The sequence below is a fragment of the Pseudomonas sp. GW821-FHT09D08 genome, assembly GCF_059416305.1.
Genome location: NZ_JBWKOX010000007.1, coordinates 57,672 through 173,014 on the forward strand (window position 1 = coordinate 57,672; position 115,343 = coordinate 173,014).

The following is a 115,343-nucleotide window of genomic DNA, read 5'->3' on the forward strand; positions in this document are numbered from 1 at the left end:
TCGGCCTGGAACAGCACGGTATCCGGCAGGCTGCCGACCACCACCCACTCCCCCAGCGGGATCGGAAAGCTGTCGTCGTAGTTGATATCCGGGTTGGCGGCCAAGAAGGCCGCCGGGTCGGCATAGGCCTGGGCGGCCTCTTCGGCGATACGCGCCACCTCCTCCTCGCCCATGACCCCGGCGCTGATTTTGCTGATAAGTTCGACGAGGGCGGTTTTCATGGGGTGATCCTGTAGCGGGCTGGTTTTTGAGGGCGCACAGCCTACACCAGTTTCTCCAGCTGCGCCGCCGTGTCCTTCGCCCCCATGGTCTGCGCCGCCGCCAGCGCAGTCGCGCCCTGGGCATCGGTGGCCTTGGGGTTGGCGCCTCGGCTGAGCAGGTAGTCGAGCATCTCGACGCGGTTGAACATGGCGGCCATCATCAGCGCGGTACGCCCGTCGGACGAGGCGGCCTCAATTGGCGTCCCCCCTTCAATCAGCGCCTTGACCACCGGCAAGTGACCCTTGAACGCCGCGCCGGCGATGGGCAGCTGGTTCTTGTCATTGGCGATCAGCGGGTCAGCCTTGAACTCCAGCAGCACTTTTACCGCTTCGGCATGGCCGTGGTAGGCAGACAGCATCAGCAAGGTATCGCCGTTGTGGTTGCGAAAGTTGGCCGGCAAGCCTTTGGCCAGGAGCGCGGCGAGCATGGCGGCGTCGCCTTTGCGGGCGACGTCGAAGACCTGCTCGGCAAATTCGGCGGCTTCGTCTTCAGTCATTTGTTTGGCGTGGTCTGACATGTGGGGGCTCCTTGTCTGGTGCTTTATAGGCCGCCAGTGTCGCGAGGGAGTTCCCCACTGTCATGCCCTTTTTAGCAAAAGCGGCCATAGACAGAATCAATAGCGGAACTGGCCGCCCTGAATCTGCGCCAACAGTTGCCCGGTGACCGGCACATAGCAGTCCGACCCCGGCAACCAGGCATACACCGGGTCATTGCCGGCCTTGTCCGGATCAAAGGCTTCTTCCTTGAGCTTGACCTTCTGGTACTTGAAGGTACCGGTGGTTTCCATCTTGACCTTGATCCGCAGGAAGAGCGGCACCGCATAGTGGGGCAACTGGCCGTGGGCGAATTGCAGCAGCTCGCGCATGTCCAGCGAGGCCAGGGATTCACTCGGGGTGATGGCGACCATGCCCGCGCGGCCATTGGTGTTTTCGATCTCGACGCCATAGGCCACTACTTCGGCGATCTGCGGGTGTTGCAGCAGGACGTTCTCGACCTCGGTGGTGGACACGTTTTCACCTTTCCAGCGATAGGTATCCCCCAGGCGATCCACAAATTGCGCATGGCCAAAGCCGATGCTGCGCAACAAATCGCCGGTATTGAAGTAGCGGTCACCTTTTTCAAACACGTCGGTGAGTACCACCCGGCGATTCTTTTCCGGGTCGGTGTAGCCGTCGAAGGGCGATTTTTCATCGATCCTGGCCAGTAACAGGCCCTGACCGCCCGTGGGGACTTTACGCATAAAACCGTCGCTGCCACGCAGCGGCTCGCCGTCGTCATGGGCGTAGTCCACCAGCGCCCAGTGTTGGAGGCAGAAACCGATGGTGTTGTCGAAGTTCAGTACGTTGGTAAAACCGATATTGCCGTCACTGGCCGCGTACAGCTCACAGATATGCTCCACGCCATAGCGTGCCTTGAACTGCGCCCACACGCCGGGGCGCAAGCCATTGCCGACCATCTTGGTCACGCGGTTATCAAGGTCGTGTTCGCCGGGCGGCTGGTCGAGCAGGTAACGACACAATTCACCGACATAGCCGAGGGTGGTCGCCTTGAATCTGCGCGCATCGTCCCAGAACTGGCTGGCGCTGAACTTGCGGCGAATGGCGAAGCCCGACGCCCCGACAATCGCCGAGCCCCAACACACGCAAAGGCCGGTGGCGTGGTACAGCGGCAAAGTGCAATACAGGACGTCGTCAGGGCCCATGTCCAGCGCGATGCTGCCGAAGCTGACGGCAGTTTTGGTCCAGCGGCCGTGTTTCATGATGCCGGCCTTGGGCAGGCCGGTGGTGCCGGAGGTGTAGATATAGAAGCAAGGGTCGTTGAAGAAGATCTGCGCAGTGCTGGCCGGGTTGTCCACCGGGCACTCGGCACTCGCCGCCAACAGGTCGATATACCCCTGCGGCACCAGGCTGGATGGCTGATCGGCGACGAACCAGGTTCGATCAGCCGCGATGGCCACCTGATCGCGCACCGCGTCATAGGGGGCCACCAGTTCCGCGCCGACAATAATGGCCGCCGGGCTCACCAGGGTCAGGCTGTGCACCAGCGTCGCCTGGGTTTGCGCGGTATTGAGCATCGCGCAGATGCCACCCAGCTTGGCCACGGCCAGCACGTTCAAGAGCAATTCGGGGCGGTTTTCGATAAACAGCGCCACCACGTCCCCCTTGCCGATGCCCTCGACTTGCAGGTGGTGGGCAATACGGTTGGCGCGCTGGTTGGCGTCGGTGTAGCTGAGCACACGGTCGCCGTACAGCAATGCGTTGCCGTCGGGGTTGCGCAGGGTGGCTTGCTCAAAGTGCCAGCCCAGCCCGCAAGGCTGCGCGGGGTCGGTGACATTGGCGGCACGCATGCCGCGCACTACGCGCGGCAGGGCGCGAACGATGGCCGGCACCTTACTCAGCAGCTTGCCCCAGGTGATCATGTCGTTGTGCGGGTGGCTCATGGAGAAACGTCCTTTTTCTTATTCTTCGTCTGATCCCGAAGCACCGACACCTCCGTAAGAGGAAGGCCGAATGCATTGCAGGAAAATACGTCAGCGGTTCTTCAGCTGTACACGCAGGATTTGAAAAGTTTTGTATCCCGTCGGGTGAGCGCTCAAAAAAAGGAATTTAGCTGCCCGCAGGTAGTCTTTATCCGTAGAGGGGCGCCAACCCCATGCCATCAAGTAACGCAAAATGCAGGATGCATGATGGCCATTCATGCAAATTGCACGAAAACGAAAATCCAATGAATTTTCAAGCTATTGATTTATAAGGATATTTTTTAAATCATAAGCTGGCACAATCACTGCACCTATCACTCCATGCTTGCCAACTTGAGCCAACGGAGCTGATAGACATGAGCCTGATCCAAGATAAATTCGCTTCAGTATTCTCCAACTACGACGTCACCACCCAGCCTCGTCCCGATGGCGGCATTCTGTTGACCCTGCGCAACAGTGACGGCAAGCAGGTCAAGCGTTCGATCTCTTACCAGCAGTTGCACACCGCCGATCAATTGACCTGGGTGATCAGCGCGATTCGTCGCGACCTGGCCGAACAAGCCAGTGAACTGCCGCAAATTTCGATGTTGCAAAGCCAGAACCGCTTTGCCCTGCCGACCTACCATTCGGCTTAAATACCGCAGACATAACAAGGCCGCGACGCTCTTGAGCGTCGCGGCCTTTTTTGTTTGACGATGATTCCAGCCCGGCACTTCGCTGAACTGCGCCTGGGCCCGATACAGCTGTTTATAGGCGAGTTCAACATCTGCCGATATCGCCTCGTCCTAAAGCGTCGGCACAGGGATACCGCCGTTCAAGGCGGGAATCTTTGAAAACACCTCAGCCATAAAATCCATGAACACGATAGCCCGCGTGGGGAGCAGTCTGTTGGCGACATAAACCATCTGCACGGGGACAGGAGGAGCCCCATGGTTGGTGAGAATGAACTGTAATCTCCCGCTGTTCAGCCCGCCCTCAAACAGCCACGCAGGTCCATGCGCCACACCCAGGCCCGCCACGACCGCCGCACTCACAGCGTCGGGTGAGTTGACCCTGAGCCTGCCGGTAATCGGAATCTCCGCGTCCCGGAATCGCCAGGTCGCCCCGGACGACAGTAAGGTGTAGACGATGCAATCGTGGTCGCGTAGATCCTCCGGGGTCTGCGGAACGCCGCGTTTAGCCAGGTAGTCCTTACTGGCGACGAAGACCCGGTCGTACCATCCAAGAGGCCGCGCGCGCAAGGTGCTGTCCTCCAGCTGTCCTATGCGAATGGCGAGTTCGGTGCCTTCATTGACCAGGTCTACGTATCGATCGTTGAGTTGGAGATCCAAGATCAATTGAGGGTAGCGCTCCAGAAAGGCCGGCACATGCGGCAGCACAAACGCGTGTGCGAGAGCTGTCGGACAGGCTACGCGCAAGAGTCCCGATGGATCGACGTTGTTTCTGAAGGACGATTCGGACTCATCCACCGCATCCAGGATGCGACGGATGTCCGCATAGTAGCGTTCGCCCTCCGGTGTCAACGACAGCTTGCGCGTAGACCGGTGGAGCAAGCGCGTCTGCAAATGATCCTCCAGAGCCGCTACATAGCGGCTTACATTCGGTTGCCCCAGCCCTAGATCACGCCCTGCCGCCGAAAAGCTCCCGGTTTCTACAGCACGCGCGAAGCATGTCATCAACAGAAATCGGTCCACTTCTCCACCTCAATTCATGCTCACTTTGCATGAATTATATGCGAATAAGCAGTCTTATATACCATGGGGCATGAGCGCATATTTCTCCCTGTCGACCGCGGTGGTCGTCATTCACCGGAGAATTCAAATGTCGCGCTTGCAAGGTAAACGTACGCTCATTACTGGCGGCACCAGTGGCATCGGGCTGGAAACGGCAAAGCAGTTCCTGGCCGAGGGTGCTCGCGTGATCGTAACGGGGGTCAACCCCGATTCGATTGCAAAGGCCCAGGCCGAATTGGGCCCGGAAGTGCCGGTGCTGCGCGCCGACTCGGCCAGCGTTGCGGCACAAAAGGAACTGGCACACGTCATCAAGGAACACTACGGCCAACTCGACGTTGCCTTCCTCAATGCCGGCGTATCCGTCTGGCAGCCCATTGAGGAATGGACGGAAGATATGTTCGACCGCTCTTTCGACATCAACGTCAAAGGGCCGTACTTCCTGATGCAGGCGCTGTTGCCGGTCTTCGCCAATCCTGCTTCGGTCGTGTTGACGACTTCCGTAAGCGCCCATGCAGGCGCAGATCGCTCGTCCGTGTATGCCGCAACGAAGGCCGCATTGCTGAACATGTCGAAGACGCTCTCGACCGAATTGCTGGGCCGTGGCATCCGTGTCAACGCAGTGAGCCCTGGCCCCGTCGAGACGCCGCTTTACGACAAGCTGGGTATTCCAGAAGCTTATCGCGCGCAGCTTAACAAAGAGATCGCGGCAACCATTCCGCTTGGGCGCTTCGGCACCTCCGACGAGGTGGCCAAGGCCGTGCTGTATCTGGCATCCGACGAGTCGCGCTGGACGCTCGGCTCCGAAATCGTCCTTGACGGCGGCCGCCTGCTGAATGGCTAAGCGCGCAGCTCAAGAATTGCGCGAATGCCACATCGTCCGGGCTGAGTTAATCAGGCGCTGAACGCCCGCCCCCAGCACTTAGCGACGAACCAGTCCAATCCAGACTGCGCACACAGCGGTACGTAGGCACGGTTTCGTTATGGCTGGACGATGACGCTTCAAACCGATGGCTTCGATGGCCGAAAGCCCCTCACCAAGGCTCGCTGGGGTCAGCATAAACCTTGGCGTGCCGCCTCATTCATCGCCTGCACTCGGTTGGTCACGCCAAATTTGCCGTAGATATTGCGTAGGTGGAATTTCACCGTGGCTTCGGACGTGGCGCGAATCTGGCTGATCTCCCAGACGGTCTTGCCTTCGGAGGCCCAACGCAGGATTTCCAGTTCCGTAGGGGTCAGCGGTTTTCCGGACAAACTCAAACGCCTCCTGGCGGCGTTGGGCACCGAATGTGGCGCTGGAGACAATTCCCTTGGGCCTATCATTGGTTTCACTCCTTTTTGCTGGCTATCGCCCTATCACCTTCGGATTCCTCCTATTGACAGGTGATATAAACGTTGATGCCGCAAAGAGTTACATAACCAATGGCACTAAGGCGCAGGCCCTGCGATAAACAGCCGGGCCTTACAAGAATAAGAGTTTATTCCCACAACAACTTCCAACATGCGGGGGTTGAAGTTTTCGATACGTCGTAATCAGTCATCCAGCCCGGGAAAACGTCGGGCGATATCGTCGCCCGTCAACTCCGGCACCGGGTTTTGCGCCTGATTGAAGAGCCGCAGCGTTATACAGTGGGGGTTCTCCCCCATATCAAACCAATGCGGCATACCGGCGGGCACCACCAGCAGGTCGTTTTTCTCACAACGCACGGCATACACGTAGTCGCCCACATGCAGGTTGAACAAGCCCTGGCCGGCGATGAAAAAACGCACTTCGTCTTCGCTGTAGCGGCGTTCATCCAGGAACCGGGCACGCCATTCGGCTTTCTGTGGGTGGTCGCTGGTGACACTGAGCACCGCCACCGCACCGTAGCCGAGGGCATCGATCTGCGGCTGATAGGCGGCAATCATGTCAGCGTCGCTGGCGCCCCTCTCGATCAGGGCAGGCTGCCAGCGCTCGAACCGCACACCGTGCTCGGCCAGGGTAGCGGCGATGTCGTCGACATGGGTCAGGACCTTGCTCGGGGTATCCGGTGAAGCGACGGGGTAGACGGCGACATAACTCATTGAAGGGTTCCTTGGTTCTGCTCTTGCAATCGAAAACCGATGATAGCGGCGGCGGCCAGGGCGGCGACGCTGGCAATACTAAAGGTGAAGGTCGGCCCCAGCAGGTTCCAGCTGTAGCCGGAATACAGCGCACCCAGCGCACCGCCGGTGCCGGCCAGGGCGGCGTACAGCGCCTGGCCCTGGCCTTGTTGCTTATCGCCAAAACTGCGCTGCACAAAGGCAATCGCCGCCGCGTGAAAACTGCCGAACGTGGCAGCGTGCATGACCTGCGCCAGCAACAGTACCCACAGCAGTTCGGCAAACGAGCCCAGCAGCAGCCAGCGCAGGGCCGCCAGCAGGAAACTGGCCAGCAGCACCCGGCGTACCGAAAAACGCGTGAGGATGCGGCTCATGCCCAGGAACATCAGCACTTCCGCCACCACCCCCAGGGCCCACAGCATGCCGATCATGCCACGGCTGTAGCCGAGGTGTTCCAGGTGCAGGGTCAGGAAGGTGTAATACGGGCCATGGCTCATTTGCATCAGCGCCACGCAGGCGTAAAACGCCAGTACGCCGGGGCTGCGCAGCTGTTTGAGGAAACCATCAGCGGCCAGGCGATTGCCGTGGCTGGCGGGCTGCGCATTCGGTACCCACAGGCTGGCACCGATGATGCCGGCCATGATCACCACGACCACCACCGGGTAGATGTCCAGGCTCAGCCAGTCGAACAGGCGGCCCATGATCACCACGGTGAGGATAAAACCGATGGAGCCCCACAGGCGCACCTGACTATAGCGCGCGGTCTGTTTTTGCAGGTGGGCCAGGGTGATCACTTCAAACTGCGGCAGCACCGCGTGCCAGAAGAACGCATGCAGGGCCATCACCAGGGCCAGCCAGGCGTAGGTGTGGCTGACGAAGATCAGGGAAAAACTCAGCAGGGTGCACACCGCGCCGAAGCGCACGATGGCCAGGCGTCGGCCGCTGTAGTCGCCCAGCCAGCCCCACAGGTTGGGCGCCACGCAGCGCATCAGCATGGGGATGGCCACCAGCTCGCCGATGCGCGCGCTGGAGAACCCCAGATGGTCGAAGTACAGCGCCAGGAACGGCGCCGTCGCCCCGAGCAGGGCGAAGTAGAACAGGTAGAAGCTGGAGAGACGCCAGTATGGAAGGGCTGTCACCGCCGCGCCGTCACAGCTGGCCCAGCACCGGGGTACTCACGCGCACATCGGCGTTTTGCCCGCGATTGCGCAGCAGGTGGTCCATCAACACGATGGCCATCATCGCTTCGGCAATCGGCGTGGCCCGGATGCCCACGCACGGGTCGTGACGGCCCTTGGTGATCACGTCCACCGGGTTGCCGTGCACATCGATCGAACGGCCCGGGGTGGTGATGCTCGAGGTGGCCTTGAGTGCCAGGTGCGCAACAATCGGCTGGCCGGAGGAAATACCGCCGAGGATGCCGCCCGCGTTGTTGCTGAGGAAACCTTCCGGCGTCAGTTCATCGCGGTGCTCGGTGCCACGCTGGGACACGCAGGCGAAACCAGCGCCAATCTCCACGCCTTTCACCGCATTGATGCTCATCAGCGCATGGGCCAGCTCGGCGTCGAGGCGGTCGAAAATCGGCTCGCCCAGGCCCGGCTTGACGCCTTCGGCGACCACGGTGATCTTGGCGCCGACCGAATCCTGGTCGCGGCGCAGCTGGTCCATGTAGGCTTCCAGTTCCGGCACTTTGTCCGGGTCAGGGCAGAAAAAGGCGTTGTCTTCCACGCTGTCCCAGGTCTTGAACGGGATTTCAATCGGGCCCAACTGGCTCATGTAGCCACGGATGACGATGCCCTGGGTCGCCAGGTATTTCTTGGCGATGGCGCCGGCTGCCACCCGCATCGCGGTTTCGCGCGCCGAGCTGCGGCCGCCGCCACGGTAGTCGCGTTCGCCGTATTTATGGTGGTAGGTGTAGTCGGCGTGGGCCGGGCGGAACAGATCCTTGATCGCCGAGTAGTCCTTGGACTTCTGGTCGGTGTTGCGAATCAGCAGGCCGATGGCGCACCCAGTGGTGCGGCCTTCGAACACCCCGGAGAGGATCTCGACTTCGTCGGGTTCCTGGCGCTGGGTGGTGTGGCGGCTGGTGCCGGGCTTGCGACGGTCGAGGTCACGCTGCAGGTCTTCCAGGGACAGCTCGAGGCCGGGCGGGCAGCCGTCGACAATGGCGACCAACGCCGGGCCATGGCTTTCGCCCGCGGTGGTGACAGTGAACAGCTTGCCGAAGGTATTGCCGGACATGCAGGGCGCTCCGTGAAATCAGTTGAATCAAGTCAACCGTAATAACTTAAGGCGGCCAGTATACGCAGGCTAACCGACTAGTTCATCCTCGAAACCTTACCGGTAGACCTTGGTCCAACCGGCACCTTCCTCATGATGGCGCGATGATGCTGCGAGTTCTTCTGTTTACCCTGACCCTGTTTACCGCCGTGGCCCACGCCGCCTCCCCTGTCGTACTGCAACGCCCGATCAGCCTGGACACCGGCAGCGGCGAACTGTTTGGCTCGCTGCTGCTGCCGCAGTCCGACAAACCGGTGCCGGTGGTGTTGATCATCGCCGGCTCCGGCCCCACCGACCGCAACGGCAACAGCGCCGACGGCGCACGCAATGACAGCCTCAAGCGCCTGGCCTGGGTGCTGGCCCGGCATAACATCGCCAGCGTGCGCTACGACAAGCGCGGTGTGGCCGCCAGCCTCGCCGCCACGCCCGACGAACGCAACCTGACCCTCGATGCCTACGTGGCCGACGCGGTGGCCTGGGGTAAATTGCTCAAGGCCGACACACGCATGGGCCCGCTGATTGTGCTGGGCCACAGCGAAGGCGCGCTGGTTGCCGCCCTCGCCGCCCCCCAACTCGACCCGGCTGGAGTCATTTCCCTGTCCGGCAGCGCCCGCCCGGTCGACCAGGTGATCCGCCAGCAACTGGCCGATCACCTGCCCCCTGCCCTGCTGCTGCGCAGCAATGAAATCCTTGATCACCTCAAGGCCGGTCAGGTGGACGCCGATGTGCCTGGCCCGTTGCAGGGCATTTTCCGACCCAGCGTACAGCCATATCTGATCAGCCTGTTTCGCGCCGACCCTTCGGCGGCCTTTGCGAAACTGCGCATGCCGGCGTTGATCATCCAGGGCACCAACGATATTCAGGTCGGTGTCGGCGACGCCCAGCAACTCAAAAGGGCCAAGCCCGATGCCGAACTGACGGTGATCGAAGGCATGAACCACGTGATGCGCATCGTGCCCAACGACGTAAAGCAACAATTGGCCTCCTACAATGACCCGCAATTACCCCTCGCCGCCGAGCTGGGCAACCGTTTGGTGCGCTTTATCGACGGACTTCAACCCCGTTAACCGACAATTTGCCTCCAGTCCTGCAAAAAGCGGCCGATAAGCCCAGAGTCGACAGCAAAAAGACTGTCGACTGGCAGGGCTTGGACAGGATCGCACCGCATGACAACCACTGAAGCAACACCGGAACCGACCGCCGACACCCCGGCTGAAAAAACCGAGGCCATCGACACGGCGGCTCCCCTGCCGTGGGCGGATGTTCAGGCCGAGCATTTCAAGATGCTGCGCCTGGCCCCGCTGGCCACCGACCGCGCCACCGGCCTGCGGCCGCTGCGGTTCGTACAGTTCGGTTATGCCGAGCGCCATGACAAACACCACAGCCTGTTGCGCATGGTGATCCAATTGCCGGGGCAGCGGGTGCGCCGTGAGCAGAACCATCTGGATATCTGGGTGGATCACGATAAACACCGCGTGCACTTCGGCCCGGGCAACAGTCTGGAAATCGAACCGGCCAACCGCGGCATCGGTCGCTTCCTGGTGGCCCAGGGCGCCGCGTGGGCGAAGAAGAAATGGTCGCACTACCGCGTCGACGGCGTGGACTTGGCCAACAAGGACGCACTCAACGAAGCCACACGCCTGCGCCGCGATCACTTCCTGCGCGTCCAGGGTTTCGATGTGGCCTACGCCGATGTGCAGCACCTCAAAGGCAACGTGCAGCCGGGCAAGGTCAGCGACGTACTGGACAGTTGGAACACCGAGAAGGTGCAGTTCGTGGAGATCCTTGAAGCCGCGCAGATGCTGCAACAGGCCGAGCACAACCTGCTGGAGCAGGAAGTGAAGCTGCGCAAGGAAGAAGAAAAGGTCACCAAGTTCAAGCGTGAGGACAGCGGGTTGCGGTTTACCATCACCTGCCTGGTGGCATTCACCGTGTTTCAGGCGGGGCTGTTGATCTGGATTGCCACGCACCGCTAGCCGGCTGGAAAGCCATCGAAAGGTGGGAGGGGGCAAGCCCCTCCCACATCTTCTACTGCAAGGTTGGTTAAACCCGAGCGGCGAAGATTGCCTGGTGTTCCCGGCACTGTTCAGCCGTGAGCATGAAGACCCCATGCCCACCCCGCTGGAAATCCAGCCAGGCGAAGTCCACTTCCGGGTACAGCGCGTCAACATGCACCTGGCTGTTGCCCACCTCGACAATCAGCAAACCCTTCTCGGTCAGGTGGTCCGCCGCCTCGGCCAGCATGCGCCGCACCAGGTTCAAGCCATCGTCGCCGCAGGCCAGGCCCAGCTCCGGCTCGTGCTGGTATTCGTCCGGCATGTCGGCAAAGTCTTCGGCATCCACATACGGCGGGTTCGACACGATCAGGTCAAAGCGCTGGCCAGGCAGGCCGTCGAAACCGTCGCCCTGCACGGTGTACACACGCTCGTCGACACCATGGCGCTCGATATTCTGGTTGGCCACTTCCAGGGCTTCGAAGGACAGGTCGCCGAGTACCACTTCGGCGTCCTGGAACTCGTAGGCGCAGGCAATGCCGATGCAACCGGAGCCGGTGCACAGGTCGAGGATGCGCGCCGGCGGTTGGGCCAGCCAAGGCTCGAAGCGGTTTTCGATCAACTCGCCGATGGGCGAACGCGGGATCAGCACGCGCTCGTCAACGATAAACGACATGCCGCAGAACCACGCCTCTTTCAACAGGTAGGCCGTGGGCACCCGCTCATGGATACGGCGATGCAACAAACGCTGTACGTGAGAGATTTCCTCTTCTTCCAAGTTGCAATCGAGGTAGCTGTCGGCAATTTCCCATGGCAGGTGCAAGGCGCCGAGCACCAACTGCCGGGCTTCGTCCCAGGCATTGTCGGTGCCATGGCCAAAAAACAGGTCTTCCCCATGGAAACGGCTGACGGCCCAACGGATGTGGTCGCGCAAGGTGCGCAGGCGGGATGTGATCACGGGGGGCAGACTCCTGGAAAAAACGACTGGCGATTCTAACAGTCTTCGCCTGTACCGACGATGTACGAAAAGCTGTTGCCGTACGTCGGATTTCATCCAAATCGCCATCATTCGGTTAAACATCGCCGCCACTTGACATGGCTGCACGCCAGCAACGGCGTACCTTACGATAGTAGCGATTCACAGAACCGCTCAGCCAGTGGACAATGACGCAAAAGCCCCCCTCACAGGAGCCCCAGAATGTCCGTTCCAAAGACGATGTTTCAACTCAGCGGTCGTGGTTACGCAGCTGCCAACCTTGCCCATGCGACCCTCGTGATCATCGACGCTCAAAAGGAATACCTCAGTGGCCCGCTCGCCCTCTCCGGTATGGACGCGGCGGTCGGCAATATCAAGCAACTGGTCGCCGCCGCGCGCAACGCCGGGCGCCCGATCGTGCACGTGCGCCACCTGGGTACCGTGGGCGGCCTGTTTGACCCCCAGGGCGAGCGCGGTGAGTTCATCCCCGGCCTCGTACCTGAAGGTGACGAAACCATCATCGGCAAGCTGCTGCCCAGTGCCTTCCACGGCACCGGCCTGGAAAAACACCTGCAGGACCTCGGTTCCCTGGACCTGATCGTCTGCGGCTTCATGAGCCACTCCAGCGTCAGCACCACCGTGCGTGCCGCGAAAAACCTGGGGTTTCGCTGCACCCTGGTGGAAGACGCCTGTGCCACCCGCGACCTGCCTTACAAAGGTGGCATCCTGAGCGCCGAGCATGTGCAGCAGACCGAGATGGCCATCATGGCTGACAACTTTGCCACTCTTGCACTGACTAAAGACCTGATCTGATCGCCCTTCGGGTGAGCGGCGCGGCCTGTTGCAGGTCCCGCTCATCCGCAAAGCCCTCTCATTTGGCGCATTTACCTCGGGTACAGGAACAACCTGTGTATCTTCCGGTCGAAGGGCCGATACCCTGGAGGAAAGGTCGGAATGAAGATATCCGATGGTTTTGACGCTCGTCGCTTGCGCCCCAAGGGCCCGAGCAACTGGCGTCTGCGCCTGGTGGCCGGCATTGCCGCGCTGCTGGCGGTAGTAGGTTTGCTGTTGACCGGCGCTGGTGGCGCCGGTTTGTTTGGCCACTCGCCGGCCCTTGGCGAACTGAATGCCAGCCCTGGCGGCTCGGCGATTCTGTTGGGGATCGGGCTGCTGGTACTGTGGCTGGGCGTGTGGCTGTGGCGCCGCAGCCGTCGGAAGATGCGCCAGCCGTTGTCACTGAACATCGCCTCGCACCTGATGAAAAAGCACGACTGATGGCGCTTGGATAGCGTTTCCTGCGCCCCGGCCGCCGCGATTTAGGTAAACTGCCCGCCCTTCGCGGAGGCTGACATGCAAGACGACGATTTTTCCCTGTTCAAAAACGAGCTGCGCGGCGTCAAGCCGATCAAGCACGACCGCGCCGACACCGGCAAACCCAAGGCCGACCGCGCGCAGATCGCCAAGCTGCGCCAGGCTGCTACCGTGCGCACCGATGCCACCACCGTAGATGGTCTGTCAGACCAGTTCGTGATCGATGTCGGCCCCGAAGACGAGCTGATGTGGGCCCGCGACGGCGTACAGGAAAGCCAGATGCGCAAGCTCAAGGCCGGTCAGATCCCGTTCGAAGGCAGCCTCGACCTGCACGGCATGAACGTGGAAAAAGCCCGGGAAACCCTGTGGGCCTTCCTCGCCGAAGCCACCAAGTTCGAAATCCGCTGCGTGCGCGTCACCCATGGCAAGGCGGTGCGCTTGGACGGCAAACGGCCGATGATCAAGAGCCACGTCAACACCTGGCTGCGCCAGCATGCCCAGGTGCTCGGCTTTACCTCGTGCCAGGCCCGTCATGGGGGCGCGGGTGCGGTGTATGTGATGCTCAAGCGCACGATGATGGAAGGGCGCGACGAATAAGGAATAAAAAGCCCAGCAATTGAGCTGGGCTATTGTGGTATTGCCAGTAACGTCAGTTGTCGAAAAGTTCTTTCGCTTTTTTCTCTTTCGCCAGCGAGATCACTGCCTTTTGCATGGTGATCGCAGTATCGGCTGCGCTTCTGTAAACAGCACGTTTTTCTTCTACCGAACCACTTCGAAAAAAATCTGACATGGTGGTGGATGAATATTTTTCTACGACTTCCGTAATTTCGCCTTTCATAAGGCTACTCCGGTCAAAATTTGCTCAAGTTGATCAGGATGGTAGGGCTGTATAACGAGTTCGTCAATTTCCTCAGCCGATAGGTCGATGCCGATGTACGACGCCCCGCCATCAGTGTCCTTGATGAGAACATCGACTTGAAGACGCCCCAGAAACACACGTTTCAATCCGCACACCGTCGTTTTTGATGCATAAAACTGGCGAATGAACTCTTTGCAAGGAATGTTTCGCCCCTCAACAGTCTCCCGTGCCAACACAAATTCCCACGCCAACTCAGGCTTCTGGTAGACGTAGATAACCTGTGCAGACCGGTTTTCCTTATCAAGGGCGCGCTGGATATTTTTCCGAGCCACGGCAAAGTTGGCCAGCGTTCCGTCCAACAGGAAAGACTGACGCTGCTGATAAACCAGGTCGACGGTCCTCTCCACCATAACAGTTACGCCACGTTGAAAAAGACTGGAGTTTGCGCCTGTGTAGTCAGGAAAGTATTCCCTGAAGTCATCTGGGTCGATTCGCAATGCACTGGATCCCCCCTCCTCCATCAAGCGAATAAATGATTTGGACACTTCTGTCTTGCCGGCACCAGGCGAGCCCGCCATAAACACTGAAACCGGATAATTTTCACCTGGGTACTTAGTCAGGCAGGCAAGTTCACGGGCAATGCGGGTCCGATTTGCTTTGGCAAAGATCAGGGCGCGCTCAGAAATACTTCGCTCCAGCGGGGTCATCACGTCCTCCTCAACGGAGGCCGACTCTAACATCGGTATCGTCCGGGAATACAACTGTCGGCGCACCTACGCTACTATGTGCGCCACATCACCCGCCGCTGTCGCGCGCCGGGCAGCGCTTCACATTGGTACAGGCATACACCGTACCGTTCTGAAACCCATACGGAAACAGTCCTGTGACATTGGAACAAAACTACACCGCGATCCTCGGCCAACTCGGCGAGGACGTCTCCCGCGAGGGCCTGCTCGACACGCCCAAGCGTGCCGCCAAGGCGATGCAGTACCTTTGCCGCGGCTATGAACAGACACTCGAAGAAGTCACCAACGGTGCCTTGTTCAGCTCCGACAACAGCGAAATGGTGCTGGTCAAGGACATCGAGTTGTACTCGCTGTGCGAACACCACCTGCTGCCGTTTATCGGCAAGGCGCATGTGGCGTATATCCCGAGCGGCAAGGTGCTGGGCCTGTCGAAGGTCGCGCGGATTGTCGACATGTATGCGCGCCGCCTGCAGATCCAGGAAAACCTCAGCCGCCAGATCGCCGATGCGGTGATGCAAGTGACCGGTGCCCTGGGCGTGGCCGTGGTGATCGAAGCCAAGCACATGTGCATGATGATGCGCGGTGTGGAGAAACAGAATTCGTCGATGATCACTTCGGTGATGCTGGGTGAGTTCCGCGAAAACGCGGCCACCCGCAGTGAATTCCTCAGCCTGATCAAGTAACAGGCTGGGTAGGGAAAAACCGGCGTTCATCGCCGGTTTTTTTTCGCCTGCAAAATTGAGGTAAGCTGCGGCCCCTTCTTCATGGGCAAGAGGTTTCAGCCATGTTCGTCAAAGCACTTCGAGTGGGCCTCGGCCACGTCATCATCGCCGGCGACTTCCTTACCCGCCCGCGCAAAAAGCAGCGCCCTGCCGAACAACAGGCGCAGGTGAACGCAGCGGCCAAGGACCTGACCCTGTATCAATTCCACGCCTGCCCGTTCTGCGTGAAGACCCGCCGCACCCTGCACCGCCTGAATGTGCCGGTGGCGCTGAAGGATGCGAAGAACAACGAGCAGGACCGCCAGACCCTGCTGGAGCAAGGCGGCAAGATCAAGGTGCCGTGCCTGCGTATCGAAGAGAATGGCCAGACCACCTGGATGTATGACTCCAAGGTGATCATCGATTACCTGGACAAGCGTTTCGCCGCGATCTGACAGACCTGGGCAGATTCACTGTGGGAGGGGCAAGTCCCTCCCAGAGTTAGTCCAGTAGTGCCAAATCGAGATCGAGCAGCGCCGAGCCGAGGCACTTGCCATGGGCATCCAGTGCCAGCGAGCGGGTTACGCCGCCGCGCAATATCCCCGGCAGTACGAAGTTCAGCGCCTGCACATTCGGCAGTTCATAGCGCCGCACCGGGGCCGCGTCCGGCTCCAGCAGGCCGGCAAAAAAGTCGGCCACGCGCTCGGCGGTAAGCTGTTCACACAACAGCAGATAATCCTCGGCTCGGTAAGCAATGATCGAAATGTTCGAGGTGTCGCCCTTGTCGCCGGTACGGGAATGGGCCAGCGTGTGCAGTTTCATGCTTCGATCCTCGGGTTGACCGCGTCACGGAGCAGCAGCAATGACGCCACCGCCACCACCTGCCGTACGCTCTTGCTGGCACCGCCGCCGCCGGACGGGCCGTTGGTGTAGAGGGTTTCCACTTCATTGCCGACTCGCACCGCTTCACTGCGGTCTTCACAGCGGGCCGCCACGCGCAGGCGCACTTCCCAGGGCTCTACGCTGCTGCGCGGACCGTGCAGCGAGTCCATGCCGATCAGTTCGGCGCGTACGTCCTGCATCTTCACACCCATCAGTTGCAAACGCTTGAGTACGACATCCCGCGCCAGCTGCGCCCGTGCGACCGCGCCGGGACCGCCGTAGGACATTTGCCCTTCGCCAATCCAGCCATCCAGGTAACCGACGCTCACCTTCAACTGCTCGGGCCGTGCGCGGCCAGCAGCACCGTGGGCACGTACCCGATCAACGCCCTCCTCATCAAACCCCACCTGGGAAAAATCGGCAGTCACGTCCGGGGTGAGATACGCCGCAGGATCATGCACTTCGTAGATCAACTGCTCGGTGCAGGTGGCACGACTGACCCGCCCACCGGAGCCTGCCACCTTGGTGATCACGGCCTCACCCTCGGCATCGATTTCAGCCAACGGAAAGCCCAGGCGTGCGAGGTCATCCACATCCTTGAAACCGGGATCGGCAAAATAGCCGCCGCTGACCTGCCCGGCACACTCCAGCAGATGCCCGACCAACGTGCCGCGCCCCAGGCGCTGCCAATCATCCGCTGCCCAGCCGAACGCAAACATCTGCGGCGCCAGGAACAGCGACGGGTCGGCCACCCGCCCGGTGATCACCACATCGGCGTCGGCGCGCAAGGCATCAAGAATGCCGTCGACGCCCAGGTAGGCATTCGCGGAAATCAGTCGCTTGCCGAGTGAACCCACGGTCCGGCCGTTATCCAGTACTTGCTCGGGGCGCAAGACGTCCAGCACGTCATCGCCGACCACCGCCACCACCTTGAGGGCCAGGCCCAGCTCATGGGCAATCCGCCGCACTTCAAGCGCCGCCGACACCGGGTTGGCCGCGCCCATATTGGTGATCACCCGCAGGCGGCGGCGCCCTTCATGCTGGCCGACAAAGGGCAACACCCGGCGCATGCGCTCACTGAGCAGCGGGTCATAACCCCCCTGTGGATCGCTGATTCGTGCCTGTTGTGCCAAGGCGATGGTGCGTTCGGCCAGACACTCGAACACCAGGTAATCCAGGTCGCCCAGCTCGGCCAGTTCCACGGCAGGTTCGATACGGTCGCCGGAATAGCCGGCACCGGAACCGATGCGCAAGGTTTTCATCTCAAATCACTCCCAGGAGCAACGCGGTCAGGGTCATCAACACCGACGCGGCAAACAGAAAAGGGATGGTGAAGCGCTGGTGATCGGCCAATTCGATCTTACACAGGCCCACCAACAGGAAGGTCGCCGGGGTCAGCGGGCTGACCGGGAAACCGGTGGTGTGCACACCCAGTAACGACGCCTGGGCCACTTGCAGCGGGTCGACGCCCAGGGCCTTGCCGACTTCGGCGATCACCGGCATCACGCCGAAATAATAGGAATCGGGGTCGAACAGCATGCTCAGCGGCATGGACAAAAAGCCCACCACCGCCGGAATCAACTTGCCGTGGCCCGCCGGAATCTGCGCCACCGCCACTTCAGCGATGGCCTTGAGCATGCCGGTGCCTTGCATGATGCCGGTGAACACCCCGGCGGCGAGCAGGATACTGGCCATGGTCAGGGCGGTTTTCGCATGGGCATCGATGCGGGCGCGTTGGGCGTCCACGTTCGGGTAGTTGATGCACAGCGCTACCACGGTGCCGAGCATGAACATCACCACCGGGTCGACCCAGCCGGCGATCATCACCACCATGACCAGCACGGTCAGGATCAGGTTGACCCAGAACAGGCGGGGGCGGCGCAGCTTGATGTCGTCGTCGCTGAGCACCCGTTGCGGCACGGCGTCCACGCTGGAGCCGGCGCCCAGGCCCAGGCGTCTTTCTTCTCGCCGGCCGAGCCACCAGGCGCAGGCGAAGACGAAGATCAGCCCGACGATCTGCACCGGGATCAGCGGCTGGAACAGGTCCGCCACCGGCACGTGCAAGGCCGCCGAAGAGCGCAGCACCGGGCCGGTCCACGGCAGGAAATTGACCCCGGCGGCCATCGCGCAGACACAGGCGAGGATGCGTTTATCGATGCCCAGCCGCGTATACAACGGCAGCATCGCCGGCACCGTCACCAGAAAGGTCACGGCACCGGAACCGTCCAGGTGCACCAACAGGGCGAGGGTCGCAGTCCCAACGACAATCCGTGTAGGACGTGTCCCTACCGTGCGCAGGATGCGATCAATGATGGGATCGAGCATGCCGGCATCGGTCATGATCCCGAAAAACAGGATCGCGAACACGAACATGCCCACCACGGGGGCGACGTTCTTGATGCCGGTAATGATGAAGGCACTGGTTTGCAGGCCGAACCCACCGAGCAGCGCGGCGATGATCGGCAAGGCGATCAGGGCCACCAGTGGCGAAAGGCGTTTGCTCATGACGGCAGCGAGCAGGCACAGGATGGTAATGACACCCAGGGTTGCGAGCATGGGTTACTCCAGAGCGGCCTTGGTGGCCGGTTATTGTTTTCCCTGGAGTATTGGAAGCGCGTTACTCTTTGTAAATTGGAATGTTCAGCCAGTCATGTTCGTAAAAACAAAACGCTCGAGAACAACAACAATGAAAAATTCGATCCAGCACATTCAGGCGTTCCTTGCGGTGGCCCGCACCGGCAGCTTTATCAAGGCCGCCCATGAGCTGCATCTTTCGCCTTCGGCACTCACCGTGCAGGTGCAACAACTCGAAGACTGGCTCGGCGTCGCCCTGCTCGACCGCAGCCCCCGGCATGTGAGCATCACCGCTGCCGGCCAGGACGCGCGCGGGCCGATGGAAAAACTGCTGCTGGACCTGGACAACATCGTCACCGGCTCCCGCGACCTCGCGGCCTTGCGCCGTGGCGTGGTCACCCTCGCGGCCCTGCCGTCGGTCTGCGCCGGCGCCCTGCCCCCGGCCCTGCGTCTGTTTCGCGAGCGTTTTGCCGGGATCGAAGTACGCCTGCAGGACCTGGTGGCCCATCGCATTCATGCCCAGGTGCGCGCAGGCGAAGTGGATTTCGGTATTGGCGTACGGGCGCGGCTAAGCCATGGCCTGGAGTTCACCCCGGTGCTGAATGATCGATTGTGTGCGTTCGTACCGCTGGATCACCCCCTCGCCCACCATCGCCAATTGACCCTGGAGCAACTGGCGGACCAGCCGATCATCCTTACCGGCCGCGACAGCAGCGTACGCGAGCAAGTGGATGGGCTGTTCGATGAGACGCGGTTGACGATGAACGCCGGGATGGAGGCCAACTACATGTCGACGGTGCTGGCGCTGGTGCGTCAGGGGCTGGGGATCAGCGTACTGCCGGAGTCGGCGGCGGACAGCCTGGAGGGGTTGAAGCGCATCCATATCGATCATCCCGGGGTGAACCGCGAGATCGGCTTGATCAGTCGTAGCGGGATGGGATTGAGCCCGGCGGCGCAGCGCTGTTTCGACCTGCTGAACGATGAATTATCTGGCACGGCATCGAGCTGAATGTGGGAGGGGCAAGTCGAATCGTCGCACCGCCCTCCCACCGTTTTTGACCGTGGTGATCAGTCGAGCATGGCCACATGCCTGGGATGGCTGGCCACGCGCTTCAACCAGGCCTGCACCGCCGGGTAAGGCGTCAGGTCAAACCCACCTTCATGGGCTACATGGGTGTAGGCATACAGCGCAATATCGGCAATCGAATACTGCTCGCCCACCAGGTATGGCGTGGTTTGCAGCTGACGCTCCATGACCTTCAGAGCCTTGTAACCACGCTTGTGGGTGGTCTTGTATTCCTCCAGGCGATCTTCCGGCATGTTCAGGTAGAACTGGATAAACCGCGCCACCGCAATGTAGGGCTCATGGCTGTACTGCTCGAAAAACTGCCACTGCAGCACTTGCGTGCGCAGGCGCGGTTCGGTGGGCAGGAATTCGCTGCCATCGGCAAGGAAGTTGAGGATCGCGTTGGACTCCCACAGGCAGGTGCCATCTTCCAGTTCCAGCACCGGGATCTTGCCGTTGGGGTTCTTGGCCAGGAATTCAGGGGTCTCGGTATCGCCGTTGAGGATGTCGATATCCACCCATTGATACGGGATGCCCAGCAGGTTGAGCATCAATTTGACCTTGTAGCAGTTGCCCGACTTGTAATCGCCATAAACCTTGTACATGGGGCTCCCCTTATGCCGCTTGCGCGTGCTGTGCTTGACGGACCACCGCGGCCAGGCGTTTGAGCCCTTCGTCCAGGCGGGCCGGGTCGATATGGCTGAAATTGAGTCGCAGTGAGCCTAAATGCTGGTCCGGCTCGGAAAAGAACGGTTCACCGGGCATGAACGCGACGTCCTGATCGAGCGCAGGTGCCAACAAAGTGCGGGTATCGAGCGGCTGTTTCAAGGTCAGCCAGAAGAATAATCCGCCCTGGGGCACTTGCCAGTCGGCCAGTTCGCTGAAGTGGCGTTGTAATGCAGCCTGGAATGCGTCGCGGCGCTCGCGGTAGAAACTGCGCAGTTCCACCAGGTGTTGCTGGTATTTCTGCGTGCCGATCCACTGCATGGCCTGCCACTGGCCGACGCGATTGGTGTGCAGGTCCGCCGATTGCTTGAGCTTGAGCAGGTGCGGGAACAGGTCCGGGCTGGCGATCAGGTACCCCACGCGCAGGCCGGGCAGCAAGGTCTTGGAGACCGTGCCGGTGTAGATCCAGCTGGCTTTTTTCAAGCGGCCGACGATGGGCTGCGCACTGCCGCCGTCGAAGGTCAGCTCGCGATAGGGTTCGTCTTCGATCAGGGTCACGCCGAACTCATCGAGCAAAGCGGCGACGGCCTCGCGCTTGGCTTCGCTGTAGCGCACGGCCGAAGGGTTCTGGAACGTCGGGATCAGGTAGATGAACGCCGGGCGATGGCGTTCGAGATTGGCGCGCAGGCTGGCCAGGTCGGGACCATCGGCTTCCAGTTGCACGCTGAGGCAATCGGCGCCGAACAGCTGGAAGATCTGCAGGGCGGCCAGGTAGGTGGGGCCTTCCAGCAGGATCCTGGTGCCTTTGTCGATATACAGCTTGGCCGCCAGGTCCAGGGTTTGCTGGGAACCGCTGACCACCAGCACCTGGCTGGCCTGGCACGGCACACCCAACGCACGCGCTTCGGCGGCCAGCAGTTCACGCAACTGCGGCTCGCCTTCGCTCATGCCGTATTGGCCGATGTTGAGCGGCATGTCATCCCAGTCCAGCGCGGGCAGCATGGCCTCGGCCGGCAGGCCACCGGCGAACGACATCACTTCCGGGCGCTGGGCTGCGGCGAGGATTTCACGGATCAAGGAGCTTTTGAGGCGCGTAACACGTTCAGAGAAGGCCATAAGGTCACCGCTAGCGAAGCCTGTGGGAAATACGTCAAACTGGTTGACCGAAATTACGACAGCTTGAGCGGATACGTCAACATGCTTGACCTTAAAAACCAAAGCAGCCAGCAACAAGCCATGGAAGCGTTCTTCTTTGGTTACCAGGCGTTCACTGCCAAGGCCGATGAAATGCTTGAACGCCGTGGCCTGAGCCGGGTGCACCAGCGCATCGTGTTTTTTATCGCGCGCTACCCGGCGCTGAGCGTCAAGCAACTGCTGGAACTGCTCGGTGTGAGCAAGCAGGCGCTGAACATACCCTTGCGCCAATTGCAGGAAATGCACCTGGTGGACAGCGTCGCGTCGCAGACCGACAAGCGCAAACGCCTGCTGGAGTTGACCGAGGAAGGCCTGCGTTTCGAGCAGTCGCTGCGCCGTGAACAGGTGAAGCTGTTGCAGCGTGCCTTCGCCGAAGCGGGCGAAGAAGCGGTAAACGGTTGGCTCGCAGTCAACCAGGCACTTGCAGGCCAGCCTTGATCCTCGGTGGCGCCCTGGCTTTGCCTTTCATCCTTTTCATGCAGAAAATAGAAAACATTATTTGCTTTATTTGTATACAAAAGCATAATTCGCTTCGTGCGAGTTCCTGACCTATCGGTCAACAAAACCCGCCGGTACCTCACAGCGCCCCGCGCTGGACATAACAATAAAATGCTTGAGGAGTACTCGCTGTGGATAGCCGCAAATCCGAAGCCTCGCCGCTGGACCTTGCCCCCTCACAGAACGGCTGGCTCGAACGCCTGTTCAAACTGCGCCTGCATGGCACCACAGTGAAGACCGAGCTGATCGCCGGGCTCACCACCTTCATCACCATGGCCTACATCATCTTCGTCAACCCCAACATCATGGCCGATGCCGGCATCGATCACGGCGCTGCGTTCGTCGCCACCTGCATCGCCGCCGCGCTGGGTTGCCTGCTGATGGGCCTGTACGCCAACTGGCCGGTGGGCCTGGCGCCGGGCATGGGCCTGAATGCGTTTTTCACCTACACCGTGGTCGGCACCATGGGTTACCACTGGGAAACCGCGCTGGGTGCGGTGTTTATTTCCGGGGTGCTGTTCATGGGCCTGACCCTTTCCCGGGTGCGTGAATGGCTGCTCAACAGCATTCCGGTGAGCCTGCGCCACGCCATGGGTGCTGGTGTCGGGCTGTTCCTCGGGGTGATCGGCCTGAAAACCGCGGGCATCATCGTCGACAGCCCGGCCACCCTGATCAAGCTCGGTTCGCTGCACGAGCCGGCGCCGCTGCTGGCGGCGGTGTGTTTCCTGCTGATCGCGATCCTCAGCTACCACCGGGTGTTCGGCGCGATCCTCATCAGCATCATCGCCGTGACCCTGGCCGGCTGGGGCCTGGACCTGGTGCACTACAACGGCATTCTCTCCACACCTCCGAGCCTGGCGCCGACCTGGATGGCCATGGACATAAAAGGTGTATTCAATATCAGCATGATCAGCGTGGTATTTGCCTTCCTGTTTGTGCACATGTTTGACACTGCGGGTACACTGATGGGCGTTGCGCAACGCGCCGGGCTGGTCAACGCCGACGGCAGGATCGATAACCTGTCCCGCGCCCTCAAGGCTGACAGCGCTTCGAGTGTGTTCGGTGCCATGGTGGGCGTGCCGCCGGTGACCAGCTACGTGGAAAGCGCTGCCGGGGTGGCCGCAGGCGGCCGTACCGGGTTGACGGCGGTCACGGTCGGCGTGTTGTTTGTGGCGGCCATGTTCTTCGCACCGCTGGCGGGCATGATCCCGGCCTATGCCACCGCCGGCGCGCTGATCTATGTGGCGATGCTGATGATGGCAAGCATGGCCCACATCAATTGGGATGAGGCCACCGACAGCATCCCGGCCATCGTGACTGCGATCATGATGCCCCTGACCTTCTCGGTCGCCGACGGTATCGCCCTGGGCTTTATCACCTATGTGGCGCTCAAGGCCGGCACCGGCAAGTACCGCGAGATTTCCGTAAGCCTGTGGGTGTTGTGCGCGATCTTTATCGCCAAGTTCGTCTTTCTATAGAAAAGGAGCACGCAATGAGTCTGGAAACCTGGCTGCTGTTCAGCGGCGCTGCGCTGGTGGTGATCCTGATCCCGGGGCCGCTGTCGTTGCTGATGATCAGCAACAGCCTGAACTACGGCCTGCGCCGCTCGTACCCGGCATTTCTCGGTGGGGTGATTGCCTCGATCTGCCTGTTGAGCGCGTCGGCCCTGGGCCTGGGCGCATTGCTGCTGGCTTCGGAACAACTCTTCAGCGCGTTGAAGATCGTCGGCGCGCTCTATTTGTTCTACCTCGCCTGGCAGAGCTGGCAGCAATCGCGCCAGCCGTCCCACGGCGCGACCGTCCCGGAGGCGGCGCCGGTGCCGCGTTTTCGCGCGTTGTTCGGCCGCGCCTTTGTGCTGGGGGCCAGCAACCCCAAGGACATTCTGTTTTTCGCCGCCTTCCTGCCGCAGTTCCTCAGCAGCCAGCAGCCGTTCCTGCCGCAATTGCTGATCATGATCGCCACCTGGACGCTCCTCGACCTGCTGTGCAAACTCGCCTACGGCCTCGGCGCCCATGGTGCTGCGCGCTACCTGCGCAGCGGCAGCGGCCAACACTGGTTCAACCGCGTCAGCGCCGCGCTGTTCGGCTGCGCCGGCGTCGCCTCGCTGCTCAAGGCACGGGTGGGCTCAGTTTGACGAAGTAAACGCTGGGCGCCAGGTTCCCCAGCACCGGCCACTGGATGCCTGCGACGATCCGAACCAGGCGCTGTTCCTCCATCGCCCCGCTGACCGTGGCGGCGAGGACGGAATCCCGGTGCGAACGGATGGCTGCCTGGAGCCAGCGGTCAGTGAGCCGCTTGTTCAACGCCACCGAACCGCGCTCGAACCACTGATAGGTCACGTAGTACAGGTTGTTCGAATGGGGATGGGTGGCAACCAGTTCAGGCACGAGGATCTTGCCGCGCCGCACACGCCATTCGTGAAGGCGGAAGCCCTGCTGCTCCAGTACAGCCCTGACGGCCTCCCGCTGCAGGGTTTTGCGTGCTTCGGAGACCTGCGCACCACCGGCCTTGAGTCGCGGCGCCACGGCGACCGGCGAACTGAAATCGACACGGGTGAAACCCGGCGCCTTGCCTTCGTAGCCAATGAACAGATTGGCGCCCCGCGTTGGCGTGGGCCGCAGCAGGTTGAGCAAATCATCGGTCTGGCCCAACTTCACAGGGTTGGGGGTCAACCAGTTGTCCAGGGTGGCCCGCAGGTTGAGCAAATGGCTGGCCGTGACCGAGCGCGAGGAATCGGCCAGCTCAATCACCCTGGCAATCGCAGACGCCTGGCTTTGCCGAGTAATCCCCGGAAACGCCCTGCCCACCTGTGGCTCCAGCGGCCCGTCGAACAACGGCGCGTGCAATTGCCACTCCCCCGATGGCAGGCGCGACACCGGAATCGGCTGCTCCTGCAGCGCGCCGCCGGTCCAGCGCTCGATATCCACCTGGGCCTTTGAAACCAGCGGCTCGTTCCTGGCAATAAAGCCGAGCGTGCTTAACGGCGCGTGATCCCCCTGGTGAAGCAACCGGTAATAACCAACGCCCGATTGCGTCGCGGTGTCATACCTGGAGCCGATGTAAATAGCGTCGTAGGGAAAACCGGGCGGTTCCAGATGCACGTGAAACACCCCGGAAGCCGGTGTACTCGTCGCCTGGGCTTCAGGCACCTGGGTACGCCAACTGAACCAGTAGTCCGCCGGCGCGGAGGACTGAAGAATACGGTTGTGGGTGGCCATCGGTGCAGTGGGCGGTCGCCAGCCTGGTGCTCGGGCAGGTGCCGGCCACGGGGTGAGCGTGGCCGAACTCGGCCCGGCCACGGGTGCATCCGCCCCCAGCAGCCACTCCCGGGGCTCATGGACCGTCAGGATCAACTCATCGGTGCCCGGCGCCTGCCGGTTCTTCAGGCGGAAATACGCTTCGTCGCCACGTCGGTAAACCGGGTAGTGGTGCGTGTCGTCCACCATGAAGTACTCGCCGTGTTTGACGTAGATGCCTTTTTCGCCCGGCCCCTTCAACGCCACGGCCTCCTGCGGCGCACCCTGGGTTTTGAAACGCTCCAGGGGATTGAAGCGCGCGCCCCTCGATGGCGACGGCTCCAATGGGGCGACCCGGCCCAACGTCGAGACGCTCGCGCGGTGGATACGATTCAAGCCGGCGCCCATGGAACGGACCGCCGGGTTCGCCACAGTGCCCGGCTTCAGCTTGGGGCCGGGGAAAAACGTCAGTAACAGGTCTATCGTCAAAAACACCGTGCCAAACGCCACATCCACCGCATCGCGCGCATCACCATAGCGGTGATAACGCCGCGAGGTGAGCAGCAACTCGTACAGCTGGTTACCCAAGCTGAAAAACGGCACCACCACCGACAGCAACGCCCGCCGACGCGTGTCACGTTGCGCCTCCAGGCGCTGTTCGCGGTAGCGCTGCAGCGCCTGGCCGGACTGACTGTGCGCCTGGGCCTGGCGGTGCAACTCAAGCACCCGCGCCCGGTACAACAGGGCCTGGGCATCGGCGTGGGACGTCGGGACCCAGGCCAGCCAGTTCAGCGGGTCGCTGGCGATTTGCTCAAGCAGTTGCTGTTCAATCTCCTCGACACGCGCCGCGGGCACCAGGTGCTTGATATTGAATGAGCGAACGAAATCAGCCGCGCGCCAGAGCCCCTGCAGCATGATCGCGCCCGGCAGCAGATTACTCGGCTGAAAAAAGCCGGCTTGCGCGTGCACCGGGCCCGGGTGATGGGCGATGGCTTCAAACGCCCAGCCCGGCGCAACATGCCGGGCCAGGGCGCTGACGTAATCGGGCAACGCCCCGACACGATTGAAGTGCTCATGGGCCTCTTGCAGGCTGGCGTACTCATGAATGTGCCGCGCATCCGGCGCACTGGGCCAATAGACCACGCAGCGTTGCGACAACAGGTCGTGAATCAGCAGGATGCCGGCGATATAGCGATCGTGCTGCAGGGTATGGCCCACCAGATGCGCCACGTGCAGTTGCAACTGATCGCCGTGTGCAAGCAAATCCGCGGGCATACGGGCCGCCATTGCCGTGTTGAAAAAACGTTGTGCACTCGCGGTCAGCCCCTGCTGAATCGCCGAATGGAGATCCGCCTCGATACCCGCCTGCAAGGCCCGCCTGAGCAGCTCCGGGACACGTGCGTCGCTCAGCCGGTGCGCAGCGGCATCGGGGGCATAAAACGCACGATTGATCAAGGCTTCGTAGCGCCCGCCAATATCCAGCGAGGACACCATGCCGATCAGGTAACGCGGGGTCAGTTGCTGCCGCCAGGCCGGTTGCAGGTACTGGGCATAACGGAAGCGCCACCAGGTGGACATCATCTGCGGGTCGAGGTTGTGCAGTGCCAGTTGCAGCAGGCTCAAGCGCGAACGCTCAGTACTGGGCGCGAGGACTTCCTTGCGATCGCCGACCGTACAGCCGCTTTCCCAACCGCAGAAGCGGCCATCGACCCGGTCGGGCATTTCGATAAACGGAGTGTCGATGTCCAGTTGCGGCGGCAGGCCGTCCTCACGCAAGCGCGCAATCAAAAGGCGGCGGGCGAAGCTGTGCAGATCCGGCAAACGCTGCCCGAGGCGCTCTTCATAGGCCAGGACGCTGCCCAGGTAGCGGCTTTGCAGGTACTTGAAACGGTTGCGTTGCGCCACCGTCGCCTCGGCCAGCCAGCTCGGCAATCTGTGTTTGGCTGCCGCCGCCTTGCGCACCAGATCGACCTGGGCCCGTGCTTGAATCAGGGCATCGCTGACCGGCGCGTCGAGGTGCTTCTCCAACTCGACGGCCAACAGCAAGCGAGTCAACTGGACATCCCGGGTTTCACTGAAAATATTCGCGCTGCCCTCAAACCCGCGCTGCAGGCGCAGGTACCCCTTCATCAGCCTTTTGAGCGCAAGCAAGACAGGATTACCCTCGATGACCTCATAGCGCACCGCCAGGGTTTGATTGGCCACCTGTTCACGTATGGCGTTGCGCTGCGGCCGCTCGATGTAGCGCCACAGCACAGACCCATCACGGCTGTCGAGGCTGGCCTCGATGCCCTGGGACAAGGCTTCGAGGCTGGCAAACGTCGCCACGCCACCCTCGCGCCCCAACGCGCACAGCATCACCGGCACCCGTCGTTGCGGATCGTTGAGCGCCGTGGTGCGGGTCACCGCAAATACGCTGTGCAGAGGCTCAAAGGCGTCGGCGCTGCCCACCAGCACGGACAGCACGCGGGTATCGCTGCCGGCGCGCTTGCTGGCCAGCGGCGTATCCAGCACATCCACCAGCAGGTCGCGATGGACTGCGCGGATCAATTGCAGCCGATGCAGCAAGAGGATGTCGGCACGCAGCACAGCAGTCCACCCGTCGATGAGCGCGTTCAGGCGCCTGGCTTGACCGACGGGGCGCGCCTTCCAGAAGGCGGGGTCGAACAGTTGCAATTGCGCGCCGTGCAGCAGCGTGTGCAGGGTGTCCGCGTGCACCTTGCGCCGCTGCGCCAGCACGACGAAATCGTCAAAGGCCTGGGTATCCGCCCCGACGTCCTGGGGATCGAGCAATGCCATCAGGCCTTTTTCATACCGTTTGAGCTGTTGCAGCGCCGTGTTCACGGGCAGGTGCGCGGCGGTGCTGGCGAACAGGATTTCCTTGCGCCGCCGATGCTGATCCCAGCCCTGCAACGTCCGGCGAAGGCTGCCCAGGCGCGCCTTGCCCACCCAGTGTCGGCGCGCGCGTTCGATATAGGCGAGCAGTCGCGCGGCATTCATCTCCAGCGGCTCGCGCCTGGCGGAAAACACCTGCGCAAGGTTGATCGACATCGCACAGGCCAACTCGTTTTCCCATTGCCCCTCCAACACCGCCTGCGCGCTGTATGCCAGCGCATCGCCCCTCAATGCCACACCGCGTCCGGGCGCCGCCGCCGCGTCTTCGGGCCGGCATACCTCATGCCGGCGCCGCAGCGGCAGGCACTGCCAGAGGTCGTCGAACGAGGCGCCATTGATCAATGCCACCAGGCCACACTGCAAGTGGGCGAACGACGGATATTCGTAGTAGTTGCGGCGGGCGCCCGGCAGGTACATCACGTGCGGCCGGCCCGCCGGGTCGCCCTCGCGATAAATATGCAGGGCGCCGGGGATCGGCATCAGCCGCGGCCCCACGCCCGGCCACATCAACTCACTGGCCTGGACGCTGGCCCATGGCTCACCGGCGCGTCGGCGCGCCTCGGCCGTCGGAGCGTCCGCCAGCGCCTGGACCATGCCCATCGCCCCCTCCGACAGCTCGTCCAACTGCCGCGCCACAAAGGCCTGGTCGGCGAACTGCTGCTTGTGCAAAGCCGCCCAGCGCTCCTGGCGCGTCAGCCAGGAACCCGGCACCAGCGCCTGCCAATAGGCGCTGTGCACCTGGGCAAGTCGAGCCGAAAGGTTGAGCGCAATCACCCGGCGCAACGCCTCCAGCGGCGTAAACGGCAGCTGGCGTGCCGGTTCGGTCTTGAGGCTGACAGCCGTGAACTGATTGAGGTTGATCGGCACCGCAGGCAACACCATCAGCCGTAGCGCGCGATCGGTCAGACTGTCGACCTGCTGCGCGGCTGCCGGCGGCTTGGGTTCGGTGAAGAGCAGGCCGTCCGGGTCCAGGCCAAAGGCCTTGCGCAGCTCGGCGCGAATCACCCGCAGCACCTTGGGCGCATGCAGGATCAGGCGGGACTGGTGTTTGGCCGACTGGGCGCAGCGCAGGTCGGCAATGGCCAGCCAATTGATCAACAGGCTGGGATGGGGGCTGCGGTTGATGGACCGCGTCAGTTGGCGACGCATGGCCTGCAACGCATCGTCGTCGGTCATATCGGGATCGGTAGGTGAAGTCACGGCGGTATCTTCGTCTAGGAAAACCCTAGCCTATGCAGCGCAAACGCCCAGGGGGCGCTAGATAATTGACGGGTGCCGCGCACAAAAAAAAGCCCGCAGTGTGGGCGGGCGAAAAACCAACGAAGAGCTTGGGGGTGTAACCAGGTGACGACTCAGCTACCGCGATAGGTGGAGTAGCTGTAGGGCGAAATCAGCAGGGGCACATGGTAGTGATCCTGTTCGGCGCTGATGCCGAAGCGCAATACCACCACATCCAGGAAGGCCGGCTCCGGTAATTGCACACCGCGGGCGCGGTAGTAATCGCCGGCGCTGAATTGCAATTGGTAGACACCGCTGCGGTAGTCATCACCTTGCAGTAACGGCGCGTCGCAGCGGCCATCGCTGTTGGTCAGCGCAGTGGCGACCAGTTCCAGCTGCGTGCCGTCGACGCGGTACAGCTCAACCTGGATGGCGCTGCCGGGGCAGCCGTGGGCTGCGTCGAGTACGTGTGTCGTCAGTCGTCCCATGGGGCGGGCTCCCTTGCATGAAGTGAATAGGCTGCACCTTTACGGGGCATCAAAAAGCCGCTGATGGGCCGATTAAGACACTTTTAATGAAAATTGTACACAATAAAAACCACAAAGTTTCGCACAGGCTGCGACGCCTCGATCCTCAACGGGATTTCCCAGCAAGCCTTGCTTTTAAAAGACCTTTTGTCCGTTTACTGACCAATCGGGCAAGTTTCTTGCAGTGCTGAACGGCGGCAACTCCACGGAAAAAATGCGGAAATACAGGCTTACAAAGTGACCATTAAGTTGTATACAATCAGCCCATCGCTGTGACGCCACCCAGTCTTTCCGCTGGCCGCCACACACTTGCTACCACGAACAAGAAGGAAGACTGCAGTGAGCGCTGACTACCCACGCGACCTGATCGGTTACGGCAGTAACCCTCCTCACCCCCACTGGCCGGGCAAGGCACGCATCGCCTTGTCGTTCGTACTCAACTACGAAGAAGGCGGCGAGCGCAACATTCTGCACGGTGACAAAGAGTCCGAAGCCTTCCTTTCGGAAATGGTCTCGGCCCAGCCGCTGCAGGGCGAGCGCAACATGAGCATGGAGTCGCTGTACGAATACGGCAGCCGGGCCGGCGTGTGGCGCATCCTCAAGTTGTTCAAGGCATTCGACATTCCTTTGACCATCTTCGCCGTGGCCATGGCTGCCCAGCGCCACCCGGATGTGATCCGCGCCATGGTCGACGCCGGCCACGAGATCTGCAGCCACGGCTACCGCTGGATCGACTACCAATACATGGACGAGGCCCAGGAGCGCGAGCATATGCTCGAAGCCATCCGCATCCTCACCGAACTCACCGGCGAACGCCCGTTGGGCTGGTACACCGGGCGCACCGGCCCGAACACGCGGCGGCTGGTGATGGAGGAAGGCGGCTTCCTCTACGACAGCGACACCTACGACGACGACCTGCCCTACTGGGAACCCAACACTCCCAACGGCAAGCCGCACCTGGTGATCCCCTACACCCTGGACACCAACGATATGCGCTTCACCCAGGTGCAGGGTTTCAACAAGGGCGATGACTTTTTCGAGTACCTGAAAGACGCGTTCGACGTGCTGTATGCCGAAGGCGCCGAGGCACCGAAGATGCTGTCCATCGGCCTGCATTGCCGCCTGATCGGCCGCCCGGCGCGCCTGGCCGCCCTCAAGCGCTTTATCGAATACGCCAAGGGCCATGACCAGGTGTGGTTCACCCGCCGCGTCGACATCGCCCGCCACTGGCATGACGTACACCCTTTTCAGGGAGCGGCCAAATGACTGCTTTTCAGACCTTGAAACCCTCGACCTTGAGCCGCGACGCCTTCGTCCACGCCTTCGCCGACATCTACGAACACTCGCCATGGGTGGCCGAAAAGGCCTTCGACCTGGGCCAGGACGCTTCGATCGACCAGATCGAAACCCTGCACCAGCGCATGAGCGACATCCTGTTGAGCGCCGATCACGCCAGTCAGCTGGCGTTGATCAACGCTCACCCGGACCTGGCCGGCAAAGCGGCCGTCCAGGGCCAACTCACCCAAGCCAGCACCGATGAGCAAGCTGGCGCGGGGATTCACCACTGCACGGCCGAAGAGTTCTCACGCTTCACCGAGCTGAACGATGCCTACAAGGCCAAGTTCAAGTTTCCCTTCATCATGGCGGTAAAAGGCAGCAACCGGCATCAGATCCTGGCCGCGTTCGAAACCCGCATTCACAACTCGGTAGACGCTGAGTTCAAATGCGCACTGGCCGAGATCAACAAGATCGCGTTGTTCCGTTTACTGACCCTCTAAACGACCATCCCCAGCCACTCTATTTAAGGCAGACAAGAAGAATGAAAGCTTACGCCGTACCTTTCGAAAAGTTCGTCAACCTGGCCGACGCCCGCCTGGGTACCAAGATCATCTCCGTGACAGATGACTGGTTCGCCGACGCCAACCGCCTGTTCCAGCCGACCCCGGCCGTGTGGAAGGAGGGCGTTTTCGATGACAACGGCAAGTGGATGGACGGCTGGGAGTCACGCCGCAAGCGCTTCGAAGGCTACGACAGCGCAGTGATCCGCCTGGGCGTACCGGGCTCGATCAAGGGCGTGGACATCGACACTTCATTCTTCACCGGCAACTATCCGCCGTCGGCCTCCCTGGAAGCCTGCTTCCTGGCCTCGGGCGAGCCTGACGACAACACCCAGTGGGTAGAAGTCCTGTCGGCCGTCGAGCTGCAAGGCAACAGCCACCACTACCACGAGATCAGCAACGACCAGGCGTTCAGCCACCTGCGTTTCAACATCTACCCGGATGGCGGCGTGGCCCGTCTGCGTGTGTACGGCGTGCCGTTCCGCGACTGGTCGGCAGTGGGCGACAACGAACAGATCGACCTGGCTGCTGCATTAAACGGTGGTCGCGCACTGGCGTGTTCCGACGAGCACTTCGGCCGCATGAGCAACATCCTCAACCCGGGCCGTGGCATCAACATGGGCGATGGCTGGGAAACTGCCCGTCGTCGCACACCCGGCAATGACTGGGTGATCGTAGCCCTGGGGCATCCCGGCGAAATCGAGAAGATCATCGTCGACACCCTGCACTTCAAGGGCAACTACCCGGACACCTGCTCGATCCAGGGCGCCTTCGTGAAGGGCGGCACCGACAGCCAGATCGAAACCCAGTCGCTGTTCTGGCGCGAACTGCTGCCGGCACAGAAACTGGAAATGCACGCCGAACACACCTTCGCCGAGCAGATCAAGGCGCTGGGGCCGATCACCCATATCCGCCTGAACGTGTTCCCGGATGGCGGTGTGAGTCGCCTGCGCGTGCTGGGTAAAGTTTCGAAGTAAGCAGTGACCCCCTGTGGCGAGGGAGCTTGCTCCCGCTGGGTCGCGAAGCGGCCCCAACAGATGGGACTGCTGCGCAGTCCAACGGGAGCAAGCTCCCTCGCCACAAAAGCAGAACAAACAACACAGAATTCGGATAAGAGACAGCCATGCGCACACTGATGATCGAACCCCTGACCAAAGAAGCCTTCGCCCCTTTCGGAGACGTTATCGAAACCGACGGCAGCGATCACTTCATGATCAACAACGGGTCGACCATGCGCTTTCACAAGCTGGCAACGGTAGAAACCGCACAGCCTGAAGACAACGCGATCATCAGCATCTTCCGCGCCGACGCGCTGGATATGCCGCTGACCGTGTGCATGCTGGAGAGACACCCGCTGGGCAGCCAGGCCTTCATTCCGCTGCTCGGCAACCCCTTTCTGATCGTGGTCGCGCCACTTGGCGATGCACCTGTATCAGGCTTGGTCCGCGCCTTCGTCACCAACGGCAGGCAGGGCATCAATTACCATCGCGGCGTCTGGCACCACCCGGTGCTGACGATCGAAAAGCGGGATGACTTCCTGGTGGTTGATCGCAGTGGCACAGGCAATAACTGCGATGAGCATTTTTTCAAAGAGGATGAGCGGTTGATCCTCGCCCCCCACCAATAAGAGAAGGCCGGATCACCCGACAACAAGGGTGACAGGCGAGAGGTAAAGACTGTGGAAGCACATCTGTTGGAATGGCTGAACCTCAGCGTGCGCTGGGTTCACATGATCACTGGCGTCGCCTGGATCGGCGCTTCGTTCTACTTCGTCTGGCTGGAAAACAACCTCAACCGCGTCAACCCCAAGGACGGCCTGTCCGGTGACTTGTGGGCGATCCACGGTGGCGGTATCTACCACCTGGAAAAATACAAACTGGCCCCGCCGACCATGCCGGACAACCTGCACTGGTTCAAATGGGAAGCTTATTTCACCTGGATGTCGGGCGTCGCGCTGCTGTGCGTGGTGTTCTACCTCAACCCGACGCTCTACCTGCTCGCCCCCGGCAGCAGCCTCAGTGGCGGCGAAGGCGTCTTGCTGGGCATCGGCTCACTGTTCGCCGGCTGGTTCATCTACTCCTTCCTCTGCGACTCGGCCCTGGGCAAACGCCCTGCCCTGCTCGGCTTGATCCTGTTCGTGCTGTTGATTGCCGCCGCGTACGGCTTCAGCAAAGTGTTCAGCGGCCGTGGTGCGTACCTGCACGTGGGCGCGGTGATCGGCACCATCATGGTCGGTAACGTGTTCCGCATCATCATGCCGGCGCAGCGCGCGTTGGTGGCGGCGATCGCCGAGCACCGCACGCCCGATCCGGCCCTGCCGGCCAAGGGTCTGCTGCGCTCACGGCACAACAACTACTTCACCCTGCCGGTGCTGTTCATCATGATCAGCAACCACTTCCCGAGCACCTACGGCAGCCAATACAACTGGCTGATCCTGGCCGGGATCGCGGTGGCAGCGGTGCTGGTGCGGCACTACTTCAACACGCGGCATAACAGCCAGAAGTATGCGTGGACCTTGCCGGTGGGTGCGTTGGCAATGATTTGCCTGGCGTATGTGACCGGGCCAAAGCCGGCCGAACCGATTGCCAAGGCACCGGCGGCCATTGAGTACCAACCGTTGCCGGAAACCGCATTGGGCGGTGGCTTGAAACCCGCCGCGCCGGTAGCTCCGGCCGCCGCACCTGCGCCTGCCCAGGCGACGATTGATTTCGACAAGGTCCACGGGGTGATCCAGGAGCGTTGCGCCGTGTGCCATTCGGCCAAGCCCACCAGCCCGCTGTTCAGCACCGCACCGGCCGGGGTGATGTTCGATACCCCGGCGCAGATCCAGCAACAGGCGGCGCGCATCCAGGCGCAGGCCGTGGCGAGCCAGATCATGCCGTTGGGCAACATCACCCAGATGACCCAGCAGGAGCGGGATTTGATTGGCACCTGGATCAATCAGGGGGCGCGTACCAACTGACAGATTCACATAGTTCCAATGTGGGAGGGGGCTTGCCCCCTCCCACATTTGGACCAGCAGTGTTTTGAAGATTGCGTTCCACACAACACAAAAATAAAAAAGATCCGAGGTGTTGCATGACCGAGTTAGTCGAACCGCAGATTCCTGCCGCACCCGCCATGGTGCGGCTGCCCCTCTTGCAACTGATTCTGGTAGGCCTGCAACACGTCTTGCTGATGTACGGCGGCGCCGTCGCCGTCCCCCTGATCATTGGCCAGGCCGCCGGCCTGAGCCGTGAAGAAATCGCCTTTCTGATCAACGCCGACCTGCTGGTAGCCGGCATTGCCACCCTGGTGCAGTCATTCGGCATCGGCCCGGTGGGCATCCGTATGCCGGTGATGATGGGCGCCAGTTTCGCCGCTGTGGGCAGCATGGTCGCCATGGCCGGCATGCCCGGTATCGGCTTGCAGGGCATCTTCGGCGCCACCATCGCCGCCGGGTTCTTCGGCATGCTGATCGCACCGTTCATGTCCAAGGTCGTACGCTTTTTTCCGCCGCTGGTAACCGGCACCGTGATCACGGCCATCGGCCTGTCGCTGTTCCCCGTGGCCGTGAACTGGGCCGGTGGCGGCAGCGCAGCGGCCACCTTCGGCTCACCGATTTACCTGGCGATTGCCGCCCTGGTACTGGCGACCATCCTGCTGATCAACCGCTTCATGCGCGGCTTCTGGGTGAATATCTCGGTGCTGATCGGAATGGGCCTGGGTTACGCCCTGTGCGGGGCCATCGGCATGGTTGACCTCAGCGGCCTGGCCCAGGCGCCGTGGGTGCAAGTGGTGACACCGCTGCACTTCGGCATGCCCAGGTTCGAGCTGGCGCCGATCCTGTCGATGTGCCTGGTGGTGGTGATCATCTTCGTCGAATCCACCGGAATGTTCCTGGCGCTGGGCAAGATCACCGGCCAGGACGTCACGCCGAAAATGCTGCGCCGTGGCTTGCTGTGTGATGCCGGTGCGTCGTTCTTCGCCGGTTTCTTCAACACCTTCACCCATTCCTCCTTCGCGCAGAACATCGGCCTGGTGCAGATGACCGGCGTGCGCTGCCGCTCGGTGACGATGATGGCCGGTGCCTTCCTGATTGTGCTCAGCCTGTTGCCCAAGGCCGCGTACCTGGTGGCGTCGATTCCCCCGGCAGTGCTCGGTGGGGCGGCGATCGCCATGTTCGGCATGGTGGCGGCCACCGGCATCAAGATCCTCCAGGAGGCCGATATCGCCGACCGTCGCAACCAGTTGCTGGTGGCGGTGAGCATCGGTATGGGCCTGATCCCCGTGGTGCGCCCGGAGTTCTTCGCACAGTTGCCCGTGTGGATGAGCCCGATCACCCACAGCGGCATCGCCATGGCGACCCTCAGCGCACTGTCGCTGAATATCCTGTTCAACATTCTCGGCGGGGCCGACCGCCCCGTAGTCGACCCCGCCCACACCTGACACATGCCCCATTGTCGCCCTGTGCGCGCTGTAACGGCGCACTTGAGCCCTGACGTGGGAGCCAGTATTCTCCGCGCCCGCTTGAATCGACGGTTGTTTACCGCCTTGGCGCGGGTCTTGCTGTAGCAATAAAGCTGACCATTCAGACCACTTTTGTAACCACTAAAGGCGCCGCACCAGAGCGCTTGTGTAGAAGAAAAACCATAAAACTTTAACTCGGGAGCAACCGAATGAAACCTATGTTCAAAGGCCTGATGCTGGCGGGATCCCTGCTGGCCGGCGGCCAGGCCGTGGCCGGTGACTTGTTGCAGTGGCAAAACAACAGCCTGACGTATCTGTGGGGCAAGAGCTTCACCGTCAACCCACAGATCCAGCAAACCGTCACGTTCGAACATGCCGACGCCTGGAAGTACGGCGACAACTTCTTCTTCCTCGACCGCATCTTTTACAACGGCAAGGAAGACGGCAATGTCGGCCCGAATACGTATTACGGCGAGTTCAGCCCACGGTTGTCGTTCGGCAAGATTCTCGACCAGGACCTGTCCTTCGGACCGATCAAGGATGTGTTGCTGGCCTTCACGTATGAGTTCGGCGAAGGCGACAACGAGTCGTACCTGCTCGGCCCTGGCTTCGACCTGAACATTCCGGGCTTCGACTACTTCCAGCTGAACTTCTACCAGCGTCAGACCGAAGGCAATCGCCCAGGCGACGGTGTATGGCAGATCACCCCGGTATGGTCGTACACCCTGCCGGTGGGCAACTCGAATATCCTGATCGACGGCTTTATGGATTGGGTGGTGGACAACGACAAGAACGCCCGTGGCACTTACCACGCCAACCTGCACTTCAACCCGCAGGTCAAATACGACTTGGGCAAGGCGCTGCATTGGGGCGACAAGCAGTTGTACGTGGGCTTTGAATACGACTACTGGAAGAACAAGTACGGGATCGAGGATTCCGGCGCGTTCAAGACGACCCAGGACACGGCGAGCTTCCTGGTCAAGTATCACTTCTGACCCCCTGTAGGAGCGAGCTTGCTCGCGAAAAACCAGAGATCACCGCGTTTATTCAGAACAAAAGCGGTGCCTATGGGTTCTTCGCGAGCAAGCTCGCTCCTACAAGGGTTCATGCCAAGCGCAGGAACCGCATGATCTCTTCACGCTTGGCCAGCGCATCCTTCCTGCCCAACTCAATCAACTCGCTGCAATACCCCGCCTCGAACAGCAAGTAACTCAGCACCCCTGCCCCGCTCGTCTTGGTCGCCCCCGGCCCACGCAGGAACAGACGCAATGCCGCCGGCAATTCCTGCCGATGCCTTGCGGCGATTTCGTCGATCGGCTGGCTTGGCGCAATCACCAGCACTTCCACCGGCGCCAGGCCACGGGCCGCGCTGTCGGCTGGCTGGTGATGGCTGAACTGGTTCAGACGCTCCAGCAGTTCGATATCGCTTTCCAGGCTGTCAATGAACGTACTGTTGAGCATATGCCCACCGATCTGCGCCAACGTCGGCTCCTGGCCGGTATAGGTGCGTTGCGCCATCGGTTCATTGCCCCGCGGGTTACCGCTGACACCCACCACCAGCACCCGGGTCGCCCCCAGGTGCAGCGCCGGGCTGATGGGCGCCGACTGGCGCACCGCGCCGTCGCCGAAGTATTCCTGGTCGAGTTTCACCGGGGCAAACAGCAAGGGGATCGCCGAACTGGCCAGCAGGTGTTCAACGGTCAGTTGCGTCGGCACTCCGATACGCCGATGGCGCAACCAGGCGTCGATGGTGCCGCCGCCCTGATAGAAAGTCACCGCCTGCCCGGATTCATAGCCGAAGGCCGTGACGGCGACCGCATGCAGGTGCTGTTGGCGGATGGCCTCGTCGATACCTGCCAAATGCAGTTTGTCCTGCAACAAGTCCCGCAGCGGCGAGCTGTTGAGCAGCGCCACCGGCAACTGCCGGCCCAGCCCCAGCAAGCTGTGGGTAAAGAAGCGACTCGCCTGGCGCACCACCCCCGGCCAATCGCTGCGCAATACCAGGTGGCTGCGAAACCCCTGCCAGAACGCGGTCAGGCGCTGGATGGCCGCAGTGAAATCCATCGCACCGCTGGCCAGGCTCACCGCATTGATCGCACCGGCCGACGTGCCGACGATCACCGGAAACGGATTGGGCGCCCCCGGGGGCAACAGCTCGGCAATCGCCGCCAATACCCCCACCTGATACGCCGCTCGCGCCCCGCCGCCGGAAAGAATCAAGCCTGTAACCGGTTCAGCTGCGCGCATTGCATCACTCCACGTGGGGGGAAAGTCGGTCTTAGCGACGACGTTTTTCGTACAGCTTGGGTTCGCCCGGTGGCCGGCTCTTGAAGCGGCGATGGGTCCACAGGTATTGCTCGGGACATTCACGCACCGAGGCTTCGACCCACTGGTTGATGCGCAGGCAGTCGACTTCATCGCTTTCGCCGGGGAAGTCGGTCAACGGCGGGTGGATCACCAGGCGGTAACCGCTGCCGTCCGCCAGGCGCTGCTGGGTGAACGGCACCACCAGCGCCTTGCCCAGCTTGGCGAACTTGCTGGTGGCAGGCACGGTGGCGGCCTGGATGCCGAACAGCGGCACGAAGATACTTTGCTTGGCGCCGTAGTCCTGGTCCGGTGCATACCAGATGGCGCGGCCGGCACGCAGCAGCTTGAGCATGCCGCGCACGTCTTCGCGCTCGACCGCCAGGGAGTCGAGGTTATGCCGCTCGCGGCCACGGCGCTGGATATAGTCGAACAGCGGGTTGCCGTGCTCGCGGTACATGCCGTCGATGGTGTGCTTCTGCCCCAGCAGGGCCGCGCCGATTTCCAGGGTGGTGAAGTGCAGGGCCATGAGGATCACGCCCTTGCCATCCAGTTGGGCCTGCTTGAGGTGTTCCAGGCCTTCGACATGGGCCAGGCGCGCCAGGCGCTGGCGCGACCACCACCAGCTCATGGCCATTTCGAAGAAGGCGATGCCGGTGGAGGCGAAGTTTTCCTTGAGCAGCTTCTTGCGCTCTGCGGCGGATTTTTCCGGGAAGCACAGTTCCAGGTTGCGGGCGGCGATGCGGCGACGTTCGCCGGCCACACGGTACATGCCTGCACCCAGCAGGCGACCAATGGTCAGCAGCGCACGGTACGGCAGTTGGGTCACCAGCCACAGCAGGCCGAGTCCCAGCCATAACAGCCAAAAGCGCGGGTGAAAAAATACAGCTCGAAAACGCGGGCGATCCATTACAGATTCCGGGAAAGACAGGGCCGCGCATTCTACAACGGTTCGACTCGGCTTGCGGCCAGTGAGTGTTCTCGTTATAAGTCTCGACACTTTTCGTGACAAGCCGCTTTTTGCCGACCATGAGCCAAACCGAACCGCTAGACCAAGATCCCGTGTTCCAGCTGAAAGGCAGCATGCTCGCCATCACCGTGCTGGAACTGGCCCGCAACGACCTCGACGCCCTGGACCGCCAGCTCGCCGCCAAGGTCGCCCTGGCGCCGAACTTCTTCAACAACGCCCCGCTGGTACTGGCCCTGGACAAACTGCCGGCCGGCCAGGGCAGCATCGACCTGCCCGGCCTGATGCGCGTGTGCCGCTCCCACGGCCTGCGAACCCTGGCGATTCGTGCCAGCCGCATCGAAGACATTGCCGCCGCCATCGCCATTGAACTGCCAGTACTGCCACCCTCCGGCGCGCGTGAGCGTCCACTGGAACCTTTGGTCGGCGAAGTGCAGAAAAAACCGGAAAAACCAGCGGAACCGACGATCAAGCCTACAAAGATAATCACCACGCCCGTACGCGGCGGACAGCAGATTTACGCCCAGGGCGGCGACCTGGTGGTGATCTCTTCGGTCAGTCCCGGCGCGGAACTTCTCGCCGATGGCAATATCCATGTATACGGCCCGATGCGCGGACGTGCCCTCGCCGGCATCAAGGGGGATACCAAGGCGCGCATTTTTTGCCAGCAATTGACCGCTGAGCTGGTGTCCATCGCGGGCCAGTACAAGGTTTCGGAAGATTTGCGCCGCGATCCGCTGTGGGGAGCCGCGGTGCAGGTCAGCCTGTCGGGCGATGTGTTGAACATCATCCGTCTTTAACGGATACTGCCGCATTTTCCAAGCATCTCTAGACTCTGATAGCACAGCGAAACTGGCATTACTTGCGTAGGAACATTTGAAGGTTGGCGTTTTTCCTGCGAAAACCCGTCTTTTTTCCTACAAAGGCTGTCCGCCTGCGGCGAGTTCCAAGAGATGTTTTTCAGGGGCTGAAAAGTCCTTTTTCCTTAGGGGTGAAACACCTTGGCCAAGATTCTCGTGGTTACATCCGGCAAGGGTGGTGTGGGTAAGACCACCACCAGCGCCGCTATCGGTACCGGCCTCGCTCTGCGCGGCCACAAGACAGTCATCGTCGACTTCGACGTCGGTTTGCGTAACCTCGACCTGATCATGGGCTGCGAACGCCGCGTGGTGTACGACTTCGTCAACGTGGTGAACGGCGAAGCCAACCTGCAGCAGGCCCTGATCAAGGACAAGCGCCTTGAGAACCTGTACGTGCTGGCCGCCAGCCAGACCCGCGACAAAGATGCGCTGACCAAAGAAGGCGTAGGCAAGGTTCTCGCTGAACTGAAGGAAACCTTCGAGTACGTGGTCTGCGACTCCCCGGCCGGTATCGAAACCGGTGCTCACCTGGCGATGTACTTCGCCGATGAAGCCATCGTGGTGACCAACCCGGAAGTGTCTTCGGTACGTGACTCGGACCGCATGCTCGGCCTGTTGGCCAGCAAGTCCAAGCGCGCCGAGGAAGGCCAGGACCCGATCAAGGAACACCTGCTGCTCACCCGCTACAACCCTGAGCGCGTCAGCAACGGCGAAATGCTCGGTGTTGAAGACGTCAAGGAAATCCTCGCCGTAACCCTGCTGGGTGTGATCCCGGAATCCCAGGCCGTGCTGAAGGCTTCCAACCAGGGCGTCCCGGTGATTCTCGACGACCAGAGCGACGCCGGCCAGGCGTACAGCGATGCGGTTGATCGCTTGCTGGGCAAGACCGTGGAACATCGCTTCCTCGATGTTAAGAAGAAGGGATTCTTCGAGCGTATCTTTGGAGGCAACTAAACAATGAAATTTCTCGACTTCTTTCGCGCCAACAAAAAGCCAAGCACCGCGTCGGTCGCGAAAGAGCGTCTACAGATCATCGTGGCGCACGAACGCGGCCAACGCAGCACCCCGGATTACCTGCCGGCCTTGCAGAAGGAACTGGTGGAGGTGATCCGCAAGTACGTCAATATCGGCAACGATGACGTGCATGTCGCCCTGGAAAATGACGGCAGCTGCTCGATTCTGGAACTCAATATCACCCTGCCTGATCGTTGATCGAACAGGCGGCCGCCACGGCGGCTCGGTCACCTTGATCCCTTTGCGGGAACCGGGTGGTCGAGCCGCCGTTGGCGTTTGTTACGAGGCTGTTTAATGCCGCTGTCCACTATTCATATCCTGCATCAGGACGACGCTGTCCTGGTGGTGAACAAGCCGACCCTGCTGCTCTCGGTGCCTGGCCGCGCCGATGACAACAAGGACTGCCTGATCACCCGCCTGCAGGAAAACGGCTACCCCGAAGCCCGCATCGTCCATCGCCTGGACTGGGAAACCTCGGGGATCATCCTGCTGGCCCGGGATGCCGATACCCATCGCGAACTGTCCCGCCAGTTTCACGACCGCGAAACCGAAAAGGCCTACATCGCGTTGGCCTGGGGCCAGCCGGAACTGGACAGCGGCAGCATCGACCTGCCCTTGCGCTATGACCCGCCGACCAAACCCCGCCATGTGGTGGACCACGAGTTCGGCAAGCACGCGCTGACTTTCTGGAAAGTATTGGAACGCTGTGGCGACTGGTGCCGCGTCGAGCTGACGCCGATTACCGGAAGGTCGCATCAGTTGCGCGTGCATATGCTGTCCATCGGGCATCCGTTGCTCGGTGACGGCCTGTATGCCCATGAACAGGCCCTGGCCGCCTGGCCGCGCCTGTGCCTGCACGCGAGCATGCTGAGCTTCACTCACCCGCAAAGCGGCGAGCGATTGCGCTTTGAGTGCCCGGCGCCCTTCTAAAGCTGTAAATACAGTACATGTGGAAGAGGCGGTGCGACTTGCCCCCTCCCACATTTGTTCTGTGCACTTCTCGCCCTCGAACGGTAAACTCCGCGCATTGCTGTCTGGAGCTATTTATGCGCGAAGCGTTGAATCAAGGCCTGATCGACTTCCTCAAGGCCTCCCCTACTCCTTTTCATGCCACCGCCGCCCTGGCCCAGCGCCTGGAGGCGGCCGGTTTCCAGCGCCTCGACGAGCGCGAAACCTGGACCACCGAAGCCAACGGTCGCTACTACGTGACCCGCAACGATTCCTCGATCATCGCCTTCAAGCTCGGCCGCCATTCGCCGTTGCAAGGCGGGATTCGCCTGGTCGGCGCCCATACCGACAGCCCGTGCCTGCGGGTCAAGCCCCAGCCTGAGCTGCAACGCCAGGGCTTCTGGCAACTCGGCGTGGAAGTCTACGGCGGCGCGCTGCTGGCGCCGTGGTTCGACCGCGACCTGTCCCTGGCCGGCCGCGTCACCTTCCGTCGCGACGGCAAGGTCGAAAGCCAGCTGATCGACTTCAAGCTGCCCATCGCCATCATCCCCAACCTGGCCATTCACCTGAACCGTGAAGCCAACCAGGGCTGGGCGATCAATGCCCAGACCGAATTGCCGCCGATCCTCGCGCAATTTGCCGGTGATGAACGCGTAGACTTCCGTGCCGTGCTCACCGAGCAGTTGGCACGGGAGCACGGGCTGAACGCCGATGTGGTGCTCGACTACGAGTTGAGCTTCTACGACACCCAGAGCGCCGCCGTCATCGGCCTCAACGGCGACTTCATCGCCGGCGCACGCCTCGATAACCTGCTGTCGTGCTACGCCGGCCTGCAAGCCCTGCTCACCAGCGAGAGCGACGAAACCTGCGTGCTGGTGTGTAACGACCACGAGGAAGTCGGTTCCTGCTCGGCCTGCGGTGCCGACGGCCCGATGCTGGAACAGACCCTGCGTCGCCTGTTGCCCGAAGGCGATGAATTCGTACGCACCATTCAGAAATCCCTGCTGGTGTCGGCCGACAATGCCCACGGCGTACACCCGAACTACGCCGACAAGCACGACGCCAACCACGGCCCCAAGCTCAATGCCGGCCCGGTGATCAAGGTCAACAGCAACCAGCGCTACGCCACCAACAGCGAAACCGCCGGGTTCTTCCGTCACCTGTGCATGGCCCAGGAAGTGCCGGTGCAGAGCTTCGTGGTGCGCAGCGACATGGGCTGCGGCTCGACCATCGGCCCGATCACCGCCAGCCACCTGGGTGTGCGTACGGTGGATATCGGTTTGCCGACGTTTGCCATGCACTCCATTCGTGAACTGTGCGGCAGCCATGACTTGGCGCATCTGGTGAAGGTGTTGGGCGCGTTCTACGCCAGCCACGACCTGCCCTAAGACCAGGACTGGATGTCGTCAACATGTGGGAGGGGCGGTGCGACGATTCGCACTTGCCCCCCACATTTGGTTTACGTCCACCTGATCTGCATCACCTGCATTTCCTGCAATCCGACCTAGACTTGTCAGTATTCCCACTCCGACAAGGCCGTCGCCCCATGATCTCCATGTCCTCTTTCCACGCCATGCTTATCCCTATCCTGATCGGCATGATCATGCTCGCCGTCGGCTTCAACTTCCGCGACAAGCCCCTCGGCGTGTTCGGCATGTGGATCGGCATGCTGCTGATCCTGGGCACCGTGGTGTACAAGATCCTCGCCAAACTGGCCGAATGACGCTTGCACTCGTACACTCGCTCAACCCGTCGTTTCCAAGGTTGACCGCCTCGTGCTTTCCCGTCTGTTTGCCCTGCCCTGCTGTTTCCTGATCGCCCTGCTCACGCTGCTGCCGCTCTCGCCTGCCCAAGCGGTGGGCCTGCCCGGGCTGCTCGGCACCACCAAGGCCCAACCCCAGGCCGACGTGCCGTTGGGGCAGTCGCTGGACGAGGTGATCAAGACCCTGGAAAACGACCAGCAACGCACCCAGTTGCTGAGCGACTTGAAGAAGCTGCGCGCCGCTACCCAGAAGGCCCAGCCCGCCGCCGAGCAAGGCGTGCTCGGGCTGATCGGCAGTACGCTGTCGGGCCTGGAGCAGCAGTTCTCCGGCGCCGACAGCCCGCTGGGGCGCTGGTCGAATGAAATCGACCTGGCCAAGGATGAACTCAGTGCCCTGATGCTGCCGGCCAGCGAATGGCTGCCGATCATTTTCGGCTTTGCAGTGATCCTTGCCGTGTGGAGCCTGCTGGCAGCCGCGTTGATCTGGCTCAGCCACCGGGTACGCGAGCGCTTCGGCCTGCCCGAGGAGTTGCCGCAACACCCGCGTACCTGGGACATGCTGCGCTTCGCCCTGCGCAAATTGGGGCCCTGGCTGATCGCACTGGTGATCACGGTTTACCTGAGCTACGCCCTGCCCTCGTCCCTGGGCAAATCCCTGGCAATGGTGCTGGCGTATGCGCTGGTGGTCGGCACCTGTTTCTCGGCGATCTGCGTGATTGCCTTCTCCCTGCTCGACGGCCCGCACCGCCACCGCGCGCTGTATATCCTGCGCCACCAGGCGTTCCGCCCGCTGTGGTGGATCGGCAGCTTTGCCGCCTTCGGTGAAGCCTTGAGCGACCCGCGGCTGGTGGCTGCGCTCGGCCAGCACCTGGCCCACACGGCGGCCACGGTCGCCAATGTGATGGCCGCGCTGTCCACCGGCGTGTTTATCCTGCGTTTCCGGCGGCCGATCGCCCACCTGATCCGCAACCAGCCGCTGTCGCGCCGCCTGACCCGCCGCGCCCTCAGCGACACCATCGAGATCGTCGGCACCTTCTGGTACATCCCCGCCTTGCTGTTGGTGGGCATCTCGCTGTTCGCTACATTCGTCTCCGCCGGCGACACCAGCACCGCCCTGCGCCAGTCGCTGCTGTGCACGGTGTTGCTGGTGTTGTGCATGGTGATCAACGGCCTGGTGCGGCGCCATGCGCTCAAGCCGCAACGGGGGCACAAGCGCCATGCGCTGTACTCCGAACGCCTGAAAAGCTTCGTCTACACCCTCGCCCACCTGGTGGTGTGGCTGGTGTTTATCGAACTGGGGCTGCGGGTGTGGGGCCTGTCGCTGATCCGCTTTACCGAAGGCGACGGCCATGAAATCAGCGTCAAGCTGTTCGGCCTGGGCGGCACGCTGCTATTTGCCTGGTTGATCTGGATCCTCAGCGACACCGCCATCCATCACGCCCTCACCCGCTCGCGCAAAGGCCTGGCCAATGCCCGCGCGCAGACCATGATGCCGCTGATCCGCAACGTGCTGTTCGTGACCATCTTCATCATCGCCGCCATCGTCGCCCTGGCAAACATGGGCATGAACGTCACGCCACTGCTGGCCGGTGCCGGCGTGATCGGCCTGGCCATCGGTTTTGGTGCGCAGTCACTGGTGGCCGACTTGATCACCGGCCTGTTCATCATCATCGAAGACTCCCTGGCCATCGATGACTACGTGGACGTCGGCGGCCACCTCGGCACCGTCGAAGGCCTGACCATCCGTACCGTACGCCTGCGCGACATTGACGGCATCGTGCACACCATCCCGTTCAGCGAGATCAAGAGCATCAAGAACTACTCGCGGGAGTTCGGCTACGCGATCTTCCGGGTGGCGATCCCCTACAACATGGAAATCGACGATGCGATCAAGCTGATGCGCGATGTCGGCCAGAAAATGCGCAACGATCCGCTGCAACGCCGCAATATCTGGTCGCCGCTGGAGATCCAGGGGGTGGAAAGCTTCGAGTCAGGCAGTGCGATCCTGCGCGCGCGCTTCAAGACGGCGCCGATCAAGCAGTGGGAAGTGTCGCGGGCGTTCAACCTGTCGCTGAAGCGGCATCTGGATGAAGCCGGTCTGGACCTGGCCACGCCGCGCTTGAGTGTGCAGGTGGTGACGGGGGCTGCGGGGGGGTTGGAGAAGGACAAGAACGCGTAAGGTCATGGCGAATGTGATGAGCTTGTTGTGGTTTGTGGTGAACTTATTGTGGTGAGCTTTTTGTGGTGAGCGGGCTTGCCCCGCGCTGGGCTGCGAAGCAGCCCCAAAACCAGCCGCTGAGTTATGCCTGATACACCGAGTGCTTCTTGAGTGGGGCTGCTTCGCAGCCCAGCGCGGGGCAAGCCCGCTCACCACAACAAGCCCGCTTGCCACAAAAAGCCTACTTGCCACAACAGGCCCGCCCACCATAACAGGCCGGCCTACTGAAGGTTTTGCGTCAGGCCAGCGTTGCGCCGTCCATCTTCTGGCGCAGGCTCAACGGACGCATATCGGTCCAGGTTTCTTCGATGTAGGCCAGGCACTCTTTCTTCAGGCCGCTCTTGCCCACGGTGCGCCAGCCTTCCGGCACGGCCTTGTAGTCGGGCCAGATGGAATACTGTTCTTCATGGTTGACCACTACCTGAAACAGGATGTCGTCGCGGTCAAATACTGAGGTCATTGCTGTTCTCCATCGCTCAAAGGCTGGCTGCGCACCACGCGCAGCGCTGATATCTGTAGAAACGTACCAACACGCCAAAAAATTAGAGGCTGGCGACGGCTGCCGCCAGGGCGCGCCCGAAGATCTCGGCCACGCGGTCGATCTCGGCGGCGGTTATCACCAGGGGCGGCAGGAAGCGCACTACGCTGCCATGCCGGCCGCCCAGCTCGAGGATCAGGCCGCGCTTGAGGCATTCGCGCTGTACCAGCGGCGCCAGCTGGCGATGCACCGGCGGGTGGCCCTGGATATCCAGGGTGCCGTCCGGGTCCACCAGTTCCACGCCGAGCATCAGCCCGCGCCCGCGAATATCCCCCAGGTGCGGGTAGTCACGCTGCAGGATGCGCAGGTGTTCGCCGAGGCGCTCGCCCATGGCGGTCGCATGGCCGGCCAGGTCGTGCTCCTTGAGGTAGCGCATCACCGCCGAACCGGCCGCCATGGCCATCTGATTGCCACGGAATGTCCCGGCATGGGCTCCCGGCAGCCAGGTGTCTAGCCAGTCGCGATACACCACCACCGCCAACGGCAGGCTGCCGCCGATGGCCTTGGACATCACCACCACATCCGGGATGATGCCGGCGTGTTCGAAGGCAAACATCTTGCCGGTACGGCCGAAACCGCTCTGGATCTCATCGACGATCAACGCCACGCCGGCCTGTTCGGTGATACGCCGCAGGCCACGCAGCCAGTCGAGATCGGCCGGGATCACCCCGCCCTCGCCCTGCACCACTTCGACAATCACCGCCGCCGGCAGCAACACCCCGGCTTCCGGGTCATTGAGCAGGTTTTCCAGGTAATGCAGGTTGACCCGCACGCCTTCTGCGCCGCCGAGACCGAACGGGCAACGGTAGTCGTAAGGGAATGGCAAAAACTGCACGCCATTACCGAGCAAGGCACCCAAGGGTTTTTTCGGCCCCAGGCTGCCCATCAGGCTCAACGCGCCCTGGCTCATGCCGTGATAACCGCCCTGGAACGACAGCACCGTGCTGCGCCCCGTGGCAGTGCGTACCAATTTCAACGCCGCTTCCACGGCATCGGTACCGGTGGGGCCGCAGAACTGGATCTTGGCTTCCCGCGCCAGCTCCGCCGGCAGCAGGCCGAACAGGTCCTGCACGAACTGGTCCTTGACCGGCGTGGTCAGGTCCAGGGTGTGCAAGGGCAGTTCGTCGCTCAGCACTTGCTGGATGGCCTGGATCACCACCGGGTGGTTGTGCCCCAACGCCAGGGTGCCCGCGCCGGCCAGGCAATCGATGAAACTGCGACCCTCCACGTCTTCCACGTAGATCCCCTTGGCGCGCTTGAGCGCCAGGGGGATGCGCCGTGGGTAACTGCGGGCGTTGGATTCCTGCTGGCGCTGGCGGGCCAGCAGCGGGCCTTCGTCGAACTGATAAAGCGTTTCATGCACCTGGGTATCTTCGATACGGCTGGTAGCGACTGACATCTCTCGATCCCTCAATACGCGGATGATGGTGACCAAACTGCCGATCCGTTGGCGTCTGGCCCAAGGGCATGCGCACGGATTTCCTGTTCTGGAGACGCACCAGCGATAAGAGGATTTAGGGGGCAGTGATGGTTGGCTGATGGATGAGATCAAAGTCCGCGGTACTTTTCATTCAGGGCATACAGGATCGCGCAGGTCTCGGCATCCAACACACCACAATAATCCCGCGCCCGAAAGTGCATCTGAAACGCCCGGGTGCGCTGCTCGAACGCCTGGCGATTCTGCGCCGGCTTATAGCCATAGCGCTGAAATGCCCGCTCCACCTCCACTTCAGGCGGCAGCCCGACACAAAACCGGCGCTGGTACATGGCCCGCGTCGACTCGTCGAACCATGCCCCGACTCCCGCCTCGAACAAACCGCGCCACGGCAGGCGCGGCCCCGGATCGCTCTTGCGCCAGTACGCCACGTCCGAATGCCCAAGAATGTCGGCCGGTCCGATCTGCGGGTAACGCCCAAGGATGTCGCGAAGCAATGCAATCAACACCGCCACCTGCTCCTGGCCGTACGCGGGAAAGGTGAAGACGCCACCGTCATCCCGAGCCAGGTTGACGATTTCGATGCCGATCGCCCGACTGTTGAGGTTATCGCGCCCACCCCAGTGGCTCGCCCCGGCATGCCAGGCGCGCTGGTTTTCGTGCACCAGGCGAAACACGCGCAACTCGTCATACCCGGCGGCGCGGTAGCCGGGCTCATGGGGATCAGGCAGCAGGTAATGCGCGCTGACCCCGTTCCGGGTGAGGGTGCGCAAGGAGGAGGCGAAAGGCGCCGCAGTGTAATGCAGGACCACCTGCCGCACGGGTTCGCCGTGACGTTCGTTGAAATCCCTGGCGGGGAAACTGGTATCGATGACCAACATAAGAACCGTCCTTTTCAATACAGGCCGAGTCTTTCGGCCCGTTCAAGCGCAAAAAAATTACCGCCATCCTGAAGGCTTGCGCTTCAAGCGGGCGGTAACTATTTGGCACGTGAAAAAGGCGGTCAGCGCCGCAACGGCATGCCCAGGTCAACGCGCAGGCCATCCGCCTGGCTGTCGAACGTCAATGAGCAGGAACAGCGCTGCACGATCGCCTGCACGATCGCCAGGCCCAGGCCACAGCCCTCGCTGTTGCCGTTGCGCCAAAAGCGTTGGGTGAGGTATTGCAGGTCTTCGGGGGAGATCTGCTTGCCGTGGTCGCGCACGCGGAAGATCACGTGGTCGGCGGCGGTGAACACGCTGAGCTCCACCCGTGTGTCTGCAGGTGTGTGGCGCAGGGCGTTGTCCAGCAGGTTGCGCAGGGCGGCGACCGCCAGGCCCACCGGCATGTCCACCGGGGTTTCGCTGAGGTTATCCGCCAGGTTCAGGTCGATACGCCCATTATCGCCGGCATTCGCATCCTGGATCGCCAGCCGTGCGACTTCCTCGGCGCTGGACTGCACGCCATCGTCGAATGACAGGCTGCCTTCCACCCGCGCCAACAGCAGCAACTGCTCCAGGGTGCGATGCAAGCGGTCGGCGCCCTCCTCGGCATGGGCCAGGGACTGGTCGCGGGCCGCGCCTTCGGTCATGCGCGCCACTTGCAGGTGGGTCTTGATCGCCGTCAGCGGGCTGCGCAGCTCGTGGGCGGCGTCGCCGGTGAGGCGGCGTTCACGTTCGATGGTCTTGGCGATGCGTTGCAGCAGTTGGTTCTGGGTGTCGAGCAGCGGCTTGAGCTCGCTGGGCAGCGGGTGGATCTGCAACGGTTCGAGGGAATCGGCACTGCGGCGCATCAGCGCGTCACGCATGCGGTTGAGCGGCAGCAGGCTCTGACCGATGCCCAGCCACAACAGGCACAGGCAACCGAGCATCGCCACGCCCACCGGCACCGAGGCGGCGAGCAGGATCGACAGGTTCAGCGCCTCGCGCTCTACCTGGCGGTCGGCGGTAGTGATCAACAGGTCGCCACGGGACAGGGTAAAACTGCGCCAGCCCACGCCATCGATGACCTGGTCACGAAAGCCGCTCTTGCGCGACTCCAGGCCCTCATCCGGCGTGGTATGGCTGCGGGCGAGGATTTCCCCGCGCAAGGAGCTGACCTGGCAGGCCATGCCCCCCGGCACATTCAGTTGCTCGGCGCTGAAATGCGCGCCGCCGCTGACACTGGCCAGGCCCGGCATCTGCTCGGTCAGGCCCGCCACCATGCGCGCCGACGCCACCAGACGCTGGTCGAGGGAGAACATCATCTGGTTACGCAGGTCGTTGAGCATCCAGGCCGCCGCCAGGGCCCAGATCAGCACAAACGCGGCGCCGAGCTTGAACGTCAGGCGCAGGCGCAGGCTTTTCACGAAACGTTCTCGCCATCGTCTGCCGGGCCGAGGCGGTAACCCAGGCCGCGCACGGTCTCGACGATGCCATTGCCCAACTTGCGCCGCAGGTGATGGATATGCACGTTGAGGGCGTTGCTTTCCAGTTCATCGTTGAAGCCGTAGACGCTGTCCTTGAGTTGCTCGCTGGACAGCACCCGGCCTTTGTTGTGCAGCAAGGCCTGCAACAGCGCCTGTTCACGTCGGGACAGGTCCACCGGCTGGCCGCCCAGCAGGGTTTCGCGGCTGCTTGGGTCGTAGGTCAGCCGGCCGTGCTCGATCAGGTTGACGCTGCGCCCCGCCATCCGGCGCAGCAGGGTTTGCAGGCGTGCGGCCAATTCGCGCAGGTCGAAGGGTTTGAGCAGGTAGTCATCGGCACCGGCTTGCAGGCCGTCGACGCGGTTGGTCACCGAATCCCGCGCGGTGAGGATCAGCACCGGAATCTCCAGGCCCTGGCTGCGCAGCTGTTGCAGCAGCTTGAGGCCGTCTTCGTCGGGCAGGCCGAGGTCAAGCACCATGATGTCGAAGGTCGCCGCCTTGAGCATCGCGCGCGCAGCGGCGGCCGTGGCCACGCGCTCGACTGTAAAGCCCTGGGCACCGAGGCCGGCCACGATGCCGCTGGCGATCAGTTCGTCGTCTTCACAGACCAGTACGTGCATGCTGAACCCTTCATGAAAGATGGGGGGATTAAAAGTGCAGCGGATTAAGCGCAGATTATGCCGTGAAAAGATGCAAGCTCAGATAATCCCTACACTTTAGAATAGCGCCCGGTTAATCATCGGTTAATCAACGCCACACATTGTGTGCCTCACTTGCATCGAACTAAGGCTTGACCATGCGGCATCTGTTTACCTTTCTGCTGGTGTTATTCGCGGGGCTGGCCCAGGCCGCGCCGGGCAATCCGTTTGAGACCAAAGCCGATTTCCTCCCGGTGGGCAAGGCCTTCACCTTTACCTCCGAACGTCTTGAAAGTGGCGAGACCCAGCTGTATTGGCAGATTGCCGACGGTTATTACCTGTACAAGCAGCGCATGAAGTTCGATGGCCTGGCCGAAAAGCCCGTGCTACCGCAAGGCGAAGCCCATAGCGACGAGTTCTTTGGCGAGCAGGAAGTGTATCGCCAGGGCCTGGAAGTGAAGATTCCCGCCGGTGTCACCGGCCAGGTCAAGCTCGGCTGGCAGGGTTGCGCCGATGCGGGGCTGTGCTATCCGCCGCAGTCGATCAGCGTGGACCTGGGCGGCAACCCCGCCGTTGCGGCCACCGTCGAAGCCCAGGACCAGAGCCTGGCCAGCGGCCTGCAACAACGCAGCCTGGGCTGGAGCCTGCTGGTATTCTTCGGCCTGGGCCTGCTGCTGGCGTTTGCCCCGTGTTCGTTGCCGATGCTGCCGATCCTCGCCGGCCTGGTGGTGGGCAGTGGCGCGAGCCCGCGTCGCGGCTTTGCCCTGGCCGGCAGCTACGTGGTGTGCATGGCGCTGGTGTACGCGGCGCTCGGCGTACTCGCCGCCCTGCTCGGCGCCAACCTCGCGGCGCTGTTGCAAACCCCGTGGATCCTCGGCAGCTTCGCCGCCTTGTTCGTGATCCTCGCCCTGCCGATGTTCGGCTTCTTCGAACTGCAACTGCCCGTGGCCTTGCGCGATCGCCTGGATAACGTCAGCCGCAACCAGAGCGGCGGCAGCCTGATCGGCGCCGGGGTGCTCGGCGCGCTGTCCGGCCTGCTGGTGGGGCCGTGCATGACCGCGCCCCTGGCCGGTGCATTGCTGTATATCGCCCAGAGCGGCAATGCCCTGCACGGCGGCCTGATCCTGTTCGCCATGGGCATCGGCATTGGCGTGCCGCTGCTGCTGCTGGTGACCGTGGGCAACCGTTTCCTGCCCAAGCCGGGCACCTGGATGAATGTGCTCAAGGGCATCTTCGGCTTCCTGTTCCTGGCCACCGCCGTGCTGATGATTCGCCCGGTGATCGACGAAAGCCTGTGGCTCGGCCTGTGGGGCGTGCTGGCCATGTCCATGGCCTATTGCGGCTGGCGCCTGGCCCAGGATTTCGGGCGGGTCGCCATGCTGTTCGGCGCCGGTTCCGTGGTCATGGGGGTGTGGGGCGGCCTGCTGCTGGTGGGTGCCGCGGGTGGCAGCGATGACCTGTGGCAACCGTTGAAGGTCTACAGCGGCTCGCGAAGCACTGCCGCACCCAGCGCCCACGAAGCCTTCATGACCATCAATGACCCCGCCGTGCTGCAAAGCCAGCTCGACAGCGCCAAGGCCCAGGGCCAATGGGTGCTGGTGGACTACTACGCCGACTGGTGCGTGTCGTGCAAGATCATGGAAAAACAGGTGTTCGGCAAACCCGAAGTGCTCGATGCATTGAAGGATGTCCGCCTGCTGCGCCTCGACGTCACCGCCGACACTGCCGCCAGTCGCGCACTGCTGGGCCGCTACCAGGTGCCGGGGCCGCCCAGCTTCGTGTGGATCGGCCCCGACGGTGAGGAACGCCGCGCCCAGCGCATTACCGGCGAAGTGGATGCCGCCGCCTTCCTGCAACGCTGGACTCACGCCCGGGACGCCCTCTGATGCTGACCCTGACCATCGGCACCTTCGCCATCGCCCTGAATCACATCCTGCTGATCAGCGCGTTGATTCTCGCCACCCTGGTGGGTTGGCGCGTGGCCAAGCGTGGCGGTGAAAATCCGGAATCGGTGCTGTTCAGCCTGTTCCTGCTGGGCATGCTGGCGGCCCGCGTCAGCTTCGTGCTGATGTACTGGAGTTATTACAGCAACGACTGGCTGCAGATGGTCGACCTGCGCGACGGCGGTTTTCTCGCCTGGCCCGGTATCGTCGCCCTGATCCTCGGTGCACTGCTCTATGGCTGGCGTCGCGCTGCGCTGCGCAAGCCCCTGAGCGCCGGGGTCATCACCGGGCTGGTGTTCTGGGGCATGACCAGCCTGTCCTTAAGCGTGTATGAAAAAGGCACACGCCTGCCGGACATCACCTTGCGCAACGCCAATGGCGAGGTCGTGCAACTGGCGGATTACCAGGGCGGCCCGCTGGTGATCAACCTGTGGGCCACCTGGTGCCCGCCGTGCCGCCGCGAAATGCCGGTGCTGGAAAACGCCCAGCGCATGCGCCCCGACGTGACCTTCCTGTTCGTCAACCAGGCCGAAAGCATGCAAAGCGTCAGCACTTACCTGGCCACCCAGGGCCTGAACCTGGACAACGTGTTGTTCGATGCCAGCGGCCGCCTCGGCCAGGCCGTGGGCTCCATGGCCCTGCCCACCACGCTGTTCTACCAAGCCGACGGGCGCCTGATCAACAGCCACCTGGGCGAGTTGTCCCAGGCCAGCCTGGCCCGTGCCATGGAACCCTTCGACACCGCCCCTGCCGCCACAAGGAAACCGACATGCCTCGCCTCCGCCACCTGCTGACCCTGCTGCCGCTGACACTGGCGGCCACCCTGGCCCAGGCCGAAGACTGGCCGGCACCGATCAAACAGATCGAAGCCAAGGGCGCCAAAATCCTCGGCAAGTTCGACGCCCCCAGCGGCCTCACCGGCTACGCCGCGCAGTACCAGAACCGCGGCATGGCGCTGTACCTGACCGCCGACGGCAAGAGCGTAATCGCCGGCAACCTGTACGACGCCCAGGGCAATGACCTGAGCAGCGCGCCCCTGGAAAAACTGGTGTACGCGCCGATGGCCAAGGAAGTCTGGGCCAAAATGGAAAAAAGCAGCTGGATCCAGGACGGCGACAAAAACGCCCCGCGCATCGTCTACCTGTTCAGCGACCCCAACTGCCCATACTGCAACATGTTCTGGGAACAGGCGCGGCCATGGGTAAAAGCCGGCAAGGTGCAGTTGCGCCACATCATGGTCGGCATCATCCGCGAAGACAGCGCCGCCAAGTCGGCCGCCCTGTTCGCTGCCAAAGATCCGCAAAAGGCCCTGGAAGAACACGAAGCCGCCGGCAAAGGCAGCAAATTGCAGGCGCTGGCCAAGATCCCTGCGGACATCGAAGCCAAGCTCGATGCCAATATGAAGTTGATGGACGAGCTGGAACTGTCGGCGACGCCGGCGATTTTCTACCTGGATGACAAGGGTGGCTTGCAGCAACAGCAAGGGGCGCCGTCGCCGGAGAAGTTGGCGAAGATTATGGGGCCGAAGTAAGCCAAACGAACCAATCCCAACAACCAGAATGCCCGCATGTAAAGCGGGCACTCTTACTATCTAATACTCAATCGACCTCTAAGACCGATAACTCATCGTAAAGTTATCGATGAACGAATAATCCTCAACCGTAACCTCCATGCTCGAAACTACCTGACCATCGATGGGAGAGTACTCGACCCAGAATCCGCCTCTGTTTTCGTCAGGATAATCATGTACTGCAAGCACGTGATGATTCTCGTCATAAAATGTCACCTGCCCGGGTTCTTGCTTCCATACCCAAGCAAATTTTATGGACTCCAGTTTGTGTTTAAAATCAAAACGATGTTTTTGCGGCGGTATCGAATGGCTGATCCCCTCACACATCACATAGCTCTGCCCAGAGTAATATTGATTATTGCCGTAGGGCACAACTCCCGCCCTATGCGGACCAGCAACGAATGTCACCTTCATAGTAGGAGTGTCGACGACGCCTCCACGCGTATAGGTGCGCGTGGGCTGGCCTTCAAACCTCTCCTCAATAATGACAATGAACGGCCTTACCAGAAGCACGCGCTCTGGGCACACCACGTTTGCCAACAAGCCACCATCCGTCGCAACGCAGAATCTCAGGGTCAGGCTGGTGTTATCCATCAGCTTATTCAATTCAGAACGTAATACGGGGTTCACGACCCCGGCTGTCACTTCTGCCTCGGTAATCGTTTTGGCTGCGTAAACAGTGAAAGAGTAGGGTGTACCGTTCTTCGCCGTCCCCGTTGCCTGCAACCAGCAATTCTGCCCTGCCCGCAAGAACCACATCGTGTCTACGTGAGAAGTGGCGTTGCCAGCAAATGTTCTCAGATCCAGAATGGCGTTCTGAGTCTTCGGAGGCGTCGCTTGCAAAACGTTTGGCGTTTCCAGCCGCGTAGGCAGACTGATCTTCAAATTCAATGGCGGTGACGTCTGCACCTTGCATGCTGTGGTGACGGTGTAAGTGATCGGCACCGTTTTGCCCATGCTTTCGATCACCGCTTCCGCCGGCAAGGCAAAGCTGACTGCGCCACCCGTACTTCCGGGCTTGGAAGCCAGCACCCAGCAAGTGCCATCCGGCTTTTCCCAGCAGACACTGATGCTGTGGTTGGGGCTGATACCGACGTAAGCCACTTCGACATGTACACCGTCACGCCCATTCCAGGCGGTCAGGTTGGAATCTACTGCTTCGGTGACTATGGGGGCAACCAGCTCCTGCGGTTCCTGCTCGATGTTGAAAGTCTGAGTAGGAAACTCATAAGCACGCGCGAAGTTGCTGGCATCGCAAAAACTAACTGCAAAGTGCAGTTCAAAGTCGCTGCAGTCAGCCAAGAGTTGTAGCCCTTGCCTGGAAATAGAGGTACGGACGCCCTGTCTCTTCCACTCATCCGTAACCGGGGCCCCCACCAACATATCGAGCCGGTGATTGCTACCGTCCTCACGCTTGCCAGTGATCCACATCCAACAAGTATTCGAGCACTCGGCATAGGCCCAGACCGACACTGTCGTATTCGCGTTCCCTGGAAAGGTATTGAGGTCCAGTTTTCCGGCAGTAACCTCTTCAATACCCGGGCAAGTGAACTCCGGCACCGAAACGCTGACTACCTGTGCAGGGGATTCCTGTGGTGCATTATTATTGGGAAATTGAACGGTGTAGGTCAGCGTCATCGAATTGTTGAAAAAACACGCAACCACACAAGCTGGCAGTTTGACGGAAGGCCGTTCTCCGTCGCGTCCAATGCTCACACAGCCAAGTGATTTCCTTGCGTAACCGGTTCCGCTGACATAAAAACAAATCTGGTCGCCTGCATAAGTGTCCAAGCCGGGAGCATCTACATCACCTCCCTCCTTGGTGAGTTCAGGATTGAGGCACCACGTATCGTTGTACGACACAGACTGGAGCAGGTGCGGAGGTGACAGGTTTTCCAGGCCTTGATCTCCAATGAAATTAGCAGTGCGACGATATTGGATTTCAAGCGCATTCCTTGGAAGACGAGTCTCTTCATCTGGATTTTCAACTTCAGCCGGCGGTTGGGCCGGCAAGCCACTCGTGATCCAGGCCGCCTGGCAAGTGATCGATTCATAGCGTGGTTTTTGTCGTGCCAGCCAGCCACGGGCAATGGAAAAAGATAGGTTTTCGCCGAAAGTTATGTCATCAGCCGTCAACACGTAGTCGTACGCCACAGTGTAGAACGCTGGCTTCCCACTGAATTGCTCGATCACCACAGTGCAGTAAATCTTATCTCCTTCCTGGGCAAGATCCGGGAGCGGGATCTTAACGAGCTCGTCCCCTTCGTGATCGTGCATGTCGTAGGTTGGCGTGTTCTGGTAGATTTTTTCATGGAGTAATCGAGGTGCAAGCGCTTTACCTTGCTCGTATGAGTAGAAATTTATGCCCACGTCCTTGGGCAGTGAAACAGCGGTCGTTCCGTTTACTGTTCCCTCGTACCATACGACCAGTGTGAACCCCATGGTCTTGGTCAGATACTTCAAAGGAATCGGCGTTTGCCTGGCTCCCGATTCACCGCTTGAATCCACAACATCCTCAAAAACCAGCCCCTCCTCAATTTCCTCGGTAAGCGTATTTTTCGCGCGGAATTTGAAGGTGATAGGTGAGGCATCCATGACTGAATCGACCGTCAGGTATGACCCTCTCATTCGGGGGGGAGAAACCGTACCGTTTTCCTCACTGGAAACCAGCGGCGCGGCGACCTCCACGGCATCGGGTGCAGAGCAAGCTCCAGACGCTGGTGTATATTTTTTCCTCATAAGAACTCCGTATCCAAAGGGGGAAATTTTCAGCAGCCTGATCCAGCTGCGAACGCCCTTCAGTGAGCTCGCTCGTACAATGTTTGCCTACTGTCAGAATCGACAGTATTTTCGCAAAACAAGTGAATTTCCGATCAATGGTTATTCAGCAGGCCTTGTCTTGGAACAATGCCTGCGCTGCATTTTCATCTGAACGAAAGGGCGGCCTGGCGCAATAGCAAGGCGCGCCGTGGCCGGGGAAATGGGTGAAGATACTCGAGCCAAAATAGGCGCCGTCGGGACTTTCCCCGATGAGGCGCCCAAAGACAGCGAAGATCAGAGCCCCTCCAACTCCGCCATCAAATCACTCAACCGATCCACCTTCTCCGCACTGATCTCATTGGCCGCCAGCCCCTCGATGTACTCGGCCAACTCCGCCACCGTGCTGCATTCGAACATCGCCCGCAGCGGCACGTCCCGTTGCAGGGTTTTCTGCACGCGCGAGGCAATCTGCGTGGCCAGCAACGAGTGGCCGCCCAGTTCGAAGAAGTTGTCCTGTACCCCTACCCGTTCGACTTTGAGCACCTCGGCCCAGATCGCGGCCAAGGTGTTTTCCAGTTCGTTGCGTGGCGCCAGGTAGTCCTGGCTGTGCAACTGGCCGATCTCCAGTTCCGGCAGGGCCTTGCGGTCGAGTTTGCCGTTGGCGTTGAGCGGCAGGCGCTCGAGCCATAGCCAGTGCAGCGGCACCATGTACTCCGGCAGTTCAGCGCGCAGGCGTTGCTTGATACGGTCCAGGCGTTCGCCCGGATTCAGCCTCTCATCGGCGGCCACCAGGTAACCCACCAGATGCTTGCCGTTGACGCCTTCCTGCACGCCCACTGCCGCATCGCGCACTAGCGGTTGTTCGTGCAGGCGCGCTTCGATTTCACCCAGCTCGATGCGGTAACCGCGAATCTTCACCTGATGGTCGATACGCCCGACGTACTCCAGCACGCCATCGCTGCGCCGCCGTGCCAGGTCGCCGGTGCGGTACAGGCGCTCGCCCGGTGCGCCGAACGGGTTCGGCACAAACACCTGGGCGGTGCGCAGCGGATCGCTGACATACCCGCGGCCCACCCCGGTGCCGGCCACGCACAGCTCACCGACCGCCCCTTGGGGCACCAATTCCAGCGCACCATCCACCACGTACAAACGGTTATTGTCCGTCGGCGTACCAATCGGCAGGTAAGTGCCACGGGTGGACGCCAGGTCGACGCGGAAGAACGCCACATCGTCCGAACATTCCGCCGGGCCGTAGGCGTTGACCAGGCCGATGTCCGGGTAACGCAACAACCACTGGTGCGCCAGCTCCGGCGGCATCGCTTCACCGGTCGGCAGCATCCAGCGCAAACCGTCCAGGCTGATGCGATCCTGGGCAAGCATGCCCTGGATCAGCGACGGCACGCTTTCCAACACGGTGACGCCGTGTGCCTGCACATGGGCCAGCAAGCCCTGCGGATCGTGGGCGATGCTGTTCGGCACGATATCCACCCGTGCACCGAACAGCGGCGCGGCGAGGAATTGCCATACGGAAATATCGAAGCTTTGCGAGGCGGTCTGGGCGATCACATCCGCTGGCGTCAGGTCCATATACGGCACCTTGCTCAATTGGTTATTGAGCATGCCGCGCTGTTCGACCATCACGCCTTTGGGCAAGCCGGTGGAGCCCGAGGTGTAGATCACGTAGGCAAGGTTATCCGGGCCGCTGTAGATGCCAGGATTTTCCCCACGGGCAGGCACGTCCTCCCACACCAGCAACTGGCAGTCGACGCCGTCCAGCAGCTCGATGGCCTGCTCGCGGCACGCTTCGGTGCAGACCAGCAACGGTGTGCGACTCAGGTCGATGATGCGGCTCAGGCGCTGGCTCGGCAGGCCCGGGTCCAACGGCAGGTAACCGGCACCGGCCTTGAAGCTGCCGATGATCATGCCCAGCAGGTCAAGGCTGCGCTCGGCCAACAACGCCACCGGTTGGTCCAGGCCGACACCCGCCGCAATCAGTGCATGACCCAGGCCGTTACTGCGCCGGTTCAGTTCGTCATAGGTCCATTGCCGGTCCAGGCAACGGGCCGCGATGCGCTGCGGATGCGCGCTCACCTGGGCTTCGAACAGCTCGATATAGCTGCGTTCCAGCGGGTAGGCGTGTTCGCTCTGGTTGCAGCCGTCCAACAGGAACGCGCGTTCCTGTTCGCCCATCAGTGGCAGGTCGGCCATGTCGCCATGGAAGCCCTGCACCAGCGCCAGCAGCAGGCGCTTGAACTCGCCGAGCATGCCTTGCACGGTGGTTTCGTCGAAGTAACGCTGGTCGTAGGACAGGTGCAGGCCGAGGTCATCCCCCGGGTAGCACACGGCGGTCAGCGGGAAATTGGTGTGGGTGCGGCCGGAGTCCGAGGTGGCATTCAGGCTGTCGGCGCGGTCCAGCACCGAGACTTCCACCGGGGCGTTTTCGAACACGAACAGGCTGTCGAACAGCGGCTGGCCCTTGGGCAGTTCGCTGTGTTCCTGGATCGTCACCAGCGGCAGGTATTCGTACTCGCGCAGTTGCATATTGCTGTCGAGCAACGCGTTCAACCACTGGCGTACGCTGCAACGCTGATCGTCCTCGGGCAGCTTCACCCGCAGCGCGATGCTGTTGATAAACAGGCCGACGGTGCGTTGCATCTCGGGCATTTCCACCGGGCGCCCGGCCACGGTGACGCCGAACAGCACGTCACGCTCGCCGCTCAAGCGTCGCAGCACCAAGGCCCAGGCCGCCTGGGCGAAGGTGTTGACGGTGAGTTGATGGGCCTGGGCCAGTTCGCGCAGTTGCGCACCGTCACGGAGGTCGAGGCGGGTGTAGCAGTCACCCACCACCATGCCGCCACTGTGGCCGGCATGTTCGCGCAGGAACGGCCGGTCGCTGGGGATCGGCGTGGTGCGCTCGAAACCTTGCAGGTTCTGCTGCCACCACTGGCGTGCTTCGGCCAGGTTCTGGCGTTGCAGCCAGGCGATGTAGTCGCGGTAGCGCGGCGGCGTGGCCAACTGCGCCTCGCGGCCTTCGCCGAGGGCCATGTAGATATCGAAGAAGTCATTCATCAGCAGCGAACGGCACCAGGCATCGATCAGGATGTGGTGGTTGCTCATCATGAACCAGTAGCGCGCTTCACCGACACGGATCAGGCGCAGGTGGAACGGCGCCTGGTTGAGCAGATCGAAACCGGCTTCGCGCTCGGCCTTGAGCAGCGCTTGCAGGCGCGGTTCCTGTTCACTTTCCTGGTCGGCACTCCAATCCAGGTACTCGATCGGCGTGCTGCCCGGCTTGTGGATCACTTGCAGCATGTCTTCGCCGACATTCCAGCAGAACGAGGCGCGCAAGGCTTCGTGGCGGGCGATCACCGCTTGCCAGGCTTGGGCGAAACGCTCGGGGTCCAGAGCGCTGTTGATGCGGTAGCGGTCCTGCATGTAGTAGAGGCCGGTGCCCGGCTCGAGCAGGGTGTGCAGCAGCAGGCCCTCTTGCATCGGGGTCAGCGGGTACACGTCTTCGATGGCGCTGGCCGGTACCGGCAAGCTGTCGAGTTGCGACTGGCTCAAGTGCGCCAGGGGGAAGTCGGACGGCGTGAGGCCGCCTGCGTTGTCCTCCAGGCAATGGGCGACCAACGCTTGCAGTTCGGCCAGGTAGGCCTGCGCCAGGTCCTGGATGGTCTGTGGGTCGTGGCGTTCGCGGCTGAAGGTCCAGCGCAGCACCAGTTCGCCGCCGTACACCTGGCTGTCCACACTCAGTTCGTTGGGCAGCGGCGCATCCGGGTCATGGGCCAGGCCCGCCGATTCGTCCAGTGGGTGGAACAGTGCATCGGCGCCGAAGCTTTGGTCGAACTGGCCTAGGTAGTTAAAGGTGATCTGCGCGCTCGGCAAGGCGGCCATGCTCTGTTTGCACAGGTCATCGGCGAGGTAACGCAGCACGCCATAGCCCAACCCTTTATGGGGCACCGCACGCAGCTGTTCCTTGATCGCCTTGATCGAGTCGCCCTGCCCGGTTTGCGGGGTCAGGCGCAGCGGGTAAGCGCTGGTGAACCAGCCGACGCTGCGGGTCAGGTCGATGTCGTCGAACAGGTTTTCGCGACCATGGCCTTCGAGTTGGATCAGCGCCGAATCATGCCCGCTCCAGCGGCACAGCACACGGGCCAGGGCGGTCAGCAGCAGGTCGTTGACCTGGGTGCGGTAGGCGCTCGGCGCTTGTTGCAGCAACTGGCGGGTGTGTTCGGCATCCAGGCGCACGCTGACGGTATCGGCATCACGGTTGCGCAGCGAACCGTGCGGACGGGCCACGGGCAATGCCGCGTCAGGGCCGGCCAACCGGTCCTGCCACAGGCTCAGCTCTTCACGCAGGGATTCGCTGCCGGCATACGCCTGCAAGCGCGCGGCCCAATCGCGCAGGGCGCTGGTCTTGGCCGGCAGGCTGACGGACTGGCCATCGCTGAGCTGGCGGTAAACGTTTTGCAGGTCTTCGAGCAGCACGCGCCACGACACACCGTCCACCACCAGGTGATGGATCGCGATCAGCAAGCGTTGCTGGCCTTGGGGGCCATCCACCAGCAAGGCACGCACCAGCGGGCCGTGTTGCAGGTCGAGGCTGCGCTGGGTGTCGGTGAACAGTGCGGTGCACTGTTGCATGTCGCGCACTTGCGCCTGCATCAGCACGCCGCCTTTGGGTACGGCCAAGTGTTCGGCATGCCATTGCGCATCGCGCCGGGTGAAGCTCAGGCGCAGGGCGTCGTGGTGTTCGAGTACCGCCAGCAACGCTTGCTCCAGGCGATGAGGCTCGAGCAGTTGCAGCGGCTTGAGCACCAGCGCCTGGTTCCAGTGCTGGCGCGCGGGAATATCGGTGTCGAAGAACCAGTGCTGGATCGGTGTAAGGCCCGAAGCGCCGGTGAGCACGCCTTGCTCGGCGCTGACCTGCTCGGAGCGCGTGGCCACCCCGGCCAGGGTTTGCACGGTCTGGTGCTGGAACAGGTCACGCGGGCTGAAGTGAATCCCCGCCTGCCGCGCGCGGCTGACCACCTGGATCGACAGGATCGAATCGCCGCCCAGTTCAAAGAAGTTATCGTCGAGGCCGACCTGCTGCACGTTCAACACCGCGCACCAGATCGCCGCCAAGGTGCTTTCCAGTTCATTGCGCGGCGCCACGTAGTGTTGGCGATTGGCCTCGGGATCGGGTTGCGGCAGGGCACGGCGGTCGAGCTTGCCGTTGGCGGTCAGCGGCATGCTGTCGAGTACGATCAGGTGCGCGGGCACCATGTAGTCCGGCAGTTGCGCCTTGAGATGAGCCTTGAGCGCCTCACGCAAAGTGCCGTGGTCGGCGTCGCTGACCAGGTACGCCACCAGTTGCTTGCCACTCGGCGAATCCAGCGCCAGCACCACCGCTTCGCGCACGGCTGCGTGCTCCAGCAGGCGGGTTTCGATCTCGCCCAGTTCGATCCGGAAACCGCGAATCTTCACCTGGTGATCGATACGCCCCAGGTACTCCACCAGGCCATCGGCGCGCTGGCGCACCAGGTCGCCGGTGCGATACAGGCGACCGCCCTGGCGGGCAAACGGGTCGGCGACAAACCGCTCGGCCGTCATCCCCGGACGTTCGTGGTAACCCTGGGCCAGACCGGCGCCGCCCACATACAACTCGCCGGTCGCGCCTTGCGGCACCAAGGCCAGGTCGGCGTCGAGAATATAGGCCACGCGGTCGCCGACGATGCTGCCAATCGCCACGCTGGCGGCGCCCTCTTCCAGTTGCCGGGGCGCCAGGCTGGCCAGGGGCATCACCACGGTTTCGGTGGGCCCATAGGCATTGAAAAACACCTCGGGCTGGAACGCCGCACGGATACGCTGCAGGTGTTCGCCGGTCAGCGCTTCGCCGCCGGTGATGCACATGCGCACCGGCAAGGTCTGGTGCTGGGTCGCCAGCCACTGCGCCAACTGGCTGCCGTAGCTCGGGGTAAAACCGAGGATGTTGATGCGATGGGTACGGATCAGCCCGCAGATTTCTTCGGCATCCCACTGGCCCTGGGCGCGCAGGACCACCTGCGCACCGCTGAGCAGCGGCACCAGCAGACGCTCGGTGGCGGCGTCGAAGTTGATCGAATAGAAATGCAGCTCGCAATCGTCCGGGCGCATGCCGAAGCGCTCGATCACGGCCTGGCAATGCATGGCGATTTCACCATGGGACACCACCACGCCCTTGGGTTTACCGGTGGAGCCGGAGGTGTAGATCAGGTAGGCCTGATGTTGCGGCAAACTGATAAACGGCAGCTCGCCGGCCGGGTAATTGGCCAGCACCGGCAAGTCATCTTCCAGGCACCAGCAGGCCACGCTCGCCGGCAACTCGCCGAGGGCGTCGAACATCGCCGCATCGCTGAGCAACAGGCCGATGCCGCTGTCTTCGATCATGTAGTGCAGGCGGTCCAGCGGGTATTCCGGGTCCAGCGGCACATAGGCGCCACCGGCCTTGAGGATCGCCAGCAGGCCGATGACCATTTCCAGCGAGCGCGGCAGTGCCAGGCCGACCCGCACCTGCGGGCCGACGCCGCGCTCGCGCAGCATCCAGGCCAAGCGGTTGGCGCGGGCGTCGAGTTCGGCGTAGGTGAGGGTCACACCGGCAAAGATCAGCGCCGGAGCATTGCCACGCTTGAGCGCCTGCTGGCTGAACAGTTGCTGGAGACACTGGTCGAGGCGATGCTCGCCCGCCTCCACGCCCAGGCTGTCCTGCAACGCGCGTTGCTCGGTGGCGCTCAGCAACGGCAGTTCGCTGAGGCGTTGTTGCGGGTTGGCGATCAACGCTTCAAGCAGGTTGCGCCAATGCTCGGCCATGCGCGCGATGCGCGGTTCATCGAACAAATCAGTGCTGTAGGTCAGGCAGCAACCCAGGCGGTGGTCGAGGTCGGTGACTTCCAGGTTGAGGTCGAACTTGGTCGCGCGGGCATCGTTGGCCAGGTATTCGACGGTCATGCCGGCCAGTTGGCGGCTCTGCTGGAATTCCCAGCGCTGCACGTTGCACATCACCTGGAACAACGGGTTGTACGCCGCGCTGCGCGGCGGTTGCAGGGCTTCCACCAGGTGGTCGAACGGCAGGTCCTGATGGGATTGGCCTTCGATCACGGTGTGACGGACCTGCTCGAACAGCTCGGCAACACTCATCTGCCCCGTGAGCTGGCAACGCAGCACCTGGGTGTTGAGGAACGCCCCGATCAGCCCTTCGCTTTCCGGGCGAATGCGGTTGGCCACCGGCGCGCCGATACGCAGGTCGGTCTGGCCGCTGTAGCGGTAGAGCAGCACGGCCAGGGTGGCGGTCATGGTCATGAACAGGGTCAAGCCACGTTCGGCGTTGAAGGCACGCACACGGGCGGCGAGATCGTCGCTGAGGTCGAAGCGGTACAACTCGCCCCGGTGACTTTGCACCGGTGGCCGTGGGCGGTCGCCGGGCAATTCGAGCAGTGGGTGTTCATTGCCCAGTTGCGCGGTCCAGTAGTCCAATTGGCGTTGGCGTTCGCCGGACTCCAGCCACTGGCGTTGCCACACGCTGTAGTCCAGGTACTGCACCGGCAACGGCGCCAGCGGTGACAGGCGCTCATCGATAAAGGCTTCGTACAGCGCGCTGAGTTCACGGGCAAAGATGTCCATGGCCCAGCCTTCGGTGACGATATGGTGCAGGGTCAGCACCAGGTAGTGCTCCCGCTCACCGGCCTTGACCAGGCACGCGCGCAGCAGCGGCCCGGTTTCCAGGTTGAACGGAGTGTGGGCCTCGTGGTCGGCCAGTCGCTGCAAACGCTGCTCGCGCTCGCCTTCGTTCAACGCCGACATATCCTGCCAGTCCATGCGCAGGCCGGTCTGCGCCGACACCTTTTGATAGGCCACGCCGTCGACACTCGGGAAGGTGGTGCGCAGGGTTTCGTGGCGCATGACCAAGGCCTGCAACGCCGCCTCGAAACGCCCCACATCCAGCACGCCACGCAGGCGTGCCATGCCGCCGACGTTGTAGGCCGGGCTGTCCGGTTCCATCTGCCAGAGGAACCACATGCGCTGCTGGGAATACGACAACGGCACCGGCAGGCTGCGGTCGACGGTGGCGATTGCGGTTTGCTGGTTGCGTTGGCCGCTGGCCTGGATCAGGCCGACTTGCTCGGCAAAAGCCCCCAGCTCGCTGGCCTCGAACAAGGTGCGCAACGGCAACTCGACGTCGCAGGCCTGGCGGGTGCGGGAGATGATTTGTGTGGCCAGCAGCGAGTGGCCGCCGAGGGCGAAAAAGTCATCGCGCAGGCCGATTGTTGCCAAGCCGAGCACTTCGCGCCAGATCGCTGCAATCTGCTGCTGCAACGGTGTTTCGGGCTCGATGTGTTCGCGGGTTTGCCACACCGGCGCCGGCAATGCGCGACGGTCGAGCTTGCCGCTGGGGCTCAGGGGCATCGCGTCCAGGCGCATCAGTTGCGCGGGCACCATGTACTCCGGCAACTCGGTGGCCAGGGCGGCTTTGACGTCCTGTTCGTCGAGGGCGGCATGGGCGGTGTAGTAACCGATCAACTGTGCATCGCGCACCAGCACCACGGCCTGGGCGACACCGTCCAGGGCCAGCAGGCGCGCTTCGATTTCTTCCGGTTCCACCCGGAAGCCGCGCAGCTTGACCTGCTGATCGAGACGGCCGAGGTATTCGAGCACGCCATCCGCACTCCAGCGTGCACGGTCACCGCTGCGATACAGGCGTGCGCCCGCCTCGCCCAGCGGGTCGGCGACAAAGCGCTCGGCGGTCAAACCGGCACGCCCAAGGTAGCCACGGGCCAGGCCGATGCCACCGATGCACAGTTCACCCGGCACACCGGCCGGCAAGGGGTTGAGCTGCTCGTCCAGCACGCGGCAGATCACATTGCCCAGTGGTCGGCCAATCGGCGAACGCTCGCCATCGTCAGCAGTGCAATGCCAGTGGGTGACGTTGATCGCCGTCTCGGTCGGGCCATAACGGTTGTGCAATTGCACCGCCGGCAACTGCGTCAATACGCGATTGCGCAACTCGGCGGGCAAGGCTTCGCCACCGGAGAACAGGCGACGCAGGCTGGTGCACTCGGGCACCAACGGTTCGTCGATAAACAGCTGCAACAGCGGCGGGACGAAGTGCAGCGTGGTCACGCCGTACGCCTGCACCAACTGCGCGATGCGGTGCGGATCGCGGTGCTCGCCGGGGCCGGCCAGCACCAGGCGGCAGCCGGTGATCAGCGGCCAGAAGCATTCCCACACCGACACGTCGAAACTGATCGGTGCCTTTTGCATCAGCACGTCGCTGTCATTGAGTTGATAGGTGGCCTGCATCCACTGCAAGCGCTCGGCCAGGGCCGCATGGGTATTACCGACGCCCTTGGGCTGGCCGGTGGAGCCGGAGGTGTAGATCACATAGGCGAGGTTGTCGCCATCGAGGTGCAGGCCGGGCGGTTGGGTCGGCCAGCTGTCGAGGTGCAGGCTGTCCATGGCAATCACGCACACGCCTTCGGCACTCGGCACGCGGTCCAGCAATGCGGTCTGGGTCAACAGCAGGTGCACGCCGCTGTCCTTGAGCATGTAGGCCAAGCGCTCGGCGGGGTAATCCGGGTCCAGCGGCACATAGGCACCACCGGCCTTGATGATCGCCAGCAGGCCCACCAGCAGTTGCGGCGAACGTTCGGCGGCGATGGCTACGCACACGTCCGGGCCGACGCCTTTGTCACGCAGGTAATGGGCCAGGCGGTTGGCCTGGGTGTGCAGTTGGGCGAAGGTCAGGCTGCCGTCCTGCCAGACCAGTGCGGTGTTGTCCGAGGTGTGTTGGTTGAGCAGTTCGGGCAACCATTGTTGAGCCGGTGCGCATGGCGCCTGGCTCCACGCTTGCTGTTCGTCCTGCGGCATCAGCTGGAGGTCACCGATGGCCTGTTGCGGTTGTTCGCACACGGCCTGCAGCAGGTGGATGAAGTGCGCGGCCAGGCGCTGGATGGTCGCGCTGTCGAACAGTTCGTCGGCGTAGTCGAAGGACAGGCTCAGGCGCCCGTTGCGGTCTTCTTCGCTGTGCAGTTGCAGGTCGAACTTGGCTTCGCGGCTGTGCCAGGGCAGCTCGTCGGCGAGCATGCCCGGCAGGCGGCGCAAGGCGCTGAGGTCACGTTGCTGGTGGTTGAACATGACCTGGAACAGGCCCTGTTCGCGGGCTTGCGGGAAGGCTTCCAACAGTTGCTCGAACGGCAGGTCCTGATGGGCCTGGGCGCCCAGTGCAGTCTGGCGGGTGGCGGCCAGCAGCTCAGTGAAAGGCAGGCGCCCGTCCAGCTCGGCACGCAGCACCAGGGTGTTGATAAAGAAGCCGATCAGGCCTTGGGTTTCCTGGCGCGGGCGGTTGGCGTTGGGCACGCCGATGCGGATATCGCGCTGGCCGCTGTAGCGGTAGAGCAAGGTCTGGAACGCCGCCAGCAACAGCATGAACGGCGTGGATTCGTGGGCCTGGGCGGTCTGGCGAATCGCTTCGCTGAGGCTGACACTCAGGCGCACACTATGGCGCGACGCACTGTGGCGTTGCTGGGCCGCACGCGGGTGGTCGGTGGCCAGGCTCAGGGTCGGGTGCTCGTCCCCCAGTTGCGCTTTCCAGTACGCCAGTTGGCGCTGGCCTTCACCGTCGGCCAGCCATTGGCGCTGCCAGCTGCCGTAGTCGGCGTACTGCAAGGCCAGTGGCGGCAACGCCAGGGCCTGGCCCTGGCTTGCGGCGGCGTACAGGCGCGAGAACTCGTCGATGAGTATATTCAACGACCAGCCATCGGCGATGATGTGGTGCAGGGTCACCAGCAACTGGTGATCGTCCTCGTCCAGGCGCACCAGGGTCACCCACAGCAGCGGGCCTTGTTCCAGGTCGAACAGGGTGCGGGCTTCGTCCTCACGGATCTGTTGCGCGCGAGCCTCACGCTCGGCGACGGGCAAGTCGCTGAGATCGATAACCTGCAGGTCAAAATCGCTATTGGCGTCCACACGCTGGAAGCCCTGGCCATCGCGCTCATAGAAGCGGGTGCGCAAGGCTTCGTGGCGCCGGATCAGGTGCTGGAAGCTTGAGCGCAGCGCGTCTTCATCCAACTCGCCACGCAGACGCAGGGCGCCGGGGATGGTGTAGGCGCTGCTTTGCGGGTCCAGTTGCCAGGTGATCCACAGGCGGTTCTGGGCCAGGGATTGGGGCAGTTCGTCCTGGCGCGACAACGGGCGGATCGCACCTTGGGCAATGCCACCGTCCTGTTGCAATTGCGCCACGCCGGCGGCGAACCCGGACAGCGTCGGCGCCTCGAACAGCAGGCGCAGGTTCAACTCCAGGCCGAGGGTTTCCCGCAGGCGCGCGACCACTTGGGTGGCGGTAATGGAGTTGCCGCCGAGCAGGAAGAAGTGGTCGTCGGCCGCCACCGTAGCGACCTGCAGCTGCTCGCACCAGATCGCGGCGATCCGGCTTTGCAGTTCGGATTCCAGTGCAACAGCGCTCGCCTGGGCGTGCAGATCGGGGAACTGTGCGTAGCAGTCGAGGCTGCCGTCGGCCTGCCGAAGCGCGCACGCCGCACGCTGCACCTTGCCACTGGAGGTCTTGGGCAAGCCGCCGGGGTTAAGCAACACCACCACGCACGGCGCCTCTTGATAGGCCTCGGCCACGGCTTGGCGGATGGCTTTGATCAGCGCTTCAGGCGGCAGGATCTTCTGCACGCTGCGGCTGATTTCCGCGGCGATGCCGATGCCTTCCAGGCCTTTGTCATTCACCGCAAACGCCGCGACCCGGCCCTTGCGCACCACTTCCACTTCGCGCTCGATGGTCTGTTCGATGTCCTGGGGGTACAGGTTATGGCCGCGCACGATCAGCAGGTCTTTCAGGCGACCGGTGATGTACACCTCGCCCTCGCGGATAAAGCCCAGGTCACCGGTGCGCAGCCAGGTACGGCCGGCATGCTGCACGAAGGTCTTGGCACTGGCCTCCGGGTTGCGCCAGTAGCCGTGGGCGATGCTCGGGCCGCTGGCCCAGAGTTCGCCGACGCAGTTGTCGGCCAGCTCGCTCAGTGTGTGCGGGTCGGCGATCAGCACCGCGTGTTCAGGCTGGCTGGTGCCGCAACTCATGATCGCACTGCCCTGCCCCGGCTCGGCGCGGTTGGCGGCCAGGGCCTGCTCGTCAATGCGCAGCGCCGGGATGCCATGGCCACGCCGGCCGCCGGCGACAAACAGGGTGGCTTCGGCCAGACCGTAGGAGGCGAAGAAACTATCCGAGGTGAACCCGCAGGCGGCGAACTTCTCGGCGAAGCGCTCGAGGGTGTCGAGGCGGATGGGCTCGGAGCCGGAATAGGCCACGCGCCAGTTGCTCAAGTCCAGGCGCTCCAGGGCCGACTCACTGACCCGCTCGCTGCACAGGCGGTAGGCGAAATCCGGCCCGCCGCTGATGGTGCCGCGGTATTCGCTGATCGCTTCAAGCCAGCGCAATGGCCGGCCGAGGAAATAGGCCGGCGACATCAACACGCACGGCACGCCGCTGAAAATCGGTTGCAGCAGGCCGCCGATCAGGCCCATGTCGTGGTACAGCGGCAGCCAGCTGACGATCACGTCGTCAGGGTTCAGGTCGATGCCAAAGCCGCGCCGGATCAGCACTTCGTTGGCTACCAGGTTGCCGTGGCTGACTTGCACGCCCTTGGGCAACGCGGTGGAGCCTGAGGTGTATTGCAGGAAGGCGATGTCGTCGGGTTGCAGGTCGGGGGCGCTCCAGGCGCTGGCGATCTGTGCGTCGAGGGTGTCGACACTCAGCACCGGCGGCGCGTTTTCGATCTGCGCGAGGCCATCGGCCAGGCTGGCGATGGTCAGCAGCAGACGCGGTTCGGCGTCACCGATAATCGACAGCAAACGCTCCTGGTGATGACGGCGGGTGGACTCCGGCGGGTAGGCCGGCACCGCGATCACCCCGGCGTACAGGCAGCCGAAGAACGCCGCGACGTAGTCCGGGCCACTGGGGAACAGCAGCACCGCACGGTCGCCCTGTGCCGCATTGGCCTGGAGGGCGGCGGCGATGGTGCGGGCGCGTTGGTCCAGGTCACGGTAACTGAGTACCACGTTGTGCTCGGCCGACTCGGCGAGGAAGCGCAGGGCGACCTGGTCCGGGGCCTGGGCGGCGCGACGTTGAAGGGACTCGACCAGGGTGCGGGGAAGTTCGAAGGCGTCCATCATGGGGTTCCTGCCTGAAATCGGCTTACGGGAAATTCGGGAATGGGAGAGCGATCAGCCGGCGGCCATTTGCCGCGCCGCGCCATTGCGCCAGCGGGCCAGGTGTTCGTCGGCATAGCGCCGCACGCAGCGCAATACGGCGCTTTCGTGCTGGATAAGGAAAAAGTGGTGGCCGTCGAACATATCCAGGGAAAAACCGCTGGCGGCATCGAGCTGCCAGTCGAGCAACTGGTCGGCGCGCACGCTGTCCTGCTTGCCGCCGAACACATGGATCGGCAGGTCCAGCGGCTTGCGCTCGCCGTAGGTGAAGCTGCCGCACAGCAGGAAATCGGCGCGCAGGATCGGCAGCATCAACTGCATCAACTCGGGATTGGCCAGGGCTTCTTCGGCAGTGCCTTGCAGTTCGCGCAGGCGGGCGATCAGTTGCGCGTCGGTCTTTTCGATGGCGTATTCGCTGACATCGCGGCGGGCCGGGCCGGCCGTGCCGGAGGCGAACAGCGCCAGCGGCGCAGGGACATTCCGTGCGTTTAACGCGTGGGCCAACTCAAAGGCCAGCAGGCCGCCGAGGCTATGCCCGAACAACGCATAAGGGCCGCTCAAGTCGCGACTGATTTCCTCCGCGAGCTGCGCCGCCAAGGCCTTGATATCGCGCTGCAGGGGCTCATCCATGCGCATGCCCCGCCCAGGCAATTCCAGCGGGCACACCTGCAACCACTCCGGCAACGTGCGGCGCCAACGCGCGTAAACCATGGCGCTGGCGCCCGAATAGGGCAGGCAGAACAGGCGCAGTCGAGTCGGCGTAGTCATCCCGCGACGACTCCAAACTGAAACACGCTGTGTGCACGATAAAAACCCATGTCGTCCTCCTGCGGGTGCTGATCCTTGGCCGCTTTACTAACGGCCCTGTCACCCAGAAGAACGGACGGCACCGGCAAATAATTAGTCGCCGGGTACCTGCGAGACGTGGTTCACACCTAACAAGAAAGCATAAGATTAGTTCGCCTTCTCATTTGACAATCATTATCATTCAGCATAATTTGTTGCCCGATGTGTAGGAGGCCTCAGCAAGGACGCCCTCCCCTAACCTCTTTTGCGACAAGGTGATTTCCATGACGGAACAAGTATCCACAGGCAGGTGCGACTCACCGCTTCTCCAGGCATTTGTCGACAATCGACTGATTCTGGTGAAGATTGCGGCACGTATTACCGGGTGCCGCTCCCGTGCCGAAGATGTAGTGCAGGACGCCTACTTCCGCCTGCAATCGGCGCCGACGATCACGTCATCGTTCAAGGCCCAACTGAGTTATCTGTTCCAGATCGTGCGCAACCTGGCGATCGATCACTACCGCAAGCAGGCCCTGGAACTCAAATATTCCGGGACGGAAGAGGAAGGCTTGAATGTGGTCATTCACGGCGCTTCACCGGAAACCTCCCACATCAATTTCAACACCCTGGAAAACATCGCCGACGCCCTGACGGAGTTGCCCCAGCGCACCCGCTATGCGTTCGAGATGTACCGCCTGCACGGTGTGCCGCAAAAGGACATTGCCAAGGAACTCGGGGTTTCACCGACGTTGGTGAACTTCATGATTCGCGATGCGCTGGTGCACTGCCGCAAGGTGTCCGGCAACCATAGCGATACGTTTGCACGGCGGGTGTGACCTCAGGGTACCGCCATCACATCGATGCGGTACGGCTCGAAAATCTTCAGCATCTCGCCGCTGTCGCGCAAGCGCTTGAGCAACGCCGAAAACGCCTCGCCCGTGATCGGTGCCTTGGGCCGCAGCAACGCGTAGTGGTGATAGACCTGGTCGATACGCTCCGAGACCAGGAACTGCCCGGCCATATCCGCATTGCGCACCATGAAGTCACTCAGGTACGAACGGGTTACCAAGGCGATGTCCGCACGCCCGCGCGCAACCATCAGCAGGTTGCTGTCATGGGAATAGGTCAAGGTGGCGTTGAAGTGCTCGGCCAAGTACTTGGGGTCGGGGTTGAAGTTGGCAAAGGCGTAGTGATAGCCGCTGAACACCGCCAGGCGTTTCCCGGCAAGGTCGGCGAAATAGTCCTGGCCTCGACCGGGCTCACGCTGGGCGACGAAGATTTCCGCATCTTCCAGGCCCATGTCGATGCTGGTGTGGGCAACCTTCTGCCAGCCCCAATCGGGATTTTCGAAGATGGCCATGTCGACACGGCCTTGTTCGAAATCACGAAAACGCCGGGGGATGGAGGTCGGTACCAGCACAAACTGGTAGTCGGTTTGCGAGGCGTTCAGGGCCTCCACCAGTTGCGGCAACAGACCGGTGTCGGCGCCTTGCTCCGGGCGCACGGTGTAGGGCGGGAAATGCGCCGCGCCGATGCGCACCAGTTGCGCAGCCGAAGCCGGCAACCACGCTGCGGTGCCGAGTACCCATAAAGTAAGTCCTGCAGCCAACCGCCATGGCGATAACATCAAGGCACACACCGTTCAATACATCGATGTCGATAAGCTAGGCGTTTTTGTCCAGCTAGACAACTTTCCACCGGCAAATTAATAGCTTGCGCCTCAATCGGCCTTCAAAACCATCAACAAGGCTTCTTCGGCCAATTGCTCCAGGGTCAGGTTGCCCTCGGCGCGAAACCAAGTGGTGGTCCAGGACAAGGCTCCGGTAAGGAAGCGTCGTGCAATAAACACATCGCCCTTGATGTAACCCGCCGCCTTGGCCTCGCCCAACACCTGCAGCCAAATGTCTTCGTACACATCGCGCAGCGCCAGCACCTGGGCCTGGGCGTCGGTCGACAGCGAACGCCATTCATACACCAGCACCGCCATGGCCTCGCCGCTGCCACCCATGATCGACTGCAATTCGCAGCGAATCAGCGCCAGCACACGTTCGCGTACGGTGCTCGCCTCCTCGAGCGAGGCACGCATCAAGGCCGTGTTGTAGTGGATGGTTTCCTCCATCACCGCGCGCAGGATCTCGTCCTTGCTCTTGAAGTGATGAAAGATACTGCCGGACTGAATGCCCACGGCACTGGCCAGGTCGCGCACGGTGGTGCGTTCAAAGCCCTTGTTGCGAAACAGGTGCGCCGCGGTTTGCAGCAACTTGCCCCGGGCACTGTCGGGGTCGGTCAATTGGCCGCCGTCGACCATGGTGCGCATCACCCGCAGGGCTTTGTGCTCATCCATGCTGCTCTCCTCTACTTCTACTGACGTCTTGGCCGGCAATTTAGGCCGTGCCAGTCACCCAAGCAAGCGCTTGGGCAAAACTTGTGACCGGAGTTTACAAACCAAGCGCTTGCTTGGTAGTCTCGTTGCCAGCCATTCGAGGAAGGATTTCTCATGAGCAAGACGGTTCGTATCGGCTGCGCCAGCGCCTTCTGGGGTGACACCTGCAGCGCGGCCGCGCAGTTGGTGCACGGCGGCAAGCTGGACTACCTGGTGTTCGACTACCTGGCGGAAGTCACGATGTCGATCCTCGCCGGTGCACGGATGAAAGATCCCCAGGCCGGCTACGCCACGGATTTCGTCGAGGTGCTCACACCGCTGCTGGCCGAGATCCAGCGCCAGGGCATCCGCGTGATCAGCAATGCCGGCGGCATCCACCCCCAAGCCTGCGCCGCCGCCCTGCAAGCTGCCTGCGATAAAGCCCAGGTGCCGTTGAAAATCGCCGTGCTGCTGGGCGATGACCTGCAACCCCGGCTCAAGCACCTGCAAGGCATCACCGACATGTTCAACGGCGCGCCGCTGCCGCCCCTGTGCGTATCGGCCAATGCCTACCTCGGCGCACCGGGCATTGCCCAGGCGCTGCAACTGGGCGCGGACATCGTCATCACCGGCCGGGTGGTCGACAGCGCGGTGGTCAGCGCGGCGCTGGTGCATGAATTCGGTTGGTCATGGCAGGACTACGACCGCCTGGCCCAGGCCGCGTTGGCCGGGCATATCATCGAATGCGGCGCGCAGTGTACCGGTGGCAACTTTACCGACTGGCGCGAGGTGCCCGACTACGAACACATCGGCTTTCCCATCGTCGAGGTCAGCGCTGACGGCCAGTTCAGGGTCAGTAAAGTCGAGGGCAGCGGTGGCCTGATCAGCGAACTGAGCGTGGCCGAACAACTGCTGTATGAAATCGGCGACCCACACGCGTATCTGCTGCCCGATGTGATCTGCGATTTCAGCCAGGTGAAGTTGCAGCAGCAAGGCAAAAACTGCGTACGCCTGCACGGCGCCAAGGGGTTGCCGCCAACGCACCAGTACAAGGTCAGCGCCACGTACCCGGAAGGCTTTCGCTGCACCGCCAGTTGCCTGATCGCCGGGATAGACGCGGTGGCCAAGGCCGAGCGGGTCAGCCAGGCGATCATCAACAAGACCTCGGAACTGTTCAGCCAGCGCGGCTGGGCGCCCTACACCGACGTGAATATCGAACTGCTGGGCAGCGAAGCGACGTATGGCCCCCGCGCCCTGCGCCACGACTGCCGCGAGGTGGTGGTCAAGCTGGCGGTGCGCCACCCGAGCAAGCAAGCGCTGGTGCTGTTCGCCCGCGAGATCGCCCAGGCGGCCACGGGCATGGCGCCGGGGCTGACCGGGATTGTCGGCGGGCGGCCGACGGTGTATCCGCTGATCCGCTTGTTCTCGTTCCTGATCGATAAGGCCGCCTGCGAGGTGGTAGTCGACTTCCAGGGCCAACGCCACGTCTGCACGCTGCCCATCGCCGACGCCCCCCTCATGCCTACCGCCGCGATGGATCCGCCCAAACCCCAGGGCCGCGCCGACGCCAGCGTGGCGCTGGTGAAACTCGCCGTGGCGCGCTCCGGCGACAAGGGCAACCACAGCAATATCGGGGTCATCGCCCGCGCCCCCGAGTACCTGCCGTGGATTGCCGAAGCGCTGACGCCAGAGGTGCTCGTCGACTGGATGGGCCATGTGCTCGACCCCGTGCACGGCCGCGTTGAACGCTGGTATTTGCCCGGCAGCCACAGCCTCAATTTCCTGCTGGAAAACGCCCTGGGCGGCGGCGGCATCGCCAGCCTGCGCATCGACCCCCAGGGCAAGGCCTTCGCCCAGCAGCTGTTGGAAATCCCCATCGCTGTGCCGCAACACATTGCCGATCAACTCACGTAAAGGAGCATTGCCGTGGCCTTCGACTCGATCTTCAAAGCCGGCCTGTTCCAGGGCTACACCGTGATCGTCAGCGGCCGCGACACAAGGCGGAGCAATAAACCATGCCGCTGATTGACAGCCTGATCGATCCCCACAGCCCGCAGTTCGCCCAGAACCGCGCCGCCATGCTGGAAGGCATCCAACACCTGCGCCAGTTGGAACAGACCCTGCTGGGCAAGGCCGAGGAGGCCAGGCCCAAGTTCGAAAAACGCGGCCAACTGCTGCCCCGCGAGCGCCTCAACCTGCTGCTGGACCCGGGCGCGCCGTTCCTGGAACTGGCGAGCCTGGCCGGCTACAAGCTGCATGATGACAAGGACGGCAGCGCCGCCGGCGGGGGGTTGATCGCCGGCATCGGCTACGTCAGCGGCGTGCGCATGCTGGTGGTGGCCAATAACAGCGCGATCAAGGGCGGCACCGTTTCGCCCTCCGGCCTGAAAAAATCCCTGCGCCTGCAACAGATCGCCATGGACAACAAACTGCCGGTGGTGACCCTCGCCGAAAGCGGTGGCGCCAACCTCAACTACGCCGCGGAGATTTTCGTCGAAGGCGCGCGCAGCTTTGCCAACCAGGCGCGCATGTCCGCCATGGGCTTGCCGCAGATCACCGTGGTGCACGGCTCGGCCACGGCGGGGGGCGCGTACCAGCCAGGGCTGTCGGATTACGTGGTGGTGGTGCGCGGCAAGGCCAAGCTGTTCCTTGCCGGCCCGCCGCTGCTCAAGGCGGCGACCGGTGAAGTCGCCACCGATGAAGAATTGGGCGGCGCCGAAATGCATGCACAGATCGCCGGCACCGCCGAATACCTGGCGGAAAACGACGCCGATGGCGTGCGTATCGTGCGTGAAATCGTCAGCCTGTTGCCCTGGGATGAGCGCCTGCCGTTGACGCCCAAACGCACTTACGCCGAGCCGCTGTACCCCATCGACGACCTGCTGGGGCTGATCCCCGCTGACCCGAAAAAGCCCTACGACGTGCGCGAAATCCTCGCGCGCCTGGCCGACGGTTCGCAGTTCCTCGAGTTCAAGGCAGCGTTCGACGCCCATACCGTCTGCGGCCATCTGCACATCCAGGGCCGCGCTGTCGGCGTGATCGGCAACAACGGCCCGATCACGCCCAAGGGCGCGAGCAAGGCGGCGCAGTTTATCCAGCTGTGTGACCAGAGCCGCACACCGCTGCTGTTCCTGCACAACACCACCGGCTTCATGGTGGGTACCGAAGCGGAGCAGCAAGGGGTGATCAAGCATGGCGCGAAGATGATCCAGGCGGTGGCCAACGCACGGGTGCCTAAACTCACGGTGGTGGTCGGTGGCTCCTACGGCGCCGGCAACTATGCAATGTGCGGTCGCGGCCTGGACCCGCGTTTTATCTTCGCCTGGCCCAACAGCCGCACGGCGGTGATGGGCGGTGCCCAGGCGGGCAAGGTGCTGCGGATCGTCACCGAGGCCAAGCAGTTGAAAGACGGCCTGGTGCCGGATCCCAAGGTGCTGGACATGCTCGAACAAGTCACCGCGCAAAAACTCGACAGCCAGTCCACCGCCCTCTATGGCAGCGCGAACCTGTGGGATGACGGGCTGATAGACCCACGGGATACCCGTACCTTACTCGGCTTTCTGCTGGATATCTGTCACGAGGCCGACGTCCGCGAGTTGCAGCCCAACAGCTTCGGCATCGCGCGCTTCTAACCGGAGAACAAGAACAATGATCTTCACCCAGGAACACCAGGAACTGCGCCGCACCGTCCGTGCCTTCGTCGACCGCGAGATCAACCCTCATGTGGACGCATGGGAAAAGGCCGGGCGCTTCCCCATCCACGACATCTTCCGCAAGGCCGGCGACCTCGGCTTGCTGGGGATCTCCAAACCGGAACAATTCGGCGGCATGGGCCTGGACTACAGCTACTCGATCGTCGCCGCCGAAGAGTTCGGCACCATCCGCTGCGGCGGCATCCCCATGTCCATCGGCGTGCAGACCGATATGTGCACCCCTGCCCTCGCCCGCTTCGGTTCCGATGAATTGCGCGACGAATTCCTGCGCCCGGCCATCAGCGGCGAGCAGGTCGGTTGCATCGGCGTGTCGGAAACCGGCGCCGGCTCCGACGTGGCCGGGTTGAAAACCCATGCGCGCAAGGACGGCGACGACTATGTGATCAACGGCAGCAAAATGTGGATCACCAACTCGCCCAGCGCCGACTTTATCTGCCTGTTGGCCAACACCTCCGACGACAAGCCGCATATCAACAAGTCGCTGATCATGGTGCCGATGAACACCCCAGGGATCAGCGTCAGCCCGCCCCTGGAAAAACTCGGCATGCACAGCTCCGAAACCGCCCAGGTGTTCTTCGACGGCGTGCGCGTGCCCCAGCGCAATCGCATCGGCCACGAGGGCGCGGGGTTCATGATGCAGATGCTGCAGTTCCAGGAAGAACGCCTGTTTGGCGCGGCCAATATGATCAAGGGCCTGGAGTACTGCATCGACAGCACCATCGACTACTGCAAGGAGCGCCAGACCTTCGGCAAGGCGCTGATCGACAACCAGGTGATTCACTTTCGCCTGGCCGAACTGGCCACCGAAATCGAATGCCTGCGCGCACTGGTCTACCAGGCCACCGAGCAGTACATCAAGGGCCAGGACGTGACCCGCCTGGCCTCCATGGCCAAGCTCAAGGCCGGGCGCCTTGGCCGCGAAGTCAGCGACAGTTGCCTGCAATACTGGGGCGGCATGGGCTTCATGTGGGACAACCCCGTGGCCCGTGCCTATCGCGATGTGCGCCTGGTGTCGATTGGCGGCGGCGCCGATGAAATCATGCTGGGCATCATCTGCAAGTTGATGGGCACTCTGCCGGGGAAAAAGCCATGAATACCCTGCTGCTCGAACCCCACAACGGCGTGTTGCACATCACCCTCAACCGGCCCGAATGCCGCAATGCCATGAGCCTGGAAATGGTCAACGAACTGCGCGCGGTGCTGGCCGGGTTGGACAGCCAGGTGCGCGCCGTGGTGATCAGCGGCGCAGGCGGGCATTTTTGCGCCGGTGCCGATGTGAAGGACCTGGTCAGCGCCGGCGATCAATTGCAGGCCCTGAACCGGGCGTTCGGCACGTTGCTGCAAGCGGTGGAAGCCGTGTCGCCAGTGGTCATCGTGGTGCTGCAAGGCGCGGTGCTGGGCGGCGGGTTTGGCCTGGCCTGCGTGAGTGACATCGCGATTGCCGATCACCAGGCGCAGTTCGGTTTACCGGAGACCAGCCTGGGGTTGCTGCCGGCACAGATCGCACCGTTTGTGGTCAAGCGTATCGGCCTGACCCAGGCGCGGCGACTGGCGCTGACGGCGGCGCGGTTCGATGGGTTGGAAGCTCAACGGCTGGGGCTGGTGCACTTCACCGAGACCGATCCGCAGGCGTTGGCGGAGCGTCTGGATGAGGTGCTGGGGCAGGTGCTGCGCTGCGCCCCCGGCGCCAATGCGCGTACCAAGGCGCTGTTGCTGGCCAGCGTGGAGCAGCCCGTGGGGCCGCTGCTGGACCAGGCGGCGCAGTGGTTTGCCGAGGCGGTGACCAGCGCGGAAGGGATCGAGGGGACGCAGGCGTTTGTGCAGAAGCGCAAGCCTGGGTGGTGCAAATGACGCCCGCTGAGCATGGGTATCTACACAATTTTCTGTGGTCTGTGGCGAGGGCGCTTGCTGCCGTGGCGGCCTTCGGGCCGACCATGTCGTTGGGTTTGAGCGAGTACATATCCGTTGCTGCGGTAACGGCTGCCTATGGTTCCGCTCTTACAGCGGGTCACTTTGGAAAAGCCCCAAAGTAACCAAAGGGCTCTTGCCCCACCACTCGGTACCTCGCCTAGGCTCGGTATGCCCGAACGCAGGCTTGAATCCGTGGGCCGCCGTCATGGGCCATCCCTGGCCCAGGACGGCTAACCCGGCGTCCTGCCGGGTTACCCACGGATTCAAGCCTGCGTTCGGCCAGCGTGGTTAACGGGGCGCCTAAGATCAAGATCAAAAGCAGATCAAGAGCCAGAGCAGATCAAAAGATTGCTGACTTCGTCAGCGATTAAGGAAGTAGAAGCCACACCGCGTACGCTTCAAAGATCAGGTCGGCTTTAAGGCCGCCTCGCTTTGTTTTTGATGTGGGATCGCCCCGTCAAACACGCTGGCCGAACGCAGGCTTTGGAGCGTGGGTAACCCGGCAGGACGCCGGGTTAGCCGCACTGGGCCAGGGATGGCCCATCGCGGCGGCCCACGCTCCAAAGCCGGAGTGAGGGCACACCGAGCCTAGGCGAGGTGCCGAGTGTTGGGGCGAGGACCTTTTGGTTACTTTTGGGTCCTTCCAAAAGTGACCCGCTGTAAGAGCGGAACCCTAAGTGGCCGTTACCTAAATAACGGATATACACACGGAGCAAAAAATGCCGCAGTTCACAAAAATCCTGATCGCCAACCGCGGCGAAATCGCCTGCCGCATCCAGCGCACGGCCCAGGCATTGGGCTACCGCACCGTCGCCGTCTACAGCGACGCCGACGCCCAAGCCCGGCACATACAAATGGCCGACGAAGCCGTCCACATCGGCCCCGTCCCGGTACAGCAGTCGTACCTGAACATAGAAGCCATCCTCAATGCAGCCAAACTGACCGGTGCCGACGCCATCCACCCCGGCTACGGCTTCCTCTCGGAAAACCCCGGTTTCGCCCGCGCGTGCCAGGACGCCGGCCTGACCTTCATCGGCCCCAGCGCCGAGGCCATCGAATTGATGGGCAGCAAGCGCCGGTCCAAACTCGCCATGCTCGAGGCCGGCGTGCCTTGCATCGCCGGCTACCAGGGCAGCGCCCAGGATGACACCTGCCTGCAACGTGAAGCCGAGCGCATCGGCTACCCGCTGATGATAAAGGCCAGCGCCGGCGGCGGTGGCCGTGGCATGCGTCTGGTCCACCAGCCGGAGGCGCTGCTGGAAAGCCTGCACAGCGCCCGCTCGGAGGCCAGGCATGCGTTCGGCAGTGACGAACTGATCCTCGAACAGGCGCTGATCGAGCCGCGCCACGTCGAGATCCAACTGTTCGGCGACCGCCACGGCAACCTGATTTACCTCGGCGAACGCGACTGCTCGATCCAGCGCCGCCATCAAAAAGTCATCGAGGAAGCGCCCTGCCCGGTGATGACGCCCGAACTGCGCCAGGCCATGGGCGAGGCCGCGCTCAAGGCCGGGCGCGCAGTGAATTACCTCGGCGCCGGTACCGTGGAATTCCTGCTCGACCGCAACGGCCGGTTCTACTTCCTGGAAATGAACACCCGCCTGCAAGTGGAGCACCCGGTCACCGAGCTGATCACCGGCCTCGACCTGGTGGCCTGGCAACTGCAGATCGCCGCCGGCCAGCCGCTGCCGCTCGAGCAGGCGCAGGTGAGCCTGAGCGGCCACGCCATGGAAGTGCGCCTCTATGCTGAGGACCCGGCCCAGGGCTTCCTGCCGCAAACCGGTGAGGTGCTGCGCTGGGAACCGGCCGTGGGCGTACGGGTTGACCATGGGCTGTGCGAAGGCGAAACCATCAGCCCGTTCTATGACCCGATGCTCGGCAAGCTCATCGCCCATGGCGCCACCCGCGAAGAAGCCCGGCGCAAACTGCTGCGGGCGGTGGAAGACACGTTGTTGCTGGGGGTGACGACCAATCAGCGCTTGTTGGCTGAACTGCTCAAGCACCCAGGGTTTATCGAGGGTGATTTCAGCACCGGGTTTATCGCCGAGCACTTCAGCGAAATACCGCGCCCGGCCGCGACAAGTGATCAACTCGCCCTGGCCGCCGCGCTGTTTTACCAACACAGCGCCGACCAGCATCCCCACGGCCTCGCGGGATGGCGCAACAACGCCCGGGTTCCCTGCACCTTTCGCCTGGAGGTCGACGGCGAAACCCACACCGTCACCGCCGCCCCCCTGCCACTCAGCACCGATGGCCGTCACGCCACCGTGGTGCTCAACGGCATTCGCCGGCGTATCGCCTATCACCTGGAGGGCTCTCGGCTGTGGTTGCCAGGCCTTATCGTCACCAACCGCACCCAGCAGGTTGCCGGGCGCCAGGCCGACGCAGGCAGCGGCACGGTCAAGGCACCGATGGACGGTGCCATCGTCGACGTCCGCGTCAGCACCGGTGAACAGGTGACCAAAGGCCAACTGCTGCTGGTGCTCGAAGCCATGAAAATGGAGCATCCACTCAAGGCCGACAGGGACGGCGTGGTCAAGGCCGTACAGGTCACAGCAGGCGATCAGGTACGCAATCGCCAGGTTCTGCTGGAGATCGAATAACCCCCTAGTCGGAACTACAAGGCCGGTCTACGCTCTATCCCCAACAGGAAAGGACGAGTACGGGAACCTGCGCGATGCCTCATTGGCTGATTATTGACCTTGAAGCCACAACGGATGAAGGCGGCTGGCCCGTGACGGAGATGGAAGTCATCGAGATCGGCGCGAGCCTGGTAAACCGCCAGGGCCGCGAGCTGGACCACTTCCAGCGCTTTGTGCGGCCGCTGCGCCGCCCCTTGCTCACGCCCTTTTGTCGCCAGCTGACCCATATCACCCAGGCAAATATCGACGGCGCTGCACCGTTCATCGAGGTGTGGCCGCTGTTCGAGCGCTGGCTGGGCCAGCATCAGGCGCGCCTGGAAGGCTGGGCCAGTTGGGGTGACTACGACCGCGTGCAGCTGGAGCTCGAATGGCAGCGCCATGGCCTGGCCAGCGCCATGGCCCCCACGCCCCATGTCAACCTCAAGCAACGCTTCGCCAAGGCCCGGCGCCTGGACAAGCCCCTGGGGCTCAATGGCGCCCTGCAATTGGCGGGGATGCAGTTCCAGGGCCAGCAACATCGCGCGCTGGAAGATGCACGCAACACCGCGCGCCTGCTGCCGCTGATTTTGCCGGTCTAGGCAGCGCCCGAAGCCTTGGGCATACTGACTCCCCCTTTTCCTTGCTGCTCAACTGTAGGAGCGAGCTTGCTCGCGAAGGTCGTTAACGATAACGCGGTAAACCTGGCACCCAGCGGCGCTCTCAGGTTTTTCGCGAGCAAGCTCGCGCCTACAGGATGAGCGTAAAGCATCAACTTTTTCCGAGGATTCGCCCATGTTCAAAGTCAACGAGTACTTCGACGGCACCGTCAAGTCGATCGCTTTCGGCACCGCAGAAGGTCCGGCGACCATCGGCGTGATGGCCCCGGGTGAATACGAATTCGGCACCGCCCAGCGCGAAATCATGCACGTGGTGTCCGGCGCCCTGAGCGTCAAGCTGCCCGACGCCAACGACTGGGAAACCTTCGCCGCCGGCAGCCAGTTCAACGTACCGGCCAACAGCAAGTTCCAGCTGAAGGTCGCGGTGGACACCGCTTATCTGTGCGAATACCGCGGCTGATCGCTGCGCCGCAAAAAAAATGCCCGTCTCCTGGGAGACGGGCATTTTTTATGGGCCCATGGCTTATTCGAGGATGATCACCGGCATGCCCACTTCCAGGCGGCCCACGCCATCGTTGACCAGGTTCTGGCCAAAAATCGCGCCGTCCTCGGTCTTGCGGTAGGCCTCTAGCGTCACAAAAGGCTCACGGTCGGGGCTGCGCTCGCCAGTGTGCGGATCGATGGTGGTGAGAATGCAGCGTGAGCAGGGCTTGACTGCACGGAACTCCACATCCCCGATGCGCAGGCGCTTCCAGCCGTCTTCGGCGAAGGCGTCGCTGCCTTCGATCACCAGGTTGGGGCGAAAGCGCAGCATGTCCATGGGGCGGCCGACTTTCTGCGAGAGGTCGTCGAGGGATGCTTGTCCGATCACCAGCAACGGATAACCGTCGGCGAACGCGACCTGGTCATCATCGCGGCCGTAACCTGCCTGGGTGGTGCGCGCCCGCTCAAGGGGGATCTGCACCAGCCGCGTGGGCTTGCCGATAAAGGCGCTGACCCAGGCGGCGGCTTCGTCGCCGGCGTCCGGCACACGCAAGGTGTCGCGCCAGATGGTCACGCCACGTAGCTCGGCCGCACTGCCGGGCAGCGCCACGTCCAGCGGCGCGTAGCCAGGCGAACTCAGGGTCAGGCCACCGCTGCTGTTCCACAGCGCCGACAGTTGGCTCATCTTCGCCACGGCGCGCTGGGTGAGGAAACGCCCGCTGGCCTCATCCACCAGCATCCAGCGTCGATCGCCGTCCAACCCCAGTTTATCCAGGCCGACCTGTTGCAAGGTTTCGGCCTTGCCGGACTTCAAGGGGTAACGGTACAACGCGCTGAGACGAAGCATGGGCCAACATTCCTGAGGGGCAAAGCCGTCACCCTAAGGTCAAGCGGACGCTTCGTCCAGCATCAGGCGCTGACGTACCACATCCACCAGCTTGTCCGGCTGGAACTTGGACAGGAAGTTGTCGCAGCCGACCTTCTTCACCATCGAGTCGTTGAAGCTGCCCGACAGCGAGGTGTGCAGTACCACGTAGAGCTTGCGCAGGCGTGGGTCGTTGCGGATTTCGGTGGTGAGGCGGTAGCCGTCCATCTCGGGCATTTCGGCGTCGGTGAAGATCATCAGCAGCTTGTCGGTCATGACATGGCCGGCGTCGGCCCAGGCCTTGAGCATGTTCAGCGCCTTGAGACCGTCGCTGGCGATGTGCATCTTCACGCCCAGTTGGCCGAGGGTGTCGCGCAATTGCGACAGGGCCACGTTGGAATCGTCCACCAGCAGCACTTCGCGGCCACGGGCGCGTTCCAGCACCGGGTCGTCGAGTTTTTCGCGGGAGACCTTGGCGTTGTACGGCACGATCTCGGCGAGGACTTTTTCCACGTCGATGATCTCCACCAACTGGTCGTCGACCTTGCTGATGGCGGTGAGGTAATGCTGGCGCCCGGCGCTGGTCGGCGGCGGCAGGATGGCTTCCCAGTTCATGTTGACGATGCGGTCCACGCCACCTACCAGGAACGCCTGCACCGAGCGGTTGTACTCGGTGACGATAATGGTGCTGTTGGGACCCGGCACCAGCGGACGCATGCCGATGGCCTGGGACAAGTCGATCACCGGCAGGGTCTGGCCCCGCAGGTTGACCACGCCGCACACGAAGGGGTGGCGCTGGGGCATCAGGGTCAGCTTGGGCAGTTGCAGGACTTCCTGCACCTTGAACACGTTGATGGCGAACAGCTGCCGCCCGGCCAGGCGGAACATGAGGATCTCCAGGCGATTCTCACCCACCAGTTGCGTGCGTTGGTCTACCGTGTCGAGAATGCCGGCCATTAAGAGCTCCTGGTGTGCGCTGGAAAGTAATGCGCGAAGTGTTTGTGCAGTTAGCTTGTTATCGGCGGCAAACGCCGGACCTTGACCCCGGTAAAATGCCATGTAAATTCATTGATGTCACACTGACATCATGCTTTACTGCTGAGGCCTGTTCATATGGCGGTGCAGCGACATTGCGCGACACTCAAATCGACGCAAGGTTCCGCCATGTAAGGGATTCCCCTATACACAATCAGGCCCAACCTGATATTCGCAATATCTAATAGCCATTAATGTGACGCCATTCTCATTGCATGAATGGAGTCAGGCTTTTGTTTGCCATCCACAGCCCTCGTCTTATGGGTTTTCCAGACGCTCACGTCGCGGCAACTGAAGGTGTGCAATCGAGCCCACTCACGAGGGCCACGCGCAGCCGTCGCCGTCATTCAAATAAACGTCCTACTGAAAACTCAGAAGCGACCTACAGATTCCCGTTATCTTTCAGCGGTAGTTTTACGCCATTCACCCGGTGCGACCTCTCATCACCCGACCTTATGTTGTGGAGACTTGCATGATGAACGACGGTAACGAGTGGCAACTTGCACTTCCTGAGTTCCTGCGCGAGGCTGAAAAGCTGCTGGCCAAGTCGGAAGAATGCCTGAGCCATCTGCATCTGATTCGCAACGACAGTGACGCCATCGACTGCATGAAAATCAGCCTGATCAAGCTCGCCGAAAAGGCCGATTGCCTGGCCCTGCAAGCGATCAGCGAGTTCTCGCGGCATATCCAGGACGTGATCGCCAACGCCGAAAACCCGTTGCAGTTACATGATCAAGCCCTGGGGGCCCTGCATGACTGCCTGACATTGCTGGCCTGGCAGTTGGAACTGATCGATGCAAAAACAGGCCAACTGACCCTGGATAAAGAAGAACAGACCAAGTTGATTGACACCGTCACCCTGCAAATTCCGCAAAAGGGTTTCAGTTACAATCCGCAACAACGTATGCATCATTTGTCTTGAGGCGCTCTCAGGTCGCATTCAAGCACGGGGTTATCTAAAAACGACAGCGCCAACTAACTCGCTGGAGCAAAATGGCGATTTAACATCAATTAGCTATTAACGATACAAACCCTTTGAAATAATACAACCTCACTTCATTAACGCCGGGATTATCATTCCCCGCGTTCTTGCGCGTTTAAATAGGCCGCCAGGCACGGCACCTGGCGACCAACGGTAAGAGTGGTGGTACTATGCCCCCGCTCGAAGTGACTCAACTTCAGCCTGCTTGAGAACGATTCAAGAACGTATTCCAAACAGAGCCCGGTCAGCCGCGACCGGTCTTCCCGCAGCGAACCTTCATTGGCTCCATCCGCTATGCATGCCAGCCTCAAGACATTCATCGCAAGGTCCGCGTCCCGCAGTAACGCACGCCGTTTGATCCTCGCCCTGTGCTTCGGCTCGCTGCTGCTGAGCCTGTGGGCCTACAGCCGCTCCGCGCCGCTGCCACTGCTGGTGCTGCTGCTCAACCTGGCCATCCTGGTAGTGGTTGGCCTGCAACAGTGGCGCTCGCGTAAATCCATCAAGTTCCAGCCCCAGGAGTTGGCCGATCGCCTGTTGCAAGTGCAGGAAAACGAACGTCATCGCCTCAGCCGTGAACTGCATGACGATATCGGCCAGTTGCTGACCGCCGCCAAGCTGCAAAGCGAATGGCTCAAGCGCCGCCTGCCGGAGGAGCTGCAAAGCCAGTGCACCGTGCTGTGCAACACCTTGAACGAGACCCTGGCCAAGGTGCGCGACGTATCCGCCATCCTCAACCCCCGGCAGCTCGCCAGCCTGGGCCTGGAAGCCAGCCTGCGCGCGCACCTGCTCAAGACCCTGGAAAACACCCCGGTGCACTGGAGCCTCGAATGCCAGCAACGACTGACCGGCATCCCTGAAGAAATGGCCGTGGCGGCCTTTCGCATTACCCAGGAAGCCGTGACCAACATGCTTCGCCACGCCCAGGCGCGCAATCTGCTGGTGCGCCTGCAACGCCTGCCCGAGGGCCTGTCGTTGACCATCTGTGATGACGGCCAGGGCTTTTCGCCCGCCATCAACCCCGGCCTGGAAGGTCAACGGGGCATGGCTGGCATGTCCGAGCGCATTGACCAGCTTGGCGGTTCATTGTCCGTCAGCAGCCAACCAGGCAACGGCACACGGATCGACGCGCTTTTCCCCTGGGCACCCCGCACTCTGGAACGGGCCAGCGCCCCTAAGGTTATCGAGTGACCTGCACATTACTCCTGGTGGATGACCATGCACTGATCAGGGCCGGCGTACGTGCGCTGATCCAGGATATTCCCGGCTACACAGTGACCGGCGAAGCCAGCGATGGCGCGCAGTTGCTGGAGCAGTTCAATACCTTGCTGCCGGATATCGTGCTGTTGGACCTGTCCATGAAGCACACCAGCGGCCTCGACGCGCTACAGCAACTCAAGCGTGCGCACCCCAGGAGCAAGGTGCTGATCCTGTCGATGCACACCGACCCGGAGCTGATCATGTGCGCGCTGGAGGCAGGCGCCCACGGCTACCTGCTCAAGGACACCACTGCCAACGAGCTGGAACACGCGTTGCTGGCCTTGCGCAACAACGAGCGCTACCTGAGCCCGGCGATCGCCCATACCGTGATCAACCAGGCGCTGGTGCGCAGCCAGGAACCCGCCACGCCCGCACGCCACAGCCATAACCTCACGGCCCGCCAACTGGAAATCCTGCGCCTGATCGTGCGCGGCAAATCCACCCGCGAGATCGCCCACGGCCTGGGCCTGAGCATCAAGACCGTGGAAGCCCACCGCTCGCAAATCATGAAGCGCCTGCAGATATTCGATGTGGCGGGCCTGGTGTTATTTGCCGTGCGCGAGCAGATCATCAGCCTGGACGACTAGGGGCGAACCCACCGGCAGATGCACGCGCAGGGCCTTGGGCAAGGCCTCGAAGTGCAGGTCGTCACCTTCCAGCGGCTCGCCATCGAGGTTGATGTACAAGCCCTGCGCGACCTTGATGTTGACCCACGGCAGGCGTGCCCGCACGAACATCGCGTCCAGCTCCCAACCGTTACCCATCAGCTCGCGCAAGGTGCCCACCACTTCCTGGGGCGCCGGCAGGATACTGATGTCGAGCAAGCCATCGTCGGCCAATGCGCCAGGGCACAGCACATGCCCACCGCCCGCCTGGCGACCGTTGCCGATGCCCAGGGCGAGCAGCTCGCCCTTCCAGTGGAAATCCGGCCCGTCCAGCTCGGCATAGGCGGCCTTCAACTCGCTGAAGCGCGTCAGGCCGGTGAACAGGTAGGCGGCGCCACCGAGGACTTTCTTCAGGTCTTCGGAGGTATTGGCGGTGACCTGGCTGCCGAAGCCGCCGGTGGCCATATTCAGGAAGATTTGCCCGCCGACCTGGCCGAGGTCGATCGCACGGGGCGGCACATCCAGCAACGCCAGGGCCTGGGCGGGCTCCAATGGCACGCCGGCAGCCTTGGCGAAATCGTTGGCGGTCCCCAGAGGCATCAGCACCAGGCTGGCCTCACCCTTGGCCTGCGCCATGGCCTCGGCCACATCGCGCAAAGTGCCATCGCCGCCGCCGGCAATGATGTGGGTATAGCCACCCTCCAGGGCCTCCTTGACCAGGCGCTTTGCGTCACCGCCCTCCCAGGTCACCCGTACCGCCAGCTCCCAACCCTGCTCGCGCCGCGCCAGCACGGCGCTGCGCACGTCCTCGTTGAGGGCCTGCTTGCCGTGGAGGATCAACAGTGCCTTGGGGGTGGTCATGGGTGGCTTACTCCTGGATTCAAAGGTGCTTGAAGGATGTGGACCTTGGGCGACTGAAAAAAAGCCATGGGCGTTGAAAATTAATCCCGCGACTCACTAGAAGTTATCCATCGCGTTGCACATCGACAGCTTGCCCTTGGACGCAGGCTCCACAGCGACCCATTGCTTGGCGCCCGCCGGCAGTTCATGCAACTGGATCGAACAATTGGCATACATGGACGCCTGCACCATGTAATCCACCCCAGGTCGAGGCACGAAGGCCATGCTGGCGGAGCATTGCCGGGAATATTGCAATTGCCCCAGGTAATGAAAGGCGATCGGCGTGTTTGCCGGCACCACCAATTCCGACGACACCGCAGCCGCCCACGAATAAATCGGCCCAGGCATGCCCAGGCTTTCACCGTTGTGATCGGGGAAGCCCGCTTTCGTCGACGCCATCACCCCGGCGCCCGGCACGTTCCAGTCCAGGCAATCACGCCCCGGCACCGCGCGCACCAGACCATCGGTGATCAACCGCACGCGGGCGGTCTCGCCGGTCTGCGGTGCAACGTAGCCGGTGGACAGGGAGCGGATATTCGCCACTTGGCCGCAGCCGGTCAGCAGTACCAGCAACGCCACGGGAAACACACGTAAAAGGCTCATCAGCAGTCAACTCGCAGAGGAATAAAGGGCCGCTTACGGCTGACGGCAATTCTGGTTGACCGACAGCTCTGGCGCCGGCTCGTACTTCACCTGCTGCAAGCCATCAGCGCCCTGGAAGATGAAGTACTTGATCCGGCAGTCCTTGAACATCGGCGAGTAACCCTCAGCCCGGAAGCCTTGGCCATCGACCTGCTTGGTCACAGCGTTGTTTCGGCTGACCACCGCGAGCACCTGGGCGTAGCTCTGGCCCATCTTCACCCCCGGCTCGCCGGTGACCGTCATCGACGAGGCGCAACCGCCCAGCCCTGCCACCGCCAATGCCAGCGCGACGCCGTACAGTCCATTGCGTAGATCGTTCATGCCTTGCTTCCTTTTAGTGATGGTTCAGCGACGGCCTTCGCACACTGGAGATTCGCCAATGCGGCCAAGCTTGCACAGATCCAGATTATCCTTGCGGGTAAAGCCAGCGTCCTTCATGCAATAGAAGTGCTTCAGTTTCTCATCGATTGAGCCGCCGCCCGTGCCCGCCACATTGGCGTACCCGCACGCGAGCATGCTGCTCTTGACGCCTTCAACCGACACCCCGCTCTTTTGCCAATAGGTAAAATCAGGCGGCGGAGGTTGAAAGCCCCTGCCCGTGCAGCCGGTCGTTAACACCGCGCAAAAACTTAACAGCAGACACCGACTGAACATGGCGTTCTTCCTCATGGTTTAACTCGAACAAAGTGTGAGACACCGTCGGGTGAATCCCGCCAGAAAGGCTGGCAGGCTGGTCCGCCATCGCCATAGCAGTTGTGCACGGTGTTTTCGCCGCCCAGCACCTTCAGCCACTCCCATACACGAACGCTTCCCTCCGGGATCGTACCGCCTGTGCCAGCGTTAAACCCTACGCCGGGTGTTCGCGCAACGGGGTCGAAATTATGATTCTGGTACTGCAGCGCCATCGCCTCGCGTTGCTCCTCAGAACTGAACGTTGAGCGGTTCTGCAATATCCCCAACAGCGAGTCAGCCTTTTGCACCCCGTAGGCTGCACCAAAGAAGTTCATCGACGTCTGACCCAGAACGCCAGCGTTGGCCGGATCACGGGCCAATGATTCCATCGCACTGCCGGTGGTCAGCGTGCCCCGGCTGTGCCCGTCGATATGCAACCCGCTCTGACCGAACTGGACCATGTAGTCCTTGGTTTGCACGGTGGCATTGGATAAACCCCAGAAGTCATTTTCAAGGTTTTTCTGATACGCCGCGATCATCAGCTCGGACGTGAAATTGTTGGCTTTCTCAAAGTGGATCAAATATTGCGGCCCGGTATCGGCGGTGCTGTGCTGGTTAGCATATTTAGCGGCACCATCGATGTCGTTGAAAATGCCGTTGTTAGCGATATGCACCTTGCCGTCTGGCCCTTTCTTGAGGTGCTGTTTCTCTTCGTCGCTCAACTCGCGACGTTCAACCTTGCCGTCTTTATCAATCAACGCCTTGCCATCCTTGTCCTTCAAGACCTCATACACCCGCGCCTTCTCGATAAAGATCTTGCGATACGCCTCATCCGCCAACAACGAGACCTGATGATAGAACTCACGCTTGATCTCCTGCTCGGCCTCGACCTTGCGCCCCATTTCTGCCACATCCAGGCGCTCCACGGCGGCATGGGCGGCTTCGGTGTTGCGGTTCAGGTTGGCAATTGTCTGGTCGACAGTCATGCCGCCGACCACGCGCTGGCGCTCGGCGTTGGTGATCACCAGGGTACCGGCGCTGATCGCGCTGCGGGTGTCGCTGGATTCGGAGTCGGAATCCGAGCCATTGTTGAGGCTGTTGGCGAGCAGCGCCTTGGCCGTGCCCAGTTTGCCGTCGAGCATGTCCGAACTCAGGTCGACCCCTGACGTCTTGGCGCTGGCTTCGGAAAAGTTGTGGATGTCGGACACGGTCAGCGTACCGGTGGTCAGGCTGTTCTTACCGTCGGCGATGGCCTTGTCGGAACTGGCGATCACACCGCCCTTGAGGTCGGTATTGCCGCGCACGTTGATGTCGAAACCACCGTCGCCGGCGCGGATGCCCGATTGCTCGATCACGCTGGCAAAGTTGGACTTCTGCTTAGTATTAGTCGAGCTGAAGCTCGCCGTAGCGGCGCCGGCGCAGACCGGCGGGATGCAGATACTGATACCGGCGCTCATGCTTTTCTGCTGAGACGCAAAGGTGCTGGTGTCCTGCAGGCTCTCGATATTCAAGTCGCCACCGACGTCAGCCTTGACCTTGTCACCCGACACCACGGCGCCGCGAATCGTGGTGTCCTTGCCGGAAATCAGGCTGACCTGGTTACCCGCCGTCAGGTGGGTGTTGCTCCAGACCAGGTCGTTGCCATCGGCATTGCCACGGCTCTGGGACGCCGAGGCATTGAAGCTCAGGCCATTTTTCTCGCCGCCAAAGGAGATGCCGATGCCAATGCTGCCGCTGATGCTCTTGTTGGTGCTGTGCTGCTCCATGGTGTTCTGGGCGCCCACCAGCAGGATATTGCCGTCGGCTTTCAACAACGCATCGTTGCCCGCCGTGATCTGGCTGCCCTGCACCGTCAGGTCGTTGTTGCGTGTACCACCACTGGACACAATCGACACATCCCCACCCGCCGCAACGGTCGAGCCGGCCGCGGTGCTGCCATTTTGTTCGCTCTTGCTCGAACTCTGGTTGGTGCCCAGGGAAATACTCAGGTTGATCCCGCCCATGGCGGCCGGATCAGCCGCCACCTGGGTATAGGCATCGCTGGCCGCCCAAGCGGTATTCAACGCCGCCAGGGTTTTCATGCGCTTGTCGTCGGTACGTTCGGCGGCCTTGTTCATGCGCTGGCCGGTCTGCACCGCATTCACGATCGGGTTGGTCAGGGTCAGGCTGACGCCCGTCTGCTTGAAGCGCTGCTCTGTCTGCATCGAGCTGAGGTTGCGCGCTTCGAGGATGTTGACCTCGGACGCGTCGATCGACACATCCCCCTTGGGCGCATTGACGTTACTGCCCACCTGGCGGTACTCGCCGCCCGCACTGACCAGCACATTGCCGTCAGTGGCGCCGATATTACTGGCCGCCGCCGTGCTCTGGCGCGAACGCTCCTCATTGGTCTGGCGCTGCGAGCCGATGGTGACGGCAATGGCGCCGCCGCTGAACATGCCGCTGGTTTTCACGTCCTTGGTGTGTTCTTCGCTGAGGTGCTCGGTGGCGGCTTGCACCTTGATGTCATTGCCTGCCGAAAGCAGCGTCCCCGAGGTCGAGACCACATTGCTGCCGGTGATCGCAATGTTGTTGCCGGCTTGCAGCACCGTCTGTTCACCACTGAGTGTCGCCGCCTGTGCGCTGGTCTGGCTCACCGTATCGCGGGTGGTGATGGTCTTTTTAGAGAACATGCCGTTGCTGCCGGTAACCTTGTGCGCTTCATCGGCGCTGTTGAAGCGCTCGCCGGCCTCTACGTTAATGTCCCGCGCGGCGCTGACGACCACGGCGCCGGCATCACTGCCGACTTGCGCGCCGCGTACATTCACGTCACGCCCGGCCCCCAGGCGAATATCGCCGGCGCCTTGCACGGCGCTGCCGACTTCATTACGCCCGGCTTCCTTGCGCCAGTTGTCTCCGTCCCACTGGTTGGCCTGGGTATAGGATTCAGTCACGGTGCTCAGGGTGATGTCGTTACCCGCCACCAACGCGGTCTTACCGCCCACACCGGTGTTTTTGACCTCGGCGCCTTGCAGGTTGATGTTGTTGCCGGCGGTGGCAAGCAGGTTGGCGGCAGGCGCCGAGACATAGAGCCCGGCCACGCGCGACAGGCCGGTGCGGGTGCCCTGCTCGCTCTGGCTGTCGGTGGTGGTGGACCGCACATTCAGGTCATTGCCGGCACTCAGGGAAAGGCGGCTGTTGGCGCTGATCAGGCCACCGATGTTGTTGATGTCCTGGCTGGCACTGAGCGCCACCTCGTTGCCCTGGATCCGGCCACCGAGGTTATTGAGGTTCTGCACGCTGATGTTGACGCCATCGCGCCCGGACAGGCTACCGGCGTTGACCAGGTCACCGCGCACGTCGAGGTTCAACGTGCGTCCGGCCATCAAGGCACCGGAGCCATCCATGTCGCCCTCACGGACCCGCACATACACCTGCGGCACCAGCACCTGGCGGACTTCGCCACTGGCCAGGGTGACGTCCTTGGCCACCAGCCAGACGATGTCGCTGGTCAGCTGCGCCATTTGCTCGGCGGTCAGCGCCACACCCGGAATCAACTTCCACTGATCGGCCAGGGTCACGGCACTGTCGATCATGCCGCGATACTGCTCTTCGTCACTGGCGTAGCCGTCGACAAACCGCCGCCCGGTAAGTTGTGCCACCTGCTCGCGGATCAGCTTCTGCTCGTAGAAGCCATCACCCAGACGTTGCTGGGTCGCCGCCGGGTCAAGGTTCAGGCGTTGCAGCATATAGTCCGACGACAACCACTGACGGTAGTTGGCAAAACGCGGGTCGGTCTCCACCAGGTAGCCGGCGGTGCTGCCGGGGTTGGTGTGGAACAGGCTGCTGTTGGGCAGGTCCGGGTTGAAGCCACCGGTCCGGATCTGCTCCACCGCGCCAGCAGCATTCTGCTTGGTCAGTGCTTCGACCTGGCTGATCGGGCTGACGGCGTAGGTTCTGCCGACACCCGAGAGATCGCCGGTGCCGGCGGTGTTATCCGCGACCTTGGCCAACACCAGCGCGCCGACCTGCGTACCGGTGCCATTGATGGCCGCGTACTCGGTAAACATGGTCGGTGTCAGCTTGATCTGCTGAATCAACGGTGCCGGCGTATAGGTGGTGACGCTGCGGCCCTGACGGTCGCGGCCCTTGCGCTGGATACGATAGAAATTACTCAGCGTGCCTTTATCGGTGGTGATGCGCTGGCCATCCACCTCGGTATTGATCACGCTGCCGACATTGGCGTTGAGGGCCTGACCAGCAATGATCCGGCTCTTGTCGTTGATTACCTGGTCGGCGATCAGGGTGAGGTTGCCGCCCGCCAGTAGTTGTCCGGGGTCGGATTGGGTAATCCGCGTTTCAGTCACCTCACGGGTGTAGTCGTAGCGGTTCCAGCGATCGTCATAGCCCTCCGGGGTGACCAGGTGCAGGACCTCATTGTTGTAGGTCGAGACCTGCTCCGGCGTATAGCGGTTGGTGGAGCCAGACAGCTGGAACTCTTGCAGCACATCACGGGACGCCACCACCTGCTCGGTAGCAAAGTGCTCGTTGGTGTTGCGGATAACCCTGGCATTCACATTCAGGCTGCCCAGCGCCTCGACGGTTGCACTGGCGTTATTCAATTCCTGCGCCTGGCCGCTGGCGTTGCCGTTGGTATCCAGGGTCGCCCCAATCGCTAAATCGCCGGCACTGAAGATCAGACCGTGCTCGCGGTTGTTCACGACCTGGCTGGCAATATCCAGGCGGTTGCGCGCTGCAACCGTCGCGGCAACACCGCCTTCGAGGGTGTTGTTCAGGGTCGCGGCGGCGATGGACAGGTGATCGCCGTAAATACGCCCGGTGCCCAGGTTGTTCAGCGTCGCGGTGTTGATCCGCGTGACCTCAGCGTCGATCAAGCCGCGGTTATCCAGTTGGCTGCCCGCATTGACCTCGACCTGACGCGCGCTGATCAAACCGCTGGCGGCGTTGTCGAGGGCGTTGACGTTCAGGCGCAGCAGGTCACCGGCCTGGAAGCTGCCTTGGTTGGTCAAGCGCCCGCCGGTCTCTACCGTCAGGCCGCCGTTGGCCTGGAACAGGCCGCTGTTGACGAAGTCATTGGTCAGCCGAAACGTCAGGTCGCCCAGGCTCAAGGCCTTGCCGCTGCCGCTGTAACGGGCACTGTCGAGCAGCAGGGATTGCCCGGCAATCAGCGTGCCCGCCACGTTACTCACTGCCTGGCGTTTCTGGGCCAGGTCACGGTCGGCCACGGTCAGCGCACTGCCGGCGGAAACAATGCCTTGCTCGTTATCCAGGGTGCCGCTGCCTGTGATGCTCAGTGCCGCATCGGAGACGATCGAGCCGCCGCGGTTGGTCACGTCATCAGCGTCGATGGCCACCGACTGCCCCTTGACGCCTTGGTTGGCGCCCTGGGTCGAGCTGTTATCGACACGCGCAGCCGTAAGCGCCAGATGGCCGTCGGCACGCAACAGGCCCGCCTGGTTACTCACCTGCAGAGCATTGACTTGCAGGGTCTTGGCACTGCCGATAAAGCCCTGGTCGTTGAGCAATTGCCCGGCGCGCACCGTCACCGCAGCCTGGCCAAGAATGCCGCCGCGGGTGCCGGAATTACGATTGCTCAGCAACTGGCCATGGGTGTCCAGGGTCAGCGCCGACTTCGCCTGCACGGTGCCGCCGTCATTGTTCAACACGCCACTGTCGACCGTCAGCGTATCGCTGGCATTGAGCATGCCCTGGCCGTTATCCAACTGCTGGCCGTGGGTGTCGATCAGCAACTGCGCGCCGGTCACCACGCCGCTCTGGTTGTTCAAACCCTGGGCGTTGACGGTCAAGGCTTTGGCGGCCTCAAGGCGGCCGCCCTGATTGTCGAGCTGTTGCCCGCGACTGTTGAGGATCAGGTCGGCGGCGACCGAACCGAGGGTGCCGCCCTGGTTGAGGATGCTGTCGGCATTGACCGTCAGCGTCTGTGTCGCCGCGACCGTGCCCTGGGCGTTATTCAACTGCCCGGCGTCGACGTCCAGCGCACCGCCGGCGGTGATCTGGCCGTTACGGTTATCGAGGCTGCCGCCGTCGAGGAACAGCTGCGCAGCCGTGACCAGCTTGCCCTGCTGGTTGTCCAGGTGCTCGCGAGCCGTGACGTGCAAGTCGCCGAGCCCGCCGGATTGCACCAGGCCATGCTGGTTGCCCAGGGTGTCGGCACTGACGTCAAGGCGGCCACCACTGGCGAGGGTGCCACGGCTGTTGTCGAGACTGTGCGAGACGGTCATGCGCATGCCCGCACTGCCGGTCTGCACCCACTTGCCGCCGACGTTGGAGAGGTCCAGCGCCGTGGCGGTGATCTGCGCGGCGCCCACCTGCGCGGCATCGCTGAGCAAGGTTTGCTTGGCGTCGGCGGTCAGGCCCTGGCCGGCGGTGACGCGGCTGCGGCGCACATCGAGGTTGCCGGCGGTGCTGGTCAACGCCACGCTCTGGGCCGAGGTCAGGCTGTCACTGAGGTCGACCGTTGCGGCGGTGGCGCTCAAGTGTTGTGCCGCAAGGTTCTGCCCCTTGGCCGTCAAGGTGCCGGCAGACGTCAGGGTCAGCGAGCCGCTGCTGCCCAACTTGCCGCTGCTGTCGACGCCGGCGGCCAGTGCGGAACCGGCCTGGCTGCGAATCGCCGACTGCGCGCCGGTGGTGGTCAGGCGCGTATTCCCTTGGGCGGACACAATACCCTTGTTGTCGATATCCCCGGCAGCACTCAGTGCCAGGTCGCCCTGGGCAAACAGCGTACCGCTGTTGTCGATGCCCTTGTCCGCCTGGGCGGTCAGTTGGGTGGCGCTACTGACCCGGCCGCTGTTCTCGATGCGGCCGTCGCTGCCAATCACCACTTCACCGGCGCTGGCACCGATCTGCCCGGCGTTACGCACACCAACGCCGGCGCCGTTGCCCACCAGGGTGATCTTGCCGGCATACATGCCGCCCAGCTGCGCCACATCGATGGCGACGGCGGGGGCGTCGGCCTGGGTTTTATCCGTGGCCCCCGCCTTGATGCTCAAGTCCTTCGCCCAGATCCCCGCGTTGACTTCAACCGTGCGCGCGATGATCTCGGTGTAGTCGGCCCGAGTACTGTCCATGCCATCGCCGCCGATGCTGACCTTGCCCCCGGAGACTTGATAGCCGCTGATCAGGCCGTTCTCGAACTGCGCGCGGCCCGTGGTCAGTGTCGCCCGGTCGGCGTTGATAAAGCCGCAACCGTCGCAGGCAATCCCGGACGGATTGGCGATGACCACCTGGGCCTTGGAGCCTGCCACTTCGACAAACCCGCGCAATTGGCTGGGGTTGCTGGAGTTGACCTCGTTGAGGATCACCCGTGCACTGCCGTTGGCCAGCGCGCGGTTGCCTTCGATCCAACCGCCCAGTTGGGTCTGGCTGTTGGTCACGCCGTTGTTGAGGATCACGCCGCGCTTGTCCACATCGAACTGCGTATAGGTATTGCGCGACACCCCTGCCCCGCTCGGCGTGGTGATGTCCACCACGGGCGCGCCGTTGCCGGCGGCGCCAATCGTCGGGCGTTGACCGGCCGGCGCAGAACCGTCGACCACCACCTGGGCCTGCGCCGGCATCACCAGCGCGACCCAACCCATCCCCACCATCAGCGCAAACCGCAGCGGTGTGAGGGTCACCACGGCGGTACCGGCCCGGGACACGGCGCTCGTGGTGCCGGGTGCCTTGCACGCACTCTTGACGTTCTCGGCCACCACCATCAGCAGGCCGCGAGCCTTGTTGAATACAATTCGAAATAGATGCTTATTCATGCAAGTCCTTTGCGCGGAGGCTGATCAGAGCGCGTCGCTGGGTAACGGGTGAGTGGCAAACCAGGCTTTCGCCTCCAGATCCAGGACGGCGATCCCCTGGAAATTCATGACGCGTAAACCGCGCTCATCGCCTCGGTGGTACAGCGAACGGCAGATGCGATTGGGCCACAGGCGCCGACGTAACAAGCTCATGACACGCGGGGTGTGACCAAACGGCGCGACCCAGTCGTTGACCCAGGTGCGTTCGCCGCTGTTCCAGTCCTCCGGCGGCAGGCACACCGCCGGCTCGCGCAAGTAACGCGCTTCGGCCTCGGCACTGAGGTTCAACCACGACAGGAAAAACACCGGGCGCCCGTCTTCGCTGATCAAAATGAACTGGCGCTGCTTGATGGCGGGCAGCAACAGGGTCGACAGGCTGTGCAACGGCGCATCCCGGTGTGCAGTGGAGTGCATCCACAACCAGACCGCCGAGCCCAGCACCTGGGCTTCGTCGATGGGGCTGTCGGCCCGTTCGGGGGCCAGCACGTGCAGGGTGTCGTAGCGCATGGTGGTCTCCTTCAAAATGACCAGTTGGCGCTGAAGCCACTGGTCACGTCGGCGGTCTGGAACCCCTTGGGTTTTTCCAGGGGTTTGCCGGTGTAGAGGTCGTAGGAAAACTGCTTATAGCCGCCGCGCAGGCCCACCACCGCACCGGCCAGGCGTCGCCCCGAGAGGTACTGGGTGGAGTGGCCGCCGACTTCGCCGTAGTCCACGCCCAGGTACAGCTCCTGACCGGTATTGGCCAGGCTCAGGCCCAGGTCGTTGCTGAACGTCCAGCCGCGCTCGGCGGACAGGATCTGCTCGCCGTCGAAGCCACGCACGGTGTAGCGCCCGCCAATCGAAAAACGATCCTGCGGGATCAGCGGCGTGCGGTTCCACTGTCCGCGCCAGCCGGCGATGTAGCGCAGCCGCTGCTCGCCCAGGGTGAACGGCAGTTGCAGTTGCGCGTTGGCGGAAATCACCTGCGAGCGCGAGGTGCCTTCGCCGTTCTCTTCCTCGGGCGCGCGCAACGCGTCACGGGCACCGGTGCCCCGGCGATAGCCGACGCCGAGGTCGAGGGTGCTGGCACCGATGAACTCACGGTGGTTGATCCCGGCCATCCAGCCCGCCATGCGCCGGCGCTGCAGTTCAATTTCGGTGTCTTCGATATAGTTGTTGGAGGTGCGGCTCCAGCCGCCGACAGACACGGTGGTCTTGCGCATCGCATCGCGATAGATCACCCGCGACAGCTGGATTTCGTTGGTGCGGCTGCGGCCACTGTAGGAATACGCTTGGTTAACCCCGGCAATCGTCTGGTGGTAGTCGTACTCGCTGGAGGTCAGGCTCAGCTGCCAATAGTCGTAGGGCACCGAGTAATGCACGGTGTGGCCCTTGGAACCGCGGTCGCCACTCTGGCCGCCACCCAAGTCGTGGTTGAAGCTGATGTAGAACAGGTCGTTGAGGGTGGCGAGGTTGTCCAGTGACAAGGCGACGTTACCCTGGTACTTGCCGGTCTGCTTGCTGCCGGAGTCGTCCACCGACAAGCTGACCCGCACCGGTATGGCCTGCTTCCAGGCGATGACCACGTCGCTTTCTCCAGGCTGCGCGTCGTTGCCCTCGGCCGGGGTGATCTGCACATCCGCTTCGGCGGTGGGCACGCGCTTGAAGTTCTCCAGCGCCTGTTCGATATCGCGCAGGTTGAGCACGTCGCCGGCGGACGCAGGCATGGCGTTCCAATAGTGGGCGCGTGCGGAGGTGCCTTCGGCAAAACGGATGTGCTTGATCCGGCCCGGCACCAGCACCAGCGACAGGGTACCTTGGTTCAGGTCCTGGGCTTGGGCGAGTACGCGGGTGGTGATGAAGCCCTTGGCGATAATCGCGTTCTGGATGCGCTTCATCGTCAGGTTGATGCCGCCGGCACCGACGCAACGTCCTTGCACAGGATCATCGGCCGGGTTGGCCGCACGCAGGGCCCACTGGAAATCCTCGGACTGGTCGCCAGTGAGCACCACGCGGTCGATCTTGAAGCAGGGCGTTTCATTACGCGGCAAACGCAGGCCACCGGCGTTGTCTTGTGGCGCTTGCAGGCGTACGTCGGGAGACGGCTCCAACTGCTCGCGCTGGGCGCGCTCACGTTGTTGCTGCAACAGCAATTGTTGCGCAGGCGCCTGGGGCTCAGCCGCCAGCACCGCAACACTGGTAAAGAAACCAACAAAGGAGCAGGCGGCGACGCAAGATTGCAGCAAAACAGAGGGTTTTGTTCGAGAGAGAGCGTCGACAGGCATTTCGCATCCTTGTGAATGAAACTTCCTACATGCGCAGGTTGGTCATCACAAAGACGTAAAAGTGCCATGGAAGAGCATGGCAATGTGACACATTCGACACAATCGGCCACAGCCGACACCCTTGAGCCTCAAGCCTGAAGGCTCTAGCTCAAGGCATACAGAGGTTTTTCAGGGTTTACACAGCGCAATCAGCTTTTGTGTAATTTACTCATCAACTGCGCCTCAGCCTGGGTCAAGCCACACGACTGGGTCAGTTCATCCACGGTAGCGCCCATGCCCACCAGCTTCGCCGCCTGGGCAAATGACAGGCTGGAAGGGTCGCGCTGCTCGATCTGCGCCAGCTTGTCCGGCAACGGCGCGAGAATGGCGCGCAGTTCATGCACCTCGTCCCCGACCCTCACCGCACTCTGCTGGAAGTGATCGACCCGCTTGACCAGCTCCAGCACCCGTCGATCACGCACCGCATCGCGCTCGGCCTGCTGCATCGCCAACTCGCGCTGCTGGCGTATGTAGCGCAGCAGAAAACCCAGGGTCCCGGCCCACAACAGGGCCAGGACAATCACCGCGACCTCAAGGAACAATCAGATGCTCTCCAGTTCCGACCATTCTTCTTCGCTCATCATTTTGTCCAGTTCAACCAGAATCAACAGTTCGTTGTTCTTGTTGCACACGCCCTGGATGAACTTGGCCGACTCCTCGTTGCCCACGTTCGGCGCGGTTTCCACTTCCGATTGGCGCAGATAGACCACTTCCGCGACGCTGTCGACCATGATCCCGACCACTTGCTTGTCGGCCTCGATGATGACGATACGTGTGTTGTCGCTGACTTCGACCGTGTCCAGGCCAAAACGCTGGCGGGTGTCGATCACCGTCACCACGTTGCCGCGCAGGTTGATGATGCCCAGCACATAGCTTGGCGCACCGGGAACCGGAGCGATCTCGGTGTAGCGCAGCACTTCCTGCACGCGCATCACGTTAATACCGTAGGTTTCGTTGTCCAGTTTGAAGGTAACCCATTGCAGGATCGGATCATCCAAACCTTGTGCGGACGCTGACTTGTTCATATCTCTGACCCCTTCAAATGCCGATGTAGGCGGCGTGTGTACTTCTTTTGGTCGCACACTCGTGCGACCCTTGTTGTCCCATCAACTGCGTTTGTTCACCGGCATTGCTTTAACGGCACCGCTGGCGATCAACTCGGCCAGTTCGGCAACGTCCAGCAACGCGCACATGTGTTCGATCACGGTGCCTGCCAGCCAGGGCCGCTGGCCCCGATGGCTGCGCCATTTGATTTCATTCGGGTCCAGGCGCAGCGAGCGGCTGACTTGGTGCACTGCCAGCCCCCATTCGTAGCCCTGCACCGAGATCACGTATTGCAAGCCTTGGCGGAAGTCATCGCGGTAGCGGTCGGGCATCACCCAGCGCGCGGTGTCCAGCACCTTGAGGTTACCGGCCTGGCTCGGCAGGATGCCCAGGAACCATTCCGGCTGCCCGAACAATGGCGTCAATTCCTGGCCTTCCAACGAGTAGATCGAGCCCAGGCACACCAACGGCACCGCCAGGGTCAACCCGGCGACGTCGAACAGCAGACATTCAAATGGCTCGGCCGCCCAGGCCGGCCGATCATCGCCGCTCACCGGCGGTGGCGTGATGCTCGGTGGCAGGTGCACTTCCACGACCGGCTCGACCACCACAGGCACGACGGGCGCGACCACCGGGACGCTGACCGGGACGACGAGTGCATCGCGGGCCTGCTCTTCCAATACAGCCAACTGGAACTCGTCCAGGCTGCTCGAGGACGGCACTTCGACCGCCGGCTCCAGCACCAGGATCGGTTCCGGCAATTCTTCTGCGGTCGCGTCCTGCAGCAAGGCATCCAGGTAGGATTCCAGTGCCAGTTGCGGGCGGGTCTTGACCTTGAGTTCGACGGGACGGTTCATCATCAGGCCACCTGTGCCACAAGCTGCTGGGACAGCAGGTGCTTGAGCAACGCCCGGTAGGCCAGCACACCGCGGCTTTTGCCGTCGAACTGCGACGGTGTGAGCCCGGCACGGCTGGCATCACGCAGGCGAGTGTCCACCGGGATGTAGCCGTTCCAGATAGTCTCCGGGTAGGCATCGCGCAGGACGCGCAAGGTGCCCAGTGACGCCTGGGTGCGGCGGTCGAACAGGGTGGGCACGATGCTGTACGGCAACGCCTGTTTGCGCGAACGGTTGATCATCGCCAGGGTGCTGACCATGCGCTCCAGGCCCTTGACCGCCAGGTGCTCGGTCTGCACCGGGATCACCAGTTGCTGGCTGGCCGCCAAAGCGTTGACCATCAGCACGCCGAGCAACGGCGGGCTGTCGATGATCGCGTAGTCGAAGTCCTGCCACAGTTGCGCCAGGGTCTTGGCGATCACCAGGCCCAGGCCGCTCTGCCCCGGCGACTGGCGCTCCAGGGTCGCCAGCGCGGTACTCGACGGCAGCAGGGAAATGCTTTCGTTACTGGTAGGCAGCAGCAATTGCCCGGGCAGGTCGGCCGGTACGTTGCCTTTGTGCAGGAACAGGTCGTAGTTGCTGTGCTCCAGCGCATCCGGGTCGTAGCCGAAATAGCTGGTCATCGAGCCGTGGGGGTCGAGGTCAACCACGACCACACGCTTGCCCGCCTCGGCCAGCAAGCCGGCTAAAGCGATGGAGGTGGTGGTCTTGCCGACTCCACCTTTTTGATTGGCAACTGCCCAGACTCTCATTCGGATGGTTCCTCCCGGTGGGCACACGCGCGACCGAGACATTGCATAAGGTTATTGAGCCGGCGACGGAGAATTGACGGCACTCTGCTGAACCGGCGGCTTTGCAGGGGCCGGTGCAGTTTGTGTGCCAGCGCGCTTCAAGGCCGCATCCGGTGTTGCATTGGCGGTACCGGTGCCGGTCAGGCTACGGCGCACCTCCAGGTTTCGGGACACCACCAGCACCACCCGACGGTTGCGTGCGCGGCCTTCGAGCGTGGCGTTATTGGCCACCGGCTGGAACTCGCCATACCCCACCGACGCCAGGCGTCCAGGGTTCACGCCCTGCATCGCGAGCATGCGCACGATGCTTGCGGCACGGGCCGATGACAGCTCCCAGTTGGTCGGGTACTGCGCGGTACTGATCGGCACATTGTCGGTAAAGCCTTCAACGTGGATCGGGTTTTCAAACGGTTTGAGGATCGCCGCCACCTTGTCGATGATGGTGAACGCCTGGTCGCTGGGCAATGCATCGGCACTGGCGAACAGCAGGCTGGAATTGAGCTCGATCTCCACCCACAACTCATTGCCGCGCACGGTCATCTGGTTGGAGCTGATCAGGTCGCCAAACGCGGCACTGATGTCGTCGGCGATGCTTTTCAGCGGATCACTGGTGCCGCCCACGCCGGCAGCGGTTTCGTCGCTGTCGTTGACCAGCGGCTTGGCCGGGGTCACGGTCCTGGGCCGCTCTTCGCCAACCGGGATCGGCTTGAGCGAACGGTCGGCGTCGTTGAACACGCCGATCAACGCCTGGGAAATGACTTTGTACTTGCCTTCGTTGATCGACGAGATGGAGTACATCACCACGAAAAAGGCGAACAGCAAGGTGATGAAGTCCGCATAGGACACCAGCCACCGCTCGTGGTTGACGTGTTCTTCAGGCTCGCGACGGCGACGGCTCACAGGCGATTACCTCCGCAAAACAAATCAACTGTAGGAGCGAGCTTGCTCGCGAAAAACCCGAGAGCAACGCGTTCATCCAGGATGCCCGCGTTATCGTTGACGATTTTCGCGAGCAAGCTCGCTCCTACAGGGTGCATGACCATCAATCCATGAAGCCCTGGAGCTTCAATTCGATGGAGCGCGGGTTCTCGCCCTCGGCAATCGACAGGATGCCTTCGAGCAGCATCTCGCGATAGCGCGACTGGCGCATGGCAATCGACTTGAGCTTGCTGGCCACCGGCAACAGCACCAGGTTGGCACTGGCCACCCCGTAGATGGTGGCAACGAACGCCACGGCAATGCCGCTGCCCAGCTGCGACGGATCGGCCAGGTTGCCCATCACGTGGATCAGGCCCATCACCGCGCCGATGATGCCGATGGTCGGCGCGTAGCCGCCCATGCTTTCAAACACTTTGGCGGCGTTGATGTCGCGGCTTTCCTGGGTGTAGAAATCCACCTCGAGGATGCTGCGGATCGCTTCCGGCTCGGCGCCGTCCACCAGCAATTGCAGGCCTTTGCGCGAATAGCTGTCGGGTTCGGCATCGGCCACGCCTTCGAGGCCCAGCAGGCCTTCCTTGCGCGCGGTGAGGCTCCAGTTGACGACGCGATCGATGCCACCGGCCAGGTCGACACGCGGCGGAAAAATGATCCAGATGAGGATTTGCATCGCGCGCTTGAACGAACTCATCGGTGACTGCAGCAACGCGGCGCCCACCGTGCCGCCAATCACGATCAGCGCCGCCGGGCCGTTGGCCAGGGCGCCCAGGTGACCGCCTTCGAGGTAGTTGCCGCCAATAATGGCGACAAACGCCAGGATGATGCCGATCAGGCTCAATACATCCATCAGAGGCAGGCCTCCACCAGATGCCTGCCGATGTCGTCCAGGCTGTAGACGGCGTCGGCCAGGTCAGCCTTGACGATGGCCATGGGCATGCCATAGATCACGCAGCTGGCTTCGTCCTGGGCCCAGATCGCACTGCCGCCCTGCTTGAGCAGGCGCGCGCCTTCACGGCCGTCGGCGCCCATGCCGGTGAGTACCACCGCCAGAACTTTGTCGCCGTAGGACTTGGCCGCCGAACCGAAGGTGATGTCCACGCACGGCTTGTAGTTGAGGCGCTCATCGCCCGGCAGGATTTTGATCGCGCCACGGCCGTCGACCATCATCTGCTTGCCGCCCGGGGCCAGTAACGCCAGGCCAGGACGCAGGATGTCGCCATCCTCGGCTTCCTTGACGCTGATGCGGCACAGCTTGTCCAGGCGCTCGGCGAAGGCCTTGGTGAACGCGGCGGGCATATGCTGGATCAACACGATCGGCGCCGGGAAGTTGGCCGGCAATTGGGTCAACACGCGCTGCAAGGCGACCGGGCCGCCGGTGGAGGTGCCGATGGCGACCAGTTTATAGGCCTTGCGCTTGGGCGCAGGCGAATGGGCAGCCGCCGGTGCCGACGTTCGTACCGGTGGCGTGGCAGGCCGTGCAAGCGGCGCTGGCGCGGGGCGACTGAACGAGGAACTGGTGGGGGCAGCCGGCGCAGCCACCGGTGCCGGCGCAGGGGCTGGCGCGCTGAACAGGCTGCGGCGGTTGCTGCGGGAAATACTGTGGACTTTCTCGCACAGCAGTTGCTTGACCTTCTCGGGGTTGCGCGAGATGTCTTCGAAATTCTTCGGCAGGAAGTCCACCGCACCTGCATCCAGCGCATCGAGGGTCACTCGGGCGCCTTCGTGGGTCAGCGAGGAGAACATCAATACCGGGGTCGGGCAGCGTTGCATGATGTGCCGGACTGCCGTGATGCCATCCATCATCGGCATCTCGTAGTCCATGGTGATCACGTCCGGCTTCAACGCAATGGCTTGATCAATCGCCTCTTTGCCGTTGGTGGCCGTGCCGACCACCTGGATGCTTGGATCGGCGGAAAGAATTTCCGAGACGCGGCGGCGGAAGAAACCCGAATCGTCCACCACCAGGACCTTGACTGCCATAAACACTCCGTTAGGTGGGGCGGGCAATACCGCCTATGCCCCACCAGAATCAAATACGCCGAGCGGCGTAACGCTTGAGCATGCTCGGAACATCGAGAATCAGCGCGATCCGACCGTCACCGGTGATGGTCGCACCCGACATGCCCGGGGTTCCCTGCAGCATTTTGCCCAAAGGCTTGATGACCACTTCTTCCTGGCCAACCAGTTGATCGACGACAAAGCCGATACGCTGGGTGCCCACGGAGAGAATCACCACATGGCCTTCGCGCTGCTCTTCATGGGCGGCCGATGCAACCAGCCAGCGCTTGAGGTAGAACAGGGGCAACGCCTTGTCCCGCACGATCACCACTTCCTGGCCGTCGACCACGTTGGTGCGCGACAGGTCGAGGTGGAAGATCTCGTTGACGTTGACCAGCGGGAAGGCGAACGCCTGGTTGCCCAGCATCACCATCAGGGTCGGCATGATCGCCAGGGTCAACGGCACCTTGATGACGATCTTGGAGCCCTGGCCCTTGGTCGAGTAGATGTTGATCGAGCCGTTGAGCTGGCTGATCTTGGTCTTCACCACGTCCATGCCCACGCCACGGCCCGACACGTCGGAAATCTCGGTCTTGGTCGAGAAGCCGGGGGCGAAGATCAGGTTGTAGCACTCGGTGTCGGTCAGGCGGTCGGCGGCGTCCTTGTCCATCACGCCACGCTTGACCGCGATATTGCGCAAGATGGTCGGGTCCATGCCCTTGCCGTCATCGGTGATCGACAGCAGGATGTGGTCGCCTTCCTGCTCCGCCGCCAGGATCACCTTGCCGCCACGGGACTTGCCCGAGGCTTCGCGTTCTTCCGGGGTTTCGACACCGTGGTCGACAGCGTTGCGCACCAAGTGGACCAGCGGGTCGGCCAGGGCCTCGACAAGGTTCTTGTCGAGGTCGGTTTCTTCACCCACCAGTTCCAGGTTGATCTCTTTCTTCAGCTGGCGCGCGAGGTCGCGAACCAGGCGCGGGAAGCGACCGAAGACTTTCTTGATCGGCTGCATGCGCGTTTTCATCACCGCGGTCTGCAGGTCGGCGGTGACCACGTCGAGGTTCGACACGGCCTTCTGCATGGCTTCATCGCCACTGCTCAAGCCCAGGCGCACCAGACGGTTACGCACCAGTACCAGCTCGCCGACCATGTTCATGATGTCGTCCAGCCGTGCGGTATCGACCCGTACGGTGGTTTCGGCTTCACTGGCCGGTTTTTCCGCGACCGGTGCGGCAGCGGCACGCGCTGGAGCCGGGGCAGCAGCCGGCGCAGGCGCAGGCTTGGCGGCGGGCGCGGCGGCTTTGGCGGCAACCGGTGCCGCCGTGGCTGCAGCGGCGGCCGGGGCGACTTCGGTGAACTTGCCCTTGCCGTGCAGATCGTCCAGCAGTGCTTCGAATTCGTGATCGGAGATCAACCCATCGTCCGCAGGCTTGGCGCCGGCAGCGGGTGCTGCCGGGGCCGCAGCCGTAGCGGCGACGGCCGGCAAGGCATCGGCCGCGAACGTGCCCTTGCCATGCAACTGGTCGAGCAACGCTTCGAATTCATCGTCAGTGATGTCGGTGCTGGCAGAAGCGGCAGGCGCATCCGCAGCACCGGCGGCGGCACTGGCAGGCGCCACGGCGTCGGCGGCGAACTGGCCCTTGCCGTGCAATTGATCGAGCAGGGACTCGAACTCAGCGTCGGTAATGTCCTCGCTGGTCGGCGCGGCAGCCGGGGCAACCGCAGCCGGCGCTTCGGCTTCGGCCTTGACGGCACTGAGGGAACTGAGCAGTTGCTCGAACTCGCTGTCCGTCACATCCGCTTCAGGCTCCGCCACTGGTTCCGGTACGGCTTCGACCACCGGCGCTGCCGAGGTGTCGGCCGGCTCGGCATAGCGCGCCAGGGCGGCCAGCAGTTCCGGAGTGGCTGCGGTGATCGGGGCACGCTCGCGCACTTCGCTGAACATGCCGTTGACCGCATCCAGTGCTTCGAGAATCACGTCCATCAACTCCGAATCAACGTGACGCTCACCCTTGCGCAGGATGTCGAACACGTTCTCGGCGATGTGGCAGCACTCCACCAGCTCATGGAGCTGGAGGAAGCCGGCGCCCCCTTTTACAGTATGAAAACCGCGAAAAATTGCATTGAGCAGGTTCGCATCATCCGGGCGGCTTTCCAGCTCGACCAGTTGTTCGGACAGTTGCTCTAAAATTTCGCCGGCCTCTACAAGGAAATCCTGAAGGATCTCTTCATCGGCGCCGAAGCTCATGTGGGTGCTCCTTAGAAGCCTAAACTGGATAACAGGTCATCTACGTCATCCTGACCTGACACAACGTCTTCACGTTTATCGGCATGAATCTGCGGACCTTCACCCTTGGCGAGATGTTTTTGTGGATCTTTTTCAGAGAGGATCGCTTCGCGGTCATGTTCGATGCCGGCAAAACGGTCGACCTGGCCGGCCATGAGTACCAATTTGAGCAGGTTGCTTTCCACTTCGGTGACCAACTGGGTCACACGCTTGATCACCTGACCGGTCAGGTCCTGGTAATCCTGGGCGAGCAGAATGTCATTGAGGTTGCTGGAAACCATGCGGTTTTCCTGCTCGCTGCGTGACAAGAACCCTTCGACCCGACGGGCCAGCTCACGAAACTCTTCCGCACCGACTTCACGGCGCATGAAGCGGCCCCAGTCAACGCTCAGGGCGTGGGCTTCCGTGGCCATGCCGTTGACCAGGGGCGTGGCGTTTTCCACCAGGTCCATGGTGCGGTTAGCCGCCGCCTCGGTCAGCCTGACCACATAGGACAGGCGTTCGGTGGCGTCGGTGATCTGCGAAATCTCTTCGGCCTGGGGCATGTGCGGGTCAATCTGGAAATTGACGATCGCGCTGTGCAGCTCGCGTGTGAGCTTGCCCACTTCCTGGTACAGGCCTCGGTCACGGGTCTGGTTGAGCTCATGGATCAACTGCACCGCGTCGCCGAACTGGCCTTTTTCAAGGCTGTCAACCAACTGGTGAGCATGCTTTTTCAGGGTCGACTCAAAGTCTCCCTGTGACGTTTCTTTATGCTCCATAGCTCCCCCGCGATGGCATCAGCCGTGGATGCGTTCGAAGATCTTTTCGATCTTCTCTTTCAAGGCCTGTGCAGTGAATGGTTTGACCACGTAACCGTTGACCCCGGCCTGGGCGGCTTCGATGATCTGTTCACGCTTGGCTTCGGCGGTCACCATCAACACGGGAAGGCTGCGCAATTTTTCGTCGGCACGCACGTGGCGCAACAAGTCGATGCCGGTCATGCCCGGCATGTTCCAGTCCGTTACCAGAAAGTCGATGCTCCCGCTGTTGAGGATCGGAATCGCCGTCAGACCGTCATCCGCCTCGACCGTGTTTGTGAACCCAAGGTCACGCAACAGGTTTTTTATGATCCGCCGCATCGTTGAGAAGTCATCAACGATGAGGATTTTCATGTTCTTGTCCAATTCGACCTCCAAGCAGTCTTAAACGCGCCCAGCACCTGGACGCGCCATTTCAATCAACAGGCATTACACAAAAAGGACTGCCAAGGGCACCACGGCCCGAGCCCGCGAAGGCCTATCACCTTCGCGGTATCGCTTTGCAATGCTCCCCACACTGCCTGTCAGCGCGCTCGCCACTCTCCCAGACGCCCCCGCAAGCGGGCCGCGCACTGGCTATGCAACTGGCTGACACGGGATTCGCTGACCCCCAGGACCTCACCGATTTCCTTGAGGTTCAGCTCTTCGTCGTAGTACAGCGCCAACACCAACCGCTCGCGCTCCGGCAAGTTGGCAATGGCGTCCGCCAACGCGCCCTGGAAACGCTCATCTTCCAGGTCACGGGACGGCTCCATATGCGCGCTCGCGCCGTCCTCGTGCAGCCCTTCGTGTTCGCCGTCCTGTAACAGGTCGTCGAAACTGAACAGGCGGCTGCCCAAGGTATCGTTCAAAATCCCGTAATAATCGTCGAGACTCAATTGGAGTTCGGCCGCAACTTCGTGATCTTTAGCGTCGCGACCGGTTTTTGCTTCAATTGCACGAATTGCGTCACTGACCATGCGTGTATTGCGGTGCACCGAACGCGGCGCCCAGTCACCCTTGCGCACTTCGTCGAGCATCGCGCCACGGATGCGGATACCCGCATACGTCTCGAAGCTCGCGCCCTTGCTCGCGTCGTACTTGGTCGACACTTCGAGCAGGCCGATCATGCCCGCCTGGATCAGGTCTTCGACCTGGACGCTGGCGGGCAGGCGTGCCAGCAGGTGATAGGCGATGCGCTTGACCAGTGGCGCATAGCGCTCGATCAACTCGCCCTGGCTGTCACGGGCAGATTTCTTGTAAGCGTTATAGCCGTTCGCTGTCATAGCACCGGTCCTGCACTCGTCTGATGCACCAATCGCTCGACGAAAAACTCCAGATGCCCCCGAGGGTTGGCAGGCAACGGCCAGGTATCGACCTTCTGGGCAATAGCCTTGAACGCCAATGCGCACTTGGAACGAGGGAACGCTTCGTAGACTGCACGCTGCTTTTGCACAGCCTTGCGTACACACTCGTCGTAGGGAACTGCACCGACGTATTGTAAGGCGACATCGAGAAAGCGATCCGTGACCTTGGTCAACTTGGCGAACAGGTTGCGGCCTTCCTGCGGGCTCTGGGCCATGTTGGCCAGGACGCGGAAGCGGTTCATGCCGTAGTCACGGTTAAGCAGTTTGATCAGGGCGTAGGCGTCGGTGATCGAGGTGGGTTCATCGCAGACCACCAGCAAGACTTCCTGCGCCGCGCGCACAAAGCTGACCACGGACTCGCCGATCCCGGCGGCGGTGTCGATCACCAGCACGTCGAGGTTGTCGCCAATGTCACTGAATGCCTGGATCAGGCCGGCATGCTGCGCCGGGCTCAGGTGCACCATGCTCTGGGTACCGGAGGCGGCCGGCACGATGCGGATCCCGCCAGGGCCCTGGAGCAGCACGTCGCGCAGCTCACAGCGCCCCTCGATCACATCGGCCAGGGTATGTTTGGGCGTCAGTCCCAGCAGAACGTCGACGTTCGCCAGCCCCAGGTCAGCATCCAGCAGCATGACGCGACGGCCAAGCTCTGCCAGGGCCAGGGACAAATTCACTGACACGTTAGTTTTCCCGACGCCACCTTTGCCGCCGGTCACCGCGATCACCTGTACGGGATGCATGCTGCCCATTTTATTTCTTTACCTTGTCTTGCTTAGACGCAGGCTACATGGCTTGGCCGCGTGAATCGCTTGCAGACCATCGATGTAGGTACATTTCACGGTGTTCATCGCACCTCAACCCACCCGTTTTGCCGGGTTGTGGTAAAGGTCGGCGAACATATCGGCCATCGCTTCCTCGCTAGGCTCTTCTTGCATTTGCACGCTGACGGCGCGGCTGACCAGCTGATGACGGCGCGGCAGATGCAAATCATCCGGGATCCGCGGCCCGTCGGTCAGGTAGGCAACCGGTAGTTCATGGCTGATAGCCAGGCTCAACACTTCGCCCAGGCTGGCGGTTTCATCCAGTTTAGTCAGGATGCAGCCGGCCAGACCGCAACGCTTGTAGCTATGGTACGCAGCGGTAAGAACCTGTTTCTGGCTGGTGGTTGCAAGCACCAGGTAATTTTTCGACTTGATGCCACGCCCCGCCAGGCTTTCCAGTTGCAGGCGCAACGCCGGATCGCTGGCCTGCAGGCCGGCGGTGTCGATCAGCACCACGCGCTTGCGCAGCAACGGATCGAGCGCGTTGGCCAGGGACTGGCCCGGATCGACATGGGTGACCGGCACATTGAGGATACGGCCCAGGGTCTTGAGCTGTTCCTGGGCGCCGATGCGGTAGCTGTCCATGCTCACCAGCGCGATGTTATTCGCGCCGTACTTGAGCACATAGCGCGCCGCCAGCTTGGCCAGGGTGGTGGTCTTACCCATGCCGGCAGGGCCGACCATGGCGATCACACCGCCCTCTTCCAGGGGTTCGATTTCCGGGGTGGCGATCATCCGCGCCAAGTGGGCCAGCAACATGCGCCAGGCCTGGCGAGGCTCTTCGATTTCGGTGGTCAGGGCCAGCAGGTCGCGGGACAACGGGCCGGACAGGCCGATGCGTTGCAGGCGGCGCCAGAGGTTGGCCTGGTGCGGTTTGCTGCCTTGCAGTTGGGTCCAGGCCAGCGAGCCCAGTTGCACTTCCAGCAGCTCGCGCAGACCGTTGAGTTCAAAACGCATCGAGTCGAAGACGCGCTGGTCGACTGCGGCGGCCGGGGCTGGCGCGGCAGGACGTGGCGGTTCGATGAACGTTGGCTCAACCAGCGGCTCGGCGGCGGTCAGCGGCAGGCCGGCGAACAACTGGCGATTGGTGGTGGCATCGCTGTCGCCACGCATGCTCAGCTCAGCCTGGGCCGAGACGATGCGCGAAGCGGTCTTGCGCAGCTCGTCTTCGAGCTCCATGTTCGGCACACGCGGCGCCAATGCCGAGGGGGTGTAGTCCAGGGCAGCCGTCAGCTCGACACCGCCGGCAATACGACGATTACCGATAATCGCGGCATCGGCGCCCAGCTCATCGCGGACCAGTTTCATGGCCTGACGCATATCGGCGGCGAAAAAACGCTTAACTTGCATAACCCACTACCCTCAGCCGTTGGGCCCTACTGTCGCGACGATAGTCACTTGCTTGTTGTCAGGAATTTCCTGATAAGCCAAAACGTGCAAATTCGGTACTGCCAGACGTCCAAACCGCGACAACATCGCCCGGACCGGACCCGCCACCAGCAGAATCACCGGTTGGCCCTGCATTTCCTGGCGCTGTGCGGCGTCGATCAACGAACGCTGCAGTTTCTCAGCCATGCTTGGCTCCAGCAGAACGCCCTCTTCCTGGCCTTGTCCTGCCTTCTGAATACTATTGAGCAATATTTGTTCCAACCTTGGTTCCAAGGTGATCACAGGCAGCTCGGAGTCAAGCCCTACAATGCTTTGCACGATGGCGCGGGACAATCCGACACGCACCGCCGCCACCAGCGCGGCAGTATCTTGACTCTTGGCGGCATTGTTGGCGATAGCCTCGGCAATGCTGCGAATGTCGCGTACTGGCACCTGTTCGGCCAGCAGCGCCTGCAGCACCTTGAGCAGTTGCGACAACGACAGCACGCCCGGCACCAGCTCTTCTGCCAGTTTTGGCGAGGCCTTGCCCAGCAAACCCATCAATTGCTGGACTTCTTCGTGGCCGATCAGCTCGTGGGAGTGCTTGTACAGGATCTGGTTGAGGTGGGTGGCGACCACGGTACTGGCGTCCACCACGGTGTAGCCTAGGGACTGCGCCTGGCTGCGCTGGCTGATTTCGATCCACACCGCCTCCAGGCCAAAAGCCGGATCTTTGGCGGTAATGCCGTTGAGAGTGCCGAACACCTGGCCGGGGTTGATTGCCAGCTCGCGGTCCGGGTAGATCTCAGCTTCGGCCAGGATCACGCCCATCAGGGTCAGGCGGTAGGCACTCGGGGCCAGGTCGAGGTTGTCGCGGATATGCACGGTAGGCATCAGGAAGCCCAGGTCCTGGGACAGCTTCTTGCGCACGCCCTTGATCCGCGCGAGCAACTGGCCGCCCTGGTTGCGGTCCACCAGCGGAATCAAGCGGTAGCCGACTTCCAGGCCGATCATGTCGATCGGGGTCACGTCGTCCCAGCCCAACTCCTTGGTTTCCTGGGCGCGGGCCGGGGATGGCAGCAGTTCCTGCTGGCGGGCGATCTCTTGCTGGGCCTGGACCTTGACCGCATTCTGCTTTTTCCAGAACAGGTAGGCACCACCGCCCGCCATGGCCGCCATGCTCAGGAACGACACATGGGGCATGCCCGGCACGATGCCCATGATCGCCATGATGCCGGCTGCCACGGCCAGGGCCTTGGGCGAGGCAAACATCTGCCGGCTGATCTGCTTGCCCATGTCTTCGGAGCCCGAAGCACGGGTCACCATGATGGCGGCAGCTGTAGATAACAACAGTGATGGCAATTGCGCCACTAAACCGTCACCGATGGTCAGCAGGGCGTACACCTTGCCCGCATCGCCGAAGGTCATGCCGTGCTGGAAGATCCCGACCGCCATGCCGCCGATCAGGTTGATGAACAGGATCAGCAGGCCGGCGATGGCGTCACCGCGCACGAATTTACTGGCACCGTCCATGGAACCGTAGAACTCGGCTTCCTGGGCGACTTCCAAGCGGCGGGTCTTGGCCTGGTTCTGGTCGATCAGGCCGGCGTTGAGGTCGGCGTCGATAGCCATCTGCTTGCCGGGCATGGCGTCGAGGGTAAAGCGTGCGCTCACCTCGGAGATCCGCCCGGCGCCCTTGGTCACCACCACGAAGTTGATGATCATGAGGATCGCGAACACCACGATACCGACCACGTAGTTACCGCCGATCACCACCTCACCGAAGGCCTGGATCACCTTACCGGCAGCGGCGTGACCGTCCTGGCCGTGGAGCATGACCACACGGGTGGACGCCACGTTCAGCGCCAGGCGCAACAGGGTTGCCACCAGCAGGATCGTCGGGAACACCGCGAAATCCAGCGGCCGCAAGGCGTAGACGCACACCAGCAGCACGACGACGGACAGGGCGATGTTGAAGGTGAAGAACACGTCCAGCAGGAACGGCGGCATCGGCAACATCATCATTGCCAGCATGACCAGCAGCAACAACGGCACACCCAGATTGCCCCGCGAGAGGTCAGTCAGGGTGCCACGGGCCGTGCTGAACATTTGAGAGCGATCCACCACCGGTATTCCTCGTTTCCTTGAAGCAAACTTTTGACGCCGGGAGGCGTCCTGAAGGCGGTATTGCAAGAAGCCTTCCAACTTTGCTTTTGAGGAGGTGGATCGCTACAGGCGCCCGAGTTCTATCGGATGTAAACACTCCAACGGTGAGAGAAAGGCTGCTCCCGTCCCACCGTTGGATCCGTTTGCATTTACTGCACGAGACCTTTCTATAACGGCCTCACATTGGCCGCCTGCGGCCCTTTTTGACCTGAAGTCACGTCGTATTCGACCTTTTGCTTTTCATCCAGGCTTTTGAAGCCCGCGCTGTCTATAGCGGAGTAATGGACGAATACATCCGC

At 62.3% G+C, this 115,343-nt stretch carries 96 protein-coding genes (2 of these 96 cut by a window edge); 42 read left to right on the forward strand and 54 right to left on the reverse strand.

Translation table 11 applies throughout. The features are described from left to right. The 3 genes from AC07OP_RS14595 to AC07OP_RS14605 all read right to left on the reverse strand — a co-directional run. Positions 1-221, reverse strand: the start of a protein-coding gene (locus AC07OP_RS14595; protein ID WP_495102797.1) for a hypothetical protein. The gene continues 310 nt to the left of window position 1, outside the view; the window shows 221 of its 531 coding nt (coding positions 1-221); its start codon is at positions 219-221; its stop codon lies beyond the left edge, outside the window. Between the two features lie 41 nt (positions 222-262). Next, entirely contained in the window at positions 263-778 is a 516-nt protein-coding gene (locus AC07OP_RS14600) for an ankyrin repeat domain-containing protein (RefSeq protein WP_495102798.1), read from the reverse strand. A gap of 96 nt (positions 779-874) precedes the next feature. After that, complete coding sequence (locus AC07OP_RS14605) at positions 875-2,701, reverse strand: long-chain-acyl-CoA synthetase (protein ID WP_495102799.1); 1,827 nt, start codon at positions 2,699-2,701, stop codon at positions 875-877. 395 nt (positions 2,702-3,096) lie between these two features. Between AC07OP_RS14605 and AC07OP_RS14610 the strand changes: the two genes are divergently transcribed. Next, positions 3,097-3,375: a DUF3509 domain-containing protein gene (locus AC07OP_RS14610; RefSeq protein ID WP_027603943.1), complete on the forward strand. Its 279-nt coding sequence runs from the start codon at positions 3,097-3,099 to the stop codon at positions 3,373-3,375. Positions 3,376-3,525: 150 nt separating this feature from the next. Here the strand turns inward: AC07OP_RS14610 and AC07OP_RS14615 are convergent, their stop codons facing one another. After that, the gene (locus AC07OP_RS14615; protein WP_495102800.1) at positions 3,526-4,434 is read right to left on the reverse strand and encodes a LysR family transcriptional regulator; all 909 of its coding nucleotides are present in this window, start codon (positions 4,432-4,434) and stop codon (positions 3,526-3,528) included. Positions 4,435-4,561: 127 nt separating this feature from the next. Between AC07OP_RS14615 and AC07OP_RS14620 the strand changes: the two genes are divergently transcribed. Next, on the forward strand, positions 4,562-5,314 hold the full coding sequence (locus AC07OP_RS14620; RefSeq protein WP_115486807.1) for an SDR family oxidoreductase: 753 nt from the start codon (positions 4,562-4,564) through the stop codon (positions 5,312-5,314). 209 nt (positions 5,315-5,523) lie between these two features. On the opposite strand, the gene AC07OP_RS14625 is transcribed toward AC07OP_RS14620, so the two are convergent. From AC07OP_RS14625 to aroC, 4 genes are all read right to left on the reverse strand, one after another. Next, positions 5,524-5,793 carry a response regulator transcription factor gene (locus AC07OP_RS14625; protein WP_092486366.1) on the reverse strand — a complete coding sequence of 90 codons (270 nt, stop codon included), beginning with the start codon at positions 5,791-5,793 and terminating at the stop codon, positions 5,524-5,526. A gap of 210 nt (positions 5,794-6,003) precedes the next feature. Next, on the reverse strand, positions 6,004-6,534 hold the full coding sequence (locus tag AC07OP_RS14630) for a 1,2-dihydroxy-3-keto-5-methylthiopentene dioxygenase (RefSeq protein WP_495102801.1): 531 nt from the start codon (positions 6,532-6,534) through the stop codon (positions 6,004-6,006). Next, complete coding sequence (locus AC07OP_RS14635) at positions 6,531-7,691, reverse strand: MFS transporter (protein ID WP_074847386.1); 1,161 nt, start codon at positions 7,689-7,691, stop codon at positions 6,531-6,533. The genes AC07OP_RS14630 and AC07OP_RS14635 overlap by 4 nt, the downstream gene beginning before the upstream one ends. 10 nt (positions 7,692-7,701) lie before the next feature. Beyond that, positions 7,702-8,793, reverse strand: coding sequence for a chorismate synthase (gene aroC / locus AC07OP_RS14640; protein WP_027603936.1), 1,092 nt, complete (start codon positions 8,791-8,793; stop codon positions 7,702-7,704). Positions 8,794-8,936: 143 nt separating this feature from the next. Between aroC and AC07OP_RS14645 the strand changes: the two genes are divergently transcribed. Both AC07OP_RS14645 and AC07OP_RS14650 read left to right on the forward strand, forming a co-directional pair. After that, positions 8,937-9,899, forward strand: coding sequence for an alpha/beta hydrolase (locus AC07OP_RS14645; RefSeq protein WP_115486803.1), 963 nt, complete (start codon positions 8,937-8,939; stop codon positions 9,897-9,899). A gap of 99 nt (positions 9,900-9,998) precedes the next feature. Continuing rightward, the gene (locus AC07OP_RS14650) at positions 9,999-10,808 is read left to right on the forward strand and encodes a hypothetical protein (protein WP_065940505.1); all 810 of its coding nucleotides are present in this window, start codon (positions 9,999-10,001) and stop codon (positions 10,806-10,808) included. A 67-nt stretch (positions 10,809-10,875) separates the two neighbouring features. Here AC07OP_RS14650 and prmB read toward each other — a convergent pair whose 3' ends face one another. Continuing rightward, complete coding sequence (gene prmB, locus AC07OP_RS14655; RefSeq protein WP_065926617.1) at positions 10,876-11,784, reverse strand: 50S ribosomal protein L3 N(5)-glutamine methyltransferase; 909 nt, start codon at positions 11,782-11,784, stop codon at positions 10,876-10,878. A gap of 240 nt (positions 11,785-12,024) precedes the next feature. Here prmB and AC07OP_RS14660 point away from each other — a divergent pair, with 240 nt between their 5' ends. The 3 genes from AC07OP_RS14660 to AC07OP_RS14670 all read left to right on the forward strand — a co-directional run bounded on the left by AC07OP_RS14660 (position 12,025) and on the right by AC07OP_RS14670 (position 13,710). Next, positions 12,025-12,615, forward strand: coding sequence for a cysteine hydrolase family protein (locus tag AC07OP_RS14660; protein WP_495102802.1), 591 nt, complete (start codon positions 12,025-12,027; stop codon positions 12,613-12,615). 141 nt (positions 12,616-12,756) lie between these two features. Beyond that, positions 12,757-13,077, forward strand: coding sequence for a hypothetical protein (locus AC07OP_RS14665; RefSeq protein ID WP_027603931.1), 321 nt, complete (start codon positions 12,757-12,759; stop codon positions 13,075-13,077). Between the two features lie 75 nt (positions 13,078-13,152). After that, positions 13,153-13,710 (forward strand): Smr/MutS family protein, encoded by a 558-nt coding sequence (locus AC07OP_RS14670; RefSeq protein WP_016976371.1) that lies wholly within the window; start codon positions 13,153-13,155, stop codon positions 13,708-13,710. Positions 13,711-13,762: 52 nt separating this feature from the next. Here AC07OP_RS14670 and AC07OP_RS14675 read toward each other — a convergent pair whose 3' ends face one another. Both AC07OP_RS14675 and AC07OP_RS14680 read right to left on the reverse strand, forming a co-directional pair. Continuing rightward, a complete protein-coding gene (locus AC07OP_RS14675) occupies positions 13,763-13,951 on the reverse strand; it encodes a hypothetical protein (RefSeq protein ID WP_065926615.1) in 189 nt (62 codons plus the stop codon). Beyond that, positions 13,948-14,679 carry a zeta toxin family protein gene (locus AC07OP_RS14680; protein ID WP_495102803.1) on the reverse strand — a complete coding sequence of 244 codons (732 nt, stop codon included), beginning with the start codon at positions 14,677-14,679 and terminating at the stop codon, positions 13,948-13,950. Before AC07OP_RS14680 ends, AC07OP_RS14675 begins: the two co-directional genes overlap by 4 nt. Positions 14,680-14,855: 176 nt before the next feature. Between AC07OP_RS14680 and folE the strand changes: the two genes are divergently transcribed. Further along, the gene (gene folE / locus AC07OP_RS14685; RefSeq protein WP_019826593.1) at positions 14,856-15,401 is read left to right on the forward strand and encodes a GTP cyclohydrolase I FolE; all 546 of its coding nucleotides are present in this window, start codon (positions 14,856-14,858) and stop codon (positions 15,399-15,401) included. A 101-nt stretch (positions 15,402-15,502) separates the two neighbouring features. Beyond that, positions 15,503-15,874 (forward strand): glutathione S-transferase N-terminal domain-containing protein, encoded by a 372-nt coding sequence (locus tag AC07OP_RS14690; protein ID WP_027603930.1) that lies wholly within the window; start codon positions 15,503-15,505, stop codon positions 15,872-15,874. Between the two features lie 46 nt (positions 15,875-15,920). Here AC07OP_RS14690 and AC07OP_RS14695 read toward each other — a convergent pair whose 3' ends face one another. The 3 genes from AC07OP_RS14695 to AC07OP_RS14705 are packed head-to-tail and all read right to left on the reverse strand — an operon-like array spanning position 15,921 to position 18,857. Beyond that, positions 15,921-16,241, reverse strand: a complete 321-nt coding sequence (locus AC07OP_RS14695; RefSeq protein WP_027603929.1) for an AtuA-related protein — start codon at positions 16,239-16,241, stop codon at positions 15,921-15,923. Then, complete coding sequence (locus AC07OP_RS14700) at positions 16,238-17,563, reverse strand: acyclic terpene utilization AtuA family protein (protein ID WP_495102804.1); 1,326 nt, start codon at positions 17,561-17,563, stop codon at positions 16,238-16,240. The genes AC07OP_RS14695 and AC07OP_RS14700 overlap by 4 nt, the downstream gene beginning before the upstream one ends. A 1-nt stretch (position 17,564) precedes the next feature. Next, positions 17,565-18,857, reverse strand: a complete 1,293-nt coding sequence (locus AC07OP_RS14705; protein WP_495102805.1) for a CitMHS family transporter — start codon at positions 18,855-18,857, stop codon at positions 17,565-17,567. 130 nt (positions 18,858-18,987) lie between these two features. Here AC07OP_RS14705 and AC07OP_RS14710 point away from each other — a divergent pair, with 130 nt between their 5' ends. Continuing rightward, the gene (locus AC07OP_RS14710) at positions 18,988-19,884 is read left to right on the forward strand and encodes a LysR family transcriptional regulator (RefSeq protein WP_027603926.1); all 897 of its coding nucleotides are present in this window, start codon (positions 18,988-18,990) and stop codon (positions 19,882-19,884) included. Between the two features lie 59 nt (positions 19,885-19,943). Here AC07OP_RS14710 and AC07OP_RS14715 read toward each other — a convergent pair whose 3' ends face one another. Both AC07OP_RS14715 and AC07OP_RS14720 read right to left on the reverse strand, forming a co-directional pair. Then, positions 19,944-20,546: a glutathione S-transferase family protein gene (locus tag AC07OP_RS14715; protein WP_027603925.1), complete on the reverse strand. Its 603-nt coding sequence runs from the start codon at positions 20,544-20,546 to the stop codon at positions 19,944-19,946. A 10-nt stretch (positions 20,547-20,556) separates the two neighbouring features. After that, entirely contained in the window at positions 20,557-21,723 is a 1,167-nt protein-coding gene (locus AC07OP_RS14720; protein ID WP_495102806.1) for an aminotransferase-like domain-containing protein, read from the reverse strand. Between the two features lie 81 nt (positions 21,724-21,804). On the opposite strand from AC07OP_RS14720, the gene AC07OP_RS14725 reads away from it, so the two are divergent. From AC07OP_RS14725 to AC07OP_RS14735, 3 genes are all read left to right on the forward strand, one after another. Continuing rightward, positions 21,805-22,239, forward strand: coding sequence for a MarR family winged helix-turn-helix transcriptional regulator (locus tag AC07OP_RS14725; RefSeq protein ID WP_092355113.1), 435 nt, complete (start codon positions 21,805-21,807; stop codon positions 22,237-22,239). A 191-nt stretch (positions 22,240-22,430) separates the two neighbouring features. Then, positions 22,431-23,777, forward strand: a complete 1,347-nt coding sequence (locus AC07OP_RS14730; protein ID WP_495102807.1) for an NCS2 family permease — start codon at positions 22,431-22,433, stop codon at positions 23,775-23,777. A gap of 14 nt (positions 23,778-23,791) precedes the next feature. After that, positions 23,792-24,433, forward strand: coding sequence for a LysE family translocator (locus tag AC07OP_RS14735; protein ID WP_027603921.1), 642 nt, complete (start codon positions 23,792-23,794; stop codon positions 24,431-24,433). On the opposite strand, the gene AC07OP_RS14740 is transcribed toward AC07OP_RS14735, so the two are convergent. Beyond that, positions 24,408-29,630, reverse strand: a complete 5,223-nt coding sequence (locus tag AC07OP_RS14740) for a dermonecrotic toxin domain-containing protein (RefSeq protein WP_495102808.1) — start codon at positions 29,628-29,630, stop codon at positions 24,408-24,410. The two genes, AC07OP_RS14735 and AC07OP_RS14740, sit on opposite strands and share 26 nt — an antisense overlap. Positions 29,631-29,782: 152 nt before the next feature. Next, positions 29,783-30,136, reverse strand: a complete 354-nt coding sequence (gene uraH / locus AC07OP_RS14745) for a hydroxyisourate hydrolase (RefSeq protein WP_027603919.1) — start codon at positions 30,134-30,136, stop codon at positions 29,783-29,785. Between the two features lie 378 nt (positions 30,137-30,514). Here uraH and puuE point away from each other — a divergent pair, with 378 nt between their 5' ends. From puuE to AC07OP_RS14780, 7 genes are all read left to right on the forward strand, one after another. Then, a complete protein-coding gene (puuE, locus tag AC07OP_RS14750; RefSeq protein WP_495102809.1) occupies positions 30,515-31,441 on the forward strand; it encodes an allantoinase PuuE in 927 nt (308 codons plus the stop codon). After that, positions 31,438-31,953 (forward strand): 2-oxo-4-hydroxy-4-carboxy-5-ureidoimidazoline decarboxylase, encoded by a 516-nt coding sequence (gene uraD, locus AC07OP_RS14755; RefSeq protein ID WP_495102810.1) that lies wholly within the window; start codon positions 31,438-31,440, stop codon positions 31,951-31,953. The genes puuE and uraD overlap by 4 nt, the downstream gene beginning before the upstream one ends. A gap of 41 nt (positions 31,954-31,994) precedes the next feature. Beyond that, entirely contained in the window at positions 31,995-32,990 is a 996-nt protein-coding gene (alc, locus tag AC07OP_RS14760) for an allantoicase (protein ID WP_495102811.1), read from the forward strand. A gap of 146 nt (positions 32,991-33,136) precedes the next feature. Next, positions 33,137-33,640, forward strand: coding sequence for an ureidoglycolate lyase (locus AC07OP_RS14765; RefSeq protein WP_027603915.1), 504 nt, complete (start codon positions 33,137-33,139; stop codon positions 33,638-33,640). A 51-nt stretch (positions 33,641-33,691) separates the two neighbouring features. Further along, positions 33,692-34,975: a urate hydroxylase PuuD gene (locus AC07OP_RS14770; protein WP_495102812.1), complete on the forward strand. Its 1,284-nt coding sequence runs from the start codon at positions 33,692-33,694 to the stop codon at positions 34,973-34,975. Positions 34,976-35,091: 116 nt separating this feature from the next. Continuing rightward, positions 35,092-36,441 (forward strand): nucleobase:cation symporter-2 family protein, encoded by a 1,350-nt coding sequence (locus AC07OP_RS14775; protein WP_495102813.1) that lies wholly within the window; start codon positions 35,092-35,094, stop codon positions 36,439-36,441. Between the two features lie 230 nt (positions 36,442-36,671). Then, positions 36,672-37,457: an outer membrane protein OmpK gene (locus tag AC07OP_RS14780; protein ID WP_495102814.1), complete on the forward strand. Its 786-nt coding sequence runs from the start codon at positions 36,672-36,674 to the stop codon at positions 37,455-37,457. Between the two features lie 109 nt (positions 37,458-37,566). Here the strand turns inward: AC07OP_RS14780 and AC07OP_RS14785 are convergent, their stop codons facing one another. Next, on the reverse strand, positions 37,567-38,709 hold the full coding sequence (locus AC07OP_RS14785; RefSeq protein ID WP_115486788.1) for a patatin-like phospholipase family protein: 1,143 nt from the start codon (positions 38,707-38,709) through the stop codon (positions 37,567-37,569). Between the two features lie 31 nt (positions 38,710-38,740). After that, on the reverse strand, positions 38,741-39,676 hold the full coding sequence (locus tag AC07OP_RS14790) for a lipid A biosynthesis lauroyl acyltransferase (RefSeq protein ID WP_065940524.1): 936 nt from the start codon (positions 39,674-39,676) through the stop codon (positions 38,741-38,743). Positions 39,677-39,795: 119 nt separating this feature from the next. Between AC07OP_RS14790 and minC the strand changes: the two genes are divergently transcribed. From minC to AC07OP_RS14825, 7 genes are all read left to right on the forward strand, one after another. Then, entirely contained in the window at positions 39,796-40,533 is a 738-nt protein-coding gene (gene minC, locus AC07OP_RS14795) for a septum site-determining protein MinC (RefSeq protein ID WP_027603909.1), read from the forward strand. 201 nt (positions 40,534-40,734) lie between these two features. After that, on the forward strand, positions 40,735-41,547 hold the full coding sequence (gene minD / locus AC07OP_RS14800; protein WP_003175251.1) for a septum site-determining protein MinD: 813 nt from the start codon (positions 40,735-40,737) through the stop codon (positions 41,545-41,547). Between the two features lie 3 nt (positions 41,548-41,550). After that, positions 41,551-41,805: a cell division topological specificity factor MinE gene (gene minE, locus AC07OP_RS14805; protein ID WP_003175252.1), complete on the forward strand. Its 255-nt coding sequence runs from the start codon at positions 41,551-41,553 to the stop codon at positions 41,803-41,805. 96 nt (positions 41,806-41,901) lie between these two features. Further along, positions 41,902-42,537, forward strand: a complete 636-nt coding sequence (locus AC07OP_RS14810; RefSeq protein ID WP_495102815.1) for an RluA family pseudouridine synthase — start codon at positions 41,902-41,904, stop codon at positions 42,535-42,537. Positions 42,538-42,653: 116 nt separating this feature from the next. After that, positions 42,654-43,943 carry a M18 family aminopeptidase gene (locus AC07OP_RS14815; protein WP_115486786.1) on the forward strand — a complete coding sequence of 430 codons (1,290 nt, stop codon included), beginning with the start codon at positions 42,654-42,656 and terminating at the stop codon, positions 43,941-43,943. Positions 43,944-44,110: 167 nt separating this feature from the next. Continuing rightward, positions 44,111-44,278 (forward strand): hypothetical protein, encoded by a 168-nt coding sequence (locus tag AC07OP_RS14820; protein WP_162492707.1) that lies wholly within the window; start codon positions 44,111-44,113, stop codon positions 44,276-44,278. A 52-nt stretch (positions 44,279-44,330) separates the two neighbouring features. Next, positions 44,331-46,496, forward strand: coding sequence for a mechanosensitive ion channel family protein (locus AC07OP_RS14825; RefSeq protein WP_495102816.1), 2,166 nt, complete (start codon positions 44,331-44,333; stop codon positions 46,494-46,496). 277 nt (positions 46,497-46,773) lie between these two features. Here AC07OP_RS14825 and AC07OP_RS14830 read toward each other — a convergent pair whose 3' ends face one another. From AC07OP_RS14830 to AC07OP_RS14850, 5 genes are all read right to left on the reverse strand, one after another. Next, complete coding sequence (locus tag AC07OP_RS14830) at positions 46,774-46,995, reverse strand: MbtH family protein (protein ID WP_027603905.1); 222 nt, start codon at positions 46,993-46,995, stop codon at positions 46,774-46,776. A gap of 82 nt (positions 46,996-47,077) precedes the next feature. Beyond that, positions 47,078-48,472 (reverse strand): aspartate aminotransferase family protein, encoded by a 1,395-nt coding sequence (locus AC07OP_RS14835; RefSeq protein ID WP_115486784.1) that lies wholly within the window; start codon positions 48,470-48,472, stop codon positions 47,078-47,080. Between the two features lie 149 nt (positions 48,473-48,621). Beyond that, positions 48,622-49,389 carry an N-acetylmuramoyl-L-alanine amidase gene (locus tag AC07OP_RS14840; protein WP_115486783.1) on the reverse strand — a complete coding sequence of 256 codons (768 nt, stop codon included), beginning with the start codon at positions 49,387-49,389 and terminating at the stop codon, positions 48,622-48,624. 122 nt (positions 49,390-49,511) lie between these two features. Continuing rightward, the gene (locus AC07OP_RS14845; protein WP_115486782.1) at positions 49,512-50,834 is read right to left on the reverse strand and encodes an ATP-binding protein; all 1,323 of its coding nucleotides are present in this window, start codon (positions 50,832-50,834) and stop codon (positions 49,512-49,514) included. Next, complete coding sequence (locus tag AC07OP_RS14850) at positions 50,831-51,511, reverse strand: response regulator (RefSeq protein WP_027603901.1); 681 nt, start codon at positions 51,509-51,511, stop codon at positions 50,831-50,833. The genes AC07OP_RS14845 and AC07OP_RS14850 overlap by 4 nt, the downstream gene beginning before the upstream one ends. Positions 51,512-51,687: 176 nt before the next feature. Between AC07OP_RS14850 and dsbD the strand changes: the two genes are divergently transcribed. Genes dsbD through dsbG form a run of 3 tightly spaced genes read left to right on the forward strand, consistent with a single transcriptional unit; the run spans position 51,688 to position 55,003 of the window. Next, positions 51,688-53,415: a protein-disulfide reductase DsbD gene (gene dsbD / locus AC07OP_RS14855; RefSeq protein ID WP_495103223.1), complete on the forward strand. Its 1,728-nt coding sequence runs from the start codon at positions 51,688-51,690 to the stop codon at positions 53,413-53,415. After that, positions 53,415-54,266, forward strand: a complete 852-nt coding sequence (locus tag AC07OP_RS14860; RefSeq protein ID WP_495103224.1) for a prolipoprotein diacylglyceryl transferase family protein — start codon at positions 53,415-53,417, stop codon at positions 54,264-54,266. Before dsbD ends, AC07OP_RS14860 begins: the two co-directional genes overlap by 1 nt. After that, positions 54,242-55,003 (forward strand): thiol:disulfide interchange protein DsbG, encoded by a 762-nt coding sequence (gene dsbG / locus AC07OP_RS14865; protein WP_065940531.1) that lies wholly within the window; start codon positions 54,242-54,244, stop codon positions 55,001-55,003. Before AC07OP_RS14860 ends, dsbG begins: the two co-directional genes overlap by 25 nt. A gap of 78 nt (positions 55,004-55,081) precedes the next feature. Here dsbG and AC07OP_RS14870 read toward each other — a convergent pair whose 3' ends face one another. After that, positions 55,082-57,637 carry a hypothetical protein gene (locus tag AC07OP_RS14870; RefSeq protein ID WP_495103225.1) on the reverse strand — a complete coding sequence of 852 codons (2,556 nt, stop codon included), beginning with the start codon at positions 57,635-57,637 and terminating at the stop codon, positions 55,082-55,084. Between AC07OP_RS14870 and AC07OP_RS14875 the strand changes: the two genes are divergently transcribed. Next, the gene (locus tag AC07OP_RS14875; protein ID WP_147296019.1) at positions 57,636-57,974 is read left to right on the forward strand and encodes a hypothetical protein; all 339 of its coding nucleotides are present in this window, start codon (positions 57,636-57,638) and stop codon (positions 57,972-57,974) included. The two genes, AC07OP_RS14870 and AC07OP_RS14875, sit on opposite strands and share 2 nt — an antisense overlap. 122 nt (positions 57,975-58,096) lie before the next feature. On the opposite strand, the gene AC07OP_RS14880 is transcribed toward AC07OP_RS14875, so the two are convergent. Next, positions 58,097-70,993 (reverse strand): non-ribosomal peptide synthetase, encoded by a 12,897-nt coding sequence (locus AC07OP_RS14880; protein ID WP_495103226.1) that lies wholly within the window; start codon positions 70,991-70,993, stop codon positions 58,097-58,099. Between the two features lie 51 nt (positions 70,994-71,044). Next, entirely contained in the window at positions 71,045-71,797 is a 753-nt protein-coding gene (locus AC07OP_RS14885) for a thioesterase II family protein (protein ID WP_495103227.1), read from the reverse strand. A 302-nt stretch (positions 71,798-72,099) separates the two neighbouring features. Here AC07OP_RS14885 and AC07OP_RS14890 point away from each other — a divergent pair, with 302 nt between their 5' ends. After that, positions 72,100-72,651: an RNA polymerase factor sigma-70 gene (locus AC07OP_RS14890; RefSeq protein WP_027603895.1), complete on the forward strand. Its 552-nt coding sequence runs from the start codon at positions 72,100-72,102 to the stop codon at positions 72,649-72,651. Positions 72,652-72,653: 2 nt separating this feature from the next. Here the strand turns inward: AC07OP_RS14890 and AC07OP_RS14895 are convergent, their stop codons facing one another. Next, positions 72,654-73,442 carry a substrate-binding periplasmic protein gene (locus AC07OP_RS14895; protein WP_495103228.1) on the reverse strand — a complete coding sequence of 263 codons (789 nt, stop codon included), beginning with the start codon at positions 73,440-73,442 and terminating at the stop codon, positions 72,654-72,656. Positions 73,443-73,535: 93 nt separating this feature from the next. After that, entirely contained in the window at positions 73,536-74,159 is a 624-nt protein-coding gene (locus AC07OP_RS14900; RefSeq protein WP_027603893.1) for a TetR/AcrR family transcriptional regulator, read from the reverse strand. A 153-nt stretch (positions 74,160-74,312) separates the two neighbouring features. On the opposite strand from AC07OP_RS14900, the gene AC07OP_RS14905 reads away from it, so the two are divergent. The 7 genes from AC07OP_RS14905 (at position 74,313) to ppnP (ending at position 83,499) form a co-directional block, all read left to right on the forward strand. After that, positions 74,313-76,091 carry an acyclic terpene utilization AtuA family protein gene (locus tag AC07OP_RS14905; protein WP_495103229.1) on the forward strand — a complete coding sequence of 593 codons (1,779 nt, stop codon included), beginning with the start codon at positions 74,313-74,315 and terminating at the stop codon, positions 76,089-76,091. Between the two features lie 101 nt (positions 76,092-76,192). Continuing rightward, positions 76,193-77,809, forward strand: a complete 1,617-nt coding sequence (locus AC07OP_RS14910; RefSeq protein WP_495103230.1) for an acyl-CoA carboxylase subunit beta — start codon at positions 76,193-76,195, stop codon at positions 77,807-77,809. A gap of 16 nt (positions 77,810-77,825) precedes the next feature. Then, positions 77,826-78,983 (forward strand): citronellyl-CoA dehydrogenase, encoded by a 1,158-nt coding sequence (gene atuD / locus AC07OP_RS14915; RefSeq protein ID WP_495103231.1) that lies wholly within the window; start codon positions 77,826-77,828, stop codon positions 78,981-78,983. Further along, positions 78,980-79,741 (forward strand): enoyl-CoA hydratase/isomerase family protein, encoded by a 762-nt coding sequence (locus AC07OP_RS14920; RefSeq protein ID WP_169897940.1) that lies wholly within the window; start codon positions 78,980-78,982, stop codon positions 79,739-79,741. Before atuD ends, AC07OP_RS14920 begins: the two co-directional genes overlap by 4 nt. Before the next feature lie 779 nt (positions 79,742-80,520). Next, positions 80,521-82,404 (forward strand): acetyl/propionyl/methylcrotonyl-CoA carboxylase subunit alpha, encoded by a 1,884-nt coding sequence (locus tag AC07OP_RS14925; protein ID WP_495100720.1) that lies wholly within the window; start codon positions 80,521-80,523, stop codon positions 82,402-82,404. Positions 82,405-82,478: 74 nt separating this feature from the next. Then, positions 82,479-83,021, forward strand: coding sequence for a 3'-5' exonuclease (locus AC07OP_RS14930; protein ID WP_027603887.1), 543 nt, complete (start codon positions 82,479-82,481; stop codon positions 83,019-83,021). A gap of 193 nt (positions 83,022-83,214) precedes the next feature. After that, positions 83,215-83,499, forward strand: a complete 285-nt coding sequence (gene ppnP, locus AC07OP_RS14935; protein ID WP_027603886.1) for a pyrimidine/purine nucleoside phosphorylase — start codon at positions 83,215-83,217, stop codon at positions 83,497-83,499. 63 nt (positions 83,500-83,562) lie between these two features. On the opposite strand, the gene AC07OP_RS14940 is transcribed toward ppnP, so the two are convergent. Further along, the gene (locus AC07OP_RS14940) at positions 83,563-84,369 is read right to left on the reverse strand and encodes an MOSC domain-containing protein (RefSeq protein ID WP_065924151.1); all 807 of its coding nucleotides are present in this window, start codon (positions 84,367-84,369) and stop codon (positions 83,563-83,565) included. A 39-nt stretch (positions 84,370-84,408) separates the two neighbouring features. Further along, positions 84,409-85,344: a chemotaxis protein CheV gene (locus tag AC07OP_RS14945; protein WP_027603884.1), complete on the reverse strand. Its 936-nt coding sequence runs from the start codon at positions 85,342-85,344 to the stop codon at positions 84,409-84,411. 550 nt (positions 85,345-85,894) lie between these two features. Between AC07OP_RS14945 and AC07OP_RS14950 the strand changes: the two genes are divergently transcribed. From AC07OP_RS14950 to AC07OP_RS14960, 3 genes are all read left to right on the forward strand, one after another. Then, entirely contained in the window at positions 85,895-86,344 is a 450-nt protein-coding gene (locus AC07OP_RS14950) for a hypothetical protein (RefSeq protein WP_174557005.1), read from the forward strand. A gap of 354 nt (positions 86,345-86,698) precedes the next feature. After that, the gene (locus AC07OP_RS14955) at positions 86,699-87,592 is read left to right on the forward strand and encodes a sensor histidine kinase (RefSeq protein WP_495100730.1); all 894 of its coding nucleotides are present in this window, start codon (positions 86,699-86,701) and stop codon (positions 87,590-87,592) included. Continuing rightward, positions 87,589-88,248 (forward strand): response regulator transcription factor, encoded by a 660-nt coding sequence (locus tag AC07OP_RS14960; RefSeq protein ID WP_065940544.1) that lies wholly within the window; start codon positions 87,589-87,591, stop codon positions 88,246-88,248. Before AC07OP_RS14955 ends, AC07OP_RS14960 begins: the two co-directional genes overlap by 4 nt. Here AC07OP_RS14960 and yegS read toward each other — a convergent pair. From yegS to cspE, 22 genes are all read right to left on the reverse strand, one after another. Beyond that, a complete protein-coding gene (gene yegS / locus AC07OP_RS14965) occupies positions 88,207-89,127 on the reverse strand; it encodes a lipid kinase YegS (protein WP_495100719.1) in 921 nt (306 codons plus the stop codon). The genes AC07OP_RS14960 and yegS overlap by 42 nt on opposite strands. A gap of 96 nt (positions 89,128-89,223) precedes the next feature. After that, positions 89,224-89,769, reverse strand: coding sequence for a hypothetical protein (locus tag AC07OP_RS14970; RefSeq protein WP_495100718.1), 546 nt, complete (start codon positions 89,767-89,769; stop codon positions 89,224-89,226). 33 nt (positions 89,770-89,802) lie between these two features. Then, positions 89,803-90,129 carry a hypothetical protein gene (locus AC07OP_RS14975; RefSeq protein ID WP_065940546.1) on the reverse strand — a complete coding sequence of 109 codons (327 nt, stop codon included), beginning with the start codon at positions 90,127-90,129 and terminating at the stop codon, positions 89,803-89,805. A gap of 24 nt (positions 90,130-90,153) precedes the next feature. Then, positions 90,154-90,462, reverse strand: coding sequence for a hypothetical protein (locus AC07OP_RS14980; RefSeq protein ID WP_053133393.1), 309 nt, complete (start codon positions 90,460-90,462; stop codon positions 90,154-90,156). 11 nt (positions 90,463-90,473) lie between these two features. After that, positions 90,474-98,249 (reverse strand): hemagglutinin repeat-containing protein, encoded by a 7,776-nt coding sequence (locus AC07OP_RS14985; RefSeq protein ID WP_495100717.1) that lies wholly within the window; start codon positions 98,247-98,249, stop codon positions 90,474-90,476. 24 nt (positions 98,250-98,273) lie between these two features. Further along, positions 98,274-98,795, reverse strand: coding sequence for a toxin-activating lysine-acyltransferase (locus AC07OP_RS14990; RefSeq protein ID WP_065940548.1), 522 nt, complete (start codon positions 98,793-98,795; stop codon positions 98,274-98,276). 11 nt (positions 98,796-98,806) lie between these two features. Next, the gene (locus AC07OP_RS14995; RefSeq protein ID WP_495100716.1) at positions 98,807-100,552 is read right to left on the reverse strand and encodes a ShlB/FhaC/HecB family hemolysin secretion/activation protein; all 1,746 of its coding nucleotides are present in this window, start codon (positions 100,550-100,552) and stop codon (positions 98,807-98,809) included. A gap of 188 nt (positions 100,553-100,740) precedes the next feature. Beyond that, positions 100,741-101,133, reverse strand: coding sequence for a DUF2802 domain-containing protein (locus AC07OP_RS15000; protein ID WP_092355175.1), 393 nt, complete (start codon positions 101,131-101,133; stop codon positions 100,741-100,743). Then, the gene (locus tag AC07OP_RS15005) at positions 101,134-101,616 is read right to left on the reverse strand and encodes a chemotaxis protein CheW (RefSeq protein ID WP_005790025.1); all 483 of its coding nucleotides are present in this window, start codon (positions 101,614-101,616) and stop codon (positions 101,134-101,136) included. It abuts the gene before it with no gap. Between the two features lie 81 nt (positions 101,617-101,697). Then, positions 101,698-102,492, reverse strand: coding sequence for a CheW domain-containing protein (locus AC07OP_RS15010; RefSeq protein ID WP_330215001.1), 795 nt, complete (start codon positions 102,490-102,492; stop codon positions 101,698-101,700). 2 nt (positions 102,493-102,494) lie between these two features. Next, positions 102,495-103,283: a ParA family protein gene (locus tag AC07OP_RS15015; RefSeq protein WP_065924144.1), complete on the reverse strand. Its 789-nt coding sequence runs from the start codon at positions 103,281-103,283 to the stop codon at positions 102,495-102,497. 51 nt (positions 103,284-103,334) lie between these two features. After that, positions 103,335-104,222, reverse strand: a complete 888-nt coding sequence (gene motD / locus AC07OP_RS15020; protein ID WP_115486766.1) for a flagellar motor protein MotD — start codon at positions 104,220-104,222, stop codon at positions 103,335-103,337. A 142-nt stretch (positions 104,223-104,364) separates the two neighbouring features. After that, positions 104,365-105,105: a flagellar motor protein gene (locus AC07OP_RS15025; protein ID WP_027603872.1), complete on the reverse strand. Its 741-nt coding sequence runs from the start codon at positions 105,103-105,105 to the stop codon at positions 104,365-104,367. Then, positions 105,105-106,238: a protein-glutamate methylesterase/protein-glutamine glutaminase gene (locus tag AC07OP_RS15030; protein WP_065940550.1), complete on the reverse strand. Its 1,134-nt coding sequence runs from the start codon at positions 106,236-106,238 to the stop codon at positions 105,105-105,107. Before AC07OP_RS15030 ends, AC07OP_RS15025 begins: the two co-directional genes overlap by 1 nt. A gap of 49 nt (positions 106,239-106,287) precedes the next feature. Beyond that, the gene (locus AC07OP_RS15035) at positions 106,288-108,504 is read right to left on the reverse strand and encodes a chemotaxis protein CheA (protein ID WP_495100715.1); all 2,217 of its coding nucleotides are present in this window, start codon (positions 108,502-108,504) and stop codon (positions 106,288-106,290) included. 11 nt (positions 108,505-108,515) lie between these two features. Further along, positions 108,516-109,304: a protein phosphatase CheZ gene (locus tag AC07OP_RS15040; protein ID WP_027603869.1), complete on the reverse strand. Its 789-nt coding sequence runs from the start codon at positions 109,302-109,304 to the stop codon at positions 108,516-108,518. Positions 109,305-109,322: 18 nt separating this feature from the next. Next, positions 109,323-109,697 (reverse strand): chemotaxis response regulator CheY, encoded by a 375-nt coding sequence (locus AC07OP_RS15045; protein ID WP_160385018.1) that lies wholly within the window; start codon positions 109,695-109,697, stop codon positions 109,323-109,325. Between the two features lie 170 nt (positions 109,698-109,867). Beyond that, positions 109,868-110,608 (reverse strand): RNA polymerase sigma factor FliA, encoded by a 741-nt coding sequence (gene fliA / locus AC07OP_RS15050; protein WP_015885174.1) that lies wholly within the window; start codon positions 110,606-110,608, stop codon positions 109,868-109,870. Beyond that, positions 110,605-111,438 carry a flagellar synthesis regulator FleN gene (gene fleN / locus AC07OP_RS15055; protein WP_003192912.1) on the reverse strand — a complete coding sequence of 278 codons (834 nt, stop codon included), beginning with the start codon at positions 111,436-111,438 and terminating at the stop codon, positions 110,605-110,607. The genes fliA and fleN overlap by 4 nt, the downstream gene beginning before the upstream one ends. 105 nt (positions 111,439-111,543) lie before the next feature. Next, complete coding sequence (gene flhF / locus AC07OP_RS15060) at positions 111,544-112,860, reverse strand: flagellar biosynthesis GTPase FlhF (RefSeq protein ID WP_495100714.1); 1,317 nt, start codon at positions 112,858-112,860, stop codon at positions 111,544-111,546. A gap of 12 nt (positions 112,861-112,872) precedes the next feature. After that, on the reverse strand, positions 112,873-114,987 hold the full coding sequence (flhA, locus tag AC07OP_RS15065; RefSeq protein ID WP_373682386.1) for a flagellar biosynthesis protein FlhA: 2,115 nt from the start codon (positions 114,985-114,987) through the stop codon (positions 112,873-112,875). A 224-nt stretch (positions 114,988-115,211) separates the two neighbouring features. After that, positions 115,212-115,343: the 3' portion of a transcription antiterminator/RNA stability regulator CspE gene (cspE, locus tag AC07OP_RS15070; RefSeq protein ID WP_495100713.1), read on the reverse strand. The gene runs 72 nt beyond the window's last position; the window shows 132 of its 204 coding nt (coding positions 73-204); its start codon lies beyond the right edge, outside the window — the gene reads right to left on this strand; its stop codon occupies positions 115,212-115,214.

Bases quoted from the DNA above. Each gene is read 5' to 3' on its own strand.
- AC07OP_RS14600 (WP_495102798.1), bottom strand. From the start codon at position 778: ATGTCAGACCACGCCAAACAAATGACTGAAGACGAAGCCGCCGAATTT.
- AC07OP_RS14605 (WP_495102799.1), bottom strand. From the start codon at position 2,701: ATGAGCCACCCGCACAACGACATGATCACCTGGGGCAAGCTGCTGAGT.
- AC07OP_RS14610 (WP_027603943.1), top strand. From the start codon at position 3,097: ATGAGCCTGATCCAAGATAAATTCGCTTCAGTATTCTCCAACTACGAC.
- AC07OP_RS14620 (WP_115486807.1), top strand. From the start codon at position 4,562: ATGTCGCGCTTGCAAGGTAAACGTACGCTCATTACTGGCGGCACCAGT.
- AC07OP_RS14625 (WP_092486366.1), bottom strand. From the start codon at position 5,793: ATGATAGGCCCAAGGGAATTGTCTCCAGCGCCACATTCGGTGCCCAAC.
- AC07OP_RS14630 (WP_495102801.1), bottom strand. From the start codon at position 6,534: ATGAGTTATGTCGCCGTCTACCCCGTCGCTTCACCGGATACCCCGAGC.
- aroC (WP_027603936.1), bottom strand. From the start codon at position 8,793: ATGTCCGGCAATACCTTCGGCAAGCTGTTCACTGTCACCACCGCGGGC.
- AC07OP_RS14645 (WP_115486803.1), top strand. From the start codon at position 8,937: ATGATGCTGCGAGTTCTTCTGTTTACCCTGACCCTGTTTACCGCCGTG.
- AC07OP_RS14650 (WP_065940505.1), top strand. From the start codon at position 9,999: ATGACAACCACTGAAGCAACACCGGAACCGACCGCCGACACCCCGGCT.
- AC07OP_RS14660 (WP_495102802.1), top strand. From the start codon at position 12,025: ATGTCCGTTCCAAAGACGATGTTTCAACTCAGCGGTCGTGGTTACGCA.
- AC07OP_RS14665 (WP_027603931.1), top strand. From the start codon at position 12,757: ATGAAGATATCCGATGGTTTTGACGCTCGTCGCTTGCGCCCCAAGGGC.
- AC07OP_RS14670 (WP_016976371.1), top strand. From the start codon at position 13,153: ATGCAAGACGACGATTTTTCCCTGTTCAAAAACGAGCTGCGCGGCGTC.
- AC07OP_RS14675 (WP_065926615.1), bottom strand. From the start codon at position 13,951: ATGAAAGGCGAAATTACGGAAGTCGTAGAAAAATATTCATCCACCACC.
- AC07OP_RS14680 (WP_495102803.1), bottom strand. From the start codon at position 14,679: ATGACCCCGCTGGAGCGAAGTATTTCTGAGCGCGCCCTGATCTTTGCC.
- AC07OP_RS14690 (WP_027603930.1), top strand. From the start codon at position 15,503: ATGTTCGTCAAAGCACTTCGAGTGGGCCTCGGCCACGTCATCATCGCC.
- AC07OP_RS14695 (WP_027603929.1), bottom strand. From the start codon at position 16,241: ATGAAACTGCACACGCTGGCCCATTCCCGTACCGGCGACAAGGGCGAC.
- AC07OP_RS14700 (WP_495102804.1), bottom strand. From the start codon at position 17,563: ATGAAAACCTTGCGCATCGGTTCCGGTGCCGGCTATTCCGGCGACCGT.
- AC07OP_RS14705 (WP_495102805.1), bottom strand. From the start codon at position 18,857: ATGCTCGCAACCCTGGGTGTCATTACCATCCTGTGCCTGCTCGCTGCC.
- AC07OP_RS14710 (WP_027603926.1), top strand. From the start codon at position 18,988: ATGAAAAATTCGATCCAGCACATTCAGGCGTTCCTTGCGGTGGCCCGC.
- AC07OP_RS14715 (WP_027603925.1), bottom strand. From the start codon at position 20,546: ATGTACAAGGTTTATGGCGATTACAAGTCGGGCAACTGCTACAAGGTC.
- AC07OP_RS14720 (WP_495102806.1), bottom strand. From the start codon at position 21,723: ATGGCCTTCTCTGAACGTGTTACGCGCCTCAAAAGCTCCTTGATCCGT.
- AC07OP_RS14725 (WP_092355113.1), top strand. From the start codon at position 21,805: ATGCTTGACCTTAAAAACCAAAGCAGCCAGCAACAAGCCATGGAAGCG.
- AC07OP_RS14735 (WP_027603921.1), top strand. From the start codon at position 23,792: ATGAGTCTGGAAACCTGGCTGCTGTTCAGCGGCGCTGCGCTGGTGGTG.
- uraH (WP_027603919.1), bottom strand. From the start codon at position 30,136: ATGGGACGACTGACGACACACGTACTCGACGCAGCCCACGGCTGCCCC.
- uraD (WP_495102810.1), top strand. From the start codon at position 31,438: ATGACTGCTTTTCAGACCTTGAAACCCTCGACCTTGAGCCGCGACGCC.
- alc (WP_495102811.1), top strand. From the start codon at position 31,995: ATGAAAGCTTACGCCGTACCTTTCGAAAAGTTCGTCAACCTGGCCGAC.
- AC07OP_RS14765 (WP_027603915.1), top strand. From the start codon at position 33,137: ATGCGCACACTGATGATCGAACCCCTGACCAAAGAAGCCTTCGCCCCT.
- AC07OP_RS14775 (WP_495102813.1), top strand. From the start codon at position 35,092: ATGACCGAGTTAGTCGAACCGCAGATTCCTGCCGCACCCGCCATGGTG.
- AC07OP_RS14780 (WP_495102814.1), top strand. From the start codon at position 36,672: ATGAAACCTATGTTCAAAGGCCTGATGCTGGCGGGATCCCTGCTGGCC.
- AC07OP_RS14785 (WP_115486788.1), bottom strand. From the start codon at position 38,709: ATGCGCGCAGCTGAACCGGTTACAGGCTTGATTCTTTCCGGCGGCGGG.
- AC07OP_RS14790 (WP_065940524.1), bottom strand. From the start codon at position 39,676: ATGGATCGCCCGCGTTTTCGAGCTGTATTTTTTCACCCGCGCTTTTGG.
- minC (WP_027603909.1), top strand. From the start codon at position 39,796: ATGAGCCAAACCGAACCGCTAGACCAAGATCCCGTGTTCCAGCTGAAA.
- minE (WP_003175252.1), top strand. From the start codon at position 41,551: ATGAAATTTCTCGACTTCTTTCGCGCCAACAAAAAGCCAAGCACCGCG.
- AC07OP_RS14810 (WP_495102815.1), top strand. From the start codon at position 41,902: ATGCCGCTGTCCACTATTCATATCCTGCATCAGGACGACGCTGTCCTG.
- AC07OP_RS14815 (WP_115486786.1), top strand. From the start codon at position 42,654: ATGCGCGAAGCGTTGAATCAAGGCCTGATCGACTTCCTCAAGGCCTCC.
- AC07OP_RS14820 (WP_162492707.1), top strand. From the start codon at position 44,111: ATGTCCTCTTTCCACGCCATGCTTATCCCTATCCTGATCGGCATGATC.
- AC07OP_RS14830 (WP_027603905.1), bottom strand. From the start codon at position 46,995: ATGACCTCAGTATTTGACCGCGACGACATCCTGTTTCAGGTAGTGGTC.
- AC07OP_RS14835 (WP_115486784.1), bottom strand. From the start codon at position 48,472: ATGTCAGTCGCTACCAGCCGTATCGAAGATACCCAGGTGCATGAAACG.
- AC07OP_RS14840 (WP_115486783.1), bottom strand. From the start codon at position 49,389: ATGTTGGTCATCGATACCAGTTTCCCCGCCAGGGATTTCAACGAACGT.
- AC07OP_RS14850 (WP_027603901.1), bottom strand. From the start codon at position 51,511: ATGCACGTACTGGTCTGTGAAGACGACGAACTGATCGCCAGCGGCATC.
- dsbD (WP_495103223.1), top strand. From the start codon at position 51,688: ATGCGGCATCTGTTTACCTTTCTGCTGGTGTTATTCGCGGGGCTGGCC.
- AC07OP_RS14860 (WP_495103224.1), top strand. From the start codon at position 53,415: ATGCTGACCCTGACCATCGGCACCTTCGCCATCGCCCTGAATCACATC.
- dsbG (WP_065940531.1), top strand. From the start codon at position 54,242: ATGCCTCGCCTCCGCCACCTGCTGACCCTGCTGCCGCTGACACTGGCG.
- AC07OP_RS14875 (WP_147296019.1), top strand. From the start codon at position 57,636: ATGACTGAATCGACCGTCAGGTATGACCCTCTCATTCGGGGGGGAGAA.
- AC07OP_RS14870 (WP_495103225.1), bottom strand. From the start codon at position 57,637: ATGGATGCCTCACCTATCACCTTCAAATTCCGCGCGAAAAATACGCTT.
- AC07OP_RS14880 (WP_495103226.1), bottom strand. From the start codon at position 70,993: ATGATGGACGCCTTCGAACTTCCCCGCACCCTGGTCGAGTCCCTTCAA.
- AC07OP_RS14885 (WP_495103227.1), bottom strand. From the start codon at position 71,797: ATGACTACGCCGACTCGACTGCGCCTGTTCTGCCTGCCCTATTCGGGC.
- AC07OP_RS14890 (WP_027603895.1), top strand. From the start codon at position 72,100: ATGACGGAACAAGTATCCACAGGCAGGTGCGACTCACCGCTTCTCCAG.
- AC07OP_RS14895 (WP_495103228.1), bottom strand. From the start codon at position 73,442: ATGTTATCGCCATGGCGGTTGGCTGCAGGACTTACTTTATGGGTACTC.
- AC07OP_RS14900 (WP_027603893.1), bottom strand. From the start codon at position 74,159: ATGGATGAGCACAAAGCCCTGCGGGTGATGCGCACCATGGTCGACGGC.
- AC07OP_RS14905 (WP_495103229.1), top strand. From the start codon at position 74,313: ATGAGCAAGACGGTTCGTATCGGCTGCGCCAGCGCCTTCTGGGGTGAC.
- AC07OP_RS14910 (WP_495103230.1), top strand. From the start codon at position 76,193: ATGCCGCTGATTGACAGCCTGATCGATCCCCACAGCCCGCAGTTCGCC.
- atuD (WP_495103231.1), top strand. From the start codon at position 77,826: ATGATCTTCACCCAGGAACACCAGGAACTGCGCCGCACCGTCCGTGCC.
- AC07OP_RS14920 (WP_169897940.1), top strand. From the start codon at position 78,980: ATGAATACCCTGCTGCTCGAACCCCACAACGGCGTGTTGCACATCACC.
- AC07OP_RS14925 (WP_495100720.1), top strand. From the start codon at position 80,521: ATGCCGCAGTTCACAAAAATCCTGATCGCCAACCGCGGCGAAATCGCC.
- AC07OP_RS14930 (WP_027603887.1), top strand. From the start codon at position 82,479: ATGCCTCATTGGCTGATTATTGACCTTGAAGCCACAACGGATGAAGGC.
- ppnP (WP_027603886.1), top strand. From the start codon at position 83,215: ATGTTCAAAGTCAACGAGTACTTCGACGGCACCGTCAAGTCGATCGCT.
- AC07OP_RS14940 (WP_065924151.1), bottom strand. From the start codon at position 84,369: ATGCTTCGTCTCAGCGCGTTGTACCGTTACCCCTTGAAGTCCGGCAAG.
- AC07OP_RS14945 (WP_027603884.1), bottom strand. From the start codon at position 85,344: ATGGCCGGCATTCTCGACACGGTAGACCAACGCACGCAACTGGTGGGT.
- AC07OP_RS14950 (WP_174557005.1), top strand. From the start codon at position 85,895: ATGATGAACGACGGTAACGAGTGGCAACTTGCACTTCCTGAGTTCCTG.
- AC07OP_RS14955 (WP_495100730.1), top strand. From the start codon at position 86,699: ATGCATGCCAGCCTCAAGACATTCATCGCAAGGTCCGCGTCCCGCAGT.
- yegS (WP_495100719.1), bottom strand. From the start codon at position 89,127: ATGACCACCCCCAAGGCACTGTTGATCCTCCACGGCAAGCAGGCCCTC.
- AC07OP_RS14970 (WP_495100718.1), bottom strand. From the start codon at position 89,769: ATGAGCCTTTTACGTGTGTTTCCCGTGGCGTTGCTGGTACTGCTGACC.
- AC07OP_RS14975 (WP_065940546.1), bottom strand. From the start codon at position 90,129: ATGAACGATCTACGCAATGGACTGTACGGCGTCGCGCTGGCATTGGCG.
- AC07OP_RS14980 (WP_053133393.1), bottom strand. From the start codon at position 90,462: ATGTTCAGTCGGTGTCTGCTGTTAAGTTTTTGCGCGGTGTTAACGACC.
- AC07OP_RS14985 (WP_495100717.1), bottom strand. From the start codon at position 98,249: ATGAATAAGCATCTATTTCGAATTGTATTCAACAAGGCTCGCGGCCTG.
- AC07OP_RS14990 (WP_065940548.1), bottom strand. From the start codon at position 98,795: ATGCGCTACGACACCCTGCACGTGCTGGCCCCCGAACGGGCCGACAGC.
- AC07OP_RS14995 (WP_495100716.1), bottom strand. From the start codon at position 100,552: ATGCCTGTCGACGCTCTCTCTCGAACAAAACCCTCTGTTTTGCTGCAA.
- AC07OP_RS15005 (WP_005790025.1), bottom strand. From the start codon at position 101,616: ATGAACAAGTCAGCGTCCGCACAAGGTTTGGATGATCCGATCCTGCAA.
- AC07OP_RS15010 (WP_330215001.1), bottom strand. From the start codon at position 102,492: ATGAACCGTCCCGTCGAACTCAAGGTCAAGACCCGCCCGCAACTGGCA.
- AC07OP_RS15015 (WP_065924144.1), bottom strand. From the start codon at position 103,283: ATGAGAGTCTGGGCAGTTGCCAATCAAAAAGGTGGAGTCGGCAAGACC.
- AC07OP_RS15025 (WP_027603872.1), bottom strand. From the start codon at position 105,105: ATGGATGTATTGAGCCTGATCGGCATCATCCTGGCGTTTGTCGCCATT.
- AC07OP_RS15030 (WP_065940550.1), bottom strand. From the start codon at position 106,238: ATGGCAGTCAAGGTCCTGGTGGTGGACGATTCGGGTTTCTTCCGCCGC.
- AC07OP_RS15035 (WP_495100715.1), bottom strand. From the start codon at position 108,504: ATGAGCTTCGGCGCCGATGAAGAGATCCTTCAGGATTTCCTTGTAGAG.
- AC07OP_RS15040 (WP_027603869.1), bottom strand. From the start codon at position 109,304: ATGGAGCATAAAGAAACGTCACAGGGAGACTTTGAGTCGACCCTGAAA.
- AC07OP_RS15045 (WP_160385018.1), bottom strand. From the start codon at position 109,697: ATGAAAATCCTCATCGTTGATGACTTCTCAACGATGCGGCGGATCATA.
- fliA (WP_015885174.1), bottom strand. From the start codon at position 110,608: ATGACAGCGAACGGCTATAACGCTTACAAGAAATCTGCCCGTGACAGC.
- fleN (WP_003192912.1), bottom strand. From the start codon at position 111,438: ATGGGCAGCATGCATCCCGTACAGGTGATCGCGGTGACCGGCGGCAAA.
- flhF (WP_495100714.1), bottom strand. From the start codon at position 112,860: ATGCAAGTTAAGCGTTTTTTCGCCGCCGATATGCGTCAGGCCATGAAA.
- flhA (WP_373682386.1), bottom strand. From the start codon at position 114,987: ATGTTCAGCACGGCCCGTGGCACCCTGACTGACCTCTCGCGGGGCAAT.